104 protein-coding genes and 2 pseudogenes (1 of these 106 only partly in view) are annotated in these 115,343 nt (G+C 39.5%); 50 read left to right on the top strand and 56 right to left on the bottom strand.

The features are described 5' to 3' along the window. The 6 genes from frc (M1E96_RS20650) to M1E96_RS20625 all read left to right on the top strand — a co-directional run. A protein-coding gene (gene frc, locus M1E96_RS20650) for a formyl-CoA transferase (protein WP_070929851.1) crosses the window boundary here: on the top strand, window positions 1–1,192 show its 3' portion. It extends 59 nt beyond the left edge of the window; 1,192 of the gene's 1,251 nt are visible here — the last part of the coding sequence; its start codon lies beyond the left edge, outside the window; its stop codon occupies window positions 1,190–1,192. Window positions 1,193–1,254: 62 nt separating this feature from the next. Continuing rightward, the gene (gene oxc / locus M1E96_RS20645; RefSeq protein ID WP_337979683.1) at window positions 1,255–2,958 is read left to right on the top strand and encodes an oxalyl-CoA decarboxylase; all 1,704 of its coding nucleotides are present in this window, start codon (window positions 1,255–1,257) and stop codon (window positions 2,956–2,958) included. A 98-nt stretch (window positions 2,959–3,056) separates the two neighbouring features. Beyond that, a complete protein-coding gene (yfdV, locus tag M1E96_RS20640; protein WP_139158727.1) occupies window positions 3,057–4,001 on the top strand; it encodes a transporter YfdV in 945 nt (314 codons plus the stop codon). A 58-nt stretch (window positions 4,002–4,059) separates the two neighbouring features. Next, on the top strand, window positions 4,060–5,316 hold the full coding sequence (gene frc, locus M1E96_RS20635; protein ID WP_070929854.1) for a formyl-CoA transferase: 1,257 nt from the start codon (window positions 4,060–4,062) through the stop codon (window positions 5,314–5,316). Window positions 5,317–5,524: 208 nt separating this feature from the next. Further along, entirely contained in the window at window positions 5,525–7,258 is a 1,734-nt protein-coding gene (locus M1E96_RS20630) for a nitrilase-related carbon-nitrogen hydrolase (RefSeq protein ID WP_070929855.1), read from the top strand. Between the two features lie 160 nt (window positions 7,259–7,418). Continuing rightward, window positions 7,419–8,135, top strand: a complete 717-nt coding sequence (locus M1E96_RS20625; protein WP_070929856.1) for a YoaK family protein — start codon at window positions 7,419–7,421, stop codon at window positions 8,133–8,135. A gap of 102 nt (window positions 8,136–8,237) precedes the next feature. Here the strand turns inward: M1E96_RS20625 and M1E96_RS20620 are convergent, their stop codons facing one another. Genes M1E96_RS20620 through M1E96_RS20610 form a run of 3 tightly spaced genes read right to left on the bottom strand, consistent with a single transcriptional unit; the run spans window position 8,238 to window position 10,063 of the window. Beyond that, window positions 8,238–8,717 (bottom strand): Hcp family type VI secretion system effector, encoded by a 480-nt coding sequence (locus M1E96_RS20620; RefSeq protein WP_319068075.1) that lies wholly within the window; start codon window positions 8,715–8,717, stop codon window positions 8,238–8,240. A 48-nt stretch (window positions 8,718–8,765) separates the two neighbouring features. After that, window positions 8,766–9,158 (bottom strand): DUF1240 domain-containing protein, encoded by a 393-nt coding sequence (locus M1E96_RS20615; protein WP_070929858.1) that lies wholly within the window; start codon window positions 9,156–9,158, stop codon window positions 8,766–8,768. Window positions 9,159–9,160: 2 nt separating this feature from the next. Then, complete coding sequence (locus tag M1E96_RS20610) at window positions 9,161–10,063, bottom strand: hypothetical protein (protein WP_337979681.1); 903 nt, start codon at window positions 10,061–10,063, stop codon at window positions 9,161–9,163. Between the two features lie 550 nt (window positions 10,064–10,613). Here M1E96_RS20610 and fdhE point away from each other — a divergent pair. The 5 genes from fdhE to M1E96_RS20585 all read left to right on the top strand — a co-directional run bounded on the left by fdhE (window position 10,614) and on the right by M1E96_RS20585 (window position 17,996). Then, complete coding sequence (gene fdhE / locus M1E96_RS20605) at window positions 10,614–11,549, top strand: formate dehydrogenase accessory protein FdhE (protein ID WP_070929860.1); 936 nt, start codon at window positions 10,614–10,616, stop codon at window positions 11,547–11,549. 23 nt (window positions 11,550–11,572) lie between these two features. After that, complete coding sequence (gene selA, locus M1E96_RS20600) at window positions 11,573–12,967, top strand: L-seryl-tRNA(Sec) selenium transferase (RefSeq protein WP_070929861.1); 1,395 nt, start codon at window positions 11,573–11,575, stop codon at window positions 12,965–12,967. Further along, on the top strand, window positions 12,964–14,832 hold the full coding sequence (selB, locus tag M1E96_RS20595; RefSeq protein WP_337979680.1) for a selenocysteine-specific translation elongation factor: 1,869 nt from the start codon (window positions 12,964–12,966) through the stop codon (window positions 14,830–14,832). The genes selA and selB overlap by 4 nt, the downstream gene beginning before the upstream one ends. A gap of 132 nt (window positions 14,833–14,964) precedes the next feature. After that, window positions 14,965–16,620 (top strand): LTA synthase family protein, encoded by a 1,656-nt coding sequence (locus tag M1E96_RS20590; protein ID WP_337979679.1) that lies wholly within the window; start codon window positions 14,965–14,967, stop codon window positions 16,618–16,620. Window positions 16,621–17,105: 485 nt separating this feature from the next. After that, entirely contained in the window at window positions 17,106–17,996 is an 891-nt protein-coding gene (locus M1E96_RS20585; RefSeq protein ID WP_272580814.1) for a LysR family transcriptional regulator, read from the top strand. 146 nt (window positions 17,997–18,142) lie between these two features. On the opposite strand, the gene M1E96_RS20580 is transcribed toward M1E96_RS20585, so the two are convergent. The 5 genes and pseudogenes from M1E96_RS20580 to M1E96_RS20560 all read right to left on the bottom strand — a co-directional run bounded on the left by M1E96_RS20580 (window position 18,143) and on the right by M1E96_RS20560 (window position 20,744). After that, the gene (locus tag M1E96_RS20580; protein WP_272580813.1) at window positions 18,143–18,664 is read right to left on the bottom strand and encodes a nuclear transport factor 2 family protein; all 522 of its coding nucleotides are present in this window, start codon (window positions 18,662–18,664) and stop codon (window positions 18,143–18,145) included. A 75-nt stretch (window positions 18,665–18,739) separates the two neighbouring features. Then, a complete protein-coding gene (locus M1E96_RS20575; RefSeq protein ID WP_337979678.1) occupies window positions 18,740–18,955 on the bottom strand; it encodes a DUF1471 domain-containing protein in 216 nt (71 codons plus the stop codon). A gap of 318 nt (window positions 18,956–19,273) precedes the next feature. Then, window positions 19,274–19,342 (bottom strand): annotated as a pseudogene (locus tag M1E96_RS20570) (LacI family DNA-binding transcriptional regulator); the annotation flags it as partial. Between the two features lie 124 nt (window positions 19,343–19,466). Further along, window positions 19,467–19,895, bottom strand: coding sequence for a molybdopterin-binding protein (locus tag M1E96_RS20565; protein ID WP_272580812.1), 429 nt, complete (start codon window positions 19,893–19,895; stop codon window positions 19,467–19,469). Window positions 19,896–20,003: 108 nt separating this feature from the next. Continuing rightward, a complete protein-coding gene (locus M1E96_RS20560; RefSeq protein WP_070929871.1) occupies window positions 20,004–20,744 on the bottom strand; it encodes a GntR family transcriptional regulator in 741 nt (246 codons plus the stop codon). Window positions 20,745–20,918: 174 nt separating this feature from the next. Here M1E96_RS20560 and M1E96_RS20555 point away from each other — a divergent pair, with 174 nt between their 5' ends. The 6 genes from M1E96_RS20555 to M1E96_RS20530 all read left to right on the top strand — a co-directional run bounded on the left by M1E96_RS20555 (window position 20,919) and on the right by M1E96_RS20530 (window position 27,788). Next, window positions 20,919–21,929 (top strand): ADP-ribosylglycohydrolase family protein, encoded by a 1,011-nt coding sequence (locus M1E96_RS20555; protein ID WP_272580811.1) that lies wholly within the window; start codon window positions 20,919–20,921, stop codon window positions 21,927–21,929. Window positions 21,930–21,939: 10 nt separating this feature from the next. Then, window positions 21,940–23,349: a cytosine permease gene (locus tag M1E96_RS20550; protein WP_272580810.1), complete on the top strand. Its 1,410-nt coding sequence runs from the start codon at window positions 21,940–21,942 to the stop codon at window positions 23,347–23,349. Then, on the top strand, window positions 23,349–24,281 hold the full coding sequence (locus M1E96_RS20545) for a PfkB family carbohydrate kinase (RefSeq protein WP_272580809.1): 933 nt from the start codon (window positions 23,349–23,351) through the stop codon (window positions 24,279–24,281). The genes M1E96_RS20550 and M1E96_RS20545 overlap by 1 nt, the downstream gene beginning before the upstream one ends. A 146-nt stretch (window positions 24,282–24,427) precedes the next feature. Continuing rightward, the gene (locus M1E96_RS20540) at window positions 24,428–25,429 is read left to right on the top strand and encodes an NAD-dependent epimerase (RefSeq protein ID WP_272580808.1); all 1,002 of its coding nucleotides are present in this window, start codon (window positions 24,428–24,430) and stop codon (window positions 25,427–25,429) included. A 51-nt stretch (window positions 25,430–25,480) separates the two neighbouring features. Further along, entirely contained in the window at window positions 25,481–26,647 is a 1,167-nt protein-coding gene (locus tag M1E96_RS20535; protein WP_140179879.1) for a nucleotide sugar dehydrogenase, read from the top strand. 436 nt (window positions 26,648–27,083) lie between these two features. Beyond that, a complete protein-coding gene (locus M1E96_RS20530; protein ID WP_140179877.1) occupies window positions 27,084–27,788 on the top strand; it encodes a lipopolysaccharide core heptose(II) kinase RfaY in 705 nt (234 codons plus the stop codon). A gap of 10 nt (window positions 27,789–27,798) precedes the next feature. Here the strand turns inward: M1E96_RS20530 and thiM are convergent, their stop codons facing one another. Both thiM and M1E96_RS20520 read right to left on the bottom strand, forming a co-directional pair. After that, on the bottom strand, window positions 27,799–28,575 hold the full coding sequence (thiM, locus tag M1E96_RS20525; protein ID WP_272580807.1) for a hydroxyethylthiazole kinase: 777 nt from the start codon (window positions 28,573–28,575) through the stop codon (window positions 27,799–27,801). 117 nt (window positions 28,576–28,692) lie between these two features. Next, on the bottom strand, window positions 28,693–29,895 hold the full coding sequence (locus M1E96_RS20520) for an ROK family protein (protein WP_070929878.1): 1,203 nt from the start codon (window positions 29,893–29,895) through the stop codon (window positions 28,693–28,695). Window positions 29,896–30,329: 434 nt separating this feature from the next. Here M1E96_RS20520 and M1E96_RS20515 point away from each other — a divergent pair, with 434 nt between their 5' ends. The 3 genes from M1E96_RS20515 to M1E96_RS20505 all read left to right on the top strand — a co-directional run bounded on the left by M1E96_RS20515 (window position 30,330) and on the right by M1E96_RS20505 (window position 33,563). Then, entirely contained in the window at window positions 30,330–31,148 is an 819-nt protein-coding gene (locus M1E96_RS20515) for a purine-nucleoside phosphorylase (protein WP_140179874.1), read from the top strand. Window positions 31,149–31,204: 56 nt separating this feature from the next. Next, window positions 31,205–32,128 (top strand): EamA family transporter, encoded by a 924-nt coding sequence (locus M1E96_RS20510; protein ID WP_369427316.1) that lies wholly within the window; start codon window positions 31,205–31,207, stop codon window positions 32,126–32,128. Between the two features lie 181 nt (window positions 32,129–32,309). Continuing rightward, window positions 32,310–33,563 (top strand): nucleoside permease, encoded by a 1,254-nt coding sequence (locus M1E96_RS20505; protein WP_369427315.1) that lies wholly within the window; start codon window positions 32,310–32,312, stop codon window positions 33,561–33,563. A gap of 166 nt (window positions 33,564–33,729) precedes the next feature. Here the strand turns inward: M1E96_RS20505 and M1E96_RS20500 are convergent, their stop codons facing one another. Both M1E96_RS20500 and M1E96_RS20495 read right to left on the bottom strand, forming a co-directional pair. Further along, window positions 33,730–34,860: an ABC transporter substrate-binding protein gene (locus M1E96_RS20500; RefSeq protein ID WP_272580803.1), complete on the bottom strand. Its 1,131-nt coding sequence runs from the start codon at window positions 34,858–34,860 to the stop codon at window positions 33,730–33,732. Window positions 34,861–35,018: 158 nt separating this feature from the next. After that, window positions 35,019–35,882, bottom strand: a complete 864-nt coding sequence (locus tag M1E96_RS20495; protein ID WP_319068057.1) for a YicC/YloC family endoribonuclease — start codon at window positions 35,880–35,882, stop codon at window positions 35,019–35,021. Window positions 35,883–36,003: 121 nt separating this feature from the next. On the opposite strand from M1E96_RS20495, the gene rph reads away from it, so the two are divergent. Further along, entirely contained in the window at window positions 36,004–36,717 is a 714-nt protein-coding gene (gene rph, locus M1E96_RS20490) for a ribonuclease PH (protein WP_070929883.1), read from the top strand. Window positions 36,718–36,841: 124 nt separating this feature from the next. Continuing rightward, window positions 36,842–37,483 (top strand): orotate phosphoribosyltransferase, encoded by a 642-nt coding sequence (gene pyrE, locus M1E96_RS20485; RefSeq protein WP_318709090.1) that lies wholly within the window; start codon window positions 36,842–36,844, stop codon window positions 37,481–37,483. A gap of 113 nt (window positions 37,484–37,596) precedes the next feature. Here the strand turns inward: pyrE and slmA are convergent, their stop codons facing one another. From slmA to coaBC, 3 genes are all read right to left on the bottom strand, one after another. Then, window positions 37,597–38,196, bottom strand: coding sequence for a nucleoid occlusion factor SlmA (gene slmA, locus M1E96_RS20480; RefSeq protein WP_070929885.1), 600 nt, complete (start codon window positions 38,194–38,196; stop codon window positions 37,597–37,599). A gap of 560 nt (window positions 38,197–38,756) precedes the next feature. After that, a complete protein-coding gene (gene dut, locus M1E96_RS20475; RefSeq protein ID WP_070929886.1) occupies window positions 38,757–39,212 on the bottom strand; it encodes a dUTP diphosphatase in 456 nt (151 codons plus the stop codon). After that, window positions 39,199–40,404 carry a bifunctional phosphopantothenoylcysteine decarboxylase/phosphopantothenate--cysteine ligase CoaBC gene (gene coaBC, locus M1E96_RS20470; RefSeq protein WP_337979676.1) on the bottom strand — a complete coding sequence of 402 codons (1,206 nt, stop codon included), beginning with the start codon at window positions 40,402–40,404 and terminating at the stop codon, window positions 39,199–39,201. Before coaBC ends, dut begins: the two co-directional genes overlap by 14 nt. 182 nt (window positions 40,405–40,586) lie before the next feature. Between coaBC and radC the strand changes: the two genes are divergently transcribed. The 9 genes from radC (at window position 40,587) to M1E96_RS20425 (ending at window position 48,345) form a co-directional block, all read left to right on the top strand. Continuing rightward, window positions 40,587–41,252, top strand: coding sequence for a DNA repair protein RadC (gene radC / locus M1E96_RS20465; RefSeq protein ID WP_272580797.1), 666 nt, complete (start codon window positions 40,587–40,589; stop codon window positions 41,250–41,252). Window positions 41,253–41,503: 251 nt separating this feature from the next. Continuing rightward, window positions 41,504–41,740: a 50S ribosomal protein L28 gene (rpmB, locus tag M1E96_RS20460; protein WP_004265123.1), complete on the top strand. Its 237-nt coding sequence runs from the start codon at window positions 41,504–41,506 to the stop codon at window positions 41,738–41,740. A gap of 11 nt (window positions 41,741–41,751) precedes the next feature. Further along, window positions 41,752–41,919, top strand: a complete 168-nt coding sequence (gene rpmG / locus M1E96_RS20455; RefSeq protein ID WP_004924244.1) for a 50S ribosomal protein L33 — start codon at window positions 41,752–41,754, stop codon at window positions 41,917–41,919. Window positions 41,920–42,116: 197 nt separating this feature from the next. After that, window positions 42,117–43,181 carry a lipopolysaccharide core heptosyltransferase RfaQ gene (gene rfaQ / locus M1E96_RS20450; protein ID WP_070929889.1) on the top strand — a complete coding sequence of 355 codons (1,065 nt, stop codon included), beginning with the start codon at window positions 42,117–42,119 and terminating at the stop codon, window positions 43,179–43,181. 1 nt (window position 43,182) lies between these two features. After that, on the top strand, window positions 43,183–44,307 hold the full coding sequence (locus tag M1E96_RS20445) for a glycosyltransferase family 4 protein (RefSeq protein WP_337979675.1): 1,125 nt from the start codon (window positions 43,183–43,185) through the stop codon (window positions 44,305–44,307). After that, window positions 44,300–45,097 (top strand): lipopolysaccharide core heptose(I) kinase RfaP, encoded by a 798-nt coding sequence (gene rfaP / locus M1E96_RS20440; protein ID WP_369427314.1) that lies wholly within the window; start codon window positions 44,300–44,302, stop codon window positions 45,095–45,097. Before M1E96_RS20445 ends, rfaP begins: the two co-directional genes overlap by 8 nt. A 28-nt stretch (window positions 45,098–45,125) precedes the next feature. Next, window positions 45,126–46,136, top strand: a complete 1,011-nt coding sequence (waaO, locus tag M1E96_RS20435) for a lipopolysaccharide 3-alpha-galactosyltransferase (RefSeq protein ID WP_337979674.1) — start codon at window positions 45,126–45,128, stop codon at window positions 46,134–46,136. Between the two features lie 13 nt (window positions 46,137–46,149). Then, window positions 46,150–47,118, top strand: a complete 969-nt coding sequence (locus M1E96_RS20430) for a glycosyltransferase (protein WP_337979673.1) — start codon at window positions 46,150–46,152, stop codon at window positions 47,116–47,118. A gap of 252 nt (window positions 47,119–47,370) precedes the next feature. After that, the gene (locus tag M1E96_RS20425; RefSeq protein ID WP_337979672.1) at window positions 47,371–48,345 is read left to right on the top strand and encodes a glycosyltransferase; all 975 of its coding nucleotides are present in this window, start codon (window positions 47,371–47,373) and stop codon (window positions 48,343–48,345) included. Between the two features lie 30 nt (window positions 48,346–48,375). Here the strand turns inward: M1E96_RS20425 and M1E96_RS20420 are convergent, their stop codons facing one another. Beyond that, complete coding sequence (locus M1E96_RS20420) at window positions 48,376–49,614, bottom strand: O-antigen ligase family protein (protein ID WP_369427313.1); 1,239 nt, start codon at window positions 49,612–49,614, stop codon at window positions 48,376–48,378. Between the two features lie 343 nt (window positions 49,615–49,957). On the opposite strand from M1E96_RS20420, the gene mutM reads away from it, so the two are divergent. Further along, on the top strand, window positions 49,958–50,767 hold the full coding sequence (mutM, locus tag M1E96_RS20415; RefSeq protein ID WP_070929895.1) for a bifunctional DNA-formamidopyrimidine glycosylase/DNA-(apurinic or apyrimidinic site) lyase: 810 nt from the start codon (window positions 49,958–49,960) through the stop codon (window positions 50,765–50,767). 4 nt (window positions 50,768–50,771) lie between these two features. On the opposite strand, the gene coaD is transcribed toward mutM, so the two are convergent. Beyond that, window positions 50,772–51,257: a pantetheine-phosphate adenylyltransferase gene (gene coaD, locus M1E96_RS20410; protein ID WP_140179846.1), complete on the bottom strand. Its 486-nt coding sequence runs from the start codon at window positions 51,255–51,257 to the stop codon at window positions 50,772–50,774. A 341-nt stretch (window positions 51,258–51,598) separates the two neighbouring features. Between coaD and waaA the strand changes: the two genes are divergently transcribed. Together waaA and M1E96_RS20400 are read left to right on the top strand one after the other, a co-directional pair. Continuing rightward, complete coding sequence (waaA, locus tag M1E96_RS20405) at window positions 51,599–52,876, top strand: lipid IV(A) 3-deoxy-D-manno-octulosonic acid transferase (RefSeq protein ID WP_070929899.1); 1,278 nt, start codon at window positions 51,599–51,601, stop codon at window positions 52,874–52,876. A gap of 206 nt (window positions 52,877–53,082) precedes the next feature. Continuing rightward, complete coding sequence (locus tag M1E96_RS20400) at window positions 53,083–54,543, top strand: glycosyltransferase family 39 protein (RefSeq protein ID WP_337979669.1); 1,461 nt, start codon at window positions 53,083–53,085, stop codon at window positions 54,541–54,543. Window positions 54,544–54,598: 55 nt separating this feature from the next. On the opposite strand, the gene yibB is transcribed toward M1E96_RS20400, so the two are convergent. The 4 genes from yibB to rfaD all read right to left on the bottom strand — a co-directional run bounded on the left by yibB (window position 54,599) and on the right by rfaD (window position 58,487). Further along, entirely contained in the window at window positions 54,599–55,459 is an 861-nt protein-coding gene (yibB, locus tag M1E96_RS20395) for a protein YibB (protein ID WP_337979668.1), read from the bottom strand. Window positions 55,460–55,529: 70 nt separating this feature from the next. Next, window positions 55,530–56,492 carry a lipopolysaccharide heptosyltransferase RfaC gene (gene rfaC / locus M1E96_RS20390; RefSeq protein ID WP_337979667.1) on the bottom strand — a complete coding sequence of 321 codons (963 nt, stop codon included), beginning with the start codon at window positions 56,490–56,492 and terminating at the stop codon, window positions 55,530–55,532. Further along, on the bottom strand, window positions 56,492–57,538 hold the full coding sequence (gene rfaF / locus M1E96_RS20385; RefSeq protein ID WP_272580787.1) for an ADP-heptose--LPS heptosyltransferase RfaF: 1,047 nt from the start codon (window positions 57,536–57,538) through the stop codon (window positions 56,492–56,494). The genes rfaC and rfaF overlap by 1 nt, the downstream gene beginning before the upstream one ends. A gap of 10 nt (window positions 57,539–57,548) precedes the next feature. Beyond that, window positions 57,549–58,487, bottom strand: coding sequence for an ADP-glyceromanno-heptose 6-epimerase (gene rfaD, locus M1E96_RS20380; protein WP_070929903.1), 939 nt, complete (start codon window positions 58,485–58,487; stop codon window positions 57,549–57,551). A gap of 369 nt (window positions 58,488–58,856) precedes the next feature. Between rfaD and M1E96_RS20375 the strand changes: the two genes are divergently transcribed. Together M1E96_RS20375 and tdh are read left to right on the top strand one after the other, a co-directional pair. Beyond that, window positions 58,857–60,053: a glycine C-acetyltransferase gene (locus M1E96_RS20375; protein ID WP_070929905.1), complete on the top strand. Its 1,197-nt coding sequence runs from the start codon at window positions 58,857–58,859 to the stop codon at window positions 60,051–60,053. A 23-nt stretch (window positions 60,054–60,076) separates the two neighbouring features. Continuing rightward, on the top strand, window positions 60,077–61,105 hold the full coding sequence (gene tdh, locus M1E96_RS20370; protein WP_335674198.1) for an L-threonine 3-dehydrogenase: 1,029 nt from the start codon (window positions 60,077–60,079) through the stop codon (window positions 61,103–61,105). A 45-nt stretch (window positions 61,106–61,150) separates the two neighbouring features. On the opposite strand, the gene M1E96_RS20365 is transcribed toward tdh, so the two are convergent. Beyond that, window positions 61,151–62,143, bottom strand: a complete 993-nt coding sequence (locus M1E96_RS20365) for a divergent polysaccharide deacetylase family protein (protein ID WP_369427312.1) — start codon at window positions 62,141–62,143, stop codon at window positions 61,151–61,153. A 38-nt stretch (window positions 62,144–62,181) separates the two neighbouring features. Further along, window positions 62,182–63,474, bottom strand: a complete 1,293-nt coding sequence (envC, locus tag M1E96_RS20360; protein ID WP_070929909.1) for a murein hydrolase activator EnvC — start codon at window positions 63,472–63,474, stop codon at window positions 62,182–62,184. Window positions 63,475–64,178: 704 nt separating this feature from the next. Between envC and M1E96_RS20355 the strand changes: the two genes are divergently transcribed. From M1E96_RS20355 to cysE, 4 genes are all read left to right on the top strand, one after another. Beyond that, window positions 64,179–64,616 (top strand): rhodanese-like domain-containing protein, encoded by a 438-nt coding sequence (locus M1E96_RS20355; RefSeq protein WP_070929911.1) that lies wholly within the window; start codon window positions 64,179–64,181, stop codon window positions 64,614–64,616. 94 nt (window positions 64,617–64,710) lie between these two features. After that, window positions 64,711–65,178, top strand: coding sequence for a protein-export chaperone SecB (gene secB, locus M1E96_RS20350; RefSeq protein ID WP_140179830.1), 468 nt, complete (start codon window positions 64,711–64,713; stop codon window positions 65,176–65,178). A gap of 8 nt (window positions 65,179–65,186) precedes the next feature. Continuing rightward, complete coding sequence (gpsA, locus tag M1E96_RS20345) at window positions 65,187–66,215, top strand: NAD(P)H-dependent glycerol-3-phosphate dehydrogenase (RefSeq protein WP_369427311.1); 1,029 nt, start codon at window positions 65,187–65,189, stop codon at window positions 66,213–66,215. A 22-nt stretch (window positions 66,216–66,237) separates the two neighbouring features. Further along, the gene (gene cysE, locus M1E96_RS20340) at window positions 66,238–67,059 is read left to right on the top strand and encodes a serine O-acetyltransferase (protein WP_369427310.1); all 822 of its coding nucleotides are present in this window, start codon (window positions 66,238–66,240) and stop codon (window positions 67,057–67,059) included. Between the two features lie 108 nt (window positions 67,060–67,167). On the opposite strand, the pseudogene M1E96_RS20335 reads toward cysE, so the two are convergent. Next, window positions 67,168–67,326: pseudogene (locus tag M1E96_RS20335) on the bottom strand (Txe/YoeB family addiction module toxin); the annotation flags it as partial. A 56-nt stretch (window positions 67,327–67,382) separates the two neighbouring features. Between M1E96_RS20335 and M1E96_RS20330 the strand changes: the two are divergent. Next, window positions 67,383–68,593 (top strand): IS3 family transposase gene (locus M1E96_RS20330; RefSeq protein ID WP_319069321.1). Its coding sequence is split into 2 segments (ribosomal slippage): window positions 67,383–67,731 and window positions 67,731–68,593, totalling 1,212 coding nucleotides; the frame shifts between segments, so codons are not numbered across the junction. Window positions 68,594–68,761: 168 nt separating this feature from the next. Here the strand turns inward: M1E96_RS20330 and M1E96_RS20325 are convergent. From M1E96_RS20325 to cpxR, 20 genes are all read right to left on the bottom strand, one after another. Next, window positions 68,762–68,971, bottom strand: a complete 210-nt coding sequence (locus M1E96_RS20325; RefSeq protein ID WP_272580782.1) for a type II toxin-antitoxin system Phd/YefM family antitoxin — start codon at window positions 68,969–68,971, stop codon at window positions 68,762–68,764. A gap of 81 nt (window positions 68,972–69,052) precedes the next feature. Then, the gene (gene trmL, locus M1E96_RS20320) at window positions 69,053–69,556 is read right to left on the bottom strand and encodes a tRNA (uridine(34)/cytosine(34)/5-carboxymethylaminomethyluridine(34)-2'-O)-methyltransferase TrmL (RefSeq protein WP_070929916.1); all 504 of its coding nucleotides are present in this window, start codon (window positions 69,554–69,556) and stop codon (window positions 69,053–69,055) included. A gap of 285 nt (window positions 69,557–69,841) precedes the next feature. After that, window positions 69,842–70,867 (bottom strand): UDP-glucose 4-epimerase GalE, encoded by a 1,026-nt coding sequence (gene galE, locus M1E96_RS20315; RefSeq protein ID WP_369427309.1) that lies wholly within the window; start codon window positions 70,865–70,867, stop codon window positions 69,842–69,844. A gap of 9 nt (window positions 70,868–70,876) precedes the next feature. After that, window positions 70,877–72,955 (bottom strand): polysaccharide biosynthesis tyrosine autokinase, encoded by a 2,079-nt coding sequence (locus M1E96_RS20310; RefSeq protein ID WP_369427308.1) that lies wholly within the window; start codon window positions 72,953–72,955, stop codon window positions 70,877–70,879. Between the two features lie 34 nt (window positions 72,956–72,989). Beyond that, entirely contained in the window at window positions 72,990–73,418 is a 429-nt protein-coding gene (locus M1E96_RS20305) for a protein tyrosine phosphatase (protein ID WP_369427307.1), read from the bottom strand. A gap of 5 nt (window positions 73,419–73,423) precedes the next feature. Next, on the bottom strand, window positions 73,424–74,578 hold the full coding sequence (locus M1E96_RS20300; protein WP_014656698.1) for a polysaccharide export protein: 1,155 nt from the start codon (window positions 74,576–74,578) through the stop codon (window positions 73,424–73,426). Between the two features lie 158 nt (window positions 74,579–74,736). Continuing rightward, complete coding sequence (locus tag M1E96_RS20295; RefSeq protein ID WP_304557675.1) at window positions 74,737–75,903, bottom strand: nucleotide sugar dehydrogenase; 1,167 nt, start codon at window positions 75,901–75,903, stop codon at window positions 74,737–74,739. A 79-nt stretch (window positions 75,904–75,982) separates the two neighbouring features. After that, complete coding sequence (locus tag M1E96_RS20290) at window positions 75,983–76,525, bottom strand: glycosyltransferase (RefSeq protein WP_369427306.1); 543 nt, start codon at window positions 76,523–76,525, stop codon at window positions 75,983–75,985. Beyond that, window positions 76,500–77,708 (bottom strand): IS4-like element ISVsa5 family transposase, encoded by a 1,209-nt coding sequence (locus M1E96_RS20285; RefSeq protein ID WP_369426974.1) that lies wholly within the window; start codon window positions 77,706–77,708, stop codon window positions 76,500–76,502. The genes M1E96_RS20290 and M1E96_RS20285 overlap by 26 nt, the downstream gene beginning before the upstream one ends. Continuing rightward, complete coding sequence (locus M1E96_RS20280) at window positions 77,648–78,430, bottom strand: glycosyltransferase (RefSeq protein WP_369427305.1); 783 nt, start codon at window positions 78,428–78,430, stop codon at window positions 77,648–77,650. Before M1E96_RS20280 ends, M1E96_RS20285 begins: the two co-directional genes overlap by 61 nt. A 12-nt stretch (window positions 78,431–78,442) precedes the next feature. After that, window positions 78,443–79,450 (bottom strand): NAD-dependent epimerase, encoded by a 1,008-nt coding sequence (locus M1E96_RS20275; protein ID WP_369427304.1) that lies wholly within the window; start codon window positions 79,448–79,450, stop codon window positions 78,443–78,445. Window positions 79,451–79,457: 7 nt separating this feature from the next. After that, the gene (locus tag M1E96_RS20270; protein ID WP_369427303.1) at window positions 79,458–80,333 is read right to left on the bottom strand and encodes an ATP-grasp fold amidoligase family protein; all 876 of its coding nucleotides are present in this window, start codon (window positions 80,331–80,333) and stop codon (window positions 79,458–79,460) included. Beyond that, window positions 80,305–80,898 carry a glycosyltransferase gene (locus M1E96_RS20265; protein WP_369427536.1) on the bottom strand — a complete coding sequence of 198 codons (594 nt, stop codon included), beginning with the start codon at window positions 80,896–80,898 and terminating at the stop codon, window positions 80,305–80,307. Before M1E96_RS20265 ends, M1E96_RS20270 begins: the two co-directional genes overlap by 29 nt. Window positions 80,899–81,071: 173 nt before the next feature. Continuing rightward, window positions 81,072–81,482: a hypothetical protein gene (locus M1E96_RS20260; RefSeq protein ID WP_369427302.1), complete on the bottom strand. Its 411-nt coding sequence runs from the start codon at window positions 81,480–81,482 to the stop codon at window positions 81,072–81,074. Window positions 81,483–81,556: 74 nt separating this feature from the next. Then, on the bottom strand, window positions 81,557–82,621 hold the full coding sequence (locus M1E96_RS20255) for a glycosyltransferase (RefSeq protein WP_369427301.1): 1,065 nt from the start codon (window positions 82,619–82,621) through the stop codon (window positions 81,557–81,559). Continuing rightward, window positions 82,618–83,841, bottom strand: a complete 1,224-nt coding sequence (locus M1E96_RS20250; RefSeq protein WP_369427300.1) for an MATE family efflux transporter — start codon at window positions 83,839–83,841, stop codon at window positions 82,618–82,620. The genes M1E96_RS20255 and M1E96_RS20250 overlap by 4 nt, the downstream gene beginning before the upstream one ends. Beyond that, window positions 83,835–84,566 (bottom strand): O-antigen ligase family protein, encoded by a 732-nt coding sequence (locus tag M1E96_RS20245; protein ID WP_369427299.1) that lies wholly within the window; start codon window positions 84,564–84,566, stop codon window positions 83,835–83,837. The genes M1E96_RS20250 and M1E96_RS20245 overlap by 7 nt, the downstream gene beginning before the upstream one ends. A 1,498-nt stretch (window positions 84,567–86,064) precedes the next feature. Beyond that, window positions 86,065–87,504, bottom strand: a complete 1,440-nt coding sequence (locus tag M1E96_RS20240) for a capsule assembly Wzi family protein (RefSeq protein WP_369427298.1) — start codon at window positions 87,502–87,504, stop codon at window positions 86,065–86,067. A 488-nt stretch (window positions 87,505–87,992) separates the two neighbouring features. Further along, window positions 87,993–89,363 carry an envelope stress sensor histidine kinase CpxA gene (gene cpxA, locus M1E96_RS20235; RefSeq protein ID WP_070929932.1) on the bottom strand — a complete coding sequence of 457 codons (1,371 nt, stop codon included), beginning with the start codon at window positions 89,361–89,363 and terminating at the stop codon, window positions 87,993–87,995. After that, on the bottom strand, window positions 89,360–90,058 hold the full coding sequence (gene cpxR, locus M1E96_RS20230) for an envelope stress response regulator transcription factor CpxR (RefSeq protein ID WP_042846693.1): 699 nt from the start codon (window positions 90,056–90,058) through the stop codon (window positions 89,360–89,362). The genes cpxA and cpxR overlap by 4 nt, the downstream gene beginning before the upstream one ends. A 154-nt stretch (window positions 90,059–90,212) precedes the next feature. On the opposite strand from cpxR, the gene M1E96_RS20225 reads away from it, so the two are divergent. From M1E96_RS20225 to M1E96_RS20210, 4 genes are all read left to right on the top strand, one after another. Beyond that, entirely contained in the window at window positions 90,213–90,755 is a 543-nt protein-coding gene (locus M1E96_RS20225; RefSeq protein WP_070929933.1) for a Spy/CpxP family protein refolding chaperone, read from the top strand. Between the two features lie 435 nt (window positions 90,756–91,190). Next, entirely contained in the window at window positions 91,191–91,940 is a 750-nt protein-coding gene (locus M1E96_RS20220; protein WP_140183219.1) for a M48 family metallopeptidase, read from the top strand. A gap of 356 nt (window positions 91,941–92,296) precedes the next feature. After that, on the top strand, window positions 92,297–92,938 hold the full coding sequence (locus M1E96_RS20215; protein ID WP_272580767.1) for a 1-acyl-sn-glycerol-3-phosphate acyltransferase: 642 nt from the start codon (window positions 92,297–92,299) through the stop codon (window positions 92,936–92,938). Further along, window positions 92,935–93,879, top strand: a complete 945-nt coding sequence (locus M1E96_RS20210; RefSeq protein WP_272580766.1) for a phosphatidate cytidylyltransferase — start codon at window positions 92,935–92,937, stop codon at window positions 93,877–93,879. The genes M1E96_RS20215 and M1E96_RS20210 overlap by 4 nt, the downstream gene beginning before the upstream one ends. 96 nt (window positions 93,880–93,975) lie before the next feature. Here the strand turns inward: M1E96_RS20210 and M1E96_RS20205 are convergent, their stop codons facing one another. From M1E96_RS20205 to M1E96_RS20195, 3 genes are all read right to left on the bottom strand, one after another. Further along, the gene (locus tag M1E96_RS20205; protein WP_257644857.1) at window positions 93,976–94,104 is read right to left on the bottom strand and encodes a type I toxin-antitoxin system Hok family toxin; all 129 of its coding nucleotides are present in this window, start codon (window positions 94,102–94,104) and stop codon (window positions 93,976–93,978) included. Between the two features lie 364 nt (window positions 94,105–94,468). Beyond that, a complete protein-coding gene (locus tag M1E96_RS20200; protein ID WP_257644857.1) occupies window positions 94,469–94,597 on the bottom strand; it encodes a type I toxin-antitoxin system Hok family toxin in 129 nt (42 codons plus the stop codon). A gap of 365 nt (window positions 94,598–94,962) precedes the next feature. Further along, window positions 94,963–95,091: a Hok/Gef family protein gene (locus M1E96_RS20195; protein ID WP_349489996.1), complete on the bottom strand. Its 129-nt coding sequence runs from the start codon at window positions 95,089–95,091 to the stop codon at window positions 94,963–94,965. 629 nt (window positions 95,092–95,720) lie between these two features. Between M1E96_RS20195 and pfkA the strand changes: the two genes are divergently transcribed. Continuing rightward, a complete protein-coding gene (gene pfkA / locus M1E96_RS20190; RefSeq protein ID WP_369427297.1) occupies window positions 95,721–96,698 on the top strand; it encodes a 6-phosphofructokinase in 978 nt (325 codons plus the stop codon). A gap of 181 nt (window positions 96,699–96,879) precedes the next feature. Continuing rightward, a complete protein-coding gene (locus tag M1E96_RS20185) occupies window positions 96,880–97,881 on the top strand; it encodes a sulfate ABC transporter substrate-binding protein (RefSeq protein ID WP_272580764.1) in 1,002 nt (333 codons plus the stop codon). Between the two features lie 77 nt (window positions 97,882–97,958). On the opposite strand, the gene M1E96_RS20180 is transcribed toward M1E96_RS20185, so the two are convergent. The 5 genes from M1E96_RS20180 to M1E96_RS20160 all read right to left on the bottom strand — a co-directional run bounded on the left by M1E96_RS20180 (window position 97,959) and on the right by M1E96_RS20160 (window position 104,486). Then, on the bottom strand, window positions 97,959–98,915 hold the full coding sequence (locus M1E96_RS20180; RefSeq protein ID WP_070927408.1) for an OmpG family monomeric porin: 957 nt from the start codon (window positions 98,913–98,915) through the stop codon (window positions 97,959–97,961). Between the two features lie 127 nt (window positions 98,916–99,042). Further along, the gene (locus tag M1E96_RS20175) at window positions 99,043–100,923 is read right to left on the bottom strand and encodes a glycoside hydrolase family 3 N-terminal domain-containing protein (RefSeq protein WP_272580763.1); all 1,881 of its coding nucleotides are present in this window, start codon (window positions 100,921–100,923) and stop codon (window positions 99,043–99,045) included. A 424-nt stretch (window positions 100,924–101,347) separates the two neighbouring features. Next, window positions 101,348–102,295 carry a hypothetical protein gene (locus M1E96_RS20170; protein ID WP_306803440.1) on the bottom strand — a complete coding sequence of 316 codons (948 nt, stop codon included), beginning with the start codon at window positions 102,293–102,295 and terminating at the stop codon, window positions 101,348–101,350. A gap of 643 nt (window positions 102,296–102,938) precedes the next feature. Continuing rightward, window positions 102,939–103,709, bottom strand: coding sequence for a triose-phosphate isomerase (tpiA, locus tag M1E96_RS20165; protein WP_070927414.1), 771 nt, complete (start codon window positions 103,707–103,709; stop codon window positions 102,939–102,941). Between the two features lie 162 nt (window positions 103,710–103,871). Continuing rightward, window positions 103,872–104,486, bottom strand: coding sequence for a DUF1454 family protein (locus tag M1E96_RS20160; RefSeq protein ID WP_272580761.1), 615 nt, complete (start codon window positions 104,484–104,486; stop codon window positions 103,872–103,874). Between the two features lie 264 nt (window positions 104,487–104,750). On the opposite strand from M1E96_RS20160, the gene M1E96_RS20155 reads away from it, so the two are divergent. Further along, entirely contained in the window at window positions 104,751–105,173 is a 423-nt protein-coding gene (locus M1E96_RS20155) for a DUF805 domain-containing protein (protein ID WP_070927418.1), read from the top strand. A gap of 33 nt (window positions 105,174–105,206) precedes the next feature. Here M1E96_RS20155 and fpr read toward each other — a convergent pair whose 3' ends face one another. Further along, a complete protein-coding gene (fpr, locus tag M1E96_RS20150) occupies window positions 105,207–105,953 on the bottom strand; it encodes a ferredoxin--NADP(+) reductase (RefSeq protein ID WP_272580760.1) in 747 nt (248 codons plus the stop codon). A 528-nt stretch (window positions 105,954–106,481) separates the two neighbouring features. On the opposite strand from fpr, the gene emrD reads away from it, so the two are divergent. Next, window positions 106,482–107,666, top strand: coding sequence for a multidrug efflux MFS transporter EmrD (gene emrD / locus M1E96_RS20145; RefSeq protein ID WP_070927422.1), 1,185 nt, complete (start codon window positions 106,482–106,484; stop codon window positions 107,664–107,666). Between the two features lie 39 nt (window positions 107,667–107,705). Here the strand turns inward: emrD and M1E96_RS20140 are convergent, their stop codons facing one another. The 3 genes from M1E96_RS20140 to M1E96_RS20130 all read right to left on the bottom strand — a co-directional run bounded on the left by M1E96_RS20140 (window position 107,706) and on the right by M1E96_RS20130 (window position 114,708). After that, window positions 107,706–112,115, bottom strand: a complete 4,410-nt coding sequence (locus tag M1E96_RS20140) for a M66 family metalloprotease (RefSeq protein ID WP_369427296.1) — start codon at window positions 112,113–112,115, stop codon at window positions 107,706–107,708. A gap of 196 nt (window positions 112,116–112,311) precedes the next feature. Beyond that, on the bottom strand, window positions 112,312–113,838 hold the full coding sequence (gene glpK / locus M1E96_RS20135; RefSeq protein ID WP_140182912.1) for a glycerol kinase GlpK: 1,527 nt from the start codon (window positions 113,836–113,838) through the stop codon (window positions 112,312–112,314). Between the two features lie 24 nt (window positions 113,839–113,862). After that, window positions 113,863–114,708, bottom strand: coding sequence for an MIP/aquaporin family protein (locus M1E96_RS20130; RefSeq protein ID WP_070927429.1), 846 nt, complete (start codon window positions 114,706–114,708; stop codon window positions 113,863–113,865). Window positions 114,709–115,012: 304 nt separating this feature from the next. Here M1E96_RS20130 and zapB point away from each other — a divergent pair, with 304 nt between their 5' ends. Further along, entirely contained in the window at window positions 115,013–115,252 is a 240-nt protein-coding gene (gene zapB, locus M1E96_RS20125) for a cell division protein ZapB (protein WP_070927431.1), read from the top strand. The last annotated feature ends 91 nt before the right edge of the window (window positions 115,253–115,343 follow it).

Genomic DNA, 115,343 nt, shown 5'->3' with positions numbered 1-115,343 from the left:
ATCTTGTACCCAAATGTTAGCGTGGTTCGGTGCTGATGTAATTAAAATTGAACGCCCCGGTGTGGGGGATGTCACCCGTAATCAGCTAAGAGATATTCCTGATGCAGATGCGCTTTATTTTACCATGCTGAACAGCAATAAGCGCTCTGTTGAATTGAATACTAAAACACCAGAAGGCAAGGAAGTCATGGAACGTTTGATCAAGCAAGCCGATGTGCTGGTTGAAAACTTCCATCCAGGTGCTATCGACCATATGGGGTTTACTTGGGAACATATTCAAGAACTTAACCCACGCTTGATTTTTGGCTCGATTAAAGGATTTGATGAAAATTCACCTTATGCAGATGTTAAGGCCTATGAAAACGTTGCTCAGGCTGCGGGGGGGGCGGCTTCAACGACAGGTTTTTGGGATGGCCCACCATTAGTCAGTGCGGCAGCTCTTGGTGACAGTAATACCGGTATGCATTTGCTGATTGGTTTATTGGCCGCGTTATTACATCGTGAAAAAACCGGTAAAGGGCAACGCGTGACCATGTCGATGCAAGACGCGGTATTGAATCTTTGCCGAGTCAAATTACGTGACCAACAACGTTTAGAAAAAGTGGGTTATCTCGAAGAGTACCCGCAATATCCAAACGGTAAATTTGGTGATGCAGTGCCTCGTGGTGGTAACGCTGGCGGCGGCGGTCAACCGGGCTGGATCCTAAAATGTAAAGGCTGGGAAACTGACCCGAACGCTTACATTTATTTCACTATTCAAGAGCAAGACTGGGAACAAACTTGTGTGGCGATCGGCAAGCCTGAGTGGGCAACGGATCCCGCATACAGCACTCCACAAGCTCGTCAGCCACATATCTTTGATATTTTTGCTGAAATTGAAAAATTCTTAGCGGATAAAGACAAACACGAAGCCGTTGAGTATTTGAGCAAATATGGTGTGCCTTGTGCACCTGTACTAAGTATGCGTGAGATTGCACGTGATCAGTCATTGCGTGATAGCGGTAGTATTGTGGAAGTTGAGCAGCCAAAACGTGGTACTTACCTCACTGTGGGCTGCCCAATGAAGTTTTCTTCATTTACCCCTGAAATTAAGAGTGCACCGTTGTTAGGTGAACATACAGATGAAGTATTAACTGAATTGGGTTATAGCGCAGAGCAAATTGCATCTATGCGTACTAATAAAGCAATTTAATTCTCTATTAGGGAGCTTTATTTAAGCTCCCTCCACACGATTTACATTTTTATGAGGTGGACATGTCGACCGATCAAACACAAAACTTGACCGATGGAATGCATATTATCGTTGATGCACTGAAAAAGAATGGCATCGACACAATTTATGGTGTTGTGGGGATCCCTGTCACCGATATGGCGCGTCACGCGCAGGCAGAAGGCATCCGCTATATTGGCTTTCGTCATGAACAATCAGCGGGTAACGCAGCAGCTATTAGCGGTTATTTAACCCAAAAACCTGGTATTTGTTTAACAGTATCTGCCCCCGGCTTTTTAAATGGTATGGTGGCGTTAGCCAATGCGACGACTAACGGTTTTCCAATGATCCAAATTAGTGGTTCTAGCGATAGAGCCATTATCGACCTGCAACAAGGCGATTATGAAGAGCTGGATCAAATGAATACCGCGAAACCTTTTGTTAAGGCGTCATATCGAGTGAATAAACCAGAAGACCTCGGTATTGCTTTAGCTCGCGCTATTCGTGCTTCTATTTCAGGTCGTCCGGGAGGCGTGTACCTTGATTTAACCACAGAAGTACTTGCAGCTGTAATGGATAAAGATGAAGCAGATAAAACTATCTTTACTGTGGAAGATCCTGCACCTCGTCAGTTACCAGCACCCGAATCAGTCGATAAAGCCCTTAAATTATTGGCGGCGGCAAAACGCCCGTTGATTATTTTAGGTAAAGGTGCGGCTTACGCACAAGCAGATGAAAGTATTCGTCAATTTATTGAAACAACAGGTATTCCTTATTTACCAATGTCAATGGCGAAAGGGCTATTACCTGATGATCATCCACAATCAGCGGCAGCTGCACGCTCTCATGCATTATCAAATGCAGACGTGGTAGTGCTCATGGGAGCACGTCTGAATTGGCTGCTCGATCATGGTAAAGGTAAGCATTGGTCAACAGAAACACAATTTATTCAGTTAGATATCGAGCCAACAGAGATTGATAGCAACCGTCCAATTGCCGCGCCTATTGTTGGTGACATCTATTCAAGTATTGAAGCGTTACTTGCTGGCTTGAAATCAACCCCAGTTAAGTCCCCGAATGACTGGATGGCGGGTATCGATGATATCAAAAAAGTGAATAGCGAAAAAATGGCCGCTAAGCTGAATACTGATACTTCACCATTGAATTATTTCAATGCGCTGCGTGCTATTCGTGATGTGCTGGTCGATCACAAAGATGTGTATGTTGTGAACGAAGGGGCAAACACCCTCGATAATGGACGAAATATCATCGATATGTATAAACCACGTCAGCGTTTAGACTGTGGTACTTGGGGTGTGATGGGAATTGGTATGGGCTACGCAGTGGGCGCAGCGGTAACCAGTGGCAAACCTGTAGTCGCAATTGAAGGTGATAGTGCGTTTGGCTTTAGTGGCATGGAAATTGAAACTATTTGCCGTTATAAGCTGCCAGTAACTATCTTGATTTTCAATAATGGCGGTATTTACCGTGGTGATGGCGTTAACTTGCATGGTGACAGTGACCCATGTCCAACCGTGTTCATGAAGGGCGCTCGTTATGACAAGATGATCGAGGCTTTCGGCGGTATTGGTTATAACGCAACCACACCTGATGAAATCCAACAGGCTTTAAAAGCAGGCCTTACTTCGGGCCAACCAACATTGATTAATGTGGTGATTGACCCTGCGGTAGGCACTGAAAGTGGTCACATAGGTAATTTAAATCCTAAATCGGTTGTCAAAAACTAAACAACCTTTTCAATTAAATAAAAACGTAATGCCACTTAGTTAATAAGTGGCATTAGGACGCTTTTTGCCCAAAAAAGGTGAGTCTAATGACGGATTTTATGTTCAAGATATTTATGAGCGATTTATTGCCCATAATTATCATTATGGTATTAGGGTACGTGAGTGGTCGACGTAACGTATTTACTAATGACCAAGCAAAAGCATTTAATAAACTAGTATTAAACTACGCATTACCGGCGGCATTATTTGTTTCATTAGTTCGTGCAAATCGCGACATGATTTTTGCTGACATGAAACTTACGATTATTTCATTAGTTGTTCTGCTGCTGTGTTTCTTTTTCACATTCTTTAGCTGTAAAAAATTCTTTAAACATTCGCGCCCAGAAGCCGCAGTTTGTGCCTTAATTGCTGGTTCACCAACGATTGGTTTTCTTGGCTTCGCAGTCTTAGATCCTATTTATGGTGATACGGTTTCTACCGGCCTAGTGGTTGCGATTATTTCAATTATCGTTAACGCAATTACTATCCCAATAGGCCTATTTCTACTTAACCCAGGCAGCGCTAATGGGCAAAAAGGCGGCGGTGGTATGAGTGCGCTTATTTCTGCCTTTAAAGAACCCGTTGTTTGGTCACCAATATTAGCGACCGTTTTAGTCCTCGTCGGAATTAAAATTCCTGATGTTTGGGATCCAACATTCGACTTAATTGCTAAAGCGAACTCTGGGGTGGCGGTATTCGCAGCAGGACTGACATTGGCAGCAAATAAATTCGAATTCGATGGTGAGATTATTTATAACACCATGCTGAAGCTGATTTTAATGCCAGGTTTAATGTTAATTGCTGGACTATTATTCCATATGGAATCGACACAATTACAAATGATGGTATTAGCCGGTGCGCTTCCACCTGCATTCTCAGGAACCATTATTGCGAGCCGATTTAATGTGTATACCCGAACAGGAACCGCATCATTAGCGGTCAGTGTGATGGGTTTCATTATTGCGGCGCCATTGTGGATTTATATCGCACGTTTAGTCGCATAAATCGGCCGATGTGAAGCATTTAATAAGTTTCATATCGCCAGCAAATTAAGGAGTGATTATGGCTTTTCCTCTTCCATTAGATGGTATTCGAGTACTGGATTTTACTGGCGTTCAATCAGGGCCATCTTGTACCCAAATGTTAGCGTGGTTCGGTGCTGACGTCATAAAAATTGAGCGACCGGGTATTGGTGATGTGACACGCAGTCAACTTAGAGATATTCCAGATGTAGATGCGCTTTATTTCACCATGCTGAACAGTAATAAACGTTCCTTAGAACTGAATACCAAAACGCCGGAAGGCAAAGAGGTGATGGAAAAGCTGATCCGCCAAGCCGATGTACTGGTTGAAAACTTCCATCCGGGGGCGATTGATCATATGGGGTTTACGTGGGAAATCATTCAGCAACTTAACCCGCGACTGATTTTTGGCTCGATTAAAGGGTTTAATGAAAATTCACCTTATGCAGATGTCAAAGCGTATGAAAATGTGGCACAAGCAGCGGGTGGTTCAGCATCGACAACGGGTTTCCCTGATGGTCCACCTGTTGTGAGTTCGGCTGCTTTAGGGGATAGCAATACAGGTATGCACCTACTGATTGGTCTACTGGCTGCATTATTACAACGAGAAAAAACGGGTAAAGGGCAACGCGTGACCATGTCAATGCAAGACGCGGTATTGAATCTTTGCCGCGTTAAATTACGCGACCAACAACGACTCGAAAAGTTGGGGTTTTTAGAAGAGTACCCGCAATATCCTAATGGAACTTTTGGTGATGCCGTTCCACGTGGTGGTAATGCAAGTGGAGGTGGACAACCGGGTACGATGCTGAAATGCAAAGGCAGTGATACCGACCCCAATGCTTATATTTATTTTATTAACCAAGATCATAATTGGGAAAATACCTGTGATGCAATTGGTAAACCTGAATGGAAAACGGATCCTGCTTTTGTCACGACAGAAGCAAGAGCTAGCCATATCCAAGATGTTTGGGATGCCATCGAAGAAATTGCTAAAGATAAAGATAAGCATGAATTAACCGACTATTTCGATCAGTTCGGTGTGCCATGTTCCGCAGTATTAAGTATGAAAGAGTTAGTTGATGATCCCTCTTTACGAGGCAGTGGGTCCATTGTTGAAGTCGAACAACCATTACGTGGGCATTATTTGACTGTCGGCTGTCCAATGAAGTTTTCATCGTTTACGCCTGAAATTAAAAGTGCGCCACTTTTGGGGGAACATAATAATGAAATACTTAAAGAGCTGGGTTATAGCGATCAACAAATAGCAAATATGAAAGATAAAAAAGTTATTTAATTATATTCGACATATTTCTAATTGCAGGTTTTTAGTTAAGGTAGGGAGCTGTATTCCGTTGTGCTCCCAGCCTACCTGCAACACGAATTATTATCGAGTATAAAGATTATTAAATAACCCAATCAGACACATCAATATCTTATCAATAATAATGATGAGCGGGTTTTGCTCATCCATTATTTGCCTATTTATATTAAGGGTTAATAATATGGACAATGTAATAATTAAAAAAAGCAGTAAAGTTGCCGCTGTTGATTTTGTCCCTGCTTGGGGAGATTTAGATGGCAATATTCGTCGCTTAGCTGAGGCGGCGGAAAAAGTTGCAGAGCAAGGGGTCGACTATGCGGTATTCCCTGAAACGGCAGTGAGCGGCTATTTATTTTCTGATTCTGCGGAATTGGCACCTTATCTCGACACCATACCCGGCAAAACAACGGCAGCGATCTTACCGATACTCGCACGTACGGGTATGTATATGAGCGTTGGTATTGCTGAACGCGATACGGATACTGGATTAGCCTATAACTCAGCGGTATTGATGGGTCCAGAAGGTATTATTGGTAAATATCGTAAAATAGGTTTGAACTCCCAAGACCAAAAAGTGTTTGCGCCGGGTAATACAGGAGTGAAAACGTTTAATACGCCAATTGGCCGTATTGCATTATTAATTTGTTACGATGATACCTATTGGCAATATGTACGTTTGGCAGCGTTAGAAGGCGCGCAAATCATTGGTTGGCACTCAGTTTCTGACCGTATGATGCCGAATGCGACGCCTGCTGAGATGCTAGGGGATCACTCCACGGTTGCTCATGTGCAGCATATGAGTGCATTTAATGGTGCATGGGTCGTTTGTGCAACACGCAGTGGTATTGAAACCAATCCAATTACTCATGGGCAACTGTACTATAACGGTGGTTCAAGTGTATGGGCGCCTTCGGGTCATAAAGTGGCACAATCGCCAGTTTTAAGCCCGCTTGAATTAGAGCCAGGCTTGAACGGTATTTTCTGTGCAACTATCTCTCTTGATGAGGCCGACAAACAGCGAGAAGCATTGCTGGCAAAACGTCGCCCTGAATTGTATTTCCCGACATTGGCTTTCCACCGCAGCCCAACGGATATCAATGCAACGACCACAAAAGTGCAAACAACATTGATTGCAGCCCAATGGGATAAATCAACATCTAGTCTTGATACTGCCACCGTGGGTGAAAATGAGCTGTTGGTACTGCCTGAATTATCTGCATTGCCATACACCAATGATCCAAACGTTTTACTGACACATGCAGAGAAACAAGGCGGAACGTTTGAACAAACTATTACCAAGATCGCCGCCGCTGGTAAGGGATATGTCGTGGGTAGCTACCCTGAGATCGACGTCGATAAGTTATATCATACCGTTGTATTGGCAGGGCCTGCGGGAGAAATTTTAGCAAGATATCGTGTAACACATCTTAATGAACGCGATAAAGGCTGGGCGAGTGCGGGTAATGCAGTTAGCGTGACATCAACACCAATTGGGCGCATTGCATTAGCTGCGGCCCATGAATTAGAAGTTCCAGAACTCGGTGGCTTATACAGCACGTTACGTGCCGATATCATTGCAGCTCCAGCAGGGCTACCGAGTGATTTACGTGTTGAAATCGAAAGCCATTTATTCTCTGTTGATAACCCACCGACTGGGCGTGCTGATTTTATACCCTATGCTATCGCGACGTTAAATCAGCTATGGGTGGTATGTGGCGGCCGACATGATCGTGATTTTACGTCAGCAGCAATTTATGGGCCAGAACCCGTAGTACTAACGCCAACCTTGACGGCTGAGCGTGATGCAGCGGATGTTAGGTTACAAGCACAAGTACCTGCCCCCTATACATGGATTAATCAAGAGCGCTTGATTAGTGGTCAGCAGGCGATTTGGTTTCCACCGTTAACAGCTTAATTTTAAAAATGATATTTGAAAAATACTCTCTGCCAATTCGCAGGGAGTATTTATTTTTTATATTCGTCATACTTCAAGTTGCAGGGGAGGTGACTACGCTACGCTCACTGACTACCTGTCACTTGAATTATTTAGAGATTTGCTTTTAGGTTAAATAATTATGACAACACCAACACCCAAAATCCCCTTTATGCAATTGCCAACAATTGCTTTTTTATTAGCCATTACATCAGGTATGTTAGATGGTTATGCTTTTTTCACCACTAAATCGTTTGCCACTTTCCAATCAGGCAACATCATTATGTTAGGCTATGAATTCGCCAAACATGGTTTAGCGGCAATTATTCCGTATATCATTACCATCTTTGCATTTGGTGCAGGGGCAATGCTATTGGCTTGGTTACGTTATAAATACAATACCAATGAAAAAACGTGGACATTCACGCTGTTATCATTAGAAATCATCCTAATTTTGTTGCTGATCGCTTATATTTATTTTTATAAAGTCGAGGCAAGCGGCTTCCATGCTGTGTGGGCCTTATCCTTTATTGCTGGTATGCAGGGTAATGCATTCCATAAAATTAACGGCATGCTATATGGTAATATTGCAGTGACTTTAAATGTGCAGTTAGGGTTTAGCTCATTAGCGGAATCTGTTGCTTTTAAAGGCCAAGAAAGAAGAGAAGCGCTGTATAAAAGCTATTGTTACTTTTTGACCCTATTTGGGTTTGCGGGTGGTGCTTTTATGATGGCTATGTTAGCAGATTACGCCAGAGAATATGCATTATTAGTAACGTTAATCCCATTATGCTTAATTTTTACCATGGGACGTCATTTCTCAAAAGAGAATAGCGGGTTATCTATCGATTCGAATTAAGTGAAATATAAAGAAGGTTGTTAATTTATTTTTTATTTTATTAACAGACTGGTGAGCCAGTCTGTTAATAAAATAAACAAGTGACTATATCGATGATAAGATTTACTTAACCATATCACTATTAATACTGTAGCTTGATGTATTTGCCATCAAATGACGCCTTGATATAGATTCATATTTCATTTGAATAAGTTGGTGTGGTATTGATTCATTATCTTTTATTGAGTCCGGGAATATATCTGAAATTTCAATCAATGAAACACCCGTAAGCTTAATCTCATAATATTTTTCAAGCTGCCCATGTCGGCTTGTGCGATAGAATATAAATATCGCCTCTAAAATCTCATTACTATCTAGTGAAACGGAAAGTAACGGAGAGGATTTATCGATTAATTTAGTAAACATGACAGGTTGATAAGCTGCATTTTGAACTCGAAATGAACCACTATTTAAGCTAATGACTTGAATTTCGTTTTCATGACCAATTTGATGACGGTTTCCGATTGAATCAATTGTTGAACATCCAGCAGATATCAAGCCTTGGTTTTTGCCCGTTAATGTTAAATAAATAGGTTCTGCCATAAAAATTCCTTTTCAATATAGAGTTATATACGGATTAATCATGAAATACTAATTGCATAAAGAGATTTCTTTTACATAAGTTGTCGGTGACATCCACGATATTTTATCACAGGTTTGGTATCCATCATTTTTAAGCACAACGTGGACAATCAAACCGATGGGCAGACCACTAACGATACCAGCAAATAATAAATACATTAAGTATTTAACTATTATTTTATTATATTTGGGGATCTTGTTGAATACCAGAGAAAATACACTACCACCGAGTACATAGAGTACGGATGGAAAACCTATCGCACACATAGCAATAGGCCCTGAAAATACAATAACATCTTTCATTTGAAATAATGATAAAGTATAACTGTATATCAATATGCTAATTAAAACACATATAATAAAAAGTAAACTACCCATTAATATCATCGCCCATTTAGGCATAATCACCCCTTAGGCCATATATGAAGCGCTTTATGTATATCAGCGGTAGGTTTAACTTCTCTCTTCCATTTTGTTTTTAATAGTTCAATCACTTTTTCACTAATTTGATATTTATTGTCTAAATATTCTAATCCAATAGCAACAGCAAACCCAACGACAAAAACAATTCCAGCAACTGCGATAATACTCCCTCCCAACAAAGCTGTACCAAGTAAGAAAGTACCTATCCCCCATGATGCTGCTGCTATTAAAGCCGTTTTTGCCATATCAACCGTGATATTGCCGAGAAAATCAGCAAAGGCATACTCATCTTTAAAAAACCATTCAAGTCCCCGATAAATAGCAGAAAAAACAAGACAAAAACGAATGCCATTAGCAATGCTCGCTTCTAATCCTTGTTGCCCGATCCCCATCGTTAGCATAGTTGGATGAGCTGCACCATATCGAGTCCCTGTTACTATTCGTCTTACACCTGCATAGCCTGATATGCGAATATATCGATTTCCATTAGGACCAACATACTCAGTTGCTGTAATTCCTAAGCGCCCAAATTCACGAATTAAAACATATAAATCAGGAGCGTCACGAAGGGTACCCGCATAAGGTGAAAAGGGATCAGTCACATTAAAGATTTTCATAAACGGGTTATTTCTTCGTTCTCGTTCTTTCAGTTTAGCTTCTCTATCATATGGATTTATAATTTCTGGGGGCTTAATATCATAGAGGATCCCAGTGGCTTCGTCTGTGGTAATCAAGGCATCATACTGGATATTACCATTTAAGGCTTCCGTAACACCAATTACATCAAAATACTCATGTTGTGGTTTTAATCGGTTAACACCAACATTACCTTTAAGGTAATCTCCCATGTACCCACTCCATGTTGGGTCGTATTTTTTCACCACAATTATTTTCCTTAAGCATAATTAAATTTAACTTAAGGTTAATTTAATTATATTAATAGATCAAAAAGTTTCGTTAGAGCAGGATAATTAACTTAAAAAAAGAGTAGATGACGTTAATTTTTCTCAGAAAATGAATAATTAGAGCAGTATAGTTGAGATTTATGAAATAGATCTATATTGCATAATCTATGTTAGGGAGTGACTTCATTAGCGTTATCTTACTTTACTCTTTTCCATCAGTATAAAAACAGAAACGGTTCGTCACCAAGGCAACAAAGTAGCTACTCAGCCACTTTTGTTTTATCCTGAGTAGTAGATAACAGCAATTTTTGCTGATATACCCGAAACTCTTCAAGTTGCAGTGTTGTTGACTACGTTCAGCTAGCCGAGTCATAGAGTTTATCTATGCTCCCCCGTCTATCTTCACTTGTCGCCTAACTGCAACTCGAATTATTTGGGGTATAAGCATAAAATACGCACAATAAATCCGAGGAAGTGGTTACCATGGCCTCGGACAAGTCGTTTAAAAAATTTAAAAGAGAGCAATGCGATGGGTATTCGTATCGTCCCTAAAGAAGATTTAGGACAAGAAAGATTAAAAGAAAAAGGGATTGGTTTTATCCCTCCTGTTCTATTCCCAAATTTAAAAAGTCTCTATCAACGACGCGCTGAACGATTAAAAGAACTGGCCGCGGGAGAGCATCCTTTTGCAGATTATCTTAAGTTTGCAGCGGAAGTGGCAATGGCACAACATAATGCGCAGCATGATCATCCCCTTGAGATTGATATGAGCGCAGTGTTAACACGTTCAATGGCAAGCAACAATCCACCATTAGATGCTAAAACCTTCCCTCGTACCAACCATTGGCATAGCATTTTACATGCCATCATTGCTGAATTATTGCCAGTCGTACCTGATTCAGCACGCCCTGCGTTAGAAAATCTCGACAAAGCGTCAGAGAGTGAACTGGAAGAAATGGCCACCGCGTTGTTAAGTGAGCAATTTGAAAAGGTGCCTTCCGATAAATCTATATTTGTTTGGGCGGCATTATCGGTTTATTGGGCGCAAATGGCAGCACAAATACCCGGTAAAGCACGTGCGGAACATGGCGATCATCGTCACTACTGCCCTGTTTGTAATAGCATGCCTGTATCGAGTGTTGTACAAATTGGTACATCACAAGGCTTGCGTTATTTGCACTGTAATTTATGTGAAACTGAGTGGCATATGGTGCGCGTAAAATGCAGCAACTGCGAACAAACTCGTGATCTTAATTATTGGTCGCTTGATGATGAAAATGCCGCAGTAAAAGCTGAAAGCTGTGGTGATTGCGGTAGTTATTTAAAAATTCTGTATCAAGAGAAAGAAGCGAAAGTCGAAGCCGTTGCTGATGATTTAGCCTCTATCATCCTAGATGCGCGCATGGAAGAAGAAGGTTTTGCTCGTAGTAGTATTAATCCATTTTTATTTCCTGGCGAAAAATAGTCACTAATAAGAGAGTAATCACGATGGCCGACGACTCTATTGCCGCCTTATATCGCCAGCTTCCCGCTATCGACAAACTACTTCAGCTTGATGAGGTACAAAACCTTGTTGTTGAGTCTGGGCACCACTGGGTGACTGAACAGTTACGTGATATGCAACAGCAAGCACGTGAATTTATCCAACAACATGAGCAATTACCTCAGTGGCATAATGATTGGGTGGCAGAATTAGTTAGGCGGCATGGGTTATTGCAAGAAAGCGCATTAAAACCAGTATTTAACTTAACAGGGACCGTGTTGCACACTAATCTCGGGCGTGCGGTAATGGCAGAGCCCGCGATTATGGCAGTGAATCAGGTGATGAGCTCTCCAATCACATTGGAGTATTCTCTTGATGGTGCAACGCGAGGGCATCGTGATCGCGCATTGGCAGATTTACTCTGTCAGCTCACCGGTGCGGAAGATGCTTGTATTGTGAATAACAATGCTGCTGCGGTGCTACTGTTATTAGCAACGGTAGCAAAAGGCCAGCAAGTCATTGTTTCTCGTGGTGAATTAGTGGAAATTGGCGGGGCATTCCGTGTTCCGGATGTGATGGCACAAGCAGGATGCCAATTAGTCGAAGTCGGCACAACTAATCGTACTCATCTACGTGACTATGCAAATGCTATCAATGATCAAACTGCATTATTGATGAAGGTGCATACCAGCAATTACAGTATTGAGGGCTTTACTGCTGAAGTGGAAGGTGAACAGCTGGCGGAGCTAGGTAGGCAACATCAGTTACCAACAGCCATTGATTTGGGTAGTGGTTCGATGGTGGATATGACTGCTTACGGTTTGCCCGCCGAACCTATGCCGCAAACTTATCTCGCACAAGGTGTCGATCTTGTTTCAATATCGGGAGATAAGTTACTGGGTGGCCCGCAAGCAGGGATCATACTCGGTAAGAAAAAGTGGATTGACGCAATTCAAAAACATCCTCTAAAACGTGCGTTACGTGCGGATAAAATGACGTTAGCAGCCTTAGAGGCTACATTAAAGCTCTATCTCACACCTGAAAAGTTGGTTACTGAACTGCCAACATTGCGTTGGTTGACACGCAGTGCCGATGAAATCAAGGTACGAGCAGAACGACTGATTGTTTCATTGCAAGCTTTTTATGGCGATAAATTTGTGGTTGAAATGGAACCCTGTCTCTCTCAAATAGGCAGTGGCTCATTGCCTGTAGATAGACTACCTAGCTATGCTGTGACTTTCACGCCATTTGATGGACGTGGAAACTCATTAGCCTTACTCGCTACACGTTGGCGTCAGTCTTCAAAACCAGTGATTGGGCGAATTAAAGACGGCAAATTATGGCTTGATCTACGGTGTTTAGACGATGAGCATGGATTGTTACAGGTGTTATTGTCATGATTTTTGCCACCGCAGGCCATGTCGATCATGGTAAAACTACATTAATTAAAGCTATTACAGGGGTGAATACTGCTCACTTACCTGAAGAAAAAAAACGTGGCATGACCATTGATTTAGGCTATGCCTATTGGCCTCAGCCCGATGGTAGCTCTATTGGTTTTATTGATGTTCCCGGCCACGAAAAATTTTTAGGTAATATGTTAGCTGGCGTGGGGGGGATTAATCATGCATTGCTTGTCGTTGCCTGTGATGATGGCGTTATGGCGCAAACGCGAGAGCATTTAGCGATTTTGCGTTTAGCGGGTTGCCAATGTGTGACGGCTGTTTTAACCAAAGCGGATCGCGTTGATGAACAGCGAGTAACAGAGGTCGCGCTTGATGTAGAAGCTGAACTACATCGCCAAGGCTGGTTCGATACCCCTTTATTTATTACTGCTGCAAATGAAGGCCGTAGCATCCCTGAATTACAGACGTATTTACAACAACTGCATCAGAAAACTGCCGATCATCAAAATCAACAGCAACGTTTTCGTCTCGCTATTGACCGTGTCTTTCATGTGAAAGGTGTGGGGATCGTGGTGACGGGCACCGCTTTAGCGGGCAAAGTTGCATTGAATGAACCGTTATGGCTAACGGGAGCCGATTCTGTAGTGCGTGTGAGAGGAATTCACCGGCAAAATCAACAATCTGAGTTCGCGCAAGCAGGCGATCGTGTTGCATTAAATCTTGCAGGGGATATTGATAAAACAAATATCACCCGAGGTGATTGGTTGTTGTCTGAGAAGCCTTTTGCTGCGGCGACAAGGGTGATTGTTGAATTAACGTGTGACTCGGTGATTAAACATTGGCAACCCGTGCACCTTTATCATGGCGCGAGTCATATTACAGGACGCGTTTCGTTGCTAACGGAGCAAGGAAAGGCGCCATTATTAGCCGAGCTGATCCTTGATACACCTTTGTGGCTGGTAGATGACGATAGGCTGATTCTTCGTGATATTAGCGCTCGTGAAACCCTTGCTTCGGCGCGAGTGATCCGCTTAGTTTCCCCTCGTCGAGGTAAAAGACAACCTGAATTTATTGAATGGTTACGCAGTCTGTGTGCAGCGAAAGATGAGCTGAGCCATTTAAAATTGCAGTTGCCCAATGGTGAATTAGATCTCAATGGTTATGGATGGTCTCGTCAATTAACGTCCTATGCTCTCGAAAATTTACTATCACAGGTTGAATTAGTTCGTGTAGGAAATTTGGCATTATCAGCATTTAAAGCGCAGGTTGCGAAAGAACGATTAGTGCAGATACTGGAAGACTTTCATGAAGTACACAGCGATCAAATTGGCGTCAGTAAAGCGCGTTTAAAAAGAATGGCGCTACCAACAATGAGTGAATCATTAGTATTTAAATTGATTAATGAACTGCTTATTGATGAACGTATTAAGCAAACTCGTGGCTGGTTACATATGCCACAGCATGGGTTAGTGTTTGACCGTGAGCAACAGCAAATTTGGCAGCAAGTTTCAGGGTTGTTTCCTCGGGCGGATTCATGGTGGGTACGTGATTTGGCCGCAGAAACTAAGCATGATGAGGGAGTCCTGCGTAGTGTAATGAAAAAAGCAGCGCAAATGGGACTGGTGACTGCGATTGTACGTGATCGCTATTATAGCCGTGAACAAATCGAGCAATTTGCTGAGCTGATTTTACATTATTGTATTGAGAAAGGTGCGATCACTGCTGCTGATTTTCGTAATGAACTGGGTGTTGGCCGTAAGCTTGCGATTCAAATACTGGAGTTTTTTGATAAGAGTGGTTTTACGCGGCGTAAAGGGGATGAGCACTTTTTGCGTGATAAAGATATTTTTATCGAATAGATTCAGTGCATAAATTAGTTTTGTAAAGGCATCTTTGCCGAATATATTTACCACATAAATTAGTTACAATGGTCGTTTGTGCGACCTTATTGGTTAAGGCCGTTGTGACTTATCTATCTTGTGGTAAACCCGATGAAGAAAAGAATTTTTTCCGCTGTTTATCTGATGCTGATTTTTATTGCTTCACTTTTTTTGGTATTCGAGAAAAGCGGCGTAATCTACCCAGCGCTAGTTTCAATAAGTGTCTACGCGGTAATATTTGGTGTACTTTACCTTATTACAGCGAGATGGTTATTCTCTGCTATCGTCACCAGTACATTATTCATCATTGTTAAATTTCTTAACCAACTCAAAGTTCATTATTATAAAGAGCAACTTTTCTACTCGGATATCAATATTATGACGGATACCTCCAATATGGGTACGTTAAGTCATTATTGGTTAGCGGGAGTTGCATTAATAGGCTTGTTAATTTTATTGGTGATTAATGGGATCTTGAGCTGGCGCTTAGTACGTCCTGCTAAATCTTTTTCTTGGCGTTTACTTGGAATACTTCTCGGTATTGGCGGTTATTTTGGCGCAAGTTTGGCTGCATCACATTATTATAATGAGTGGACAGAAACATTACCGAAAGGTCGCGGTACTGTCACTAATTTAGTGATGTCAGCGAAAAATTCAGTGTATCAATCCCCACAAATTAAAGGCTCATCAGATTATTTCCTGCAACAGGCCGCCTCAGTCACCCTACCTAACAGTGATATTACAGAAAAGCCTGATATCTTATTATTGCTTCAAGAATCAACCGTAAATCCTAATATCTATAAATTACCTGAAGGAACAGAACTACCCGATTTATTTATGTTCCAACAAGATAATCAATTGACTGCTCATAGTGCGATGCGAGTGCAAACTTTTGGTGGTGGGACGTGGTTATCTGAATTTGCTGCATTGACAGGGCTGAATAGCGATGACTTTGGCTCTCAGAAGAGTGGGGTATTCTATTTTATTGTCGATCACCTTAATAATAGCCTATTTAAAGAGATGAAAGCCAATGGCTATTACACGGTGGTTTTAACTCCTTTTAACCGTGGTGCTTATCATTCAGGACATGCCTATCAAATGCTAGGCGTCGACCGTATTATTCAACCACAAGAATTAGGCCATCCAGGCAAATTACAAGATAATCTATGGACTATCAGCACTGATGATATGCTGAAGTATGCCAAAGAAATCTTAGCCAAAGAAACCGATAAACCGGTATTTATTTTCTCATTAACCATGTATGAACATGGGCCCTATAAAGAAAGCCATAGTGATGATTATGGCTTAAAAGGCAAAGTGAAACATGCTGATTCAGCTGGTGAGTTTAGCCATTATATGGAAAAAATCGTTGCTTCAGATAAGGCGATGCGTGATTTCGTTGATTTTATGGCAAAGCGTGAACGTCCATTGATGTTCCTGTATTTTGGAGACCATCAGCCGGGGATCAGTTTGAATCAATACCAATCTGAGTTTGTTAATCCGGCATTTATAACCCAATTTACGCTGCGAGATAATTTAAAATCAGGTAATAGTATTAAAACAGGTTCACTCACTGACATCACTTTCCTTGGCGGTATGTTATTAGAGCGGGCTAATCTCAAAGTATCACCATTCTATGAAGCTAACATTAAAATGCGTCATTTGTGTAATGGTAAATTGGATGACTGTGAAGATAAACGCTTGTTAGAGAGCTATCGTCATTATATTTATCAAACATTGAAAGTAGCAGATAAGAAAATTGACTAAATAAAATGATAAAAAATAGCGGGAATATCCCGCTATTTTTTTATTTAAATTTATTTGGGGTCATTATTAATTGAGCATTATCGGGGAAAAAATATCCCGCGGAGCTTGTAGACCACCGGTTAGGTAGGTTTCAAGGTGGTTTTGTAAAGTTAAATAAAAATCGAGGTTCTGCTATACATTCAGAGAAAACAGCTAAAAATGATTTGGTTATGGTAAAACTGAGGGCTATTCGATTATTTTTAAGTTGATTACTGGGTTAAGGTGCGGGGCCTAGAGCCTCTCTAGAACATGGGTTGTATAGTATTGTTTTTTAAAGTAAAAAAGATAGTCTAAAAATGATATTTAACTTAAGATGTACAAACATTAGTTTTCTTAGTAAATTAAATAAAAAGACTAATAACATATAGCTCCCTTTCAAATCTAAATGGGGGATTAACTCACAAATACTAACTAAGATTGGTTGATGAATTTAGGGATAATGTTATATGAGACATGAGCATGCTTTAACGCTTGATGCTATACGTATTATGGATTTCATTGAAAAGCATGGTAGTTTTGCTGCCGCTGCAAATGAGTTGGGAAAAGTACCCTCATCCCTTAGTTACTCAATGCAAAAATTGGAAGATGACCTTAACGTGATTTTATTTGATCGTTCAGGGCACAGAGTAAAATTTACGAAGGCTGGTCGATTATTATTAGAAAAAGGTCGATTATTATTAAACGAAGCAGAAAAAATACGACTAGATGTTAAGGCATTAGCTAATGGGTGGGAGTCTCATCTTACTATAGTCTGTGAAATATCTATTCCCTCTAAAATACTATTTCCTTTAATTAATAAGTTAGATGCTATATCAGGAACTCAAGTTTCAATATTGACAGGTGTGTTATCCGGTTCATGGGAATTATTAGATACAGGGAAAGCAGATATAGTGATATCTTCAGATAGAGGATTTAAAAAATCATCAGAGTTTAATTGCAAACGGTTAAGTAAGATGCGACATATATATGTTGCTGCACCTGAGCATTCTATCCATAAAGATGAAAAACCCAATCCTATTAATTATAGTGGTATTGTGATTGCGGATACTACATCTACAAATACTGCATTATCTGTACATATATTAGATAAGCAAAAACGTTTAACTGTTTCTAATCTTGAAGATAAGAGAATGGCGCTATTAGATGGATTAGGTGTAGCGACGATGCCATATTGGAAAGTTAAAGATGATATTGAAAATGGTAAGCTTAAAATAGTTAATAATGGTTTTAATCACTACTCTAACATTGTAGTTGGTTGGCATAGAGGTACTATGGGGAAAGCAAAGACATGGTGTATTAAAGAAGTGTCTAAACTATTTAATAGCGTTGAATGCTAATATTAAATTTATATTAGTTACACGCATACGTCTTTTTTCTTTAATATAAAAATATTGAATTATGAATGCTGTTAATAACCGCCAATTAATTGTAATGAAATACTGTATATAGAGTGTATCCCCTATATACAGTATTTATTATTATATTATGCTACACCCTGTAGAGGATTAGTGTTGAATGTATATAAAATAATTTTCCATTCACCATTTTCTTTATGCAAGATAAATACCTCACGATTTAAATCAAGAATTGTTTTCTGTTCTTTAGTATCTGTTACTACCGAACCATTATGATGATGAGTTCTTACAAAAGCGGTATTTCCATCAACCCATATAGTATCAATAGCAAAGTCAGTGTTGAATTTCTCTTTACTAAACAAGTTATTGTATTGATCTTCTTTCTTTTCTTTTGAATCAGCGGTGAGTAAGTTATTCCATTGAGAATAACTTTCATTGGCATATAATGAAATAATTTCTTTGGTATTACCTGCATTTAATGCTTTTTGATATTTCATAATCACATCTAAAACTTCTTTTTGTGCGTTTGATTTTTCAACATTTTTATAGACTGTGTATGATGGTGGTGTGCTAGAAAAAGATGTTATAGGTGTTATTAGCATTGAAGATAGTATTCCAATAGGTAGAATTATATTCTTAATGATTTTCATAGTAATATCCTTATGGTTAAAAATTAGTTTTTTCTATTTGAAATACATATATTAAATAAACTGGGGTAAAACTATTTATTTTCTATTTTCAGTTAACTTAGCAGTAACATAAGAATAATTACCCATTCTTGATGTTGTTATTTCATAGCTAGAGTTCTTCTCCTTGGCTATATTCGCTATTTTAGCTTCTGCTTCTGATACAGTGCCTCCCCATGCGGAAATAGTTTCTGCCATACTCATAGAAGATATAATAGAGAATACAAAAAAGCTTATTAATTTAATTTTTTTCATTAATTAAATCCTTAAAATGAAGTTGTTATTTACGAATGTGCTGAGCATATCAAATATATTAAAGATATATAGTGATTTTAATTTAGCGTCATCGTCAATAATTTTGGTTATGTTTATATGCAATGTTCTAATAAAATTGTAGCAACTTATAGTTTGTTATTAAGTAAATCTTATCGATATGAATATGGTTATGAAAATTAAAATTTATTTTTATTCCAAAGAAAAATGAGAATATACAAAACTTATGGTTGGAAAGGAGGGGATACCTAAATTGAAACAATATCAGGAGTGGTTCATTCATTGTCGTGTGATGGAAATGTTTAATACCCGTGAAACAGTACTGAGTGATACTCCAGCTTCAGTTGCGATATCTTTTAGCGTCGCCATCTTATCCCTATTTATTCATCACCATGTTTTAAAATAGTATCATATTACTTAATGTTGGCGCGCGATACGATGGTGACAAAACCACACGCCAACGAGAGCGCGTAGTTTGGTGAGATAGAATGGATTATTTACGTGTGGCTAGGATCACACTTGAGGCTTTAACCAGTGCGGTAATATCAACACCTTTAGTTAACGCCATGTCTTGGAAGCTTTCATTGGTGATAATGGCTGTCAGTTCAATGCCTTTGTCAGTAACAAGGTGAACGGTACTGTTGACCGCGCCTTCGACAATATTGCTAATCTTACCATTGAATTGATTACGTGCCGAAAATTGCAAGCCACAATCGGGTTTTGCCAGTACCACCCAAGGGGCTTTAATAATCGCAATGGCTTCTTTACCGACCACTAAGCCTAATGTTTTGCAGCTTTCGCGTGTAATTACGGTGGTGAGTTCTTCTCCATTACCTAAAGATAACACCACTTCATTATTTACCGCACCTTCTTTGATCGCGCTAACAGTACCTGTTAATTGGTTACGAGCGGAAATTTGCATAATTGACCTCATTTCTGAAAGTAATAAAACTGTCCACTCATAGAATAAAACGTTATAGGTTACTAATCCAAAATAGGGGCTTGGTTCGTGGATAAGATCACATTACGCTTAAGGTGAATTAAATTCTAATTCATAGATATCACCACGACAGATGATTTCGCTATATTCGATAATTACCCCAGATTTACTGGTACTCGTTTGCCGTACAAATAATAGTGGTGCACCCACAGTTGAATTTAACCAGTTGGCTTGTTCTTCATTGCAGCTGATTGCTTTAACCTTATGTTGTACTTGGCTAAAGGTGATACCCTGACTCTCCCATAAGGCATACAGTGAATCAGTCAATTTTGCAGGTTCAGGCAAATACTGAGATGGAATATAGTTATTTTCAAAAGAGACGGGTTGGCCATTAGCGATACGGATACGCCTTAATTGTGCAATTTGCGCCCCCACAGCTAAGCCGAGTTTTGCTGCAATGTCTGCGGGTGCTTCTGTCAGTGTGCGTAATAGCCACTGAGTAGTGACGGTTCCGCCAGCTTTGATCACTTGCGATGTAAAACCGCTTTCATGTGATAATGAATAACCTAAATATTTAGCGATTTGTGTTCCGACGCCTTGTTGGCGGATCACAACTCCTTTCTTTTCTAGTGCCTGCATGGCTTTACTAATAGTCACACGCGACAAATTGAGTTGCTGTGCAAGATGGCGCTCCGCAGGTAAAAAGTCCCCTGCATCCACTATTTGATGCTCAATAGCAGATTCAATCGCTTGTTGTAACTGGCGATAAAGGGGCATCGTGGAATTGAGATCTAACTGCGATTTTATCCATTTAAGAAAGCGTGCTTGCATTGTATTTTTCCATAAATCTTTCAACAAATTAAGTTTATAACAGAGTTGATAATATACATAATAACATCGAATGGACTTACATTGGCATTGTTTTTTGATTTATTGGACTGGTATTGGACTTAATTGCTGCTAATATAATTAATGTTGTTAAGGAAAGTAGTAGTGGGAGTAAAAATGGGGCTGAAACCCGACATTAAAAACGCGATACTTGGATGCTTATATGGTCAGGCAACAGGGGATGCCATGGGTATGCCCTCTGAACTGTGGCGTCAAGACCAGGTTCAACAGTTTTTCGGCTGGATAGATAACTTTTTGCCAGGGCCAGACGAAAATATCGCAGCCATCGGGTTTCGTGCCGGTGAAGTGACAGATGACACTCATCAAGCAATAGCATTAATGGATGCGATTATCTCGTGTAACGGTAGGGTAGAGCCGAAGGTGATTGCACAAAATATTTTGGCATGGGCAAACTGCATTAACGCCTTTGAGAAAAATATTTTTGGGCCAACTTCAAAACAGTCTCTATTAGCTATCCAAGCTGGAGAACCCATTAGTGAAATTGTGTCGAATGGAGTGACTAATGGTGCAGCAATGCGGATCGCGCCTGTGGGCTGTGTTGCTTCAACTGCGGATCGCAATCAATTTATAAAAACCGTTGAAGCGGCTTGTATTCCGACACATAAGTCGGATATTGCGATTGCAGGCGCCACTGTTATTGCTTGGGCAATTAGCCGAGCTATCGAGCAAACATCGTGGTCCCAAATTAAAAAAGAACTCCCTATACTCGCTGATGAGGTGCAATTGTTGTACGCCTCAACATTTAGCCCTTCTTTAGGTCAAAGAATTACCTTGGCTTTTCAGAAGGTAAGTGAGTTGAAATCATACTCTCCTAAGGCAACGCTCAAAGAGCTGTACGATTTTATCGGTGCTGGTATGGATACGATAGAGTCGATTCCCTGCGCTCTAGCCATAGTTGACCTTACAAATGGTGATCCTGTCATGTGTGCGAAGTATTGTGCCAACCTGGGGGGGGACACGGACACCATTGGGGCTATGGCTGGAGCGATTTCGGGAGCTTTGTCAGGTATTCAATCTTTTCCTAAAGAATGGATTGCATTGATTAATAATTCTAATAATATAGATTTCCATCCTTACGCAGAGATACTCGCCACCTTACGTCAATAAGGAGAGTTGAATGAGTGCACTACCTGACAATGCACAAACCAATGAAGCTTGGAAAATCGAAAATACGGGTATAGATATTGTCCCTGAACATGAACGTACCGCAACACCGCTTGAGCTATTTTGGATTTGGTCCGCAGCCAATATAGGTATACTTGGTATTGTTTATGGCGCAATTATTGTTTCCTTTCGTCTCTCCTTTTTTCAATCATTACTCGCCACAATAATTGGTATTGCTAGCTTTGCATTAGTTGGCTATATCAGCCTATCAGGGCAAAAAGGTCGTACCTCGACGCTGACGCTTTCGCGTACCATTTTTGGTAAAACAGGAAATATTGCTCCCACGTTTTTTAGTTGGATCACACTGATGGGCTGGGAAGCCATCAATATGATCACGGGAACATTAACCCTTAAAGCCCTATTTCAAGTACTTGGCTTTAGTGATTCGATTGCCTTAACCGTTGTCTGTATGGTGCTATTCGGTGGATTGGCCATCACGATTAGCTTGTTAGGCCAAGCAACAGTGGTGGTAATGCAAAGTTGGATCACCCGTATTTTTGGTACCATGACCTTAATTGCTGCACTGTATATTATTTGGCAAACCGATTGGAGTGCTGTTTTATCAATGCCTTCGGGGGATTGGTTAACGAGCTTCTTACCTGCGGTGTCGATTATCGCAGCAGGAACAGGGATTGGCTGGGGAATTGCAGGAGCTGATTATAGCCGTTATCAAAGCGACCGTTCATCAAAATCGGCCATTTTTAATGCCGTAACATTCGGTGCGACATTACCATTATTTATTTTACTCTTTACAGGTATTCTGTTGTCAGCGCGTTTGCCTGAACTAGCCTCCGCAGAAAATCCAATCGCATTAATTGGTACCGAGTTACCAAGTTGGATGTCAGTTCCTTATCTGCTAACTGCAACGGCGGGGATCATCACAATTGCAGTACTGAGCCTCTATTCTGCTAGCCTTAATTTACTGACTATTGGCGTGAAAATTCGCCAAGTCTATGCTGTTGCATTGGATGCCGTGTTAGTCATGGGTGTTGCTATCTATATATTGTTTATCTCAGGGGAGTTTATTAATTCCTTTATCGCCTTCCTGCTGTTTTGTGGCGTGTTTTTAGCTGCATGGGAAGCCGTGTTTATGTTGGATTATGCGGTGTTGCGTAGTCATAAAGGTTATGAGTTTGAACAATTATTTGGACAGTCGAATGCCGGTATTCGTTGGGTGCCGCTATTATGTTGGTTACTGGGTGCACTAGCAGGACTGTTAGTTAGTGATAATGAATTTATTAAAGGGCCTTGGGCGACAGGTATTTTTGAAGGCTCCAGTTTGTCTATTTTATTATCGTTTGTATTAAGTTTTGTATTGTACGGCTTATATCTGATGTTTAGTCGTCCGGTGGAGAAGCATTAATGCGTACTGCGGTAGTGATAGGTGCGGCGGCGGGCGATCGTGTTCTGAGTGTTGCAAAAATGCCCCGCAGTGGCGAGGACATTATCGCCCGTGATCATGGCTGGCAAATTGGTGGCTGTGCCTTTAACGTACTACGTGCTTTAGCTCGCCTACAGATCCCTGTCATTAATGGTATCCGAGTGGGGAATGGTCAATGGGGGCAACGTGTCTGCCAAGCACTCACCGAGCTTGGCATTCCTCCTAGGTTAACCAGCGAAACACAAGATAATGGCTGGTGTTTTGCATTAGCCGAAGCGAGTGGTGAAAGAACATTTATTTCAATACCCGGTTGTGAAGAGCAGTGGGATCGCACTGAATTACAATCATTTGCTCTTCCCCCTAATAGCATTATCTATGCGAGTGGTTATGAGTTAGGGTGCCAGCAAGGGGAGGCTATCCAACAGTGGTTACTCAATGATTGTTTAACACAAACATTGGTTTTAGATCTTGGGCCTCGCTTGGCCACTCTCCCACATAATTTTTTGCGTCAGTTGCCAACCGATAGAACGATTTTAACCGTTAATCGTGATGAGGCACGCTTTCTTTGTGGTGAAGGGGAACTGGTGCAACTCTCTGCGGATTATGCAAGTAGCACGGGTATTACTTTAATTTTACGCCTAGATAGCCAAGGTGCTTGGTTGTGTCAGCCCGATAGCTCACCTATTTTTGTTCCTGCCTATCAAGTTTCTGTTGTCGATACGATTGGTGCTGGAGATGCACATACTGCGGGACTGATTGCAGGATTATCTCAAGGTTTGCCATTGAAGGATTGTGTCGACCTTGGTAATCATGTGGCCGCGATCGTTGTTAGCAAGCAAGGCGCTGCTGGTGCCCCAACATTAAAAGAAATTAATCAATCGATGTTAACGCCAGTTACCCCACTGATATGTTAACTTTCCGACAATCACATTTTTTATTTCTCTGTGAGTAAAACCATTGCTACATTTATAGGTCTGAGACTCTATATGTACTCTAAATAATTTGAGGTGCAGCTTGTTGTGAGCTTGCACCAATCGCTCAACGCTAGAAGACAATTAACATGAAATACTTAGTTACTGGCAGTGCAGGGTTTATTGGTTTTAGGCTATGTCAGCGTTTATTGGAGAGTGGGCATGAAGTTGTTGGGATCGACAACATGAATGCTTATTACGATCAGGGGCTTAAACAATCTCGTTTACATCTCCTTGAGCAATACCCGCATTTTCGCTTTATTCCTCTCGATATTACTGAGCGTGAAAAAGTGGTGGTACTGTGTACTCAAGAAGGGTTTGATAGAGTGATCCATCTTGCTGCTCAGGCAGGCGTTCGTTACTCACTGCAAAACCCGTTTGCCTATGCAGACAGTAATCTTAATGGCCATCTTGCTATCTTAGAAGGCTGCCGACAAGCGAAAATCAAGCACTTAGTTTATGCGTCTTCCAGCTCAGTCTATGGGATCACTGACCAAACGCCATTTAGTACGGATATGCCTACTGACCATCCCGTTTCATTGTATGCGGCAACGAAGAAAGCCAATGAATTGATGGCGCATTCCTATTCACATTTGTATCAGCTCCCGACGACCGGTTTGCGCTTCTTCACGGTGTATGGCCCGTGGGGTCGTCCAGATATGGCACTATTCAAATTTACCAAAGCTATTTTAGCCGGTGAGCCAATCGATGTTTATAATAACGGCAATCTCAGCCGTGATTTCACTTTTATTGATGATATCGTGGAAGGGATCATCCGTATTTCCGATATAATCCCACAAACAGACCCAGAAAACTGTTCGCTTTCACCTGCACAAAGCAGTGCGCCATACCGTTTATATAATATTGGGAATGGGCAGCCCGTCAAATTGACGGACTTTATTGCTGCACTTGAAAAATCATTAGGGAAAAAAGCGATTAAAAACTTTTTACCGATGCAGGCTGGGGATGTGTATACCACTTGGGCGGACACTGAAGACCTATTTAAGGTCACCGGTTATCGCCCACAAGTTTCTATTGAGCAGGGCGTACAGGCATTTGTCGATTGGTATCAATCCTACTACCGCCTGTAAAATATCATCAATTTCCCTGTAATGTCCTAAGATGGATTTGAGAGGTCAGTTTTGAAAATAGCAATTGCCGGTACAGGCTATGTGGGTCTGTCTAACGCCATGTTACTGTCACAAAACCACGAAGTGGTGGCCGTCGACATCGTGCCTGAAAAAGTGGCGATGCTGAACAATAAGCAATCGCCGATTATCGATACCGAAATTGAACAGTTTTTGCGTGAAAAAACACTCAATTTCCGTGCCACCCAAGATATTGTTGAAGCCTATACGGGCGCACAGTATGTAATTGTTGCCACACCGACTGACTATGACCCGAAAAGCAACTACTTCAATACCAAGTCAGTTGAATCAGTCATTCATGATGTGCAGAAAATTAACCCAGCAGCCACCATTATTGTTAAATCCACCATCCCTGTTGGCTTTACTGAGCGCCTGCGTGAAGAGTTTGGCTACACCAATGTGATTTTCTCCCCTGAATTTTTACGTGAAGGCCGCGCGCTGTGGGATAACTTGTACCCATCACGCATTGTGGTGGGTGAACGCTCTGAGCGAGCGGAAATCTTTGCGGATTTGCTGCTTGAAGGCGCTATCAAAAAAGATGTCCCCGTGCTGTTTACCGATGGCACTGAAGCGGAAGCGATTAAATTATTTGCCAATACTTACTTAGCGATGCGTGTGGCCTATTTCAATGAATTAGATACCTATGCAGAGAGCCGTGGCTTGAACGCACGTCAAATCATCGAAGGGGTGTCTTTAGACCCACGTATTGGCAGCCATTATAACAACCCTTCATTTGGTTACGGCGGTTATTGCTTGCCGAAAGACACCAAGCAGCTACTGGCTAACTATGACGATGTACCGAATAACCTCATTAATGCGATTGTGGAATCTAACCGTACCCGTAAAGACTTTATTTCGGATGCGATTATTGCCAAAGCGCCACGTAAAGTCGGGGTATATCGTTTAGTGATGAAAGCGGGGTCAGATAACTTCCGCGCCTCGGCGGTACAAGGTGTGATGAAACGCATCAAAGCGAAAGGCATTGAAGTGATTGTCTATGAGCCAGTGCTTAAAGAGGACGAATTTTTCCGTTCAAAAGTGTATCGTGATCTTGAAGCATTCAAAGCCGATAGCGATATTATTTTAGCCAACCGGATGGTGCCTGAACTCGAAGATGTCGCAGAGAAAGTGTATACACGTGATCTGTTTGGCAATGATTAACTGACGATAAACCAGTCAATACCGTCAATATATTGAGGCGATAAATGTCGCCTCAATCCTCTAAATTTTAAATAAGCTATCCTTTTCACATTATTTAACTTGGTAGTCATCAAATAAAACTGAGTTATTAATTAATTATAAAATTATTTAAATTCGGTAACTCAATGTGTATTTCACTACGCATGAATTACTACTGTTTATTGTCTGTAACTAGCATCGTAATCATATACTATGAATATAACTTATTGATATTTAAGTTATTATATTTAGAGTTAATGTGTTTTTTAAAATTATCGCTAAATATCCCGAAGAGATTATTTTTGAAAAATAATGCTATTTTTATCAAAAATAGTGATTTGCAAGTAATAGCTAATAAAACATAGTAGATAGTTGTTAGTATTGCTTAGAATGACTTCAATAATGGGTTTCTTAAATAATGCAAAAAATTATAACAACAAAAAGAAATGGATATTTTGTATATCAAAAGCAAATTGATATCGATTTTGCACAGATTATTGATGATTATATTCAAGGTAAAATAACGGGACAAATCCTCAATAGCGGTAATGTTGAGCGCAGTGTGGCACGCATCACGGTGAATGATAAACACTATATTATCAAGTGCGAAAAGGAACGAGATAGACGGTTAGAAAAGCGTATTATGCGTGTAATTTCAGGCCCTTACTTTTCACGCTTATTTCATCGATTGGTACGCGCACAGGATCAAGGTTGCCAGATCACTAATGATATCTATTTCGTTGCAGAAAAAATACGCTTCCGTGAGGCACTAGAAACATGGATTATCGCTGAGTATGTTGAGGGAACGGTACTCTCTGAGATAAATGATATTAAACCTTATTATACGGAAATAGCAAAATTAATTAACAAGTTGCATTCATATGGCCTTGCATCAAATGATATTCATGCAGGTAATTTTGTACTGACAGAAAGCGGCCTTAAAATTATAGATTTGTCAGACTTTGGTAACTTCGCTATATGCAAAGCAAATGATTTAGTGGCTTTAAAACGTTTTTATGGGATCGAACCCGAGAAAAAAAGTGTTGTGTACCGATTTATCTCCCTACGTAACCAGATCCGTCACTGGTCACGAAAAATGCGTGGAAAGAAAACGCGTCTATAACTGCCGCCAATCATAAATTAGAGTAAGAAAGTGCATCAAGGAACTCAGGAATAAAACTCCCTGTTCCTCGGCAATTTTGTTTGGCCTGCTCACCTGCTCGCTTCATCAGCGCACATGCACTGGCAATATTGTATAATTGATCTCCTGATAACGCACAACTCGCTGTGACGACAGCAGATAGCCCACAGCCAGTTCCAACGACTCGCGTCATTATTGGATGGCCCCCAGTGACTGCAATAGTTTTATTGCCATCAGTGATATAATCAACTTCACCACTAATTACAACTATGGTTCGTGCGCTATTAGCGAGTGATTGTGCGGCGGGTAAAGCATCGTTGGTGGTATCTAATGAATCAACACCCCGCCCACCTGAGCTGAGGCCTGCTAACGCCATGATTTCTGATGCATTACCACGAATAGCAGTGGGTGATAAAGCCAATAATTCATGACAGAAACGAGTACGGAAAGACAATGCACCTGCGGCTACCGGATCTAAAACCCAAGGTTTTTGAGCTTTGATAGCACTGTGTACGGCTAAACGCATGGCAATCTGACGTTCAGCCGTTAAGGTACCAACATTAATCAGTAAACCATTAGCGATGGCAGCAAACTGTTCGGCTTCTTCGGGTTCAATAACCATTGCTGGCGAGCAGCCTATCGCTAATAAAATATTTGCGGTGAAAGATTGCACTACGTCGTTGGTCATGCAGTGGATCAGCGGAGAGTGTTCGATAAGCTTTTGTTTAAATGCTAAAATTTTTTCTACGGGGATTGTTTCAAATTGCATTTATTACTCCTACTTATACAAACAATTTAATTATACTTGTAATTCGTCAAATTGCAGGGTTGTTGACTCGTGTTAATCACTTAATTAAGTTTTGATTTTACTAGATTGCAGATATTGCTAATCCGCTAAGTAATTCTCTAAAACCATCCCCCCCGCGCCTTGTGCCACCACTTCATAGGAGTCGTTCGCGGCAAAAATATGCGTTTGGATATGCGGGAAGGCTGACATTTTTTCTTCTATCGCTTTTTTTGTCATCGCAAAAAAATGATTTTTGGGAGTCAGTGTTCCTCCACAAACAACAACGTCAGGCTGTAAGGTTAAAATGGCATTTGCGATGGCAATACCATAATAGTGAGCTGCCTCGGCTAATACGTCCAAACATAATTGATCTTCCTGTGCTAAGGCTTGGAATATTGTGTGGTAATTGATTTCTGACTCATTGTTAGTGAGTTGATTAATTAGAGAAGGCTTACCTAAACGTAGTTGTTGGATCACTCGAGATTTAATTGCGGATAGGGAACTGTATTGCTTTAAGCAGCCATAGGAGCCACATTCACATCGTTGTCCTTTAATATCAATCGTTGTGTGACCAAATGCTTGAGCTGTACTAATTGGTGCAGGCGCAAAGGTGTTATTGATGATCGTGCAGCTGCGTATATCGGTATCACAGGTCGTAAATAAAAAACGTTGGCTTTCTGAATTATATCTCAGCCGATATTCTGCAAGGGCGGCGAATGTAATACCACTGCCCAAAGTAACAAAACAAGGAACTTTACTATCAATATAGTTGAATAAACTGACTATTCTGGCGTTATATTGGCTAAAGGCGACTTTATCTCGCTCTAAAATATGATCGATGGCAATACCAATACCTAAGATTTTTGCTGTCGTTAATTGATGTTCGGTAAGAAGTTGATCAAGTTTTATTAACAGATTGTCGAGCATGCTTTCCGCGCTTTCTAAATGCTCATTTTTTATTTTTATCATTCCTAAAATATCTAATTTTAGGTTGAGCAACATGATCGTTGAGTAGAGGTCGCTCATTTCAATACCAACCACATAACCATCATCTGAGTTGATACTGTATAGTATTGGTTTACGCCCACCGGTTGATTCACCGAGTTCAGAGGTCGAAATCAATTGGCTCTTACTTAACTCATCAAGAAGTCTAGCGCAGGTTGCTGGTTTCATACTGGCAAGTGAGGCTAATGCTTCGGCTCGGATTGGTCCATGATTGAGGATCAGCCGATAAAGCATTTTTAATTTGCGAGTTTTTGAATTTTTCGAAGTACGAAATTCATTTAATAGTGTCAGTAACAAACCATCACCTTTCTTTTATCAACACGTGCAGCGTTAAAGATTAGCATATTTATTCTCACCATACTTCAAGTTGCAATGCCTTGCGTTGAGGTACGGTGATGTCGCTCACTGTTGCTGAGCAACATTTCTAATTTTTAGAGTATAGGTAAAAAGAGCCGCTTCTAGGTAGCTATCATACCTAAATACTTTTTCTTAAAATGAGATTAAGATCGCTGTTCGATTTTTAAATTACTTTATTATCCCCTTATTACCTTTTTATATTTTAAATAATTCGAGTTGCAGGTTGGCGGCAAATGAAGGTAGGCAAAGTGCATAGATAAACGATGTGACTTGGTGAGCACGACATCGCCACCACACTTTGACGGCAAGCGCTGCAATTTGAAGTATGACGAATCTCTATATATTCAATCATTCGAGTAGTTTTGGGGACGATTATGCACAACACGAACGATATTTTAGAAAGCCTGCGTTTTATTGAAACGCGTACTGATATTAAACCAACTGTGGGTATTATTTTAGGCTCTGGCCTTGGCCCATTTGCAGATACTTTAGAAAATGCGGTTCATATTCCGTATAGCGAGATCCCTCATTTCGCTAAATCGGAAGCGGTTGGCCATGCTAATGAGCTGGTGATTGGTACTATCGCAGGTAAAAATGTTGTGGCAATGAAAGGGCGTTTCCACTACTACGAAGGGTTTTCTCTCGAACAAGTGACATTCCCTGTGCGCTTAATGAAGGCATTAGGCGTCGAAAAATTGATTATCACTAATGCCTGCGGTGCGGTTAATACCGATTTCAACCCTGGCGACTTGATGGTTATCACCGATCATATCAATTTAACGGCAAACAACCCATTAATGGGACCAAATAATCCCGAATTAGGCGTTCGTTTCTTAGATGTGAGTGAGGTTTATAACAAAGAACTTCGCCAAACTATTCTTGATGTCGCTAAAGAGCAGGGCGTTGCATTACGCCAAGGCGTGTATGCATGGTGGACGGGTCCTACATACGAAACACCAGCAGAAATTCGCATGATCAGAACACTAGGTGCTGATGCTGTTGGTATGTCAACAGTGCCTGAGGCATTAGTGGCTCATCACTCACAGATCAAAACAGTAGGTATTTCCTGCCTGACTAACATGGCATGTGGCATTTTAGAACAACCACTAAGCCATGATGAGGTTATTGAAACCGCTGAAAAAGTAAAAGCGACTTTCCTGAAATTAGTCACCGGTGTGATCGCACGCTTCTAACTTTTTCTCAAACTAATATAAAGAATGCCGTAGGCAGTATGTGGGTGGGTATTAAAATGAAATTAAAGGGATTAATTTTAGTTTCGCTGGGCGCTTGCAGCTATGGCATTTTATCAACATTGGTGGTTTTGGCGTATCAAGCTGGGTTTTCTTTAAATGATGTTATCGGCAGCCAAACAGTTTTAGGGGCTGTTTTGTTATGGTTATTTGTTGTCGCTGGAGCCGTAGCTAGAAAGAAAAAACTGAGCTGGCCGACGCGTAAGCAATCAATGTTGATGTTACTAACAGGAACCACAACGGGGTTAACTGGCTTACTGTATTATGCATCACTACAGTATTTGTCACCCGCACTAGGAGTCGTGCTGTTTTTACAGTTCACTTGGATGGGGGTAGCGATTAATGCTGTTGTGACAAGGCAGTTCCCTGTATTAATGACGATTATTTCTGTGTTATTGATTTTAATTGGAACTCTGTTTGCAACTGGGCTGCTGAATACATCAGGTATTCAATTTCATTGGTTGGGGATTGCTTTAGGGCTATGTGCTGCGTTATCGAATGCAGTACGCGTTTATGTGAGTGGAGCACTTGCTGTTAACACTGATCCTATGATGCGTTCAGCCATTATGGTCACTGGTGGTGCTATTTTAACCTCTATCGTTGTTCCTCCAATCTTCTTGTTAGATTTGACGACATTTAATGCACTGTTTTTCTCTTATGGTCTACCTCTTGCTTTTTTCGGATCCTTCTTTGGCATGTGGATGTTTGCTAAGGGGACTCCTCTGATAGGAACCAGCTTGGCGACCATTTTAAGTTCAATGCAGTTGCCCGTAACCATATTATTATCTGTAACCGTATTACATCTACCCCTTGAATTCATTCAGTTTATTGGTGTTGCCATTATTCTATTTGGCGTCGCTATTGCTGAAGTGAAAATAAAAACAAATAAAGTAAGAACTCTAAATAATTCGATCTGCAGTTAATTTATTACTCTAAATAATTCGAGTTGCAGGTAGGCGACAAGTGAAGATAGACCGGGAGCATAGATGAACTATGTGACTCGGCTGGCTGGGGGCAGTCAACAACCCTGCATCTTGAAGTATGACGAGTATAGTGAGATTGCAACTTGAAGTATAAGGGCTATCACTCCCAATGGAGCTTCGTATGAATATTAAAACCCGCTTAAAAGTTATGTTATTTTTACAGTATTTTGTCTGGGGAAGCTGGCTAGTCACACTCGGCGCCTACATGATCAAAACACTAAATTTTTCTGGTGCTGAAGTTGGACTAGTTTACAGCTCTAAAGGCGTTGCCGCTATTCTGATGCCCGGTATTATCGGAATTATTGCAGATAAATACATTCCGGCAAATCGATTGTATATGATTTGTCATATTATCTGTGCGGGTTCGTTATTCTATGCGGCAACGGTGACGGATTCGACACTGATGTTTTGGATAATGCTGATAAATGCGATGGCATTTATGCCAACTATTGCATTATCCAACTCGATTAGCTATTCCTCACTCAGCCAATATCAATTAGATTCTGTTGCAAACTTTCCACCTATACGAGTATTTGGAACGGTTGGCTTTATCATTGCAATGTGGAGCATCAGTTTATTAAAATTTGAATTAAGTAGTATGCAACTCTATATTGCGGGAAGTTGCTCATTATTGTTAGCGTTGTATTCTTTGACACTGCCACACATTGCTGTGAATAAAAAAGCCATCTCAACGAGTTGGGTGAGTAAATTAGGCCTTGATGCGTTAGTCCTATTTAAAAAACCGATCATAGCGGTATTCTTTTTATTTGCCATGCTATTAGGCGCGGTTTTACAAATTACCAATACATTTGGTAGCCCATTCCTACATGATTTTGCTCGTGATCCTCTCTATCAGGATAGCCTAATTGTTCAATATCCTTCGATTTTATTATCAGTTTCACAAATGGCTGAAGTTGGTTTTATTTTGGCGATCCCCTTCTTTTTAAAACGTTATGGCATCAAAACCGTCATGTTACTGAGTATGTTAGCTTGGACATTAAGGTTTGGGTTCTTTGCTTTTGGTGATCCATCTGCAATCGGCCTGATGTTTTTGATTATGTCGATGATTGTTTATGGTTGTGCTTTTGATTTCTTTAATATTTCTGGATCTATTTTTATTGAAAAAGAAGTCGATAACCGCATGAGGGCCAGCGCCCAAGGGCTGTTTATGACTATGGTTAATGGGGTAGGAGCTTACTTTGGTGCGATAGTCAGTGGATTAGTGGTTGATTACTTCAGTGTAGATGGCGTGAAAGATTGGCAGACTATTTGGTTAGTATTCGCTTCTTATACTGTGGTGCTGGCTGTTATTTTCTATTTCACCTTCCATTATCATCATAATAGAGAAGGTGAACTGACAGTAGCTAAAGCATAAAGTGAGTACTGGCTCTCATATACTCGCCATACTTCAAGTTGCAGGGCTTTTTGTTGAGATATAAGTGACTGCGCGACGCTCACCGAGTCACATAGTTTAATCTATGTGACTCGTCTATCAGCATCTAGAATTATTTAGAGTATATATGAGAGCCTGTGAATAATGGCTAATGTTTTGCTTGAGATCCCCAAATAGCATCAGCGACAGGAATTGTCGTAAATGTGGTAATAATTTGATTATAGGTATCTTCAGGCTTAAGAGTGGTAAATTGCTCTGGGTAAATAAATTTTGCTAGGTATTCGATGCCAACAATATTGTATGGGTGATTATAAAAATTATGATACACACCATATAATCGGCCATTTTTCACGGCGCTGATTTGGTTAAATCCGATCCTATTTTCTAATCTTTCAAAACCACTTTGATTTTCTTTCTCCGTTACGCCATAACCAAATGGTGCAGCAATACTGTTTTTATTAATCCAACGAGAGCCCGTCACAATATAAACATCTGGTTTGGAGGTTAACACTTGCTCTAAAGATACAGTGCCTGAAGCTCCTGGTAAAAATTGGCTACCAATATTCTTAGCGCCAGTTGCTTGGACCATTCCACCCCAGCCTGCATTGTTATGGGTAAAGCAGCAGCTATCACTGCCATTGGCACCCGCTTTGGCTTCAATAAACACTTGAGGCTGTTGTTTAATTTTTGCTGTTGTTTGTTGAACGGCAGTCAAATGGCTTTGGTAAAAATCAGTATAGGCTTTAGCTTCTGTTTCTTTATTTAGCGCTTGACCAAGAATATCGATACTTGCAGTGGTGTTTTTTACAGGCTGTAAAAAAGTATCAATATATAGGATAGGAATATTGGCTTCTTTTAGGCGGCTAACTACCCCCGAACCTTCTAAAGCGGGTTTGGCACGTAGCTGAGCAATAAGTACATCAGGCTTTTGAGCAATAACCAGTTCAGTATTGACTTCACCTTTATCGTTAAATCCCATATCAGGGATTTTTTGCATATCAGATTGCCATTTTTGGCCTAGTAACTCGACCGTTTTTGGATCTGTTTTTTTTAGGTTATTGTTCCAAGCGACAACACGATTAAATGGATTATCTCTGTCAAGTAATGCAAGAGTTAAAATATCCCTACCATCTTGTAGGACAACCCGTTTAGGTTCTTGCTGTAAGGTAATTTTCTGGCCATCAATATCAGTGAGTGTCACTGGGTATGTTGTTGCTAACCCAGAGAAGGAAACAAAAGTAATGATTATTGTGGAGAGCAGGTGATTTACGATTTTCATATTTAGACCCCTTTTGAACTTGACATAACGATAACAATTATCATTATCAAAAGTAAAGTGCGGAGGGCTAATCAATGGAAAAATTTAAGTATGTATAATGTATGAGTAGAGAAGCCAGTAATATTTACCGGCTCTACTAGACACAAAAAAGCAATTGCTTATTCAATATTTTGAATCTGCTCTCTCATTTGTTCAATCAACACTTTCAGCTCAACAGCCGAATTGGTAACTTCACTATTAATTGATTTTGAGGCTAGCGTATTAGATTCACGGTTGAACTCTTGCATCATAAAATCAAGGCGTCGGCCATTAGCATCTTTCTTTTTAAGGATATTACGCGTTTCTTTTACATGAGCTTCGAGCCTATCAAGTTCTTCAGCGACATCAACGCGTTGCGCTAATAGGATCAGTTCTTGCTCTAAACGGTTACTATCGACTTGAATATCAGCTTCTTCTAACTTAGTTTTCAAGCGCTCGCGTTGCCATTGCAAAATTTCAGGCATATGTTGACGAACTTTAGCGACTTCAACGAGAACACCATCAAGACGTTGCTCAATTAAAGTATGTAGTGCAGCACCTTCAGCTTCTCGGCTTTGTATAAAGGCATCAAGTGTTTCATCAAGCCCTAATAAAAGTTGTTCACTAATCGCATCTAAATCTTGTTCGCCAGCGGACATTACACCGGGCCAACGCAAAATTTCTAATGGGTTAATTTCACCTTCGTGACTATAATTTTTCACCCAATTAGCGGCACTAATAATTTGACGTGCAAGTTCTTCGTTAAGGATCAACTCACCACGATTTGCACCATCTAACTCAAAGCGCAGATTACATTCGACTTTACCTCGAGTGAGACGAGAGCGGATCCTTTCACGGATAACTGGCTCTAGGCTTCGGAATTGTTCAGGGAGACGAATGTAGGTTTCTAGGTAACGTTGATTAACGGAACGCAGCTCCCAGGCCGCACTCCCCCATTCCCCCTTGATATCACGGCGGGCAAAAGCGGTCATACTACGGATCATAATTCGTTCCTATAAAAATGGATATGACAAGATTATAGCGCTATGCATGATGTCATGATAGGCATTATCGTTTTAAGCACGTATAATGCGCGACAATTAAGTTGAAAATGGAGATAACACCATGCGTCCAGAAGGCAGAATGGCAGACCAAATGCGTCCAATTAAGATTTCACGCAACTATACTAAGCATGCGGAAGGCTCTGTTCTTATTGAGTTTGGCGACACGAAGGTGTTATGTAATGCAACAGTAGAAGAAGGTGTACCTCGCTTTTTAAAAGGCCAAGGTCAAGGTTGGGTCACCGCAGAATATGGTATGTTACCTCGTGCGACTAATTCACGTAACCAACGTGAAGCAGCCAAAGGAAAGCAAACAGGGCGTACCATGGAAATTCAACGTTTAATAGCTCGTTCTTTACGCGCAGCTGTTGATCTTAAAAAGTTAGGTGAATATACCATTACATTAGATTGTGATGTGATCCAAGCTGATGGTGGAACGCGTACCGCTGCAATTTCAGGCGCTTGTGTCGCTTTGGTTGATGCATTAAATAAAATGGTTGAACAAGGTAAATTGGTAAAAAGCCCATTGAAATCGATGGTTGCAGCTGTTTCTGTCGGGATCGTGAATAACGAAGCGTTGTGTGACCTTGAGTATGTCGAAGATTCTGCGGCTGAAACCGATATGAATGTTGTGATGATGGACGATGGTCGTATGATTGAAGTTCAAGGAACGGCTGAAGGAGAGCCGTTTAGTCATGAAGAGCTACTATCATTATTAGCGCTTGCTAAAACGGGACTAGATTCCATTTTCGAAGCTCAGCGAGAAGCGTTGAAGTAAAGTTATTTTTAATAGGCGGCTGAAATAGTCGCCTTTTTTATGTCTGATTGTTTGCGATTAGCAATCAGTGATGTGTGATTTATCGTTTTAAACATATTGACGTTAATTATTGAGGAATTGACCCATGAAAGCTTATCAGCGCGAATTTATAGAACTTGCCATGAAAAAAGAAGTACTTAAATTTGGTGAGTTTACGCTGAAATCAGGCCGCAAAAGTCCTTACTTTTTTAATGCAGGATTATTTAACACAGGGCGTGACCTAGCTCTCGTTGGTCGTTTTTATGCGCAGGCTCTCAAGGAAAGTGCGATTGAATGTGATGTCCTGTTTGGGCCGGCGTATAAAGGTATTCCTATTGCGACAACAACTGCGGTCGCATTAGCTGAACATCATGATATTGATATGCCATACTGCTTTAACCGTAAAGAAGCGAAAGATCATGGCGAAGGCGGTACGTTAGTCGGAAGCCCATTAAAAGGAAAAGTCGTGGTGGTTGATGATGTCATTACCGCGGGAACTGCAATTCGAGAGTCAATGGAAATTATTAAGCAGCAAAATGCAACACTTAATGGTGTGCTTTTGTGCCTTGACCGCCAAGAAAAAGGGAAGGGTGAAATCTCGGCGGTGCAAGAGGTCGAGCGTGATTATCACTGCAAAGTCTATTCAATTATTACAATGAGTGACTTAATCGTCTATCTCACGGAGCGCGCAGATATGCAGCAGCATTTAAGTGCGATGATGGTATATCGCGAACAATATGGTATTTAACTTGTTAAATTACAGCCCAGATCACTGGGGATCACAGCAAGATAGAAACTGAATTAGCGGTAAGAAAAAAGCCCTCGCCCAAATATGGGCGGGGTGAGTAGTCGTTCAAACCACTATTGTAGCTGAGCTAAAATTAAAGGCCAGCGAGCTTCAAATTCAGTTGTTGGGCGATAACGGAATTCTGAACGCACGAAACGAGATAGCATCCCTTCACAAAATGCCAGTAATTGGCTTGCGAGAAGTGATTCATCATGGGTAAAGCCGTGACCGTCGCGTATTTTCTTTTCTTTTAATACTTGGCGTAATTGTGACTCAATTCTTTCAAATAATTGGTTAATACGACCTTGAAGCCTATCTTGCTCAAACATCAGAGCATGACCTGTCATGATCCTGGTCAGGCCTGGATTTTTCTCTGAAAAGCCTAAGATAAGCACTAAAATAAGTTTAATTCTAAGGATCGTATCTTTTTCATCATTTAAGATGAGATTAATACGTGAAACGAGCGAATCCTCAATAAACTCAATTAAGCTATCGAACATTTTCGTTTTACTTGGAAAATGACGATATAACGCAGCTTCGGATACGCCAACATTTGCTGCAAGTTTTGCAGTGGTAATTCGCTGACTACCATCACTACTTTCGAGCATTAATGCAAGTGATTGTAATATCTCTTCACGCCTGTTGCGTTTTTTTGTTATCGCTTTTTCTGCCATGTCTTATGAGACCCCTGCTAAAACAGCACAACAAATTATCTAAAATTTTACCCTAAGTAAATATAATCGAGGGTAAGTATAAGATAAAGCAGGGTGATAGTTGTGAAAGGGGTGTAAATCGTATACATAAATCGTTTAGTACATTAAGCAGTAAAAATCGATGCATTTGGCAGAATGAGTAATAAAGATACTCGGTATTAATACTTGGTAAGCTCTACCTTGTAAATTCCAATTACTGCCAAACAACATTCAATTTTGACCATTAAACATACTGTTTCTATATATATACACTCATAATACTTCAAGTTGCAGCACATTTTGTTAAGTGATAATGACGACGTTTATTTGTACCAGTTACATGTTTTTTATGTTCCTAGTAGCTAATTGACTCGTCACTTAGCTGCATCAAGAGTCATTCTAGAGTATAGATTTACTCCTTCAAGAGGGATAAAACCCTAATACCACAACCACACCATCCACATTTTTAGTTAAATTTACTGGTAGATTTATTTTTATTTCAACATCAATAATGGTTGAATATTACCAGTAATATCAATTTGTTATTGGCGACCTGAGTGGCCAAATCCACCGGTACCACGTTCTGTTGCATCAAAGTCATCAACAATATTAAATTGTGCTTGTACAACAGGGACGAAAACCATTTGTGCTAAACGCTCTCCTGGCTCAATTGTAAATGTTTGATTTCCTCTATTCCAAACGGAAACCATTAACTGGCCTTGGTAGTCTGAATCAATGAGACCCACTAAGTTACCAAGTACCACGCCATGTTTATGACCTAAACCTGAACGAGGAAGAATAACTGCCGCAAGTTGTTCATCAGCAATATGAATAGCGAGTCCTGTAGGTATAAGCTCAGTTTGGCCTGGTGCTAAATCAATTGGAGCATCAAGGCAAGCACGTAGGTCTAATCCAGCAGAACCTGATGTTGCATATGTTGGTAAAGGAAACTCGTTACCGATACGGGGATCAAGGATTTTCAGATCAATTTTTTTCATAACGTTGAAGTATCTCGTCAAGTAAGTAATGGCTTAATGTCAGCTTGTTATTGTGGGGAAGCAGTACATCGCCAGAAGCGTCGAATATATGTAGCGCATTGTTATCACTATTAAAACCATTATCTGCAAGGGAAACATCATTCGCACATATTAGGTCTAATTTCTTTTGCAGGCGTTTTTGGCGTGCATATTCTTCCACATTTTGAGTTTCCGCAGCAAACCCAACAACATAGGGGCGGTGTTCGGTTAAATAGCCGACGCTGGCAACAATATCAGGGTTTTTAACGAGAGTAATGATGACCTCATCACCTTGTTTTTTAATTTTATTTTCAGCAATTGTTTTTGAACGATAATCAGCGACGGCAGCACAACCAATAAAAATATCTTGTTCAGTGATTGTTTTATGTACTTGCTCATACATATCAAGTGCACTAATAACATCAATACGAGTTACGCCTTTAGGTGTAGGTAAATTCACGGGGCCAGCGATTAAAGTCACTTGTGCACCACGTTGGCTTGCCGCTTCGGCAATGGCAAAGCCCATTTTTCCAGAACTATGATTACTAATAAAACGAACAGGATCTAAATCTTCACGAGTTGGCCCTGCTGTAATCATAATTTTTAAATTCGTTAGATCAGATTTAGCATTAAAATATTCACGGGTAAAACGCACAATGTCTAATGGGTCGATCATTCTTCCGGGGCCAATATCGCCACAGGCTTGGCTACCCTCATCAGGACCCCAGATCATATACTGGCGTTGTTTCAATCTGATTAAATTTTCTTGAGTGGCAGCAGCACAATACATTTGTTGGTTCATTGCTGGAACAACCGCGATAGGTGCAGAAGATGCTAGACAAATTGTCGTCAGCAAATCATTAGCCATTCCTGCTCCAACACGTGCGATTAAGTCCGCAGTTGCCGGTGCTAAAATAATAATATCAGCCCATTTCGCTAATTCAATGTGGCCCATGGCAGCTTCAGCGCCTGGATCAAGCAAGTCATCAGCGACAGGGTGGCCGGACACTGCTTGTAGGGTTAAAGGTGTAATAAATGCTTTTGCTCCTTCAGTCATCACTACACGAACAATAGCCCCTTCATCACGTAGGCGGCGGGTTAGCTCAGGAATTTTATAAGCAGCAATACCGCCACTCATACCAAGAACTATTTTTTTACCTAATAGCTGCGTCATTGTTCTGTCCATCCGATCATCGTGAAGAGCATATTATCATATCAGAAATATTGTTGAGAGCACTGTATATATCATCACCCTTTTATTTTTGCGAAGCGCTACGCAAATCAGTAAAGGATACATTGTTGTGATTATTTTCTACATATAAAAGTGTGTGAAAATAACTCAGCAAGGGTTTGCTTATGGAATATGAAGAACACTTAAAGCCAAGGGAAAAGCTACTAGCCTATGGGGCACCAGTATTGACGGATGTGGAATTATTAGCAATTTTTCTTCGTACAGGCAGCTTCGGAGAGCCTGTTTTACAACTCGCCGAACGTTTATTGCATGAGTTTGGTTCATTACATTTACTCCTGCAAGCGGATTATTCGAGGATTACGCAATGCAAGGGGGTAGGGATTTGCAAATATTCGCAATTTCAGGCAATCAGTGAGCTAGCTCGCCGTTGTTTTTCTAAGCAGTTTTTATATGAAGATGTGATATCCGAGCCAAACTTTCTAAAAAAAAGGCTGCTGGAACTATTTGCAGGTCAGGAACGAGAGGTTTTTGTGGTACTGCTATTGAATAATCAACACCAGATAATTTGTCATGACGAATTATTCAAAGGAACGATTAATCGTGTTGAAGTACACCCTCGTGAAATTATTCGTTATGCAATGAAAATGAATGCAAGTGCAGTGATATTGGCACATAATCATCCTTCAGGGAATGCGGAACCCAGTGAAGCTGATAGGCAAGTCACTTTCCGTATTAAAGATGCTTGTGCTTTAATGGGGCTGACTCTGTTAGACCATTTTGTCGTTGGTCATAAACATTGTGTTTCGTTTCTTGAACGAGGGTGGCTGTAAAATCATTTTTTTGACTAAAAAATGACAACTTTTGCCGCATTGGGCTTGAGTGAAAATGAATGAAAGCGTATACTACGCCACCTTTGAGGATCTTGGGTTTGGCGAGAAGAGCCTATCTCAGTAAATTTTTTACTAAGATGATAACAATCTTTTCAGTCATAAAGTTTGCTGAGATGGGCTCCTAAGCCTGACGAGGCGGCCATACCCAGAACAAAAAAAGCTCGAGCTGATTAGATTTTTGGAGAATAGACATGTCACGAGTCTGCCAAGTTACTGGCAAGCGTCCAATGAGCGGTAACAACCGTTCACACGCATTAAACGCGACCAAGCGTCGTTTTTTGCCAAACCTGCACTCTCACCGTTTCTGGGTTGAGTCTGAGAAACGTTTCGTAACACTGCGTGTATCTGCTAAAGGTATGCGTGTTATCGATAAAAAGGGTATTGATGCTGTTCTTGCTGAACTGCGTACCCGTGGTGAGAAGTACTAAGGAGCTAAAAAATGGCTAAAGGTATTCGCGAGAAAATCAAGCTAGTCTCTTCTGAAGGTACAGGTCATTTCTATACCACTACGAAGAACAAGCGCACAATGCCAGAAAAACTGGAAATGAAAAAATTCGATCCAGTTGTTCGTAAGCATGTGATCTACAAAGAAGCAAAAATTAAATAATTGCTGCTTTCTTGTGAAAAACCCAGCCTCGGCTGGGTTTTTTTATGTAAGAAATCAGTAAGATATATAGATAGGCATTCAACGCTATATCGATTCTTCCTAAAGTAGTAACATATTCACTATGAATTGAATTAATAGTGTTAGTTTTTGTCAAAGAACTATGTCATTTTGCGTATAGATATAATTAAGAGTGTCTGGTGAAAAAACAGTTTAAAAAAATTCTTGTTATCAAGATGCGGTTTCATGGGGATATGTTACTGACGACGCCGGTTATCAGCACATTAAAACAAAACTATCCTGATGCCGAGATTGACGTGTTACTTTATCAAGATACGATCCCTATTTTATCAGAAAATAGGGAAATCCATGCTTTGTATGGCATGAAAGGCAAAAAAACGAATGGGTTGAGTAAAGCCTGTAATTTTTTAAGTTTACTGAGAAAATTGCGCCGAAATAAGTACGACCTTATCGTGAATTTAGCCGATCAATGGATGGTATCGGTACTTGTTCGAGCGATCCCCGCACCAGTTAAAATCTCACATGACTTCGCTCATCGCGACTCAAAATTTTGGCGAAATAGTTTTACTCACTTAGTCGTTCCTCATGGCGAACATGTTGTTCTTAATAATCTCTCTGTTCTTGAGCCGTTAGAGATAACTCAATCAAAAACACATCTAACAATGTCATATTCAGAGCAGGATTGGAAAAATATTGATCAACGGTTATTAGATTTAGGGGTGCATAGCAGTTATGTTGTTATTCAACCGACAGCTCGGCAAATTTTTAAATGTTGGGATGACGAAAAATTTTCTGAGGTGATTGATGCATTGCAAGCTCGTGGTTATCAAGTTGTCTTGACATCGGGCCCAGCAAAAGAAGACCTTGATTGTATAGAAAATATCGCTTCTCATTGCCAATCTAAGCCTATCATTGAATTAGCTGGAAAAACCACTTTCCCTGAGCTCGGTGCATTGATTGCTCATGCAGCGTTATTTATTGGTGTTGATTCTGCGCCTATGCATATTGCTGCTGCGGTGAATACACCAATAGTGTGTTTATTCGGTGCAACAAATAATGTGTTTTGGCGACCATGGAGCGATAATGTTGTGCAATTTTGGGCTGGGGACTATGAGCCTATGCCGCCAAGAGAGCAACTTGATAGAAATAAAAAATACCTTTCTATCATCCCTGCTTCTGATGTTATTAAAGCGACAGAGGATATGTTGCCAATGAATATTCGTTCAATGATGGCAAGGTTTTAATATGATTTTGGCCTTTTGTCTGTATAAATATTTTCCTTTTGGTGGCTTACAGCGTGATTTCTTGCGTATCGCTTTAGCGTGTCAAAACCGAGGCCATGATATTCGAGTTTACACGCAATCTTGGAGTGGTGATGCTCCCGCAGGGTTTGAAATTATCATTGTTCCAGTGACATCAAAAACGAATCATGGACGCAACGCACAGTATTGTCAGTGGGTGCAAGAGCATCTTAAATCGCATCCTGTAGATCGTATTATTGGCTTTAATAAAATGCCTGGCCTAGACGTTTATTATGCTGCTGATGTGTGTTATGCGGAGAAAGTTGCTAATGAAAAAGGTTTTTTTTACAAATTAACGCCGCGTTATAAACATTACGCATTATTTGAGAAAGCCGTGTTTCAAGTTGGGAAATCGACCAAACTTTTAATGTTGACACCGCACCAAATTGAACATTTTAAAAAACACTATGCAACAGAAACATCGCGTTTTTATATGTTGCCTCCAGGTATTGCGCAAGATAGGAAATATGATCAGCAAATTTCAAATGCTAAGCATATTTACCGAGAAAAAAATCAAATATCACAATCAGCTTATTTTTTGTTGCAAGTAGGCTCTGATTTTAAGCGAAAGGGTGTTGATCGCACAATAAAAGCAATGGCAGCATTACCTGATACCGTTAAGAAAAATACGGTACTCATGGTTGTTGGTCAGGATAAACCCACGAAATATCGACAACTAGCAGAGCAATTAGGTATAGGTGACCAAGTATCATTTTTTAGTGGACGTGATGATGTTGCTGAATTAATGGCTGCTGCCGATATATTGATGCATCCTGCATATCAAGAAGCGGCGGGCATTGTGCTACTTGAAGCGATTACGGCTGGTTTACCCATCATTGTGACACAAGTGTGTGGCTACGCACCTTTCATTACTAAAGCGCGGTGTGGTGTTGTTATCAATGAGCCCTTCGAGCAGAAAAAATTAAATTCGGCTCTATCGGAAAGTCTGCAAAATACGTCCCAGCTAAACAACTGGGCGGAAAACGCTCGTTATTTTGCTGATACGGAAGACCTATATAGCCTGCCTGAAAAAGCAGCGGATATTATTTTAGGAGCTCTAGATGATTGAGCTTAAAACGCCTTTTAGTGAGTTATGGAAAAACAAAGATCCATTTATTGAAACAGAGCACTTACAGGGTGAAGTTTTTCGTCAACTAGAAAGCCGTAAAACATTGCGTTTTGAGCTAGAAGGGCAGAGTTACTTTATTAAAATCCATTATGGTACGGCGCTAAAAGAAGTAATAAAAAACCTATTTTCACTGCGTTTGCCTGTACTTGGAGCTGACAGAGAATGGAATGCAATCCATCGTTTAGCGAATGCAGGTGTAGATACCATGGATGGCCGTGCCTATGGGCAAAAAGGTTGCAATCCATTACGGCGCCACTCATTTATTATTACTCGAGACTTAACGTCAACAATTAGTTTGGAAGATTACTGTGCTAATTGGTTAAATACTCCCCCTGATTTTAAGACGAAACAAATGATTATCCACCGCGTTGCTGATATGGTGAAAAAGATGCATGCGATTGGCATTAATCATAGGGATTGCTATATTTGTCATTTCTTACTTCATTTACCTTTTACGGGAAGTGAATCAGATTTGAAAATTTCAGTTATCGATTTGCACCGTGCACAGTTAAGAAATAAGGTACCAATTCGTTGGCGAGATAAAGATCTGATTGGTTTATATTTTTCTTCTTTGAATATAGGATTAACTTCGCGTGATCTCTTCCGTTTTATGAAAACCTATTTTGGTTTATCATTAAGAGAGATTATTCGTACAGAGCAAGCATTGATGGCGAAAGCATCAGTTAAAGCAGAAAAAATCCAAGAACGCACAATTAGAAAATCTTTATAACTCCATTCCAAAAAAGAGTAGAAAGAGTATGTTTTTTGACAAACAAAATGCAGTGGTAAAACGGATAGATTTGTCATCATCAGATGTTTTAAGGTCTAGTGATAGCTTGCATATTTCATATGGAATTGATCGCAACTTTCTGTATGGGTGTGGCATATCAATTGCGTCTATATTAAAGAATAACACTGATATAAATTTTGTTTTTCATATTTTTACAGACTACTTTGATGATGAATGGGAGCGTTTGTTCAAAGCTCTTGCATATCAATACAATACTAGCTTAGTTATTTATGTAGTTGATTGTGAACAACTAAAATCATTGCCAAGTACTAAAAATTGGTCATATGCAACTTACTTTCGGTTTATCATTGCTGATTATTTCTCTAATCAATTGGATAAAATGATTTATATGGATGCTGATATTATGTGTCAGGGTTCATTAAATGAGTTATTGCACGTTACATTTAACGGTGATGAAGTTGCAGCTGTTGTTCCTGAGAGAGATAGCGTTTGGTGGGCTAAACGAGCAGACGCATTAGGCATTCCAAGTATTGAAAAAGGTTATTTTAATGCAGGTTTTTTACTCATCAACTTGGAAAATTGGTCTCGTTTAAATATTTCAACTAAAGCGATGGAACTTTTATCACAGGAAGAGGTTAAAACCAAATTATCATTCCTAGATCAAGACATCTTAAACATGTTGTTAACAGGAAAGGTGATTTATTTGGATAAAAAATACAATACTCAATATAGTTTAAATTATGAACTGCAAAAGGATAAAAAAGAAAATCCAATCACAAGTAGTACAATCTTAGTTCATTATATTGGGCCGACAAAACCTTGGCATGAATGGGCAAATTATGAAACTGCGAAGCCTTTTTTGGATGCTAGAGCAGCGTCGCCTTGGAGAAAAGTTCCATTATTAAAAGCTAAGAATAGCAACCACTTACGTTATTGTGCGAAGCATTTTTACCATCAAAAATCATACCCATTATTTTTAAAAATGTATTTAAAATATTTTTATCAAAAACTATTTTAAATCTGGAGATAATATGGATAGTATCATTAAAGAGAAAATAGTTATTGGTGAATTAGATAAGAATATAAATTATCTTAATGTAGCATATGGGGTTGATGAAAATTTCTTGTTTGGTGCCGGTATTTCTATCTGTTCATTATTATTAAATAATAATAATTTTTTCAAATTCCATCTAGTAACTGATTATATTGATAATCAATTTATGGAATGTTTAAAAAAAATAAATGAGAAATATAAGTCGCAAATAATTGTGTATCTTTTAGAACCTAATGAATTAAAAAAATTACCTACATCTGCTGTTTGGTCTTATGCTACATATTTTCGTTTTTTTATTTTTGATTTTCTATGTGAACAAGAAAAAAGTGTTTTGTATCTTGATGCAGATATTGTATGTAAAGGAAGTTTACTTAATTTATTAAAAATTAAGTTTGAAAATGAATATGCTGCTGTAATTCTAGATGTTGATGAGATGCAGAAAAATTGCGAGTCTAGGCTTAATATATATGGTTATAAAGGTAAATATTTTAATGCTGGAGTAATTTTTTTAAATTTACAGATGTGGAAAAAAGAAATTTTTACTAAAAAAGCATTTGAAATGATACAAGAGAGAAAACTAAAATATCTAGATCAAGATGCATTAAATATTTTATTTGATAGAAATAATATATATTTAGATAGAGATTATAATTGCATCTATACATTAAAAAATGAATTGAAAAAAATAAATTATCAGGATTATATCAAAAAATCAACAATATTAATTCATTATACCGGTGCCACAAAGCCATGGCACTATTGGGGCATTGATTATCCTGCAAGCAAGCCATTTAAAGATGCTTTTGAGAATTCACCATGGAAGGAGTTACCTTTAAAAGGGGCTCAAAAAAAGGTGGAATATCAAGAACGTTATAAGCATGAGCTTAGGCAAAAGAAAATAATTAAAGGATTGATCAGTTTAGTAAAGTATAAATATTTTAAATAAACATTCTCAATCAATAAACTATGTGGAATTTGTGTACATTTTTATTGATTGCTCTGAAAATGATCTGTTATCTATTATTTAGTTGAATCAATAGTGATATTTTTTGTCAAAAAGTTATATAATTTAGGATAGTAGATTAGAGTAATGCTTGATAGATGATGTGATGTAAAGAAATATCATCTTTAAAAGACTAGCTCTTAAAATAAAGGCCTTATACTTCTTAGAGGTGTTTTGGTCATTGAAGGATGAAAAATGTTGACCCATGAAATTATCAAATCACTGGTAAAAATTAATGATGCTATAACGAGTGATAAAGAATACTTTCATATCGCCTATGGGGTAGACGATAAATTTCTCTATGGGGTTGGTACGTCGATCGCTTCAATCATTCTTAATAATAAAGAGACGCATTTTCATTTCCATATTCTTGTCGATAGTATCACGAAGCAAAGTCTTTTTGATGAGTTAGTGGCTAACACTCAACATAAAATCACAATCTATCTGATTGATAACAAAGAATTTAAGAGATTGCCTTTGCCATCCAAAGCTTGGAGTCACGCCATTTATTTTAGATTGGTAATTATCGATTATCTTTCACAAACAATTGATAAATTACTTTATTTGGATGCAGATATTATCTGTAAAGGTGATCTTTCATATTTAAAAACGTTAGAATTTAATGAAGATACTTATCTGTATGCAGTAAAAGATAAATTCCGTAGTGAAAAGAAATCTCTGCCTATGGATATGCATAAATACTTTAATTCTGGTTTTTTATATATGTCAGTTCAACGCATGGTTAGGGATGATATACCTAACAGAGTAATTGAGCTGGTGAAAAATAACGAATTTACGCACCCAGATCAGGATGCATTAAATATATTACTTAATGATAAGTTAATTAACATTAGTGAAAATTTTAATTTTATGTTTTCTTTAGATTGGTATATTACGAGTAAAAGAGATATTAGTAATATATCAGATGATGTTATTTTTATTCATTTTGTCGGCCTAACTAAACCTTTTCATGAGTGGGCTAAATTTTATAAAGAATATCAGTTTTTTGAAGCTGCAAGGCAAGAGTCGCCGTGGAAAAATATTCCTTTACTTAAAGCGGATAGCTATAAGCAGTTATCGCGGAAAAAATCTCACCTAAGAAGAAACTGGAAGATTTTATCTTTTCTCACTGCAACGGCAGAATACTTAATAAAGAAAATGTCTCACTGATATATTTAACAGTTTAGTGATACTAAGCTGTTATTTTGATAATTTTTTATTTATCAATAGAGCCACTAATACATTGTATAAAAAGAAGATATCTAGGAAGATAAATTCAAAAAGGCAATAAACCAAAAAATAGCCAATTGATGATATAAAAATGCCTACGTTAAGTATGCTTTTTTGCATTCTTATGCTTCGATAGAGATCTTTTTGATTTATAAAGAATGCTATACAAAATAAAACTAATCCACCTAGGCCAACATTATAAATAATGTTTAAAAAGAATGGGTCATCATTATTGTGTACATACTCATTTTTACGCTTAGAAAATCCTCCGCCCCCGGAGAATCTTTCAGCATTATTATCATTTAAATATTGGTTGTATGATACCGAGCCGTAGCCAGCACCAAAAATAAAAATTTCTTTATTATTCATGAAAATAGGTAATCGAGTTGAGATAATCTTATCGCGGCTTGAGGTAATATTTTTCGAATATAAAGTCTGATCAATTTTTCTTTTAACTTGAGGGATTTCATTATATGCGGCCGTAGTTATTACCAAGCAACTGATAGTGAAAATAGCAATACTTAAGATAAATGATTTTATGGTATTAGAAAAAATAAATAAAATTAAAACAGACTCTACAAATAAGGCAAGAACCCCACCTCGGCTACCCGTATATAATAAAAACACAAATGCCAATATTGACAGTAAAAACATTGCTAACTTGATTAGTACGTTTCTAAATATAAATACAGCACTAAAGGTAAATGGGAAAAGCAAAGTCATATAATGTGCAAAGCCGTACCTTAATTGTATAAATAAGGGGAGGCTGCTATCTTTAAACTGTTTAAGTATGGGGGTAATAAAAATGGTAAAGGCTAATGTTGCTATCAGGGCATAGCTTATAGTTTTAATATTTTTTGAGCTATCATTCTTAAATACGAATAAAAATAATGAAAGAATTATCACATATCGCCAGTCATTAAAAAACTCTTTAAATGCCTCTATAGTGAAACTTGAATAAGTAAATAAGGCTATACAGAGTAAACACCAACCACTAAATAAGAAAAAAACCTTTCTAGATTTTATTAGATTTACAATATCACTTTTAATGTTTGTTTTTTCTTTTATAGCAATACCAATTGTTATGATGAAGAGTAATACAGCGGAAACATTGAGAACACCTTGAGTATCATTAGTGAACATACCCAAAATAACCAGTGATACTAATAGAAAAGGGATTTGGCTAATAATGTTTTTTTTAATATCCACAAATTTTCCTATTTTTATCGTTAATAATTTTTTTTTTAGAAATCATAAGATACCAGTAGTATCTTTATCATGCTAAACATAACATCTTATATTGCTTATATCAGGATTGTATTTATCATATGGAAAGATGTCCAGCGACCTAGCGGAAAAAGCGATATTTTAGTTTAAGTTTTGTTAATTTATAGTCGTCATACTTCAAGTTGCAGCGCTTCTCGTTAACCTATGGTGATCAGGTTCACTCATGCAACTTGCGGTGTTTTCTATGTTCCTAGCGATTTGTTGATTTGTTGGATCTAGAATTATTTAGCATATATAAAATTAATTGTTACTGAGGGATCTACTCATGCCAGAACTACCTGAGGTCGAAACCAGTCGTAGAGGAATAGAACCTCATCTTGTTGGAAACTCAATTCAATATGCGATTGTACGCAATAGCCGTTTGCGTTGGCCTGTTTCTGAACAAATAAAACGTTTATCTGATGAAAAGATCCTCAGTGTACAGCGTCGTGCTAAATATCTGCTGCTTGAATTGGAAAAAGGTTGGATCATCATTCATTTAGGTATGTCTGGTAGCTTGCGTATTTTGCTAGAAGAACTGCCCGAAGAAAAACACGACCACGTCGATCTTGTTTTGAAAGATGGTAAAGTTTTGAGGTATACCGACCCGAGGCGTTTTGGAGCTTGGCTATGGTGTGAAGATCTTGAAACAAGCTCAGTTCTTGCACATTTAGGGCCAGAACCACTCTCGGATGAATTTAATGCCCAATATTTATTTGAGCAAGCAGCAAAACGAAAAATTGCGATAAAGCCTTGGCTAATGGATAACAAAGTGGTGGTTGGTGTTGGCAATATTTATGCAAATGAAGCTTTATTTGCGACAGGAATTTCGCCAGAGAAGATCACCAACACTCTGACACTGGAACAATCAATTGAGTTAGTCACTCAAATCAAAAAAGTCCTACAGCGTTCGATTGAGCAGGGTGGTACGACATTAAAAGATTTTCTGCAATCAGATGGTAAACCGGGATACTTTGCACAAGAATTATTTGTTTATGGTAAAAAAGGTGAGCCTTGCTTAATGTGTGGCACATTAATCTTAAGTATTAAACAAGGCCAGCGTAGTACATTTTATTGCCCAAATTGCCAAAGATAGCGTTTTAAAGCTTGTTGAGTTTTTTTAACATCGCCCGTTCAACAACGGGGGGTAAAAATGAGGAAACATCACCGTCATGAAGCGCAACATCTTTTATCAATGATGACGAAATAAAAGATAGGTTTTGTGAAGGAAGCAAAAATACAGTTTCCAATTTGGGTACTAAGTGGCGATTCATATTAGCGAGTTGCCACTCATACTCAAAATCTGCGACTGAGCGAACTCCCCGAATAAGAATATTGGCATCGTGCTTTTGTGCGAAATTTGCCATCAACTCTGAAAAACCAACGACTTCAACGTTACTTAAATGTGCTGTTACCTGTTGGGCAAGGTCAACGCGTTCTTCAAGGGTAAACATAGGGCTTTTGCGCTGGCTATTGGCAATTGCCAGCAATACATGATCGAACATGGCTGCTGCACGTGAAACAATATCAATATGTCCTGATGTGATGGGGTCAAAGGTGCCAGGGTAGATAGCTTTATGTTGCATAATGTTGGTATCTCAACGTTTGTAAGTACTTAATGTAAACCGTTTGGATTAAGTAACATCTGAATGGACTCAACATTATCGACAATTGGGCGTTGTTGCAACTGAGGAATGGCTTTGCTCGTCATACTTTAGGCTGCGGCGCTTTTGTTTACAGTATCGTGACTATACTCATTCTCTCATCATATACTTTTAGCGACTCATTCATGTACTACTTAGCCACAACTTGAATTATTTAGAGTAGACTATCTAATTTTAAGGCTATTTTTAGGTGTATATTCTACACACCTTCACGAAAGGTTTGTGTTAAGATAGCGCCAATTTTGGTAAGTGAATCAGATCGAATGTTATTGCGTTTATATCAGGTACTCCTTTATCTCATTCAGCCTCTTATTTGGGTTCGCCTATTAGTGCGAGGCCGCAAAGCACCCGCGTATCGTAAACGTTGGGGGGAACGCTATGGTTTCTGTGCAGGCAAAGTTGCGTCAGGTGGGATATTGTTGCACTCTGTTTCGGTCGGAGAAACACTTGCCGCAGTGCCTTTAGTTCGTGCATTACGCCATCATTACCCCTCATTGCCAATTACAGTAACAACGATGACACCTACGGGTTCAGAACGTGTTGTGTCAGCTTTTGGTGATGATGTTTATCATGTCTATCTTCCCTATGATCTTCCCGGCTCTATGCGTCGTTTCCTTAATCAAGTTGATCCAAAGTTGGTGATTATTATGGAAACTGAACTATGGCCGAATATGATAAATCAGCTTCACCGCCGTAAAATACCTTTGGTGATTGCTAATGCCCGCTTATCTGAACGCTCGGCCGCTGGTTATCAAAAATTAGGTAGTTTTGTGAAGCGAATGCTGCGTAATGTCACAATGGTTGCGGCGCAGCATCAAGAAGATGGTGAACGTTTTATTCAGTTAGGGTTACGACGAGTTCAATTGAATGTGACTGGTAGCTTAAAATTTGATATTTCAGTGACACCTGAGCTTGCGGTGAGAGCCGTTACCTTGCGTCGACAATGGGCTGCACATCGGCCGGTTTGGATAGCAACAAGTACCCATGAAGGTGAGGAAGCCATTGTTTTAGATGCACATCAGCAATTGTTAAAACGTTTCCCTGATTTATTGCTCATTTTAGTTCCCCGCCATCCTGAACGTTTTGCGAAAGCTGAAGAGTTAACGACTAAGGCTGGGCTAAAATCTATTCGCCGTAGCCAAGGTATCGTTCCTACTTCAGATGTTCAGGTGGTGATCGGTGATACTATGGGTGAACTGATGCTACTGTATGGCATTGCCGATTTAGCTTTTGTTGGTGGCAGCCTTGTAGAAACGGGGGGGCATAATCCGTTAGAAGCCGCAGCGCACGCTTTACCTGTGTTGATGGGACCGCATACGTTTAATTTCAAAGATATTTGTGGAAAATTAAAGCAAGCTGATGGGATGATCACGGTTACTGATAGTGACACAATGGCGCAAGCTGTCACTAGTCTGCTCTCTGATGAAGACTATCGCCTATATTATGGTCGCCATGCCGCAGAAGTATTGCATGAAAATCAAGGGGCATTGCAGCGTTTGCTCAAGTTATTACAGCCATACTTACCGCCGAAAGAACAATAACACGGTCAAATTTTTGAGTCTGTGACAGAAAACTTGAATAAAACGACAATAGATGATGACTATTTGTCTCCCTTCCTTATTATTCACTCTAAACTATAGTAGAATTCGCCGTTCTATTTCCATTTGCACTATTAGGCGCATATTCATGGGTGTTATACATGCACCTAATAGATAATGGGTACCTTTACTTGAATATTTAAAATAGTATGCCAGCAATCAATCAATCGATATCGAACAAATATGTTTATTTGTGGGTCATTGGCTATGCCATTGCATGGATTTTGGCCAGTTTTTATTTAGATCCAACAGTACCTTACGATACAGTTGAAGCCGTTAACTGGGGTATGAATGGAGAATGGGGCTCACCAAAAAACCCTTGGTTTGTGGGAATGGTGATGTGGCCTGCTATACATCTAGGTATTTCTTATAGTTTTTATTGGTACTTTATTCATTTTATTGGTATCGCATTTGGATTGTTAGGTGTCTGGAAGCTGGCATATCGCTTAACAGGACGTCGTGATCTTGCATGGTTTGCGATGTTGATGTTGAATTTATCTGGTGTAATTAATTTCGATATCATTCCTTATAATGACAACTATATTTTAGTCACCTTCTGGGCGTGGATCCTATATTTCTTTTTGCGTGCAGTTTATGACAATCCAGCATGGTGGCTGTTATTTGCTTTGTGTGCAGGCCTTGCCACAATGGGTAAATACTCAACTCTCGCTTTAGTTGGCTCCGTATTTTTATTAACGCTATTTGTTAAGCAAGTTCGTCAAAGCTATCGACACCCTGTTTTCTATTTAGCGATAGCGCTCTGGTTTGCGATTGTTTTACCTAACTTCTTTTGGTTGATGGCGAGTGACTTCTCGGCCTTCAAATGGGTAGATTCACAGATTGATCCTGGATTTAACTTACATACCACTCAAGCAGCGTTAAGTGTTTTTTATCCATTAATTATCGCAGCCATTATTGTATACAGTTGCGGTGGTAAACTCGGTTGGCCAAAGCCATTGGCTAATCGCATGGTTAATTTTATTATCCTGTTCCCTTTAGTGGTTATTTATGGTTGGTTTTCTTTCCATGATGGCGGTCGGATCACTGAGTGGTTACAACCTTTTATGGCAGTGTGCGCGCCTCTATTTATTGGTTCAATTACTGTCATGCCGAAAAAGCCACTTCGAAAACCATTAATTGGCTTAGCTTTCTTTGGCGTGTTGGTGCTGATGGGTTACTCTATCGTACAAAGCGCGAATATTCGTGGTGCTGGACAAAAGTTTATTGGTGTCAAAACCTTGATTGCAGAAGGTGAACAACGTTGGCATCAACGTTATGGCACACCTCTAAAATATGTTGGTGGTGAAGATAATTTACACCAATGGTTTATTATTTATGCAAAAGACAGACCGCATGTGATCCAACCATGGACCCTAGAACACCATATGCCACCTAATGTGTATAACCGCGATATTACAGAAGCAGAGATCCGTCAGAATGGGGCAATATTATTAGGTCGTAAATATGATGATTGTGCTCACGAGAACTTTGATAAAGTGCGTAAATATTGGCCACAATTTACGATTGAAAAAGAAGATGTGATTTACCGTTCTGAGCCTGATGCTAAGCCAGAAACCATGTGTTTTGGGTTTATTGCGCCAGAGAAATAATGTACAAGATAGAGTGTCTCAGTGCATCAAGGCACTCTATAAACTAAATACTAACTTATTTGATTAACCGCAACAAAATACCTAAACGAACAAACCTGTTTGATTTTGAACCGTCATGGAATAGTCGAAATACTCTAAACCATCTCATATGACCTAAATAATTTAATTGAAAAACGGATGGGTATTTACTTGCACATGTTAAAGATATGCCCTGATCATCATCTATGATACCTGATGAAAGAAAGTCTTTTTGTGTTTTGAAAACTATTTTGTAGAATTCAGGCCATTTTTCTTTACCTGCAACTAATACTCCCCCAATGATGTGAGGATCATTATTTAGAACTTTTTCTAATACTGCCTTCTCATCCGTTAGATCCAACGTATTTTTAATGGAAAAAAAATGAATTTTATTTTGATCAAACGGGTGATACCACTCAGTGATACCATAAAGAGTTTTATTATTTCGGACATAACCAAAATCAACCCATGCAGCTAATTCACTCTCAACTAAATTTAAGTCAATGGCTTTTTTAACAAAAAAAGGTTTTAAATTATTAATCAAAACATATTCAGATGACCAATATTCAGGGTGGCGTAATAATTTAGGGTCAATTAAATTTTTAAATGTATCACTATTTTGAATTGTTGCTATTTTTTCAAGGATAAATTTAAATTTTTTCTTGAGATCAATAGTAATTACGTGGGTTGGTTTACCTTTTCTTATATCTAAGATTTTGTCCTTAAAATTAGATGTTGTATAGATAATAATTTTATTGTCTAGTTTTGCTAATTTTTTAAAATAATTCAAATAGGTATCATTAGAGCGTTCCAAAGAATTAGAACGCCCATGTTCTCTATTCCAATTACCTCTGCCTATATCAAAAAAGGCTGTGACTATCGTTATTGATTTATTCATAATAAATAATAATATCTGTTAGTTTAAGGGCAGAATTAGGTATAATATATAGGTTAACATATCGTCAAACTTACAAAGAATTTTTCAACTGTTTAAAGACAAGATCGGGTTCAATCGACTTCATTGTCTTATCTACTGACTTAATCTCATGTTGGCCTAAACCATAGCCGCCGATTAACCCAGGGTCTGTTGGGCCGAATAGGGTAAAATTCGTCTTATCCAGCGCTGCGGTTAAGTGACTAAGACCAGTATCAACAGAGACAACAGCCTTTGCATTGGCAATTTGAAGTGCCACTTCGGCCAAGGTGAGTTTGGGTAAAACGTCGACAAAGTCAAATCCTTCAGCAAGACGTAGTGCCCTTTGATACTCATGTTCGGCACCCCAAGGTAATTTTATTTTGACACCACTTTCAGCCATAAGAGCGATTAAGCTACGCCAATGTTCTTCTGGCCAATGTTTATCATCACGCGTTGTCGAGTGCAAGAAAACGACATACTCACCTTGTAACTCTGTGGGTGCATGTAAAAAGTGCTGGGCGATGGCGTAGTCACCTTGTGTTTTTGGGCAATCATAGCCAAGGCTTGCGGCAAACAATTGGCGAATGCGCTCTACAGCATGCTGTTGCTTACTGATTTGATGTTTGTAGTCATAAAAAAAACTGGCAATCGGTTCGCGTATGCTGTGGCGATCATAACCATGTTTTGCACCATGGGCGAGGCGCGTCACTAAAAATGCGCTCTTAAGTAGCCCTTGCGCATCAATAACGGCATCATAGTGAGTTGCAGTAAGTTGTTGACGAAATGCCGCTCGTTCAGCACGGATCGGTGCTGAAAACCAATTTTTACGCCAACGTCTTATTGCAACGGGGATCACTTGGTTAACCGCACTGTGCCAAGTTGGAATTTGTGCAAATCCTTCCTCGACGGCCCAATCAAACTGGATCTCAGGAAAAACGTGCTGAGCATCGGTTAATGCAGGTAGGGAATGTAAGACATCCCCCATGGATGATGTTTTGACTAAAAGCACACGCATTAATCGAAACCTATTTGTAAGCGAGCGAGAGCTTCGATGACTAATTTAGGCTGGATATCGATTAAACTTTGATGATAACCACTTTCGCCATCGCCTTTGCGTACTTTATGGTATCCGCTGATTAGGCGGATCACTTCCGCTTTATTTGATAACGGCGGCGTAAAATCAGGGCTGCTAGGGCCATATAAAGCAACGAGTGGTTTATCTAGTGCTGCTGCAACGTGCATTAAACCTGAATCGTTAGTAATAACGGCTTGGCAGCTAGCTATTAAGTTAACGGCTTGTTCTAACGATGTCTTACCTGCGAGGTTAATACAATGCTCGCGAGCCGTATCCGTTAGGCTCTGTTTGATGTCTTCGCCTGCCTCATGGTCTTTTTGTGAACCAAATAACAGCACTTGATAACCTTTTTCACTGATTAGCTGCTCTGCTAAAGTTGCGTAATGATAGTGAGGCCAACGTTTCGCTGGACCAAATTCGGCACCGGGGCAGAAACCAATAATCGGGCGTGAAGTATCGATATTAAATGTGTTAGCGGCATCAATAACTTCTTGCTGTTTAACGGCTAGTTTTGGCCACAGGATAGGCTCAGGAATATCGGTTGCGTTATGGATAGTGTGCTTATCATAAGCAAGTGCTACATAACGCTGTACCATAAGAGGAAATGCGGTTTTATCTAAAGTTCGGATATCATTAAGCAAACCGTAACGCATTTCACCACGCCAGCCAGTACGTTTGGCGATTTTTGCAAAAAACGGTATTAAGGCAGACTTAAATGAGTTAGGTAACACGATCGCTTGGTCATAGTTATGGTTACGCAGGCTAATACCGAGTTGCCGGCGCTCACCAATAGCGAGAGCGCCGTGACCGAGTGGCATAGGGATCGCTGCATTGACCTCTGGCATTTTTGCTAAAAGAGGACGACACCATTGTGGCGCCATCACATCGATTTGTGCGTGAGGATATTGCGCCTTTAATGTACGATAAAGGCTTTGTGACATCATCATATCCCCTACCCAAGAGGGGCCGATCACCAATATTTTCATAGATTATTTATTAGTCTGCTTGATTCAGCCACTGCATGTACTCAGCGACACCTTCGGCCACCGTTTTAAATGGTGCCTGATAGCCTGCTGCGCGTAATTTAGTCATGTCCGCTTGGGTAAAGCTTTGATAGCGACCTTTGAGTTTCTCAGGGAACTCAATGTATTCAACAGAAACGTTTTTATCATTGTGGAACTGCGTGACTGCATCAGCAACAGCTTGGAAAGATTCTGCACGGCCCGTACCGCAGTTAAAAATCCCTGACACATTATTCTGCCAGAACCATAAATTGACGGCAGCAACATCACCAACGTAAATGAAATCGCGACGGAAAGTTTCGCTACCTTCAAAGAGCTTTGGATTTTGCCCTTCGTTAATTTGCTTATTTAAATGATAAGCCACACTGGCCATACTGCCTTTATGGTTTTCACGTGGTCCATAAACGTTGAAATAACGGAAGCCGCACACTTGTGATTGTGCTTCAGGCAAAATATTACGTACATATTGGTCGAACTGGAATTTGGAGTAACCGTAAACGTTTAATGGCTTTTCGAATTGGCGCTCTTCAATGAAGTTATCACTACGGCCACCATAGGTTGCAGCTGAAGATGCGTAGAGAAAAGGTATTTCACGATCTAAGCAGAAATGCAGGAGCTCTTTGGAAAACTGATAGTTGTTATCCATCATGTATTTTCCATCCCACTCGGTGGTTGATGAGCAAGCTCCTTCATGGAATATCGCATCAATATCACCAAAGTCATCACCCGCCATCACACTGACAATGAACTCTTCTTTATCCATGTAATCAGCGATATCGAGATCAACAAGGTTAGCGAATTTCGTACCATCTTTCAGGTTATCGACAACTAAAATATCGGTGCGGCCAGCATCATTTAATGCCTTCACAATGTTACTACCAATAAAACCAGCTCCGCCAGTGACTATGATCATCGGGTGTACCTCAGTGGGTTAATGATATACTCGTCATACTTCAAGTTGCAGCGCTTTTTGTTGAAGTCGAAGTGACTACGCTCACTCGCATCAGCCACATCGTTTTCTATGCTCCTAGCGACTCATTCACTTGCCGCCTAGCTGCCCCTCGAATGATTTAGAGTCTATACAGAATATGAATCTTTCCATAATAACATTTATATAGAGTGACAACAGCTTTAACTGATAGGTAAACATTCTACTCGCGATATTTTTATAAGCTAATGATCGTGATCTTGGCTACAAACTTAACTTATTTATGCTGCGTAAGTCGATAGTTCTGGTGTCTATTATTAAACTCTAGAAATGGTTAAGTTATGGGAGAACATCATGTCGCAGCAATTTTATCAGCAAATCAAACAACAACTCAATGAAACTGAGGCCGCAGGTTTATTCAAAAACGAGCGCATTATTACCTCATCGCAAGATGCTGATATTGAAATTGCTGGAGGTCAGCATGTGGTTAATTTTTGTGCTAATAATTACCTCGGTTTAGCTAATCACCCCGATCTTATTGAAGCCGCCAAGCAAGGTATGGATAGCCATGGTTTTGGTATGGCTTCAGTGCGTTTTATCTGTGGTACACAAGACGCCCATAAACAATTAGAAAAAAAACTGGCGGATTTTTTAGGTATGGAAGATAGCATCCTCTATTCCTCCTGTTTTGACGCGAATGGTGGCTTATTCGAAACTCTGTTAGGGCCTGAAGATGCCGTGATTTCGGATGCACTTAACCATGCATCGATCATTGATGGTGTACGTTTGTGTAAGGCTAAGCGCTATCGTTATCCAAATAATGATATGGCTGAATTAAGGGCATGCCTTGAAGATGCTAAAGCTGCGGGAGCTCGACATATTTTGATCGCAACGGATGGGGTATTTTCAATGGATGGTGTGATAGCTAACCTGAAAGCCATTTGTGATCTTGCTGATGAATTCCAAGCTCTGGTGATGGTGGATGATTCTCATGCAGTTGGTTTTGTTGGTAAAAATGGTCGCGGCACCCATGAATATTGCGATGTTATGGGGCGTGTTGACATTATTACTGGCACATTGGGTAAAGCTCTCGGTGGGGCTTCAGGAGGTTATACGGCAGCGAAAAAAGAGGTGGTAGAGTGGTTACGCCAACGTTCCCGTCCTTATTTATTTTCTAACTCCTTAGCCCCAGCAATTGTTGCCGCTTCAATTAAAGTTATCGATATGATGAGTGAGGGGGGCGAGCGACGCGCACGTTTATGGCGCAACGCGGCCTTGTTCCGTGAAAAAATGTCTGCTGCGGGCTTCACCTTAGCGGGAGCGGATCATGCCATCATTCCAGTTATGTTAGGCGATGCTGCACTAGCACAGGTTTTCGCCAATGAATTACTTGGAGAAGGGATCTATGTTACCGGTTTCTTCTACCCTGTTGTTCCTCAAGGGCAGGCGCGTATTCGCACGCAAATGTCTGCTGCTCATAGTGAAGAGGATATCCTACGTGTTGTTGACGCATTCACCCGCATTGGCAAAAAATTAGGTGTCATTGCTTAATGATCATTAAATAAGGCCACTCTATGAAAGCATTGTCCAAATTAAAAGCAGAACCAGGTATATGGATGACAGATGTGCCGAAACCGGAACTTGGGCACAATGATGTGATGATTAAGATCCGTAAAACCGCAATTTGTGGTACGGATGTGCATATCTATAACTGGGATGAATGGTCGCAAAAAACTATCCCTGTTCCGATGGTTGTAGGTCATGAATATATTGGCGAAATTGTTGAAATAGGACAGGAAGTTAAAGGTTTTAAAATAGGAGATAGGGTGTCAGGTGAAGGGCACATTACCTGCGGACACTGTCGGAACTGTCGAGGTGGCCGTACACATTTATGTCGAAATACGGTTGGTGTTGGGGTAAATCGCCCAGGGTGCTTTGCACAATACCTTGTGCTACCTGCCTTTAATGCATTCAAGATCCCCGATAATATTCCAGATGAAATTGCGGCTATTTTCGATCCGTTTGGTAATGCTGTTCATACTGCGCTGTCATTTGATTTAGTAGGGGAAGATGTTTTAGTTTCAGGGGCGGGGCCGATTGGAATTATGGCTGCCGCAGTGTGTCGGCACGTTGGCGCACGCCATGTTGTGATCACTGATGTTAATGATTATCGACTCGAACTTGCTAAAAAAATGGGCGTCACTCGCGCCGTGAATGTCAGTCGTGAAAATCTTAAAGATGTAATGAAAGAATTAGGTATGCAAGAAGGTTTTGATGTGGCGTTGGAAGTGTCTGGCTCCCCAGCAGCATTTCATTCTATGCTAGAAACCATGAATCACGGCGGGCGTATTGCTCTGTTGGGGATCCCTTCCTCGGAAATGGCGATCGATTGGGGGCAGGTGATTTTCAAAGGGCTATTTATTAAAGGTATTTATGGTCGTGAGATGTTTGAAACTTGGTATAAAATGGCGACGCTTATTCAATCAGGTCTCGACCTCTCACCTATTATTACCCATCAATTTTCTATCGATGACTTCCAAAAAGGCTTCGACATTATGCGTTCAGGCCAATCAGGTAAAGTGATTTTAAATTGGGATGAATGATCCAAATACGGATTGCTGTTTAATGGCAGCAATCCGTTAGGCGGTCTATGGTTTTTGTTGAGAAAACAGGGGTTTTTTACTGTTTAATAATAATGGCTGTAACGTTTTGTCTTGATAAAGAGATTCAACCACTGACATTAAAAACTGAATACCACTTAATTTAACCGTTTGATTTTCTGACAGTTCAAATTCACAAGTCCCCACATGGATCAACTGAGGATGCTTATCTTTTGGCATTACAGGGGGGTCATTAGGCAATGGTTTTGGCTGTTCAGGCTGCATTTTCAGCGGTTTGTCTTGTTTTGGCGTTTCATGACCATTCAATAATGCGCTAACCGCGACTAATTCAATATCTGCTGGCAGTTGTGGTAAATATTTTTGTAATGCACGTACTGTCGATGGGTGTGGGTGGCCAATTGCAATGGCACTGCCATTTTTACGTGCATAGGCAACGGCCTTATTAAGTTGAATGCGAGTTTCTTCTTCTGATTGATGATTATCAAGAAAAATGTTTCGACGAACAACAGGGACACCAAACTCTTTTGCTGCATTCGCGGCTTGAGTATTACCGATGGTGACGCTATCTAAAAAGAAGAAATTAGACTGAGAAAGTGAGCCCATTACATTGCGCATGCCTGAAAGACTCGATGTCATTTCACTGCCCATATGATTATTCATACCGGTTGCATAAGGCACTTGGCCAATGGCGCGTTTAATGATGCGATCAACTTCTTCTGCGCTCATTGAAGGCGCTAGGGTATTTTTCTCTAACGGCTGTTTGCTCAATGGTTTCATTGGCATGTGAATAATAATTTCTCGACCCTGCTGGTGTGCTTTTGTGGCAACCTGTTTACCATGAGGGGAGTCAGGAAGAATGGCAATAGTAATAGGCGTTGGTAGTGCTAATATTTGGTTATCTTCCTTAGTGCGATAGCCAAAATCATCAATGACTATCGCTAATTTTGCCGCACTAGCCTGAAGAGTCACCATTAACAACGATAAACCAATGAGTAACTTAGAAGGCTGGTGTTTCAACATATTTATTTTCCTAACAATTTTTTCGGCTATTTTGTTGTCTATCGACCTAGCCAAGGGCGAGGGTTAACTGTTTTACCCTGCCGGCGAATTTCGAAGTACAGTGCAGGGCGTTCCTGACCACCACTACTTCCCACTAATGCAATAGGCTGACCCGCGCGCACTTCTTGGCCTACATTAACCAGTGCGCTTTGGTTATAGCCATATAAACTCATGTCACCCTTACCATGCTCAACCACCACAACCAGACCATAACCTTGCAGCCAGTCAGCCAGTAAAACACGACCATCGGCGATCGCTTTCACTTGGGTACCTTCATTGGCACCAATAACCATGCCTTTCCAGCGCAATTCGCCTGAAATTGCCTCGCCATAATTATGCAGCGTTTGCCCTCGAACTGGCCACAAAGCTTGCCCCGCTGGGCGACCAAGTCCCCCAGTTCGCGACATGAGTGAACGCTCACTTTCGGATGGTTTATAAGAAGTACCAGTTTGCTTCGCTTTACGTTCTTTTTCGGCAACTTCTGCACGAATACGCGCCGCTTCACGTGCTTCACGTTCCGCTCTCGCTTTGGCTTCACGCTCTGCTCGAGCTATTTTATCACGCAGTCGGGACTCGTTTTGTTTCATCACAGCGAGATTTTTTTGATCTTCTTTTAACGTACTTTCAAGCGCAGTAAGTGTTTGCTTACGAGCCGCTTGAGCATTATCCAACTTGCGTTTTTCTTGCTGCTGTTTGGCTAACGCGGCTTTTTGTTCAGCTTGTTTTTTCTGTTCTAGCTGCTTTTGCTGATTGAGTTCAAGTGTTGTTTCTTCGAGTTGTTTGATATTTTTTTCACGGGCTTGGTTAAGATAACTGTAATAAGCGAGGATCCGCTCTTCACGTTGGCCTTCCTCACCTTTTAAAAATAGTGATAGACCTTGGTGTTTACCCAAACGGAATGCAGAATCGAGTTGTTCAGCCAGTAGTTTTTCATGTGCGGCTTTTTGTTTTTGTAGGCGCGTAATATTACTATTTAAGGTAGATATTTCTTTATCTAATTGTTTTAATTCAGTTTGTATTTCATGAAGCCCACGACCTACCGCTGAAATATTTTTTTCTTGCTGTTGAAGCTGATTAAGCAACGCCGCTCGTTTTGCTTGTTGATCTTTGACGCTTTTCTCTTTTTCAGCGATATTTTGCAGTAAATTTTGTAGCTGATCTTTATTTTGGGTGATCTGATTGGCCGCCATCACCTGAGTTGGCGATAGCGCTATTAATCCACAAGCAAACAGTGCTGAGGTAATAGCCTGACGAATAAAGGTTATTTTCATCCGGTTATATATATTGGCCATTCTGATAGAAAACCTCGAATAAATACGATAGCTAATTATTTCATCTGATAGGTATGGTTACCAGTGCCCAATTCTGAAACTTACAAAATAAACAGTGATAAACCAAAAGGCTACACTGTGATTTAACATGACAGGTTAGCTATGGTTTCGCCGCCATTATTTTTTAATCTATACCCGCCATACTTCATGCTGTAGCGCTTTTCGTTGAAGTCGAAGTGACTACGCTTACTTATCGCCTAGCCGCACCTAGAATGATCTAGAGTATAATTGATTGTATCGCTTATCTCGCTAATTAGTATCATTAAATCAAATATTATGGGCTAAATTTTAGCTAAACCGAGTATAGATCCTCTTTATTCGTGACTTTTTGAGGGGTAATGGGTTTGTGATAGGATGGATTATAGGTCTATATTGAGAGTGATACTCTTTATAGCTCAAGTTGCAGCACCTTTGGTTAAGGCATGGTGACCTGAGTCAGCGACCTACTTAGGCATGCGCTTAGTGGCTGGTTCATTTGTTGCCTAACTGCACATTAATTATTTGGAGTATAAATGACGTTTTTGTTGGAAAAAAGACCGTTTCTGCGTAGCGTTTCGCAAAAAAATCAATCTAGTTTGCGCTAACTGGCTGTAATTAGCTCAACACAAAGGTATACTCTGAGCCCTTTGATATTCATTTTTAACTAACGGGAGTGATTGCCCCCCATGATCCAAGAAATCATGCAATTTGTCAGCCGGAACATGTTATTGAGTCTGGTTTGGATAGCGCTGCTCGTCGCGGTGGTCGTAATGACCTTTAAAGGTTTGTTCTCTAAGTCAAAAGTAATCACTCGCGCGCAGGCGATTGCTCTGATTAATAAAGAAGAGGCAGTCATTGTGGATTTACGTTCTCGTGACGATTTCCGCAAGGGACACATTATTGATTCTATCAACTTAACACCTTCTGAAATTAAAGATAATAATTTAGGTGAGTTAGAAAAACATAAACAAAAACCGGTGATTGTTGTTTCTGCAAGTGGCATGGAATCAGGCAAACCTGCTGAGCATTTAGTGCAACACGGTTTTGAAAAAGTCTTTGTCCTGAAAGAAGGGATTGCTGGTTGGTCAGGTGAAAACCTACCATTAGCGCGTGGTAAGAAGTAATTTATCTGCTTGATATAGCTCTATACTCTCTTGTTTTACGGGTATGTGAGTATATATAGTCAAACTCATACGGAAGTTAAAAGGTATTAACATTATGTCAGAACAAAACAACTCAGAAATGGTATTTCAGATCCAACGTATCTATACAAAAGATGTTTCATTTGAAGCACCTAACGCACCACACATCTTCCAACATGAGTGGCAGCCAGAAATTAAACTTGATTTAGATACTTCTTCAACTCAACTGACTGAAGGTGTTTACGAAGTTGTTTTGCGCGTGACAACGACTGCAAAACTCGGTGAAGAAACGGCGTTCCTGTGTGAAGTTCAACAAGCAGGTGTTTTCTCTATCGAAGGTATTGAAGGCACACAAATGGCACATTGCCTAGGTGCATACTGCCCAAACATTCTGTTCCCATATGCACGTGAAGCAATCACTAGCATGGTGGGTCGTGGTACATTCCCTCAACTGAACCTTGCGCCAGTCAACTTTGATGCTCTGTTCATGAATTACCTACAACAGCAGCAAGGTGAAGAAGCGCAGAACACAGAAGTTCAATAGGACGCTTAATGAATACTGCTTCAATGACAGTGATCGGTGCCGGCTCTTACGGCACCGCTTTAGCGATTACGTTAGCGCGTAATGGCCATCAGGTCGTGCTATGGGGTCATGACCCTAAGCATATCCAAAAATTACAACAAGAACGTAGTAATCAGGCGTTTTTGCCTGGTGTTTCTTTCCCTGATAGTTTATCGCTGGAAACGGATCTAAAAAGCGCCGTCAAAGCGAGTCTTAATATCTTGATTGTAGTACCAAGCCATGTTTTTGGTGATGTACTTAAGCAGATCCAACCTTACCTCCAAACGGGTTCACGTATTATTTGGGCAACTAAAGGTTTGGAACGAGATACTGGGCGCTTATTACAAGATGTGGCGCGTGAGGTATTAGGTAATGATATTCCACTTGCAGTGCTATCTGGGCCTACATTTGCTAAAGAATTAGCGGCAGGTATGCCTACTGCTATCTCAATTGCGGCAACTGACAGCCAGTTTGGCGATGAACTACAACAACTTTTCCATTGTGGCAAAAGTTTCCGTGTATACAAAAACCCCGATATGATTGGTGTGCAACTTGGTGGTGCCGTGAAAAACGTGATCGCCATCGGTGCTGGTATTTCTGATGGTATGGGCTTTGGCGCTAATGCACGTACCGCCTTGATTACACGGGGCCTTGCAGAAATGAGTCGATTGGGTGCTGCTTTAGGTGCCGACCCCTCCACCTTTATGGGCATGGCAGGTTTAGGTGATTTAGTGTTAACCTGTACTGACAACCAATCACGTAACCGCCGTTTCGGTATGATGCTAGGTAACGGCGTGAGTGTGGCTGAAGCTGAAAAAGAGATCGGGCAGGTGGTGGAAGGTTATCGTAATACCAAAGAAGTGAAAGCATTAGCTGAACGTGCGGGTGTTGAGATGCCGATCACGGAGCAAATTTATCAAATCCTCTATTGTCATAAAAATGTGTTAGAGGCAGCGCAAGCCTTATTAGGCCGAGCAACCAAAGATGAAATTGCGCATACGCCAACGTCAAAGGACTAAACGAAAAATTAAGTGAGTTATTATGTCGCGTGAAGAACTGGATAGGATTTGGGGGTTTATTAAAGATGAAGCAAAATCACTTGCTGATTGTGAACCGCTGTTAGCCAGTTTTTTCAATGCAACGCTGCTAAAACACGATAACTTAGGTAGTGCACTGAGTTATATGTTAGCCAACAAACTTAGCTCCCCAATTATGCCAGCGATGGAAGTGCGGGAGATTGTTGAACAAGCGTATCGTAATGATGAACAAATGATTTTTTCTGCTGCTATGGACTTATCCGCTGTGCGTTTACGTGATCCCGCAGTGGATAAGTACTCGACGCCACTTTTGTATTTAAAAGGTTTCCACGCACTGCAAGCCTATCGTATTGGCCATTGGCTATGGAAAGAAGGCCGCCAAGCACTCGCTATCTATCTACAGAACCAAATCTCCGTCTCTTTTGCCGTTGATATTCACCCCGCTGCGCGTATTGGCTGTGGCATCATGCTTGACCATGCAACAGGTATTGTTATCGGTGAAACCGCTGTCGTTGAAAATGATGTTTCGATATTGCAATCAGTAACATTGGGCGGTACGGGTAAAACGTGTGGCGATCGCCATCCTAAAGTTCGTGAAGGGGTGATGATTGGTGCAGGCGCGAAGATCTTGGGGAATATTGAGATTGGTCGCGGTGCGAAAATTGGCGCAGGCTCTGTGGTACTTCATCCCGTCCCACCTCATACGACCGTTGCAGGGGTACCTGCACGTATTGTCGGTAAACCCAATAGTGATAAGCCATCATTTGAGATGGATCAGAACTTTAATGGCGCGATTTATGGTTTTGAAGATGGTGATGGGATTTGAGAAAGGTAATTATTTTGTCTGAATTGGCGCTGTTAAAAGGTTTGGATGAATATAATTGCCACTCAGATGAATTGTTTCATGTTACTGCATCAGAAGTTATTGAATCTTCTAATAATGATAACGGCAAGCAATAATAGCTAAACCCTCATTATCTATTGAATAAATTAGCCTATTTGTTTCATCTATTCGTCTAGACCAGAAGCCAGCTAAGTTTTCTTTTAGTGGTTCTGGTTTTCCTATCCCATAAAAGGGGGGCCTTTTAGTATTATCTGACCGGTCCTAAATAAAGTTGACACTTTTCCAATCTAAAATTGGAGAGTGTAATGAAACCAATAGGTAAACGAACTCAACGTGATTATTCTCTTGCCTTTAAACTGGCGGTTGTTGACCAAGTAGAAAAAGGCGAGCTCACCTATAAACAAGCTCAATATCGATATGGCATACAGGGGCGTTCAACTGTTTTGGTTTGGTTACGTAAGCATGGTAGATTAGATTGGTCGGAAGGTACGCCCAATACTCTTTATAAAGGTGCTGCTATGAACCAAACCTCGGAGCAACAAACACCTGAACAACGCATTAAAGCCCTTGAAAAAGAGCTTGAGGAGATGCAGCTCAAAGCTGATTTTTTTGAGGCGGTTGTCAAAGTGATGGATAGGGATTTTGGAGTTCGCCTCTCAAAAAAGCGCAAAGCCGAGTTATTAAGGAAAAAACGGTTGAAAAACTCACCGTAACCAAAGCTTGTCGTTTTATGAAAATCACTCGGCAAGCCTATTACAAACGTCAAGATACGTCTGATAAGCGGAAAAAATTAGATGCAATTATTGTTTGTGCTGTGAAATCTGAGCGAACAGTTCACCCTAGGCTTGGGGTGAGAAAATTACACTTTCTTTTGAAACAAAAACAATTAATTATTGGTCGTGACCGATTATTTTCTTTGTTGAGAGAACATCGCTTATTAGTGCCTAATAAGCGGTCATATCATCGAACAACATTGAGTCATCATCGATTTCATCGACATCCAAATTTAATTAAATCAGGGTTTATCCCTTCACAACCGGAGCAACTGTGGGTTGCTGATATTACGTATTTATCCACACACGAAGGAGATACTTATTTAAGTCTGATCACCGATGCTTATTCGCGAAAAATAGTGGGTTATCATCTTGATGACAATATGAAAACAAAAGCCGTCAAGAAATCATTTGTACAAGCATTAAAAAAACGAAGTTCAACCACGACCTTGATCCATCATTCAGATCGAGGCTTACAATACTGTTCGTCGGAATATCAGGAAATCCATAAAAAACATAATATTCAATGTTCTATGACGGATGGCTATGACTGTTATCAAAATGCATTAGCAGAGCGAGTCAATGGGATATTAAAAATGGAATATTTGTTAATAAAGCCGAGAAATTTAGAACAGGCTAGGAGGTTGGTTGAAGAATCAATACAGATTTATAATGAAAGGCGACCTCATTTATCATTAAACTATAAAACGCCCGATGAGGTTCATCGAGCATTTTATACCTGAAAAGTTGTCAACCTATATCAGGACTAGTCAATCAATGAGCTTACTAATGCGTTTGAGCGTTTTTTGTCTTAGGTTTGCCAGTATCGATAGTCTTCCCATCCTTGGTCAGTCCATATTAAAAATCTACTCATTTATAAGCTCTCTTTTCTTTACTTTACCAGCTTTAAATTAAGCGATTGATTTAATTAGATGTTCGGCATTTGATGGTGAGCGTAATAAATAAATCGTTTCTATAAGGCTATTGTAATACTCTAAAGACATAACCACAGCATCCTTTGAATCACGACGAGTGATGATAGTTGCATCTGCATCATCAACAACCCTATCTAATACTGCTTTTAGATTACTTCTTGCATCACTGAATGAAATGGTTTTCATTTACCTTCCAATACTTGTACTGAATTCTGTACAAGAATAGTCGTGTGATGAGGGAAGTTCTAGTAAAGCATAATTACTAACTTAGTCGCGTAATAATGCCCCAGCGTAACCCAACTGCCGCCATGCCTCGAACACCACTACCGCAACAGAGTTAGATAAATTCATACTGCGGCTATCAGCTAGCATTGGGATACGAATTTTTTGCTCGATGGGCATATTATCGAGTACATAAGGTGGCAATCCACGCGTCTCTGGCCCAAACATCAGATAGTCATCTTGTTGATAGCTCACATTGCTATGGCTTGGCTTACCTTTGGTGGTTAAAGCAAACACACGGGCACCGGTTGCAGACTGATTATTATCTGGATTGAGCCCTTCGCTTTCTAAGAAAGCAAAATAGTCATGGTGATGTTTGATATCAGCAAATTCACTGTAATCTAAGCCTGCTCGGCGTAGACGTTTATCATCCCAAGTAAAGCCTAACGGGTGGATCAGGTGCAGGCTAAAGCCTGTGTTAGCGCAAAGACGAATAATATTGCCCGTATTGGGTGGAATTTCAGGTTCGAATAAAACGATATGTGGCATAACGAATGGCTGTAGTGAACAGCATGGTTAAAGAAAACAATGGACAGGGATTTTACGCGTAAATGAAGAAAGATGCATGTGGTTGTTGGTGTTTATATTCGTCATACTTCAGGTTGCAGCGCTTTTCGTTAAGGTATGGTAACTACGTTACGCTCACCGAGTCATAGAGTTTATCTATGCTCCTTGCCTATCTGCGTCTCGAATTATTTAGAGTATAAAATGATACAAATAAAAAAAGCAGGCCGAAAATTGAGCCTGCTTTAGTATGATTATGAACGTTTAAAATTACTTTTTATAGCCGTTAGGGTTTTGGGATTGCCAACGCCAGCTATCATTCACCATATCTTGCACAGAGTATTGAGCTTGCCATCCTAAATCATTAAGAGCTTTACTAGGGCTAGACCAACACTCAGCAATATCACCAGGGCGGCGATCAACTATCTTATATTGAATTTGCTTGCCTGATGCTTTTTCAAAGGCTGCGATCATTTCTAATACACTAGTACCTTTGCCTGTACCCAAATTATAGATATGAAGCCCTGATTTCTGGCTGACACCATTTAACGCGGCAATGTGCCCACTTGCTAAATCCATAACATGGATATAATCACGAACACCTGTACCATCTGGTGTTGGGTAGTCAGAGCCAAACACCATGACTTCTTTATGGCGACCAACAGCAACTTGAGCAATATAAGGGGTCAAATTATTTGGAATACCTTGGGGGTCCTCACCCATTAAACCTGAATTATGTGCGCCGACAGGGTTAAAATAACGTAATAAAGTCAGTGACCATTCATCATGCGCAATATGTAAGTCGGTAAGAATACGCTCAACCATATATTTGCTGGTACCATATGGGTTGGTTGTACCACCAACTTTAGATTCTTCAGTTAATGGAACTTCTTCAGGATCACCATACACCGTCGCTGAAGAGCTAAAAATTATGCTCTTCACACCTGCTTTTTGCATTGATGCGATTAGTACCAAAGTACCATTAACATTATTGTCGTAGTATTCAATCGGTTTCTGAACTGACTCACCAACCGCTTTTAAGCCAGCAAAGTGAATAACTGATGCGATTTGGTGTTCAGCGAAAATGGTATCTAAAACGTTGCTATCACGTACATCACCGACGTAGAAAATCGGTTTGGTACCCGTGATAGTTTCAATGCGATTGAGCACTTCAGGATTAGCATTGCAGAGGTTATCTAAAATAATCGGCTGCATGCCCTGTTCAATCATCTGTACACAGGTATGGCTACCAATGTAGCCAAGACCACCAGTGACTAATACTTTTGCGTTTTTCATTGTACTTTTCTAGTACTCATAAACATAATTATAATCGTCTGACTTGGCATCGATACCATTTAAGATCACACCCGTAATTTCGATATCGTTTTGCTTAAAGCGTTTGAGTGATAACTCGACATCTTTTACGGTATTCACACCGTAGTAGGCGATAAGCAATGAGGTCCCAACGTACTTACCAATAATGGCTGAATCGGTGATTGCCAATATTGGTGCAGTATCGATCACGACGATGTCGTATTGACCTTTTACCGTATCAAGTAAACGTTTAAAGCGCTCGCCCATCAGTAATTCAGAAGAGTGCGTGACATTCTTACCGCGACAAATCACGTCGAGGTTTTCAATCACATTGCTATGAATATTTGGCTGGCTAGTATCTGATTGTGAGAGATAATCGGATAGACCTAATTTATTGCTTAATCCAAAGGCTTTATGGATACGCCCTTTACGTAAGTCAGTATCGATTAACAATACTTTTTTGCCTGCATTTGCTAGCACCACCGCCATATTAGAGGTAACAAAGCTTTTACCTACACCCGGTGAAGCACTGGTGACCATAACCAGATTATTACCTTGGTTCATTACCGAGAAGTAAACACTAGTACGCAAAGAACGAATGGCTTCAACCGCCGTATCGGCAGGGTTTTCTAATGCGAGTGGGTGCTTGTTACCTTCTGCAATCAATTTCTTCTCATGGGTAGAGAAAGGAATAGTGGCATAGACGTTGATGCCCAGTGCATCAATATCCTCAGTGCCTTTAATTTTATTATTAAAGAACTCACGAGCAATCACATATGCACAACCCACTATAAAGCCCAGTATTGCAGCTAATACTAAGATTAATGCTTTCTTAGGTGCTACGGCATTCGGTTGAGATTCGGCGGAGTCAATAATACGAACATCAGCAGTGATCCCTGAGTTTAATACACTCAGTTCCTGCTGTTTTGCCACTAATTGATTGTAGATAGCTTGCTCAGACTCTACATCACGGGTTAAACGAACAATTTGTTGTTGAGTGTTCGGCAGTTTTTGAATCGCTTTACTGATTTTCTCTTTCTCACGTAACAGCTGCTGGCGCTTATCAAGCAGTGATTGGTAAGCTGGGTGGTTACGTGTATATAACTGCTGAATTTCAACTTCTTTAAAGGTGAGTTCATTTAACTTTTCTTCGACTTGCAAAGCACTATCAAGGGCGGATTTTGCTTCTAATGATAAGTCGATAGATTCATTCTTTTTGCGGAAAGTGTTTAACTGATTCTCATAGTTATCCAGCTTGGTTTTAATCTTAGGCAGATATTCATCTAAGAATAATAAGGTGTTATTTGTGACTTCTTTTTTACGCTCGGTATTTTGGTCGACGTAATTTTGAATAATACTGTTTAAGATTTGCACGTTTTCGGTTTTATCGGCACCTTTAATGGCCATATTGATAATACCGGTTCCTTTACCCACTTCAGCGATGGCTAAAGTATTACGTAGATCTTCAATGGTTGAATAGCGCGCATTTTTAACTAAGGTAAATTCTTGGCCAGCCTCTGCAACTAAGGATGAAACCAATAAACTAATATCGTCTTGTTTTAAGAGAATACCAACGGTGCCTTCAAGAACTTGACCTTCAATATTGAGAGAATATTTGTTATCACCCAAATAGGTCAACGTCGCAGGCTTTCCAATAAAGTCTTCAGGAACTAAATAGAGAGCCACGACAGCATCGGTTTTATCACCCCACAGCTTATCAAAAAAGCCTGCCGGTGCGATTTGAGTATCTAAATTCAGGTTAGTCACGGTTTTGCCCAGCACCATTCGTGACTTAATGACTTCAATTTCGGAATCGACTTGGCCGCCACTGCTGGCTAATGGCATAATTTCACTCATTTGGTCAACAAGAGAAACTTGGCTGGCTTTGTCATATTGCAGTGTCGCATTAGCTTGATAGATAGGAGTCGCTAAAAAACTGTAAGCTGCTGCAACCAAAATAAAAAACAGAGTAAAAAAGCCGATTTTAAGATAACTGGACTTTAATACTTTAAAAAGCGCCAGCAGATCGATCTCGTCCGAGGCAGGGGAGCTATTTTTTGTCGTGTTCATAATCAGTTAAATGCTAAGCCTTCCAAAATTAAAATTAAATTTTCCCTTGCCACTGTATAACGGCTTTTTCCATCAGTTGATAAACATGTTCAAACATTTCATCACTGCGTTTATGCGGATCTGGGATCTCGGTTTTATTAAGCCACTGGCCGAATAACATGACTTTGCCACGAGTTTCGGGAAACTGTTGATGGATCCTATCAATATGATCGTTTTCCATCACTAGGATTAAGTCTGCTTCTTTACACAATTCGCTGGTTAAACGTCGTGATTGATGATTGTCTAAACAGAGATTATGTTCCTGTGCAATGCGGATAGCACTGTCGTAGGCGGGGCGATTGTCTTTGGCAATAATGCCAGCAGAGTGTACTTTTTTATTGGGGAAATGGGCCTGTAATAAACGCTCCCCTGTGGGGGAGCGACAGATATTACCCATACAAACAACTAGGATATTGTTAAACATGACGATTACCAGTCGTGAATACGTTTTGTACCTTCAGTTAACTGATTATAGGTCGCGATGGTTGGTAGTAATTGGGTGATCAGACGGTTCCAACGTACCACAGGCGCGGCGGTAACATAGACCAGATCGTATGGTTGTAGTTTAAACTCTGTACCCATCACCATTGCCGTAGCGTCGGATAAATCTAACTGATACACCGCTGCCATTTTTTTCGGTAGCAACGCATCAAGCTCTTTATCACCCGAGGTTTGATTTTTAATTGGACGGATAACAAATACACCAGTTGCATTAGCGGTTGTTTGATCGGTACCCCCTGCTTTACTCAAGGCTTCAGTGATACTCATACCTGCACGATCAATAGTCAGAGTATTTGGCTGGCCGACTTCACCCATCACAAATACTTTTTGGCCGTCGTTGCGTGGGACATAAAGTGTATCACCTGGGATCATCAGATAGTTTTGGGTCATATCGCCATACTGTACCAATGATTGCAATGAGAGCTTAATTTCTTTGCCATTACGGGTCAGCACGACGTTATCCCAATCGGCTTTTTCGGTGAGGCCGCCCGCGTTATTAAAGGCTTCCAGAACGGTCAGAGGGATATTGGTAATTGGCAATGTACCTGGTTTTGCGACCTCACCAGAAACATACATTTTTTGTGAGCGGAATGCCGCAATACTGACATCCACTTGCGGTGATTCAATATAGGTAGCCAGTTTACTGCTAACTAAATTACGGATCTCCGACAGCGTTTTGCCAACAACTTTCACGTTACCGATATAAGGGTAGTAAATGGTGCCATTGGAATGAACCCAGTTACCTGAGTCGGCAGCGCTACGGTAAGAACCCGCTGGAATAGTTAATTCAGGGTGATCCCACACAGTGATGGTTAATACGTCACCCACACCCACACGGTATTCATAGGTTGAAAGTTGCTTTTCAAGTGTAGGGTTTGGTTTGGCGATCACTGGAGCCACGTACATCTCATCTAACAGTTTTGGTGAAATCGGATAGATATCCACAAATTTAGAGATATCACGATCGCCAGTGTCGACGACATTTTTGCCTGATGTAGACATATAGACACCAGGAGTAACGGTACAGCCGGTGAGCAAAATGCTGGCTGCGAGTAGTGTAAGTGGGAGACGCTTACTAAGCACAAGACCATCCTATGATAAAAAATGTTTAGATAAGGTATAAGTGATGGGTTGCTATCATCATCCCACTTATACGTGTACGTGTTTAATATAATTTTTTAGGTAGTTTATAGCGAAGGTAAATTTTTGGCAAAAGCAGAACGATAAATTTAGCCTATCGCTTAATCATTGCCAAACAGATCACGTGTATACACTTTCTCTGCGACATCTTCGAGTTCAGGCACCATCCGGTTGGCTAAAATAATATCGCTATCGGCTTTGAATGCTTCAAGATCACGGTACACTTTTGAACGGAAAAATTCGTCCTCTTTAAGCACTGGCTCATAAACAATCACTTCAATGCCTTTGGCTTTGATGCGTTTCATCACACCTTGTACCGCCGAGGCTCGGAAGTTATCCGAACCCGCTTTCATCACTAAACGATATACCCCGACTTTACGTGGCGCTTTGGCAATAAGAGCATCCGAGATAAAGTCTTTACGGGTACGGTTAGATTCCACAATCGCATTAATGAGGTTATTCGGTACATCGTCATAGTTAGCCAGTAGCTGCTTGGTGTCTTTCGGCAAGCAATAACCACCGTAACCAAATGAAGGGTTGTTATAATGGCTGCCAATACGTGGGTCTAAAGACACCCCTTCGATGATTTGACGTGCGTTCAAGCCACGACTCTCTGCATAGGTATCTAATTCATTGAAATAGGCCACACGCATCGCTAAGTAAGTATTGGCGAATAATTTAATCGCTTCCGCTTCAGTGCCATCGGTAAACAACACAGGGACATCTTTTTTGATAGCGCCTTCGAGCAGCAAATCCGCGAAGATTTCCGCTCGCTCAGAGCGTTCACCCACCACAATGCGTGATGGGTACAAGTTATCCCACAGCGCGCGGCCTTCACGTAAAAATTCAGGGGAGAAAATCACATTGGTGTAGCCAAACTCTTCACGCAGGCGCTCAGTAAAGCCAACAGGGATGGTGGATTTAACAATAATGGTGGCTGCTGGGTTAATTTTCTGCACATCATGAATGACTGATTCAACTGACTTGGTATTGAAGTAGTTGCTTTTCGGGTCATAGTCAGTCGGTGTGGCAACAATTACATACTGTGCGCCCGTATAGGCTTCAACAATATCTTGGGTGGCACGGAAATTGAGTGTTTTTTCACGCAAAAACTGTTCAATTTCGGTATCGATAATCGGCGATTGCTTATTGTTCAGCATCGCCACTTTTTCAGGCACGATGTCGACGGCCACCACTTCGTGGTTTTGTGACAGTAACATGGCATTGGATAGACCGACATAGCCTGTTCCGGCAATTGCGATTTTCATTATGAATCCTAAAAAATATTAGAAAGAAGTAGTAAATTAAATTTTCTTATGAAGAAATGTAGTGTGCGTGTATATCTAATTATTTTAAGCAGTCATTTATTGCAGCTAAATAACGACTAATAATAATTTGTTCATTAAATTCATTAGCCATTTTTGTTCGACTTTTCTGCCCCATTTGTAAACGTTTGTCATGAGGCATTTCAATAATTAACTCCATAGCAGCGATTAAGCTCTCAGTAGAGCGTGGTTCACATAAGAATCCATTGGCTCCATGTTCAACAGTCTCTCGACAGCCAACATTATCAGTAGTTACAATGGGTTTACCCATAGCACCCGATTCTAGCAATGATTTAGGAACACCTTCTCGATAGTAGGATGGTAAAACCATGCAATCCACTTTGGCGATTTCTTTTTCAACAGAATCTGAAACGCCTAGATAAGTAACAATTCCTTCATTTACCCAAGATTGCATTTCTAATTCAGTGATTGCGGAAGGATTATTTACTCCTAAAAATCCAAGTAAACGGAATTCTACTTTTTGGCCATATTTTTGTTTTAAAACTCTAGCTGCTGCAACATAGTGCTGAGAGATCCCCTCATAATTTCCCCAAAGCGTAACCATGTTTGAATAGATTTTGAGTAAGCAGGGTTGCAGCCACGAGTAAGTCTTCCCTTGTTATTGTGTAGCCAGAATGCCGCAAAACTTCCATGCCTAAGCGAACTGTTGAGAGTACGTTTCGATTTCTGACTGTGTTAGCCTGGAAGTGCTTGTCCCAACCTTGTTTCTGAGCATGAACGCCCGCAAGCCAACATGTTAGTTGAAGCATCAGGGCGATTAGCAGCATGATATCAAAACGCTCTGAGCTGCTCGTTCGGCTATGGCGTAGGCCTAGTCCGTAGGCAGGACTTTTCAAGTCTCGGAAGGTTTCTTCAATCTGCATTCGCTTCGAATAGATATTAACAAGTTGTTTGGGTGTTCGAATTTCAACAGGTAAGTTAGTTGCTAGAATCCATGGCTCCTTTGCCGACGCTGAGTAGATTTTAGGTGACGGGTGGTGACAATGAGTCCGTGTCGAGCGCTGATTTTTTCGGCCTTTAGAGCGAGATTTATACAATAGAATTTGGCATGAGATTGGATTGCTTTTAGTCAGCCTCTTATAGCCTAAAGTCTTTGAGTGACTAGATGACATATCATGTAAGCTGCTGATAGGTTTCCAGTTTTCCGCTCCTAGGTCTGCATATTGTACTTTTCCTCTTACTCGACTTAACCAGTACCAACCCAGCTTCTCAACGGATTTATACCATGGCACTTTAAAGCCAGCATCACTGACAATGAGCGGTGTGGTGTTACTCGGTAGAATGCTCGCAAGGTCGGCTAGAAATTGGTCATGAGCTTTCTTTGAACATTGCTCTGAAAGCGGGAACGCTTTCTCATAAAGAGTAACAGAACGACCGTGTAGTGCGACTGAAGCTCGCAATACCATAAGTCGTTTTTGCTCACGAATATCAGACCAGTCAACAAGTACAATGGGCATCGTATTGCCCGAACAGATAAAGCTAGCATGCCAACGGTATACAGCGAGTCGCTCTTTGTGGAGGTGACGATTACCTAACAATCGGTCGATTCGTTTGATGTTATGTTTTGTTCTCGCTTTGGTTGGCAGGTTACGGCCAAGTTCGGTAAGAGTGAGAGTTTTACAGTCAAGTAATGCGTGGCAAGCCAACGTTAAGCTGTTGAGTCGTTTTAAGTGTAATTCGGGGCAGAATTGGTAAAGAGAGTCGTGTAAAATATCGAGTTCGCACATCTTGTTGTCTGATTATTGATTTTTCGCGAAACCATTTGATCATATGACAAGATGTGTATCCACCTTAACTTAATGATTTTTACCAAAATCATTAGGGGATTCATCAGAACATAGTGTCCAACCCCTTTCTCATAAAGCATCCTTGCGATTAATAAGAATCGAACAGTACCATCATCAGGAGCTTCCGATACTTTAAAACGATTTAAATCGACACCAGAACCGGGGAGCCGTTCTGTAATATCTTTTGAGGCAAATCCACCTTTTAAAAAAAGATCTCGATCATCTTCATTTTGAAAAAAAATCTTAGATGCTTTTTTTTGACTTATTTTATATAGTTTACGTGCGATTTTGGCGGATAAGTTTTCATCAATAAATAAAGTTCCTAATCCTGCAATATTATTTATGACTTTAATATTCAGTAGTGAAGCTGCAAGTGTTCCATATATATTGTTTTTTGGGGTGAAATTTAAAACACATTTAATTGAATGTGTCTTAAAAAGACGATAAAAATTTAGAGTGGTGTAAATATCTTTTAAAGGATTTTTTCCACCTTGGTCTATTGATATGCTTTCAAATAAACAACCTAAATTTTTCAGGCGTTCTGAATAATCATCTGTTGGCGCTATTGCTAATACCTTATATCCAGAATTAATTAAACTCTTTATAGTATTTTGCCTAAAGTTATATAAGTACCAACTTGTATTAGCTGTTATGGCAATCATGAAAATAAAACCTTACACATTGTAATATTCTTTATACCACTTAACTAAATTAGCAATACCTTCTTTTATATTAACTTTAGGTTTATATCCAGTGATATTAAATAAGTCTTGGGTATCAGCAAAGGTTTTATATACATCTCCTGGTTGCATTTCACGGAAATTCTTTTTAGCTTCGATACCTAGTTCTTCTTCTAATGTTTTAATGAAGTCCATAAGATTAACGGGTGCACCATTTCCTATATTATAGACTCTATAAGGAGCTGAACTTGTTGCAGGAGAACCTGACTCTACCGTCCAGTTATCATTTTTTTCAGGAATAATATCAGAAACACGAATAACGCCTTCAACAATGTCATCTATATAAGTAAAATCGCGCCACATATCACCATTATTATTTATATCAATAGGTTCACCATTGATAATTTTTTTAGTAAAAATAAATGGTGCCATGTCTGGGCGTCCCCAAGGGCCGTAAACAGTAAAAAATCGTAGCCCAGTTGTGGGAATGTTGTATAAGTGCGAATAAGAATGAGCCATCAATTCGTTCGATTTTTTCGTGGCGGCATATAAAGATACAGGATGATCGACAGAGTCAGATGTAGAGAATGGCGTTTTTTTATTAAGTCCATAAACTGAACTTGATGAAGCGTAAACTAAATGTTCAATATTGTAGTTTCTACAGCATTCAAGAATATTTAAAAAGCCAACTAAATTACTATTTGCATATGCATGCGGGTTTTCTAATGAATACCTAACGCCTGCTTGAGCAGCTAGATGGATAACCCGATCAAATTTATTATTATGGAATAAAGCCTCCATATTTTTTTCAGATGAAATATCAAGTTGAGTAAAATAAAAATTATCAAATGTATTTATTAGTTTTAAACGGGATTTCTTTAAATTTATATCATAATAATCATTCATTGAATCTAATCCAATGACAGAATGGCCTTGTTTTAGTAATTCATAACAAATTTTTGCACCGATAAAACCAGCGGCGCCTGTAACTAAATATTTCATAGATAAATCACTCTTCCCAATATGAGCCTAGTTCATAATCTGCACTTTTTGGATATATTGGCTCCCAGCCACTTCCATGACAAAATGTCATTTCTCCAAAATAAATTTTTCCATCACAGTTATACAGATCTACACGTACGTATTCAAAATCTTCAGATAAACAAATTGCTAGCTGTAACATTTTCCCTAGATTTTCTGGGAACATGAAAGTCGTCTCAATTTCATCATATTTAGGCTGTATTTTGAAATTGGCTTTCTTACCATCAATAGTATAAATTGATCTCTTATGATTACTAAATCTATCAGAATCTATCTGAATAAAAATCTTTTGTTCGTTACTGTTAAAAATATGAAATTTGTAATCATTAGGGACACGACCATTTTTATCTTTAATCAGTTTTTCGAATAAAATTTTTGGTTTTTGTATATCATAAAAGGGTTCATCTATTTTAGAACCTATTTTTTCATTTAAATATTGGTTGAACTTATTACAAATACTATTAAGGTTTAACTTGTCTTTATTTTTTATTATTAAAACATTTTCTCCACCACCACCATTAGATGTTTTTAAAACAAACTCATTTGGTAAGTTATCAAAATCTTCAGCATGGATAAAATCTTTAGCTTTAATTAGTGGTATTAAATACTCATTCCCAATTTTCTTTTCGACATACTCTCTTACTGTATATTTATCTACAAGTTTAGATAGTGTATACGGATTAGTATTTAATTTTCTATAGATTATTTTTTCAGAGAAGGTTTTTGGATTTTTAAAATTTGGCCAATATTTATGAGTTAAAATAAATCTGGAATATATGTATATTTTTTTTCCAAATATTATTCTAATAATATCTCTAATGGTGTTTTTTATTTTCTTTTTCATATTTACTTATTTGTTTAATGAAATTATTTAAATAATGGTTATATGAGAAGTTGTCTAGTATAAACTTAATTTTTATTTCTCGATTTTTTTCTAAATGACAGGCAGTATTTAGTAACTGTTCAAACTGATAAGGAAACATTGTATCTGAAGCACAATTTTGTGTTACAAATCCTAGATTATCATTTTTGATTATATCATAAATCCCATCAACTTTTGATGATATAACAAAACATCCTGCTGACAAAGCTTCAATTATAACTCTTGGTAAACCTTCTTTATGACTAGCGAAGAGAAAAATATCAGAAGCAAAAAGATATTCATAAATATAAGGAGTATGCGGAATGAGTGATATATTCCCCGTCAAATTTAGTTCTTTTATTTGTTTGATAATTTCATTATAGTACAAATTATCTATGTCTGATGTGGGACTACCTAATATATATAAATGTTTATTTTCTATTTTTAAATTAGAAAAGGAGTTAATAATGGATTTTTGATTTTTCCTTTTACAGATACTCCCTATTGTTATAAAAACTTTGTCATTGATCTTATGGTTAAACTGTATTTTTTTTAAGTTTTTCTTATCAGGAAGATTAAATCCAGTATGTACAATGTTAAATTTAGAAGAGTATCTAATTTTTTCATTTTCAGAAAAACATGAATAACAATCGTTAGATATTAATATGATTTTGTCAGATATTCTGGCAGCTATATAGGAAACTAATTTTACTCGGTCATTTATTCTAACATACCAAACAATTTTTTTTTGTTCATGAAAATGCTAGGCAAAAAAAATAAAAATGTCCTAATGTCATTAATGCAAACAACATCATATTCTTTAAGTGAGAAACTAAATATTGATTTACACCATAGAAAACATAATGAGAATAAATATAAAATTTTATGGTATATCTTTAAGTTTCGACGGGATAATAATAATATATTGGGTACATTAAATATATTGACATTTAGTCCATCATCTTTTGCTTTTGATGATAAAAGACCATCTTTAGTAGTTATGATAGTAACATTATATCCTTTATTATGTAAACCGTTAGCTAAGCTTAACATACTCTTAGGTGCTCCATAAAGACCACTATGGTAGCTATCTATGAAGGCAATTCTTTGAGTTTTTGTTTTTGAATTCATTATATTATGTTCTCGAATTATAGCTATAAGTTGACTTTTTTAGCTAATTATCATTAGTATCAAGTAGCTAATGACTATAACTTATTTAAATAAATATTTATTAGTTTATTGTAGTTATATTCTATATCAAAGATATCTACATTTATCTCTAATTTACCTTTTGTTTTTTTTATATTTATGATGTTATCAAGCCAAGAGTTCATATTATCTAAATCTATGTAATTTATGATATTAGATATTTTAGTTGAAGTTGGAACATTTGTGGAAGCAATAATAGGAACACCTGCTAGTTGACTTTCAATAGCAACAACACCAAATCCTTCGTGAAAGGACGGAAATAATAGAATATCAACATTTTTTTCTAAAAAAGAAATTATAGAGCTTATACCACCTAAAAAAATAACGCGATCTTGTAAATTTTTTTCTAATACTAAATTCTCTAGCTCTGTTCTTAATGATCCTTCTCCTGCAAGTACAAGTTTATAACGGGATGATAAATTTGAAAGTAAGTTAATAGTGAACTCATGATTTTTAACGCGCTCAAGTCGCCCCACAGAACACAATATGATATCACTTTCAAGCCAATCTCTTTCTTTTCTTATATCTATATCTGATTCTTTTCCTTTCAAATTTATGCCACATGCCATAACAGTTACATTTTTTTCGAATAAATAATTACTTTTTGATTGCTCACTAACAGCTATTTTATGTGTGGAGAAAAATTCCATACATATTTTTAATAACATAGAACTCATTCTTTTAATAGGAGAAAAATGTTTACTATTACGATTGCTATGTATGTGAGATATTCTAATTGGAATTTTTAGTAAAAAACCAATTAGTGATATGATACCATTTGTATAACTAACATTAGAGTGAATTACATCAAACTTATATCTCTTAAGTGTTGAGTATAAATCTTTCATATAGATAAGTTTATTATTTTTACTTGAGTTAACTCGTAATATTTTAACGCCTTTATCTATAAGCTCATCTTCCAATGCTCCTTTGTGAGGTTTATCAACAAGAATATATATTTCTAGGTCAGTTCTCTTTTCTAACATTAAGGTTGTTAGATCTCTTAACCAACATTCTATGCCTCCAATATCAAGCTGTCCGGTGATAAATAAAATTCTCATCCTTCACGACCTTTAATTGAATAAATTGTTAAAAGTATAATAGTTAGTATGGATACAATTAAAGATGATAACACTGCACCATTAGCTCCTATATATAGTATTGAAAAATAACTTAGGGGTATATTAATTATGAGTATTATAAAGAATAGGATTGGTTGATATTTAATTCTTCTTCGTGCAGTATTAATATTACCAAACACAAGTGCTAAAAATATAAATGGTGCTATCAGAATGATCTTGCTATATAAATCAGAGTATTGAATAAATTCTGTGTTAAATATCAGTAAAAAAAGTAAATCTTTGAATAAAAAGGAGAATGTGCAAAATAAAAAAGAAATTAAAATGGTAAAAATTACAAGCGTTTTTGTTATATTTTTAAATACATCATGATTATTATTATAGTATGCTTGAGCCATTTTAGGCGTGAACGCTTGGCAAACTGATTGAACAATAATTTGAGCAACTGTTATTATGTACATGAAGCTACCAAAAGCACCTAATTCTACCAAGCCTGAATGTTTTTCTAACAAAAGTCTTGGGATACTGGTATTAAGGGATATTAATAATGCAGTTATCGCTAGGGGAAATGATATAAGGGTGAGTTTTTTTAAAGCTGAGAATGTAATGCTTTTTTTATTAAACTGAAACTTATATTTACGATAGTCATAAAATATAAAAACTACTATAGATGATATAATGTAAGTCAGTAATGCAATATTTAAACTTTTTGTGAATAAATATGCTAATAAAAATAAAACCCCATTACTAATGGCTCTACTTGTTCGTGATACAGCGATCATTTTCATTGTGTCTGACCGCTGATATTCTCCATAAAAAATATCGAAAAGGCAATCAAACAGCTTATATACAGATAACAATATTACTGAATAAAAATAAGTATCATTAAAAACAAAAATAACGGATAAAATTAATGCAATTATTGAAAAAATAAGTCGTAAATTAAAGTATGTATCAAAGCTAAATTTCCTGGCTGTATCTATTACGATATAAGATCTAAGTCCTCCTTGAGCTAACATAAACAATGGATTTAATATTGCCAATGATAACGTAAAAATGCCGACATCATTAGGTGTTCCCAGTTTATTTATTATAATAAGTATACACCATTGAGAAAATGAAAAAGATAGGTTACCTATCAAAGTATATGTAGCGCCTTTAAAAATTTTCACATTACTTAGAAGTTTAGACAATATTAGCATAGTTCACACTTAACTGTATTTTTTATTTTTTTGTTTGAAAAATTTCTTATAATAATAAAAAAACTACAAAGAAAAAATAATGTTAAAGGAGTAATTCTTATACTTTCTAATATAGAGTAGAAAAAGTAATAAATATACATTCCGAGTAAAAAGTAATACTGTTTCTCATTATAATTACCTTTTGATAGAAAAAGCATTATTGGATAAATGATGAGTGTTGAGAAGAAAAAAAATGCGGAAATAATACCAAAATTTACTGCGTATGCTACATATGTATTATCTACTATAATAAATGATGGAAGTAGTGATGGTGATAAGTATTTTAGGTAATCTAAAGCCCCTAAGATATATTCGGCTCTACCATTTGTAATATTATCACTACCTTTACGACTAAACTTGTCTATTATGGTGGAGTTTATTATTTCACTAATCACTGGTAATAAAATAAAAGTACTGAAAATAATACATATTATTAAGGTAATAATTAAAGTGTATTTAATATTAATTCTGTTCTTTAAATAAAAAGGTAGTATAAATAATATGGATATTAATGGTGATAGTATTGATGTTCTACTATTGCTGTATAAACAAAGTGGAATGATTAAAACAAATGAAATAAACGATAATAATAATTCTATTTTTTTTTCATAAAATAAAAAAGAATATAGGTTTAAAAATAGGGGCAAAGATAATACTAAACCTAAAGAATTGGGATTATCAAACATTGCAGAAAATCCCACATATAGAGATGATGAAAACTCCATATATATATATATACAGATTAAAATACTAAAGGTCGAGAAGTAAATGATAACTTTTGATAGATTGTTTATTAACCATTGTGCTGTTATCACTGACATTATCATAATAAGTGTCAACTTTGCCAAGGATAATAAACTATCTAAACTTGGTTCAAAAAATATTGAGAAATAAGCAAAAAATAATCCCAATAATATATTAAAGGAATAGAATAGAGCATCTATTTTTATTTTTTTATTTTTTTTTATAAAATAAATAAATATGATTAATAGGCAAGAGACAAAGAAAATAATATTCGCAAAATTATAATTCTTTAGCTTGTCAAATATTAAGATGAGATAAAAATTTATATACAGTAATGGTATCAATATATTGTTGATTGAAGAGGTTGAAATTTTCATTAAGTTTTATCGTTCTTTAATAGAATTAAAATAATTTCACAGTACTGTATTTCAAATACCCATAGCTACCGCACTGGGTTGTCGGGTCCCAGAGCACCATTGAATTCTGTAGTCACGCTTATTAATTGAAAATGTTACCTTTTTCCGTAACTGGTCAATTGATAAGCATTTCTTATCATTTTATACTCGCGAAAGAGTATGCCTCTGCGCTGACACGGTCAAGCAAATGCGCCTAATAATAGCATTAAATATAGGTCGTGACTATTGGTGTAATTGTCTTAGAGAATAGTCTTATTTATCCAGTCAATTATATAACTTCTTTTAAATTATTATGTTATGCGTATTCTAATCATCGCTTGCCGAAAGTCTGAAATTTTATTTTAGGGCTGATGAAAATAACCTTATATTTTATCGAGGTATTCTATTTATTGACGCTAAGTATCTATTGGCACATTAGTACCGTGTTGATTTAAGTTAAATAACTTAGAGAAACATAATTATTGTTCATTAATTGTGTTTCAAACGCGTAAACAGTGTTTTATTAATAAAAAACAACTATAAATTATCTGAAAACAATTAATAAGCGTCTAGAGTAAATTAATTTTACCGACGTTTATTGTCTTTTATGTCGATATAATGAAGTGTAGTTGGGGGGTGAATAAATAACAACACGGTACTCGTCATACTTCAAGATACAGGGGTGTTGACTGCGCTCAACTAGCCGAGTCACATAGTTATCTATGCTCCCCGCCTATCTTCGCTTGTCGCCTACCTGTATCTCGAATTATTTAGAGTATCTACTCGTCATACTTCAAGATACAGGGGTGTTGACTGCGCTCAGCTAGCCGAGTCACATAGTTATCTATGCTCCCCGACTATCTTCGCTTGTCGCCTACCTGCATCTCGAATTATTTAGGGTATCTACTCGTCATGCTGCAAGTTGCAATGTTCTCTATTGAGGTGTGGCAACTGTACTCAGTTAGACGGGGCACACAGTTTACTTATGCTCCCGGACTATTTTGACTTACCGACTACTTATAATTCGAATTATTTAAACCAAGTACTACCACTTAAATGGCAGGGTAACCATAACGGATGCACCCACGTCATCACGTGTGTTGTAATCTGATTGAGAAACCCAGACTTTAGTATCGGTATTAACTCGGTCATCAAAGTTATGCCACCAACCTAAATCAATACCTTTAATGGTTTCGGATCTTGGATAGGCTTTATTTTGTGGATAACTTTCTTTATTGACCTTGGCATACACTAAGCGAGTGCTGACACGGTTATCATCATCAAGGGTATATTCTACTTTCCCTGATATCATACGACCGTCACCGCCCATCGCATGGCCTAGTGGGGCACCTTGTTGGTAATAACCGTCTTTATAAATAAAGTGACGATACATCACGCCATTTTTATTCCACTCGGTATGCGTATTGGCGCCTTCAATATACCAGCTCAGAGGTTGACCCCAAGCGGTGTGATAACCTTCAATACCGCCCATGAACGCATTTTTCGATGGGAACATGCCAGCTTCGTCTTCACCGATCATTTGACCATAAATACTGACAGGTAAACCAATTAGCGGATAAAGTTTAATTTTTGCATCTAGGCCAGCAAGTTGGTTACCTGGGTCATCATTAACATCGCCCGTATTATCTCTACCAGCCATGGCATTCCAGAACGAATTCCAGTTATTTGGACGGCCTTCACCACCCCACATGACTACACGTGAACCGCCCAATTCAAAGAAGTCAGTTGGGTTCATGGTCATACGTAGGCCAATCAATTTAGTATGCGGCTGTGAGGAGTACTGTTTAATTTGTCCTGCGGTTAGCTGATATTGCCATGAGCCAATCCATGAAAGCCAAGGCGTCTCAAATGGGCTTTGGTCAGCACGCTGTAGTAGGAAACCTGTTACTGGTCTTGCAGCGTCAGTACGAATTAAGCTGCCATCATGGCCAGGCCCCCACCATTGAGGGATCTCACCAAAACTTATCCATTGGTTCCACACTTTAACGCCGCCATAGGAGCCGTTTAGGTTGTAGTCGGAACCATTTTCAACTCGCAGTGCGCGTTCCGCATTGGCTTTTAAATTTAAATCAACATCATCAGTGCTGTAGTTACCCTCAACGGTGTAGCGGAAGTCGCTGTATTCGCTTTGTGCGAACCCTTGTGGCATTGGTGATTTACCCGTTGATAGGTAGGTTTGTAGCTGAACGCTGTTTTTAGTGCGGTTGAGCTGTTGTTTGATACGTTGAACAAGAGCTTCTTGTTCATTATTGGTGATATTGGCGTTATTTAATGCGCGGGTAATTTCTTCTGAAGATAACGGCCAAGTCGAAAGGCTAATTTGGATAACGTTCCGTTCTGAGAGCCACGCAAGATCGTTTCTTAAGTTGTTGTCTGGAAGAACTAGTCCACCCGCTAGTGTGCTGCCACTCATTGCACTCAATAACGTTAGGATGGCTAGTTTGGTCAACTTGATATTTTTCATTGATGAATCCATTGAGTTGAGTCGTCTAATTTTTTGTGTTTTTATGAAAAAAATATGCAAAATATTAATTTAATGCAGCACACGAATTTAGTGTGGTAATACCCACGCTAACATTACCCTTATATTCGTTGTGTTGATTAGGTATGCGTGCTTCGGCCTTTTTATAATAGGTAATCTATCTGTAAATAAAAAGCAGAATATCAATATATCAGACAAACGGCATTTTCTAGATATCGGTATAACGATATAACTCTAAATACGATTTATTAGAATTCAGAGGTTAAGTGTTATTTTGACAATTATTCCGTGTCTATTTTTTCTAAATAACTTTTATTCTTGATTAAAAAAGTTATTTAGTTTGGTGTGTAATAAATATCAGGAATATTGCTTAGGTTGAAATTAATACACTGTTAATGATGTGTAATAAAATAAGGCTTCTTCAACTTAATATTCAAGAAGCCTTAAGTTAGATTTATGATTGAGTGGCGTTAGCGCCCATGTTCAGGAAGCCAAATTTGCAAACGTAGCCCCCCTAATGGGCTATCATCGGCTTTCACCCAACCTTTATGCTGTGAGATGGCAGTTTCCACAATGGCAAGGCCTAAGCCAGTGCCTCCGGTCTCTCTATCTCGTGCTTCGTCTGTGCGGTAGAAAGGGCGGAAGATGTGTTCACGGTCGGCTGGGCTAACGCCAGGGCCATCGTCGTCAACAGTGATTAGTACACCATTGTTTTCTTCTTTGAAATCGACAGCGATATGAGTATTTGAGTAGCGCAGTGCGTTACGGACGATGTTTTCAAAGGCACTACCAATCGCCGATGGATTGCAATAGATAGGCCATGAGCCCGGTGGTGATGTGACATCAAGGGTTTTATTCATCTGTTCCGCTTCGAATTTTGCGTCTTCTAAAATATCGCCCCACAGATCATCAGCCTTAATGTTCTCCCTTAAGATTTCATTTTTGTGCTGACTGCGTGATAGTACGAGTAAGTCATTGATCATGCTATCAAGGCGGTGGGTTTCGGTTTCAATACGCTCTAATTCTTTACTTTCACCATGCCGACGGCGTAATAAAGCTGTCGCTAATTGCAAACGCGTCAGTGGGGTTCTCAGTTCATGAGAGATATCAGAGATAAGTCGCTGCTGGGCACTCACCATGCCATCGAGAGCGCTGATCATTTGGTTAAAACTGTTCCCCGCAGATAAAAATTCTTGAGGCCCCGCTTCCAGTTCTGGGTGAGGCCGTAAGTTGCCTTTTGCGACATCATCTGCTGCCATTTTGAGTTTGCGCGCAGGGCGGGCAAGGCTCCAAGATAGCCAGAGCAATAACGGGGCACTGATGAGCATGGTGGCAATTAACAGTAAGAATGGCCGGTCAAACAATAAGTTGATAAAGTCAGATTGTGGGCTATTTGCAGGACGAACTAAATAGAGTTGGTAATGGTCTTCACCATCGCGTATGGAAAAAGGGCCTAAGATTTCGGCACGACCATACTTTTTCTTTTTAGGGTGATCAGCATTGTCTGATTGCCCAATAAAATTACGGATAACTTGCATTTCACTTGGCATCGCACCAATAACGCGTCCTTCGCTGGTCACAATAATGAGACGTTGGCCAGGGGGCGCCCATTTTTTGATGGAATTGGAAATTCGCCTCCACCAAAGTAGGTCGTTCATCGGTGCTTGTGCTAGTTCAGCTTCAATGTGCTGCTCAAGCATTTCCCCTTGGCGTTGCTCACTCTCCATAAGGACAGTGAGCTGCCTAGAGTCAAGCTTGGGCACCATCAGCACTAGCATCAATACTAGTGCGAGGGTGAACCAGAAAATCGCAAATATCCTTGCGGTTAAGCTATTTATCATGTTGCAGAAACCATTAAGTATCCACGACCACGCAAGGTTTTAAACCAAGGTTGGCCATCTGTTCGTTCTGGCAGTTTACGACGTAAGTTTGAGATGTGCATATCAATCGCACGGTCAAACGGAGTCAGACGTTTTCCGAGTACTTCTTGGCTTAAATGTTCTCTTGAAACGACTTGGCCAAGGTGCTGCGCTAATAAATACAGTAAGGTGAACTCAGTTCCGGTTAAATCAAGGATTTCATTATCGAAACTGGCCTCTTGACGGCCTGGATTGAGTTGTAGCTTATCCACTTGCAGAACAGGTGTATTGCTATTGTCCCCTTGGGTTTGCTCACTCCAATTTGAACGGCGTAGTAGCGCACGAATACGGGCAACTAATTCACGGTCATTGAATGGTTTAGGAAGATAGTCATCTGCACCTAATTCAAGCCCTAATACTTTGTCGAGTTCGCTACCGCGTGCGGTCAACATAATGACAGGGGTTTGGTGGATCTGACGTAGTTCTTTTAAGGTCTCAATGCCGTTTTTCTTTGGCATCATGACATCGAGTAATAATAGATCAATGGATGAGTCAATCTGTTGTAAAGCCTGTTCACCATCATAGGCGATGACAACGTTGAAACCTTCCATTTCGAGCAGTTCTTTTAAGAGCGACGTGAGTTCACGGTCGTCATCAACTAATAGGATTTTATGCATGTGTTTAAGTCCTCCAACTGCCAAAATACGATAACAATCTTCACGATTCCATGACTTTACGTTCTTTTACATGCTCTGACGCTAGTTTGCAGCCACCAGCGTATAGTTATCCACATTGAATCACGAGCACTGTCCGAGAACAAGGAGTATTGGAATGCAAAGAACTTCACAAACAACAGTCAAGTTAGTGTTAGCTTCTGCATTTATTATCGGTTCAGTGACGGCTTTTGGGGATACACCAGAAAGTGTTCAACAAACTGGTGATACATCTAGCCCGCTAATGCTACAAATGCAAAATGAGTCTGCATCTTCAGTGCCTGTCATGACTCAACTTCAACACTATGAGTTGTTTGGTAGTGAAGAACGCACAAGTACATTTATGTTTAATGGTATCACGTTAAATGAAAAACAGCGTCAGCAATTGCGTGATTTAATGGCAACTCAGCGTCGTTATCAATTTGATAACCCAGTTTCTGTGCAAGAGCGTGAAGCACTGCACAATCTAATTGTCGCGGACGACTTTGATGAAAAAGCCATTCGTGAACAGTTAGAAAAAAGTTTGCAAAAAGAATTGAATCAGCGTGTTGAAATGGCTCGAATTCATCATGAATTGTACCAGTTATTAACACCTGAGCAGAAAGCCCAATTAGAGAAGATACATCAACAAAAAATGTCTCAGTTTCAGGCTTTGCAGTAACGAATTCTTTTGATCTAAATTCTCTTGATCGTAGTAGTGAAGTAGCAATAAGTGAAGTTTTTCCTTGCCATAGACACCATCCCTGTCTTTTACAGCCCCTTTTAGGGGCTATTTTTTTGCTGGTCGTCATGTTTGCATTATCGATTGTGACTTTGTTGGCTTGTTAATCCCCCCATGTTTGTCTTGCCTGATATCTTATTCATCTTGCATTTTAAGCCATTTATAAAATATTATTTTTTGCAATTATTGAAATTTCAGTGAATTATTTGAGATAGTATGACTTATTCTGCTAGCGATTCTGCTATTTGAATAGAAATCAGATAAAATTCGTATGATGAGTATTATCTCTCTATATTCCTATTGTTATTTTTTTCAGAATTTATAGTCTTTAACGCTTAAAAAAATAGTTGTGTGTATTGCAAAGGAAAAAATATTATGAAAATGAAGGCACTTGTTGCAGTCGCTGTATCAGCTGTCATTTTGACTGGGTGTAAAAATTTAGATCAGGGCATGCTAACGAATTCAGGTATGCAACTATTTCAAGCTGCTACATTAACTGATAGCGATGTGAAGCAACTAAGCGACCAATCATGTAAAGAGATGGACGCTCAAAATAAAATCGCTCCTTCTTCTAGCAAGTATTCAAAACGTTTAGACAAAATTGCTAAAGCGCTAGGAAATGAAGTTGATGGAACACCTGTTAACTATAAAGTTTATATGACTGATGATGTTAACGCATGGGCTATGGCAAATGGCTGTGTACGTGTGTATAGCGGTATGATGGATCTGATGAATGACAACGAAATCGAAGGTGTTCTTGGTCATGAAATGGGCCACGTTGCGCTAGGTCATTCACGTAAAGCAATGCAAGTTGCTTATGCAACAGTTGCTGCACGTACAGCCGCTGCTTCAGCAGGTGGCGTGGTTGAACAACTAAGCGCATCACAAGTTGCTGCTTTGGGTGAGAAATTGGTTAATTCTCAGTTCTCTCAGCACCAAGAAAGTCAAGCGGATGATTTCTCTTATGACCTGTTGAAAAAACGCGGTATTAAAACCGAAGGTTTAGCAACTAGCTTTGAGAAACTAGCAAAATTAGGTGGTAGTGAAAGCAGTATGTTTGATTCTCACCCACCATCAGCGGAGCGTGCTCAGCACATTCGTGAGCGCATCGCCGCAGACAAGTAATCTGTATTTGTTAAAGCTATTCAGTCGTTACTACTACTGAAGTTGTTGACGAAGCGGGATAAAAACATCGTTTTTCCCGCTTCGTGTTACCTGTCGAAAATTAATGAATTGATTTCCTAATCTATTGTAAGAACTGTAGTCACTGCCGCCAAACATAACAGGTTTCTTGCTACCACTATTCTCTTTTGTTCCCTTCCAGACTTATTTCTACTTATTTATCTGAGAGTATCCTCTCAAAAAAAGTGAAATCAGACCTTCCTTGTTGTGCTCTTTAGTGGGGCTATATATCTTTATTTTTGTAAAAGAAAAATAAGTATTGATAAATAAAAATAGAAAACGTGTTGCAAGGAATAAAGATGGAAAAACCACAAAGAATTTCTTTGTTAGCAAAAGGTATGGGGATGTTATTGTCGTTTACTTGTCGACTATTAACAGGGGTAAGAACACGTTGGGTTGGGTGTCAGCCAACAATCACTTCACGGATTTATTATGCGAATCACTCTAGTCATTTAGATGGGTTAGTTATTTGGGCGGGGCTACCGCCTTTAATGCGCCATGCGGTTCATCCTGTTGCTGCTAAAGATTATTGGGATAAAACGCCATTTAGGCGTTATTTGGTTAATAAAGTTTTTCGCGCAGTATTAATTGATCGAAAAGGGGATGGCCCAGCCAAAGAAAATGTATTAGAACCCCTTGAAGCGATATTAGCAAAAAGTGAGTCACTGATATTATTTCCTGAAGGAACCCGTGGAGATGGTGAAGAGCTGAGTCATTTCAAAAGTGGTATTTACCATCTCTCTAAAAAATACCCCAATGTTGAAGTGGTACCTGTATATCTTGAGAATTTAAATCGTGTTTTACCAAAAGGCTCAAAATTGGTTGTGCCAATTATTTGCTCTGCGGTTGTCGGTCAACCTTTAGCGCCATTAGCGGAAGAAGAGTCTAAAGCCGAGTTTTTACAACGAGCAAAACTTGCTTTAGAGGAGTTGATGCCATGAGTATTTGGGATAGCGAAATAGCTTTATTGTTATCAGGTGTTTTCAGCATCCTGGTTGTGGCAAGTATTATTGGTGGGATCCTTGCCTATCGTTATTCAGGGGAAAAGAGTAACCCAACAATTGATAATTTAAATGCCAGAATACGTGCTTGGTGGTTAATGTGTATTGTGTGTGTATTGGCTGTAGTGATTGGTAATATCGGGGTTGTTATCTTATTTGCCTTGATCTCCTTTTTTGCTTTGAGAGAGTTTATTACTTTAGCACCGACAAGGCGTAGTGATCACGAAGCGTTGTTTTGGTGTTTCTTTATTTTTCTCCCTCTGCAATATGTGTTAGTTGGGATCCAATGGTATGGCATGTTTTCAATCTTTGTTCCTGTATTTGTGTTTTTATTTTTACCAACCCGTATTGCAATAGCAGGAGACACTTACCATTTTCTTGAGCGTACTGCCAAAATTCAGTGGGGAATGTTAGTCACTGTATTCTGTTTAAGCCATGTACCTGCATTATTGATGCTAGATATTAAAGGCTACGAAGGTGAAAATGTAAAACTGCTATTATTCCTTATTGTCGTGACGCAACTTTCAGACGTTTTACAGTATGTATTTGGTAAGCTCTTTGGCAAACGCCCAATTGTGCCTAAGTTGAGCCCGAATAAAACGATAGAAGGCTTTTTAGGTGGGATACTGTCTTCTGTATTGATCGGGATCTGCTTGTATTGGGTTACGCCATTTAACTGGTGGGTTGCGGGGTTAATGTCTCTTGCAATTACCTTAATGGGGTTTGTTGGTGGATTGTGTATGTCTGCGATCAAACGAGACAGCGGCATTAAAGATTTTGGAGCCATTATTGAAGGACATGGCGGAATGTTAGACCGCATTGACTCATTATGTTTTGCCGCCCCTATTTTCTTTCATTTTACGCGTTATTTTTATACCTAATACTAGGTTGATTGAAATCTAAAGACAGGGTGCTTGAAGCCTAACTTTAACATTTGAAAGAGAAACAGCAGAGGGAAAACTCCCTCTGCTCAGCAACTACCTCGGTTCGTAATCGAGGGTTGCTTGGACTACAGTGTGACCACTGGTGATATGCAACGAGCAGAGCTTGTCGCGTAACATCGATGATAAACACAGTACAGTGATACATACTGTCAGTATCACCATAAAGGCATACTTAGTCATTTCTCCTTGACCTCTTATTGGCTAAGAGGCACAATCTCAAGTGTCGAGTTTGAGATGTGTGCCCCGTTGGTTGAACATATTCACTAACGGGGCTTTCTCATTTTTGGCCCAGACTGCATGCTTGAACCAAAAAGGATCAAGCACCCACCGAAAGCCTATCAAAATTAAATTCCTTCTGCATTTTGACATTGTGATTAGCACAGTTGAGCCCGCATTTTATGATGATGGCACTACCTCTTATGGGGGAATGTGTTGTGGATTGAACTGGAAAAGACAGGGTGCTTGAAGCCTAACGTCAACATTTGAAAGAGAAACAGCAGAGGGAAAAGCTCCCTCTGCTCAGCAACTACCTCGGTTCGTAATCGAGGGTTGCTTGGACTACAGTGTGACCACTGGTGATATGCAACGAGCAGAGCTTGTCGCGTAACATCGATGATAAACACAGTACAGTGATACATACTGTCAGTATCACCATAAAGGCATACTTAGTCATTTCTCCTTGACCTCTTATTGGCTAAGAGGCACAATCTCAAATGTCTGGTTTGAGATCTGTGCCCCGTTGGTTGAACATATTCACTAACGGGGCTTTCTCATTTTTGGCTCAAACTGCATGCTTGAACCAAAAAGGATCAAGCACCCACCGAAAGCCTATCAAAATTAAATTCCTTCTGCATTTTGACATTGTGATTAGCACAGTTGAGCCCGCATTTTATGATGATGGCACTACCCCTTATGGGGGAATGTGTCGTGGATTGAACTGGAAAAGACAGGGTGCTTGAAGCCTAACGTCAACATTTGAAAGAGAAACAGCAGAGGGAAAAGACTCCCTCTGCTCAGCAATTACCTCAGTTCGTAATCGAGGGTTGCTTGGACTACAGTGTGACCACTGGTGATATGCAACGAGCAGAGCTTGTCGCGTAGCATCGATGATAAACACAGTACAGTGATGCATACTGCCAGCAGTGCCATAAAGGCATACTTAGTCATTTCTCCTTGACCTCTTATTGGCTAAGAGGCACAATCTCAAATGTCTGGTTTGAGATGTGTGCCCCGTTGGTTGAACATATTCACTAACGGGGCTTTCTCATTTTTGGCTCAAACTGCATGCTTGAACCAAAAAGGATCAAGCACCCACCGAAAGCCTATCAAAATTAAATTCCTTCTGCATTTTGACATTGTGATTAGCACAGTTGAGCCCGCATTTTTATCTGTATTTTTAACCCTAATAGGGGATATCAGTTAAGGCGACCCGTTCCTAATATCTGTGTCACTCATAAGGTTAAGCCCTCATGAGCGATAAATGTTATTATTTAGAGTATAAGCACTTAATTTCTGTTTCGAAGTAAGGTAACAACCGCTATAGTGGTTCGCTATTCTGTGGTAATCATGTTTATGCGCTAAAATTATGTAAGCTGGATCACAATAAACAATCAAAGCTTGATAGAAAGCAGGTATATACAATTAGCTATACCGTATTATAGTGCTAGGTGAATCAATTCAGCATTGGCGGTTTGTAACAGAATTTGGTTTAGAAAAGCACGGTGTTGAACGGTGTTTTTCATTGATTTGCAATTTATATTCATTAATCAGAGGTCATCATGGTCAAGCAGATTAAAAGAATTGGGGTATTAACAAGTGGTGGTGATGCACCCGGTATGAATGCTGCAATCCGCGGTGTTGTACGAGCGGCATTAAGTGAAGGTTTAGAAGTGATGGGTATTTATGATGGATACCTTGGCTTATATGAAAACCGCATGAAACAGCTAGACCGCTATAGTGTCTCTGACATGATCAACCGTGGAGGTACCTTCTTAGGTTCAGCTCGCTTCCCTCAATTCCGCGATGAAAAAGTTCGTGCTGTTGCTATTGAGAATCTGAAAAAAAATCATATTGATGCCTTGGTTGTTATTGGTGGTGATGGGTCTTACCTTGGCGCTAAAGCATTGACTGAAGCTGGTTTCCCTTGTATTGGCTTGCCGGGAACCATCGATAATGACGTCGCAGGAACGGACTATACTATTGGTTACTTCACTGCGCTGGAAACCGTGGTTGAGGCTATTGACCGTTTACGTGATACATCGACTTCTCACAAACGTATTTCTATTGTCGAAGTCATGGGGCGTTATTGTGGTGACTTAACGCTATCAGCAGCGGTTGCTGGTGGATGTGAATTCTTAGTTTTACCTGAAAATGAAATGTCATTTGATCGTGAAGAGCTACTATCTGAAATCAAACAAGGGATTGAAAAGGGTAAACGTCACGCTATCGTAGCGATTACTGAGCATGTTTGTGATGTGGATGAATTAGCCAAATATATTGAAGCGGAAACTCATCATGAAACACGTGCTACAGTACTTGGGCACATTCAGCGCGGTGGCTCGCCTGTTGCGTATGATCGGATTTTGGCATCGCGCATGGGAGCGTATTCAATCCAATTATTGTTAGAAGGCTATGGTAGCCGTTGCGTTGGTATTCAAAACGAAAAATTGGTTCATCATGATATTATTGATGCAGTGATGAATATGAAGCGTGTGTTTAAGAAAGATTGGTACGACACAGCGAAAAAACTGTACTAATTCACCTCTATGTATTGCAAATCTCACTTGTATGACCCGATTGCTCGGGTTATGCAAGTCTGATCCTACCTATCTTCTGTTTGTATATTCTTTTGTAGCATAAATTGTCATTTTTAATTATTTCAAGTTATGGATGAGATCTGTCAGCCTGCCTTAACATTAAATTGATGAGGATAGAGGAATGGCGAAAAAATGGCATGTAGCAACGGCATTGTTGCTGATACTCACAACGGGAGCATGGGCGAAAGATATTCAATTGTTGAATGTTTCTTATGATCCCACTCGAGAGTTTTATCAACAATATAACCAAGCGTTTAGCCAACATTGGAAAGAAAAAACGGGAGATACCGTTATCGTTCGTCAATCTCATGGGGGCTCAGGAAAGCAAGCGACTTCGGTCATTAATGGATTAGAAGCGGATGTTGTGACTCTTGCTTTGGCTTATGATGTTGATGCAATTGCACAAAGTGGACGTATTGATAAAGAGTGGATCAAGCGTCTTCCTGATAATTCTGCGCCTTACACTTCAACAATTGTTTTTCTTGTTCGCAAGGGAAATCCTAAAAATATTCAAGATTGGAATGACCTCATACGTAAAGATGTTTCTATCGTGACGCCGAATCCGAAAACTTCAGGTGGCGCACGTTGGAATTACTTGGCTGCTTGGGGGTATGCATTAGAAAAGGAGCAGCAAGATCCTGAAAAAGCAAAACAGTTTGTGAAGCAACTTTATCAAAATGTTGAAGTACTGGACTCAGGGGCTCGCGGTGCAACAAACAGTTTTGTTGAGCGGGGTATCGGTGATGTGTTGATCGCATGGGAAAATGAAGCATTACTTGCTATTAATGAGCTTGGTGAAAATGGTCAATTTGAAATTGTTACTCCAAGTATTTCAATTTTAGCGGAACCCACAGTTGCAGTGGTAGATAAAACGGTTGATAAGCGAGATCGTCGTGAAGTGGCTCAAGCTTATTTAGAATATCTCTATTCGCCGGAAGGCCAAGAAATCGCAGCAAAAAATTATTATCGGCCACGTAACGCTGAAATTGCGCAAAAATATCAACAGCGCTTTCCACAGTTAAAATTACTGACGGTAGATAAAGAGTTTGGTGGCTGGACTAAGGCGCAGGAAACTCATTTTTCGAATGGTGGAGTCTTTGATGAGATTAGTCGTCGTGACTAACGAACAATATTATTACTCTATTATTTATGGCACTCCAGCTAACCTGTGAGGGGCAGGTTAGCTGGATAACTATGATTTTATTGCCACACGTATTTCACACCCAATTGTCCTAAATAGAACGTTTGGCGATTGTTGCTGCCAGAGGTGATCCCTGCACCTTTTGGATTTTCCCATGTACTTGGCTCAACCGCAAATCCACCCCATAAGGTCAGTTTCGGTGTTAGGTTATAGAAAACTTGGGTACCAACACGGTAGCCATCTTTCACTTTTTGGGTTGTGCGCTGCTTATTATCGTAGTTGTGTTCGTTTAGGTAGTAGCGGAAGTAGGGCATAATGCTCCAGTCTTGATTTAACGTCACAGGGAAGTAACCACGAATTTGGTTCTGCTCCCATGTTTTGTTGAAATCTTTATCCCATGTCCAGTCCGTGTACATGTAAACTTTCGCTGTAGCGGAGTCATTGATTTTGTATACCAAACCGTGTTCGGATTCCCATTCGTAGCTATTTGGCGCATGGAAGTTATCGTAGTGGTAGAACGCATCCCAAAAGTTGAATGCCCACTTATCATTAAAGTGATAAGTCCCGCTTGGCATTAACCAAAACAAGGTATTGGATGGACGAGCCATGGTGCCAGGCGCTGAATCATTTGATTCTTTACGGTAGGTAACGTTGAGGTTGAATTGTCCAACATCACTGGAGTACATTTTTCGTGTTACACCAATTTGGGTTCGGTTACGAATAAATGAGTCCTTTGATGTTGAAAAATTATGGTTATAGCTTCTAAGTGACTCTTTATGCTCAAGAAAGAAGCTCCATTTAGATTCGGGATTTGATAAAAACAATTGACCAACCATGGTTGTTTTGTCGTAAACCTTCCGCCCGCTAGTGTTATGGTGGCCTTCGAATTTTTCCAATTCCATATAGACGTTAGAGGAAATACGCCAATAGTCATTATTCACTTGTTCTGTTGAGAGTGCAGAAGCAGTAAAGCCCATCGCGGTAAGTAGTAGTAAACCATTCAATGATGTTTTCATGATGACCCTTTAATTTTTAATTATTGTTCAGTAACGTAGCGTTATTAGTTGAATTTTGTGTGTTATAGCCCGCCTTTATATCCTTAAAGGATATAAAGGTCGGAAAGTGCGAGTGTTTATAAATTAATTAATGAGTGGTGTTGTACGTTTCACCATGACCATAAGGGAACAGGATTTTGTTACCTTGTGGATTTTTAATATTGACGGGGAGCAGCCCTTTCGGTGGGTTTAATGGCTGTGCTTGTTGGTCTGCAAACAAGGTACGTAAACCACTACGAATATTGGTTTCGAGTGAGTTACGGTTATTGTTAGTGACGTCGAATCCGGTGATCCCATAGATGGCAAGGTTAGCTTTAACCCCTTTTAGGTATGCAATGTCATAGGGATTACGTGAAGAAATCACTACCAGTGGGATATTGGCTTTATTTGCTTCATCAATGAATAGCTGAGCATTAGCAGGATTATCTTTCAGGTTATAAGTGGTTAAAATTACCAGATCTTGACCTTGCAAAAGAGGCTGAACATCTTTTGCATTGAGGGTATTTTCAGTCAGTTTAACAACGGTTTCTTTGCTTTCTATTGTTGTGCCTGTTTCATTAGCGATGTCATTTAAGTGCTTTTGAATTAATTCATTACGTGGTTTTTCATCCGATACAACTAAAATCTTATTTTGTGATTTTAAGGTGTAAGGAAGCACATTATCGTTTTTGATTAGCGTAATTGCTTGTTCTGAGACCATATTTTCAAGATCTTTATGGCTTTTAGAAGCGACAACTTGCTGCGCATTATGTAAATCGATTGGCTGTGCGGTGATCTGTTGCTGTAATTTTTTCAGCACGACACGTTTTGCTGATTCATCAATGCGTTTTTTCAGCTCAGGATTTTTTTGAGCCTCACTTTCAAGATGGCGGTACATGTTGTCCAAACGTGCAACTGATTCCGTATCCCACATTTTAATTGGCATTAAGATCACATCAGAACCAGCAAGTAATGATGTTTCTACTGCCCAGTTTATATCGAAATTATCGGCAATAGCGCCCATATCCATCGCATCTGTGACGATTAAACCATCATATTTAAGCTCATCACGTAAAATATCGTGCAGAATAGGTTTTGATAATGTAGCAGGTGTCCCAACCTCTTTGCCACTAAGGGTTTTAATTTTACTGTTATCCAATGCAGGAACGATAATATGTGCGGTCATGACAGCATCTGCGCCATGGTTCAGGGCATATTGGAAAGGGGGCAATTCTGTTGAGCGCCATGTTTTTTCATCTGAATTTACAACAGGTAGGTCAACATGCGAATCAGAAGAAACATTACCGTGACCAGGGAAATGTTTCAATGATGTCAACAAGTTATATTTATGAATACCTTTGATATAATTGGTTGCAAGTTGTTCAACAAGTTCTTTATTATCTGAATATGAACGTACTCCAATCACAGGGTTGTTTTGGTTATTATTCACATCGACAACAGGGCCGAAGTTGATGTTAAAGCCTAAGCTGGATAATTCATAACCGTGGATCATACCTGTTAGCTCTGCTAGCGCAGGGTTACGTGTCGCACCTAATGCCATGTTTCCGGGCATTTCTGTACCGACACGTAAACGAGTGACATAACCACCTTCCTGATCGGTACCAATAAATAGGGGTAAATTACTGCGAGCGGCTTGTAATTGATTGATAAGTTCTACGGTCTGCGGTGTATCAATTAAATTTTCACGAAATAAGATCACTGAACCGAGGTGATACTGATTGATGACTTTCGCAACTTCATCATTCATTGCTAGAAATGGCGCGGGCTCGCCATTATTGTCTTTATTCCAATATCTAAAATCTAGCATGAAAAGCTGACCAATTTTTTCTGCCTCAGACATATTTTTGACGATCTCATCAGCAGATTTTTGTTTATCTTTCCACATATTATCAAGCTGTGTTTGTGAAATCGGGTCGGCGAGTGACATGGCACTTAATAAGCAAAGAGAAAGTAGGGTAAGGTTTTTCATCGCATTATTCCTTGGTTATTTTTCGATGAATAATAAGTAGGGTAAATTAATTATAAAGTGAGACAAGTCACAGATAAGATTATTCTCATTTGCTAGTGCTTAAGAATAGTTTGCAATTTAACAAATTGTGCTATGTCATGTATCTATATGATTTTAATAATCAATCCTATTGGAATAATTAATATTCCAATAGAATAATTCCATTTTGGAATTACTCTATTCTGTGATCTCAATGGTAAAGTTAGACATATGAATTAATCGCCTTAGTAATTATCTAAAACTCAAATTTTATGTTAATTAAATTTAAAAATAGGATTTAGAGATTGCTGAAGTAGGCTAAATTTGAAGTTAAATAAAAAGTCGCAGCTTATTGATTGCGACTTTTTTCACACAGTAAAATAATGGCTAGAGATATATTTACTCACTATTGCCAGATATATTTAATGCCAAATTGGGCTAAATAGAAGGTTTGTCTATTATTACTACCTGATGTTGCATAATTATCTTTTGGATATTTCCATTGTGTGGGTTCTATCGCGGCTCCTCCCCACAAGATCAACTTTGGGGTCAGGTTATACGCTAGCTGTGTTCCAACGCGATAGCCATTTTTGACTTTTTGGGTTAAATTTGCACGAGCAGTGTAGCCACTTTCGTTAAGAAAGTAGCGAAAATAGGGAGAGATTGACCATTTTTCATTTAGCTTAATCGAGAAGTAACCTCTAATTTGATCTTGTGAAAAGATTTTATGGAAGTTGTTATCCCACACTCTATCGGTATATAAGGTTATTTTTGCTTTAATCGCCTCAGAATGTTGGTAGCTGAAACCGTGCTCAGCCTCCCATTCATAGTTATTTGATCTTAAAAAATTACTGTAGTAGAAAATCGCATCCCAAAAATCAAATGACCATTTTTTATTAAAATAAAAACTTCCTGTTGGCATTAACCAATATAAACTGCCTGATGATCGCGATGGCATGTTAGGTGCAGAATCATTCGATTCTTTTCGGTAAGTTCCATTGAGATTAAGTATTGTGGAATGGCTTTTATACAGTTGGCGGGTAGCACCGATTTGTGTGCGGTTACGAATGTATGAATCACGGGAAGTGGAAAAATTGCGACCATAATTGCGCAAAGATTCGCGGTGATCAAAATAAAAACTCCATAGTGATGCCGGATTTGTCAGTGCGAGTTTACCGACCATACTTGCTTTATCGAATACTTTATTATCAAGGTTATCGCGTTGCCCTCGATACTCCTCAACCTCTACATAAATATCGCTATCAATACGCCAATAGTCATTATTTGCTTGAGATACAGTAGCGGTGAGTAAAACTATTATAGTGCTTAGAATTAAACCCTTTAGATATTTCATAATCATCCCTATAGCGAATGTTTTATTTTATAAATTTCGATAACAATATAATTAAAACTGATGGTGGTTATTGTTTATTAATATATACCTGTGATACTTCAAGCCACAGTATGATTGACTCAGTGTATTATCACTAATTAGATGATGTATATGTAATTGGTGATTAATTGACTTGTCGTCTAACTGCACCTCGAACTATTTAGTGTATAGTGAAAGAAATAATCTATTTATTCATAATAAATAGATAGGCGATTAATCACGAACCGTGTAAATATAATGTTAAGAAATATGCGCTGTCTAGCATTCGTCACGGGTGGTAGATTGAGAATAATGATTGTAATTAATAAGATATGAAAGTTTATATCACAATGATTTCAATTTGTTTTCTATGAGGGATAAATTAAAGATTGAAGGAATAATTTGAGTTAAGGTATTTTTAATTTTGTGAGTAGATTAAGTAAATTAAAATTTAGATTCAGAGGAGACAATTATTTATTAGTAATCTGTGTCTGTTTTTATTATTCGATATAAATAAGATAACCGCCAATAAATATTGACGGTCACATACTTATTATATTTTAAGTTGTCGTAGATGTTGTCTAACGACACTTAGAATTATTCAAAGTATCACTTAGCAAAATAATTATTTTGCTTTTTTGGCTTCTGCTGCTGCTTTAACAATCACCGCAAATGCATCTGCTTTTAGTGATGCGCCACCAACAAGGGCACCATCAATATCTGGCTGAGTAAACAGTTCAGCTGCATTACTTGCATTAACAGAACCGCCGTATTGAATAATGACTTGCTCCGCGATTGCAGCATCTTTCTTCGCGATGTGATCACGAATGAATTTATGGATTGCTTGTGCCTGTGCTGGTGTTGCTGACTTACCAGTACCAATAGCCCAAATTGGCTCATAAGCAATCACTGCACCTTCGAATGCTTGCGCGCCTAATGTATTGAGAACAGCATCAATTTGGCGTGCACAAACTTCTTCCGTTTTACCTGCTTCATTTTCTGCTTCAGTTTCACCGATACAAAGTACTGGGATCAGCCCTTGCTCTTTTAATACGGCAAATTTTTTCGCAATAAATTCATCACTCTCATGGTGATAGGTACGACGCTCTGAGTGACCAATGATGATGTATTTTGCACCAATATCTTTGAGCATTTCAGCAGATGTTTCGCCTGTAAATGCACCAGAAAGGTTTACATCAACATTTTGTGCGCCTAAAGCAATTCGGCTGCCCGCAATAGCATGTTTTGCTTGGCTTAGGTAGATTGCTGGTGGTGCGATGGCAACATCACAGCCATCAACGCTGCTAAGTTCATTACGCAGGCCTGCAATCAGGTCATTAACCATATGGGTACTGCCGTTAAGTTTCCAGTTACCCATAACCAATGGATGTCGCATGTTAATTCCTCCAACCAGAGAGTTTGATTTATCAATAAGTGGCTCATTGCATCATCTTGATGCAGCGAGAAAATCAGCATTTGTTAGATATTATAGAGATAATGCCTAACTATAGCTTTGCTTTTTATCACGTCGATGATAATTGCTGTGATCTACATCAGCTTAAGGTGTCTCTACTTCTAGCTTAATCGGTTCAACAGCAAAAGTAAGCACATTATTATCACTTTTTACTAAAACATAGCGAAGAGCGCCTAAGCGAGCTTCTTCTGCACGTGTTGGGTTTTTATCTGCCATAAATTTATTCAGTGCTTCTGTGAGCTCAGGGGCTTTATCAGGAGAAACTTGCGGATCGAACTGTTGGATTAAGGCAATAATATATTGCTCGATTAATGCTCTATTAGCCTGTGCACGTTTAGTATCATCTGCGGGGAGTAAGGTGAGTTGCAAACTTTTAATTTTCTCACTGCCCCGCTCAAGTACTGCTGAGGAGTAGATATAGGGATTAATCGAGGAGGCTGCGCGAATATAAGGTGCAGAAATATCTTGGCTTGCGAGCACCTTGTATTCATGAAGTGGTAAGGTCGGATTTGCTTGATTAAACTGGTTTCGTAACTGTGGGATAGTCAAGTCAAATGAAGGAGCATCAGGCGCGAGATACGCCACTTCAAAATTGGTATCAGGTAGCGTCGGTACTTTTTGTGCGAATACCATTTGTGGCAAACCGAGCACAAAAACGGTTATGATGACGTAAATTGGATGGAGTGCGTGTTGTTTCATTGGTTTTTGCCACTCATTCTATGGTTTTCAAAATACTTTGAGGTGCAGTTAGCGACAAATTAATTGGTCGTTAGCAATAAATAGATACTCTCAATAATTCGGGATGTAAGTAGGCGATAAACTAAGATAGTCAGAGAGCCCAAATCAACTATGTGGTTCGACTAGCTGAGGGGCATCAACCACCTTACATCTGGAAATATAATAAGTACCGAAAGCAAATACGCTGTACCTTTAAGTATCACAAGTATATCAGGAACGGATGTAATGACATTACAACAATGGGCTTTTTCCTTCAAAGGCCGAATCGGCCGCCGGCCATTTTGGGCCGGCATCGCCTCATGTTTTATTTTGATGACCGTGATAGTGCTATTTCAGAATGCATTTTCATTACCTGAAAGTGTTGTGGCCATATTATTTATTTTATTGTTATATCCTTTAGCGGCAATATTTACTAAACGACTGCATGATAGAGGAAAACCTGGTGGATGGTTTGCATTAGTGATCCTTGCATTTGCTTTATTCTCCATGGACGTCAGCCATATGGCACCGTTCTGGCAATGGGGAATTGGTCGTTTTCTACCGCTATTAATTGCAATGATTATGTTATTAGATTGCGGTGTGTTTGTAGGGATGGATTCTGAAAATAAATATGGTGAGAAAACGCAAGCGGTAGATCGCCTTTCTTGACCCCCATTCAACGATGGGGATCAAAAGCGCGTATTACCAATACTGCTCACTGCTGATGTGGCCAGGCTTGCGACGCAGATGTTTGCTCATGGAGCGTGTTTTTATCAGTAGATCGCGGGTATCTCTGACCATTTCAGGGTTGCCACATAGCATGATATGACTATTTTCAGCATCTAATGAAATGCCTGCGGCGTGTTCCAGTGCTTGATTTTCTATTAATGCAGGTACTCGACCATGCAAAGAATCGGCACATTGCTCACGGCTAACCACGGTGATTAAACGTAATTTTTCTGGGTAGCGCTTAGCTAATTGCTCCATTAGTGGCAAATAACTCAGATCCTTTTGATAACGAACAGCATGCAATAAGACGATCTTCTCAAAGCGTTCAAGCCCTTTACCTTCTTGTAGGATAGATAGGAATGGCCCGATAGCGGTGCCTGTTGATAACATCCACAGATTTTTGCAGTCGGGAATTTCATCGAGTACAAAAAAACCAGATGCTTCATCGGTTACTTGTAGAGTATCTCCACGGCGCAGTTGAGCGAGTTTAGGGCTAAGTTTACCGTTGGGAACAACGACAAAATAAAACTCAAGGCGATTATCACTCGGCGCATTAACATAAGAGTAAGCGCGTTGTACACGTTCACCTTCAATTTCTAAAGCAAGTTTCGCAAATTGTCCGGCGATAAAAGGTTTAATGGGGGCATTGATGATGAGGCTGAACAAAGAATCTGTCCAAAATTTTGCTTCTATAACGGTTCCAGTCACCCAATTTGCCATAAATTTTCACCTCTGAACTTTCCTAGCCTTGTTGTACATCAGGGGTTCATACTAAGTGAGTTTGAGATTTACGTTTATCGATAATGTGTCTCTGACCTGTCATGCTTTGATTCTCAGTGCTTCTATTAAGCTGTGTAGCCGCATTCATTGGTTCAGCGCATCAGATACTTTTGCAAATCTTATAATCTCACTGAATAGTCATTTTATTGTGCATGGAATCATTTGAAGCGCAGTTAATTATGCTATTAAAATAGATGTTAACTGAAGTTAATGTACAGTTTTGTTGCCATATCTGGCGAATATCGCTGACGTTGGCTCATTAATTAAAATGCTGTCCTACCTCGAAAAAATATTTAATTTTGTTATCTTAGTCACGCTCTCACAGAACATGTGCGTTTTGTAGTTTTATCGAGAAAAAACAAGCAATAACTATTTGTGATAATGCCCTGAAATTAAATCGTCATGCCATTGCTATTAAATAGGCGGGCTTGGTGTGTATTCAGGTTGGCAAATTTGTTTGAGAATAAAATGAGAAAAATAGAAAACTTCAATTTATTGATCCTACTGATTGCCTTAGCGGCAGTTGGTCAGATGACGCAAACAGTGTATGTCCCTGTTATTGCTGATATGGCGGTTTACTTTAGTGAGCCATCTGGTTCGGTGCAACGAGTCATGGCGGCATATCTGTTTACTTACGGTTTTTCTCAACTGGTTTATGGACCTCTGTCTGATCAGATTGGTCGTCGTCCGGTGATCCTCGCAGGTATGGTGATTTTTTTGCTATCGACGACGTTGGCAATTTTTGCACCAACATTGGATGTTCTTGTATTAGCAAGTGGTTTACAGGGCTTAGGGACTGGTGTTGCAGGGGTAATGGTGCGTACTATGCCTCGTGACCTCTATAAAGGGACATCACTTCGCTATGCGAACAGCCTTTTAAATATGGGGGTACTTGTTAGCCCGCTATTGGCACCCATGTTCGGCGGCTTATTAGCCCATTTTTGGGGCTGGCATGCATGTTATATCTTTTTGTTTGTCTTAGGTGCTTTTGTCCTTTTAAGTATGTATCGCTGGTTACCTGAAACTCGGCCTGTTTCACCTGAAAAACACAAAATGCTCGCGTCATTCCGCCAATTATTATCCAGTGGCTCTTTTGTTTCTTATTTGGTGATGTTGATTGGTGCGCTAGCCGGTATTGCGGTTTTTGAATCAAGTAGCGGCGTATTGATGGGGGGAGTGTTAGGCCTTAATAGTATTACCGTCAGTATTTTATTTATTATCCCTATCCCAGCCGCCTTTTTTGGCGCATGGTTTGCAGGGCGTGATGGGAAAAGCTTTTATACCCTGATGTGGCAATCCGTTATCTGCTGCTTGATTGCAGGTTTGATGATGTGGATCCCTGGATGGTTTGGTGTTATGAATATTTGGACTTTGCTCGTTCCTGCATCGGTCTTTTTCTTTGGTGCGGGTATGCTGTTTCCTTTAGCGACAACAGGGGCAATGGAACCTTTCCCTTATTTAGCAGGTGCTGCAGGGGCATTAGTCGGTGGTATGCAAAATGTTGGCTCGGGGGTGGCAACATGGGTTTCCGCATTGTTACCACAAAATGGCCAGTTTAGTTTAGGGTTATTGATGTTCTTGATGTCACTGTTAGTCCTGCTATGTTGGCTGCCAATCGCCCACCGTATGGATAGAACAGAACACACGGTATAATTTAGAATAGGCGGCATAGAAAGTATACCGCCTATTTAGTTATCGCGTTAACGGCGCTGAAACAGGGTGTGGTGCGGTATATAAGTTTCTTTGACTACGTGTTGTAACGTAGTTTTCTGTTGCTTCCATTGAAGCGATTAATTCAGGTCTTTGCTCTATTGGATGAAAAAGAATAGGGTGGTTATCGTCGATAAATTGACGATGATCGACCATTGCCGCCGAAGCATGTTGTGTGAGTGTCACCGTGCTGGCTGGGATGCTATCTTGTAGGTGATTATCGATATAAATTTTGAGGCCTTTGAGCTTCAAGTTTGGCGTACTATCAATTGCGCCTATAATCGATAACTGTTCTCCTTGGCGAGTGATTTGCCAGCATTCTAAAGGGATCTGTTCTTTGACCGTACCAGACTCTTCTTCTACTAATAATGTCAGCCAATAACTGTTTTGTTCTTTTGGTAATTGCATTATTGAGATATCGATAACTTGGTTAACGTAACTATCTGAAAACAGAGGAACATGAGACTCAACATTATAGGCTAATGGAGTACTATATTGATGTGGTATCTGCTTTAGGTGATTGATAGGTGTATAGGCGTGTATGGCATTAATGGCGGGTTTATTACCCCAAGGGTCATTTAATGAAAAGTATTGCTTTTGTAACCGCCCACCTTTTATCCACATAGCACAAAGTACGCTGTCTTTCGTGAGCGCTTGAGTATTTATTTGTTCTGTCAATGCATCAAGTAAATGAGGTTGATTGGATGACCAAAACAATTGGCTACCTTGCCAATAATGATCAAGTACTACTCTTTCCAAAGGCGATTTTCCATCCCATAGGCTGAACAGTCGATTTGCCAAAGAATCTGGATTGATATAGGTGTAAACAGTTTTTTGGTTATTCGTTTCAATTAATTGAAGTTTAACTAATTCGCCTTTATCTGGGATGTTTAGGCTTAGGAGTTCAGGCGTTTCAAAGCTAATTAATTTCTGATCTTCAATATGGCGTGTATCAGTGATTAACCCATATGCGGTGGCGTAAGTTATCTGTAATGAATAGGAAGATGTTTTATTGTGTGTGTTTGCAGGTAAAGCACCGAGGGTACGTTTGAGCGAAAGATAGCTATAAGGGTGATTTTTGCCGTTAGCGAGCGGGATGATTGAGCCACTGACCCTGTAAACCGGAACATCGTTGGATAACTGTTCAGTGGTTGGTGTATAAGACAAAATTTCTTGAATTTTATTATTGTAGTAAGAAGAGTGAGGAGTAAAAGCATCATATTCAGCTTTGTTTTCTCCTGCTGCTATCGGGTACATCGCTGGATATATTTCTTGTACACTACCATTGTATGGATCAGTATATTTATAAGTGACATAACGTTGTTGTGACTGGTCATAAGAGATTTCAAATCCATTACTGTTTGGCGAAAATGGGTAGTTTTCGTCTGTTGTATGTCTTAAACCTAAGCTGTGCCCCCATTCATGCCATAAGATATCTGATTGCGCCATTCCCCCACCAAAAAATGGTGAGGCCATACCCAGTATCGATCCATGAATTGAAGGATTAATTGCCATATAAGTGAGGAGATTATCTTGTTTATTGGCTTGCCTGATCATCTCTCCTTGTAAATAAGCCCATGCAACTGACATATCGGAAAAGTCATGGAGAAGAGGGTTTTTGTCGTATTGGGGCATGGTGAGCACTGAGTTGGTAAAGTTAGGATTGTTATAATAAAAAAGCGCCGGTGCTCGCGTTTCTGATGGGCTGTTGTATAAAGTGAATTGTGAAACTGGCAGTTTAGCTGCGGCCTCTGTTCCCCAACTGAGAGGTGAATACGCGTAAAGCCCTTGCCCATATTGATAGAGACTACTATTTTCAACTCGAGCGACCAGATGAGTGGCTGGATGAACTGGTGGTGAAAAATAACCGTTTTGGTTTGTATAAGGTGTAATGATCGGGCGATTATTTGCCATAAGCTGAATTTGGATACCCGGTTTTATCCACTCTCCTTTTAGTGGGGCAGTGAAACTATTTTTATCCGCTATTTGATGATCGATTGATGACTGTGCTGGTAGCGGATCGATCTGCTTGGCGAGCCGATTGGGTCCAGTAAGGCGTACTCGACCTAATTCATATCCCTGCTTATCGCTAACAATCGCCTCAACATTAGGTGAGATTAGGGAATTTGGGCTGGTAATATCGATTTTTAGTAAGGCCCAACGGCCTGCAACCAAATTTAAATAAGGGGAGTCAATGTGTTGCTGGTGGGTTTGGGTGAGTGAAATATCATGAACATACATGTCATCAGGAAGTGGATGTGAGTGAGGTTTTGGCTCTTGGTAAATCGGATCTGCTATGTGAAAAGTTCTTTTTCCCGGTATTGAGACTATAGGTGCGTTATCCGTTTGTAGTTGCACCGACATTGGCGCTGATTGGCTGCCATCGCGCATCACGGCCACAAAATCAAACTGTTCAAAGCCAGAAAATGGAGTATGAACATTGGGTTGGTATTGCCATTCACCTGTATAGCGATTTAGAGTCACTTTCCCCGAATTAGTATCTTCAATTAATTGATAATATTGAATATCAGGGTGTCGAGGTAAGGTGCCTGTAACCGCACCAACAGTGAGTTGGTTTGGGGTTTCTGTTAGATTTTCGGCAATAATAAAGGGCAAAATTTGTTCTTGGTATCCGAAGCTCAGTTTTTCAAGTTGCCGATTTTGTGGGTCGGTAATCACGAGAGCATTGTTTGCTTTATTCCAACTCACTTGTAGTGAATTATCTTCGCTATAATAATGTAATGCATGTTGCAAATAGTCGGCGAATTCATTTGGTGATGCAAATTGTGTGGTAGGTGCTTTGAATGCTACTCGTTGTATATCGATATGATGGCCATTGGGGGAAGTTAACAAAAAAGTCAAATGTGTCAGGTGGTTAAGTTGTTCTGGTGTAAAATGAATTTGATGTACAGTTTGGTGTTGCCGTTGAGTATCGACATGTTTTAATAACTCAACATAACTGATTTGTTGGCGCTTTTTTAACTGAAACTGCGTAAAAATTAAACCATCACCTTTAATTATCATTTTATTATTATGATAGCTAATAGTAATTGCTTGAGCTAATGGGGCGAGTTGCTGGTTGATAATCTCTTCAATTTCTTTACTGAGCGTTTCCCATGTTAAATGCGATGAAAGGCTTATATCATCGAGTTTTAAAACAATGTCTCGCTGCTTATCCTTAATTTCAATTGAAAAGTATTGTGCGGCTTTAGCGTGTAGAGCGGTCAATTGTAATTGGTTAATTGCGGTTGGCGGCAGCGTGATGGTTTGATGTAAATTCGATGATAAGGGGTTAACTGCAACCACATCAGCGAAAGGCATCCATTCAACCGAAAGAATCTCTTTCTTGGGTTTTAATGGCTGAGGTATCAAGGGATATGAAAAAGCTTGCTGGGGGATCAATGATAACTGTTTAGTGTCAGGTAGTGCCCAGCCCAATCGAAATTTTGGTGGAGTCCCATTCGTTGTTGTCGTAATACGTACAGAGCAGCTTTCACCCTGTTTTAAATTATCCAAACTAATTGTTGCTGTTGGATCACCTTGCTTAACGGTGACTTTATAGTTTCCAACTTTAAACTGCACATTATCCTGTATGTTGGATATATCAAGAGCAAAGGTAAACTTCCCCGTTTGTGGAATTGCCACTTTCATATCATAAACCCAGACCGTTTCTGTGGGTTGGCTGGGTAAATGATGCTGTGATCCTTGTAAATGAGGAAGTGTTGCTAGCAATGCTGATTGCAGCTCCTCTGGTGGGTGTTTATGTCTATAGGCATAAACGGCAATACCTGATTTAGTCGGTTGTTCTAAGGCAGTAGTGCTGTGGCGCGATGACTTTCTCTGATATTGTGGAGGTGTAATATCATTAATGAGCTTCCTAACCGCAGGAGAAGTGTTCTTCTCTTTAATAATGAGTAACCCTTTACCTGTCACAGACATCATATGGCGAGCTAACTGGATTTGTTGATCATTGGCGTTGGATGAAAGCACTAAGGTACTGTAGCTGCGATGCCACTGACCATTGGGTAACAACGCGTCGGCAAGCTGTTCAGCGGCGCGAGTTTCACCTTTATTCCATAGATAAGGCGAATCAAAGCTATCAATATAGAGATTTTGTTTGGGGTGTAAGGTATTTCCAGCAAATAGCTCCGGACTGACAGCACTCAAGAGTTTATTACTCTCAGCTTGATATTGCTGACCATTTAACCAATTCATGATTAAGAAAATCGCATTTCCATCTATGGTGTGATCTGGCGAGTTCTGAAGGGCATCAAATAATGGTGAGCTTTTATCAATGATGGCGATTCGGCCTTGTGAATGATAATAGCCAAATGTAAGGTGGCCTTTGCTGGCCTGTTGATACAAAAATTGTTCCTCGTTTGGGTTATCCATAGCTGGTCTCCATTTTAGTGAAAAATAGGCTTAATTTTATTTAAATTCGCTATTTATTTTTCAATAATGAGGCAGCGGCGTCTAATTTATTATTAATACACTAATAAGCTAATTATTTGATTTATAGGGTGTAATGAACAAAAAAGCAACACCGAAGTGTTGCTTGATTGGTTAGAAAAAATGGATTAAAGCTGTATTAAGCACGATCTTCCCACTCTTGTGCTCGAGCCACCGCTTTTTTCCATCCCTCATATTTGTAGTTGCGTTCTGTGGTTTCAATACCTGGTTTGAATACACGCTCAATCGTTGCTTTAGATTGCAACTCATCAAGGCTATTCCAGAAGCCAACCGCTAAACCGGCGAGGTAAGCCGCACCTAGCGCGGTACTCTCACGTACCTCTGGACGCTCCACTGATGTTCCTAGAATATCAGCTTGGAATTGCATCAGGAAGTTGTTGGCAACAGCACCGCCGTCAACGCGTAATGCTGCTAAACGTGTTTCTGCATCTGCTTGCATAGCATCTAGCACATCACGTGTTTGGTAAGCGATGGATTCCAGTGTTGCACGAATGATGTGATTACGGTTAGCACCACGTGTTAAACCAAAAATAGCACCACGTGCATACGGATCCCAATAAGGAGCACCTAAGCCTGTGAAAGCAGGAACGACATATACACCGTTGCTATCTTTTACTTTAGTCGCAAAATATTCAGAGTCAGTAGATTCGTCGATCAGTTTCAGCTCATCACGTAGCCATTGAATTGATGCTCCCCCAACAAAGACCGCACCTTCGAGAGCATAATTCACTTCGCCTTTAGGGCCACAAGCAATGGTGGTTAACAAGCCATGGTTTGAACGAACCGCGGTTTCACCGGTATTCATTAATAAGAAACAGCCTGTACCATAGGTATTTTTTGCCATACCTTGTTTAACACACAACTGACCATAGAGTGCAGCTTGCTGGTCACCGGCAATGCCTGAAATAGGAATACGTGTACCGCCCTTACCACCAATATTGGTTTGTCCGTAAACTTCAGATGATGGACGAACTTCTGGCAACATGATACGTGGAATATTTAATGCTTTAAGGATCTTGTCATCCCATTCCAGATTACGAATGTTAAACAGCATAGTACGTGAAGCATTGGTATAATCTGTGACGTGAACACGGCCTTGGGTCATTTTCCAGACTAGCCATGTATCTACAGTTCCAAACAGTAGCTCACCTTTTTCTGCGCGTTCACGAGCACCTTCTACGTGATCTAAAATCCATTTAACTTTGGTTCCTGAAAAATATGGGTCGACAACGAGCCCCGTATTTTGACGGATATATTCCTCTAATTCTTTATCGTTCTGTTTCAGATGAGTACAGAAGTCAGCAGTACGGCGACATTGCCAAACAATGGCATTATAAACCGGTTTACCGGTTGCTTTTTCCCAAACAATGGTCGTTTCACGTTGGTTAGTGATACCAATGCCTGCAACTTCATCTGTACGAATATCTGCTTTAGCTAGCACTTCCACCAATGTTGAGCTTTGTGATGCCCAAATTTCCATTGGGTCGTGTTCTACCCAACCTGGCTTAGGGTAGACTTGGGTAAATTCACGCTGGGAGATACTAATAATATTGGCGTCATGGTCAAGTACAACGGCCCGCGAACTGGTTGTTCCCTGATCAAGAGCGACAATATATTTTTTCTCGATATTGGTTTCTGTTGTCATAATTTAAACCTGTTCCGGTAATGATTAAGCGTTTTTACTAGATGTTTTTACTGATTTTTCATCTTTTTTCGTATGGACGAAGCTTGGTAAATGACGAGAGATCAGTGTGCGATATGCAAATGCACCAATTAATCCACCTACAATAGGTGCAATGAGTGGTACTAAGAAATAAGGAATTTCACGGCCGCCAGTTAATGCGATATCACCCCAGCCAGCCAAATATGCCACGACTTTTGGTCCAAAGTCACGGGCAGGGTTTAGTGCGAAGCCTGTCAACGGGCCGAATGAACCACCAATGACTGCAATTAAAATACCGATCAGTAGCGGTGCTAAAGGCCCTCTAGGGATACCGTTACCATCATCGGTTAATGCTAGAATCAGACATAGCAGGATGGCTGCAATCACAACTTCAATAAAGAAGGCATGTAGTTCAGTCAGCTGTGGAGCTGGATAAGTTGAGAACACCCCCGCAGTAAACAAGCTTTCTTGTGTACCTCGGATAATGTGATGCACTTGGTCATAATCAACAAAGACAGGTGAATACATAAAGTAAACTAAAGCAGCAGCGAAGAAGCCTCCTAACATTTGTGCAACAATGTAAGGGGTAACTTTATGTCTTTCAAAACTTGCGAATAGCCATAGTGCAATAGTGACAGCAGGGTTTAGGTGAGCGCCCGAAATCCCTGCGGTGAGGTAGACGGCAAGGGCAACACCAAAGCCCCAGATGATACTAATTTCCCAGAGGCCGAGCTGTGCTCCTGCGATACGGACAGCTGCTACGCAGCCTAAACCGAAAAAGACGATAAGTGCAGTACCTAAAAATTCGGATATGCACTGACCGCTGAGTGTAGTTGTGGTCGTTTGGCTCATATCTTTCTATCCTACGAAAATTAAAATTATTGTAATGTTTTTCAGAGTAAGATTTTCAAAGTGAAAACCTATAGTGTAAATTTATCGTTAATGAGCGCAAACGAGAAATATCGAAATTGAAATATGTGTGTTACATCACCAAAACGAAAGAAAACGACCAAAAATAGTGATGCAATCGACCTTTGCTATGTGATCAGACCAGTGTTTTAAAATACGGTATCTTGGGAATCGGAGTCAAGCTACTAGACACAGAGGATCATGCTACTTACAATCGTAAGTAAAGCTTACAAGGGAGATCAAAAGAATGTCATTTGAAGTATTTGAGAAACTAGAATCAAAAGTTCAACAAGCGATTGATACCATCACATTGTTACAAATGGAAATCGACGAACTGAAAGATAAAAATAACGCGTTGGCTCAAGAGTTAGATAATGCAAAATCAGGCACTGAATCACTGGTGCGCGAAAATGAACAGCTGAAACAAGAGCAGCAAACGTGGCAAGAGCGTTTACGTGGGTTGCTTGGCAAGATGGAAGAAGTCTAAAATATCTTTCATATTTCGTGCCGCAGCGTTGTTGGCTTTTCTCGGTTACTCGAATCGCATACTTATGTGTGCTCATCGGAAAGCCTTCAAT

The organism is Providencia sp. PROV236 (genome assembly GCF_033676985.1).
Classification (GTDB): domain Bacteria; phylum Pseudomonadota; class Gammaproteobacteria; order Enterobacterales; family Enterobacteriaceae; genus Providencia; species Providencia manganoxydans.
The sequence above is the reverse complement of the archived record's forward strand: the minus strand, read 5'-3'. Positions and strand labels throughout refer to the sequence as shown.

What these genes read in the sequence shown, in the direction of transcription:
- M1E96_RS20615 (WP_070929858.1), bottom strand. Translation starts at nt 9,158, where the DNA reads ATGCCTAAATGGGCGATGATATTAATGGGTAGTTTACTTTTTATTATA.
- M1E96_RS20515 (WP_140179874.1), top strand. Translation starts at nt 30,330, where the DNA reads ATGCACAACACGAACGATATTTTAGAAAGCCTGCGTTTTATTGAAACG.
- thiM (WP_272580807.1), bottom strand. Translation starts at nt 28,575, where the DNA reads ATGCAATTTGAAACAATCCCCGTAGAAAAAATTTTAGCATTTAAACAA.
- M1E96_RS20290 (WP_369427306.1), bottom strand. Translation starts at nt 76,525, where the DNA reads ATGGTTACGCTTTGGGGAAATTATGAGGGGATCTCTCAGCACTATGTT.
- M1E96_RS20250 (WP_369427300.1), bottom strand. Translation starts at nt 83,841, where the DNA reads ATGCTAATATTGTCTAAACTTCTAAGTAATGTGAAAATTTTTAAAGGC.
- M1E96_RS20175 (WP_272580763.1), bottom strand. Translation starts at nt 100,923, where the DNA reads ATGAAAAACCTTACCCTACTTTCTCTTTGCTTATTAAGTGCCATGTCA.
- M1E96_RS20275 (WP_369427304.1), bottom strand. Translation starts at nt 79,450, where the DNA reads ATGAAATATTTAGTTACAGGCGCCGCTGGTTTTATCGGTGCAAAAATT.
- M1E96_RS20170 (WP_306803440.1), bottom strand. Translation starts at nt 102,295, where the DNA reads ATGAAATATCTAAAGGGTTTAATTCTAAGCACTATAATAGTTTTACTC.
- M1E96_RS20575 (WP_337979678.1), bottom strand. Translation starts at nt 18,955, where the DNA reads ATGAAAAAAATTAAATTAATAAGCTTTTTTGTATTCTCTATTATATCT.
- rfaD (WP_070929903.1), bottom strand. Translation starts at nt 58,487, where the DNA reads ATGATCATAGTCACTGGCGGAGCTGGTTTTATTGGTAGTAACATTGTG.
- pyrE (WP_318709090.1), top strand. Translation starts at nt 36,842, where the DNA reads ATGAAAGCTTATCAGCGCGAATTTATAGAACTTGCCATGAAAAAAGAA.
- cpxA (WP_070929932.1), bottom strand. Translation starts at nt 89,363, where the DNA reads ATGATAAATAGCTTAACCGCAAGGATATTTGCGATTTTCTGGTTCACC.
- dut (WP_070929886.1), bottom strand. Translation starts at nt 39,212, where the DNA reads ATGAAAAAAATTGATCTGAAAATCCTTGATCCCCGTATCGGTAACGAG.
- M1E96_RS20425 (WP_337979672.1), top strand. Translation starts at nt 47,371, where the DNA reads ATGTTGACCCATGAAATTATCAAATCACTGGTAAAAATTAATGATGCT.
- M1E96_RS20240 (WP_369427298.1), bottom strand. Translation starts at nt 87,504, where the DNA reads ATGAAAAATATCAAGTTGACCAAACTAGCCATCCTAACGTTATTGAGT.
- fdhE (WP_070929860.1), top strand. Translation starts at nt 10,614, where the DNA reads ATGGGTATTCGTATCGTCCCTAAAGAAGATTTAGGACAAGAAAGATTA.
- cpxR (WP_042846693.1), bottom strand. Translation starts at nt 90,058, where the DNA reads ATGCATAAAATCCTATTAGTTGATGACGACCGTGAACTCACGTCGCTC.
- M1E96_RS20585 (WP_272580814.1), top strand. Translation starts at nt 17,106, where the DNA reads ATGAGACATGAGCATGCTTTAACGCTTGATGCTATACGTATTATGGAT.
- rfaF (WP_272580787.1), bottom strand. Translation starts at nt 57,538, where the DNA reads ATGAAAATATTGGTGATCGGCCCCTCTTGGGTAGGGGATATGATGATG.
- tpiA (WP_070927414.1), bottom strand. Translation starts at nt 103,709, where the DNA reads ATGCGACATCCATTGGTTATGGGTAACTGGAAACTTAACGGCAGTACC.
- M1E96_RS20185 (WP_272580764.1), top strand. Translation starts at nt 96,880, where the DNA reads ATGGCGAAAAAATGGCATGTAGCAACGGCATTGTTGCTGATACTCACA.
- coaD (WP_140179846.1), bottom strand. Translation starts at nt 51,257, where the DNA reads ATGCAACATAAAGCTATCTACCCTGGCACCTTTGACCCCATCACATCA.
- tdh (WP_335674198.1), top strand. Translation starts at nt 60,077, where the DNA reads ATGAAAGCATTGTCCAAATTAAAAGCAGAACCAGGTATATGGATGACA.
- M1E96_RS20565 (WP_272580812.1), bottom strand. Translation starts at nt 19,895, where the DNA reads ATGCAAATTTCCGCTCGTAACCAATTAACAGGTACTGTTAGCGCGATC.
- M1E96_RS20285 (WP_369426974.1), bottom strand. Translation starts at nt 77,708, where the DNA reads ATGTGCGAACTCGATATTTTACACGACTCTCTTTACCAATTCTGCCCC.
- M1E96_RS20140 (WP_369427296.1), bottom strand. Translation starts at nt 112,115, where the DNA reads ATGGATAACCCAAACGAGGAACAATTTTTGTATCAACAGGCCAGCAAA.
- M1E96_RS20430 (WP_337979673.1), top strand. Translation starts at nt 46,150, where the DNA reads ATGGATAGTATCATTAAAGAGAAAATAGTTATTGGTGAATTAGATAAG.
- M1E96_RS20555 (WP_272580811.1), top strand. Translation starts at nt 20,919, where the DNA reads ATGGGGCTGAAACCCGACATTAAAAACGCGATACTTGGATGCTTATAT.
- M1E96_RS20560 (WP_070929871.1), bottom strand. Translation starts at nt 20,744, where the DNA reads ATGCAAGCACGCTTTCTTAAATGGATAAAATCGCAGTTAGATCTCAAT.
- fpr (WP_272580760.1), bottom strand. Translation starts at nt 105,953, where the DNA reads ATGGCAAATTGGGTGACTGGAACCGTTATAGAAGCAAAATTTTGGACA.
- zapB (WP_070927431.1), top strand. Translation starts at nt 115,013, where the DNA reads ATGTCATTTGAAGTATTTGAGAAACTAGAATCAAAAGTTCAACAAGCG.
- gpsA (WP_369427311.1), top strand. Translation starts at nt 65,187, where the DNA reads ATGAATACTGCTTCAATGACAGTGATCGGTGCCGGCTCTTACGGCACC.
- secB (WP_140179830.1), top strand. Translation starts at nt 64,711, where the DNA reads ATGTCAGAACAAAACAACTCAGAAATGGTATTTCAGATCCAACGTATC.
- M1E96_RS20620 (WP_319068075.1), bottom strand. Translation starts at nt 8,717, where the DNA reads ATGGCAGAACCTATTTATTTAACATTAACGGGCAAAAACCAAGGCTTG.
- coaBC (WP_337979676.1), bottom strand. Translation starts at nt 40,404, where the DNA reads ATGACGCAGCTATTAGGTAAAAAAATAGTTCTTGGTATGAGTGGCGGT.
- rfaP (WP_369427314.1), top strand. Translation starts at nt 44,300, where the DNA reads ATGATTGAGCTTAAAACGCCTTTTAGTGAGTTATGGAAAAACAAAGAT.
- M1E96_RS20500 (WP_272580803.1), bottom strand. Translation starts at nt 34,860, where the DNA reads ATGAAAATCGTAAATCACCTGCTCTCCACAATAATCATTACTTTTGTT.
- M1E96_RS20210 (WP_272580766.1), top strand. Translation starts at nt 92,935, where the DNA reads ATGAGTATTTGGGATAGCGAAATAGCTTTATTGTTATCAGGTGTTTTC.
- waaA (WP_070929899.1), top strand. Translation starts at nt 51,599, where the DNA reads ATGTTATTGCGTTTATATCAGGTACTCCTTTATCTCATTCAGCCTCTT.
- oxc (WP_337979683.1), top strand. Translation starts at nt 1,255, where the DNA reads ATGTCGACCGATCAAACACAAAACTTGACCGATGGAATGCATATTATC.
- M1E96_RS20200 (WP_257644857.1), bottom strand. Translation starts at nt 94,597, where the DNA reads ATGGTGATACTGACAGTATGTATCACTGTACTGTGTTTATCATCGATG.
- slmA (WP_070929885.1), bottom strand. Translation starts at nt 38,196, where the DNA reads ATGGCAGAAAAAGCGATAACAAAAAAACGCAACAGGCGTGAAGAGATA.
- M1E96_RS20325 (WP_272580782.1), bottom strand. Translation starts at nt 68,971, where the DNA reads ATGAAAACCATTTCATTCAGTGATGCAAGAAGTAATCTAAAAGCAGTA.
- galE (WP_369427309.1), bottom strand. Translation starts at nt 70,867, where the DNA reads ATGAAAAACGCAAAAGTATTAGTCACTGGTGGTCTTGGCTACATTGGT.
- envC (WP_070929909.1), bottom strand. Translation starts at nt 63,474, where the DNA reads ATGGCCAATATATATAACCGGATGAAAATAACCTTTATTCGTCAGGCT.
- glpK (WP_140182912.1), bottom strand. Translation starts at nt 113,838, where the DNA reads ATGACAACAGAAACCAATATCGAGAAAAAATATATTGTCGCTCTTGAT.
- frc (WP_070929854.1), top strand. Translation starts at nt 4,060, where the DNA reads ATGGCTTTTCCTCTTCCATTAGATGGTATTCGAGTACTGGATTTTACT.
- M1E96_RS20375 (WP_070929905.1), top strand. Translation starts at nt 58,857, where the DNA reads ATGTCGCAGCAATTTTATCAGCAAATCAAACAACAACTCAATGAAACT.
- M1E96_RS20305 (WP_369427307.1), bottom strand. Translation starts at nt 73,418, where the DNA reads ATGTTTAACAATATCCTAGTTGTTTGTATGGGTAATATCTGTCGCTCC.
- waaO (WP_337979674.1), top strand. Translation starts at nt 45,126, where the DNA reads ATGTTTTTTGACAAACAAAATGCAGTGGTAAAACGGATAGATTTGTCA.
- rpmG (WP_004924244.1), top strand. Translation starts at nt 41,752, where the DNA reads ATGGCTAAAGGTATTCGCGAGAAAATCAAGCTAGTCTCTTCTGAAGGT.
- M1E96_RS20625 (WP_070929856.1), top strand. Translation starts at nt 7,419, where the DNA reads ATGACAACACCAACACCCAAAATCCCCTTTATGCAATTGCCAACAATT.
- M1E96_RS20590 (WP_337979679.1), top strand. Translation starts at nt 14,965, where the DNA reads ATGAAGAAAAGAATTTTTTCCGCTGTTTATCTGATGCTGATTTTTATT.
- M1E96_RS20530 (WP_140179877.1), top strand. Translation starts at nt 27,084, where the DNA reads ATGCAAAAAATTATAACAACAAAAAGAAATGGATATTTTGTATATCAA.
- M1E96_RS20510 (WP_369427316.1), top strand. Translation starts at nt 31,205, where the DNA reads ATGAAATTAAAGGGATTAATTTTAGTTTCGCTGGGCGCTTGCAGCTAT.
- M1E96_RS20630 (WP_070929855.1), top strand. Translation starts at nt 5,525, where the DNA reads ATGGACAATGTAATAATTAAAAAAAGCAGTAAAGTTGCCGCTGTTGAT.
- M1E96_RS20545 (WP_272580809.1), top strand. Translation starts at nt 23,349, where the DNA reads ATGCGTACTGCGGTAGTGATAGGTGCGGCGGCGGGCGATCGTGTTCTG.
- M1E96_RS20260 (WP_369427302.1), bottom strand. Translation starts at nt 81,482, where the DNA reads ATGAATTCAAAAACAAAAACTCAAAGAATTGCCTTCATAGATAGCTAC.
- rph (WP_070929883.1), top strand. Translation starts at nt 36,004, where the DNA reads ATGCGTCCAGAAGGCAGAATGGCAGACCAAATGCGTCCAATTAAGATT.
- selA (WP_070929861.1), top strand. Translation starts at nt 11,573, where the DNA reads ATGGCCGACGACTCTATTGCCGCCTTATATCGCCAGCTTCCCGCTATC.
- M1E96_RS20205 (WP_257644857.1), bottom strand. Translation starts at nt 94,104, where the DNA reads ATGGTGATACTGACAGTATGTATCACTGTACTGTGTTTATCATCGATG.
- selB (WP_337979680.1), top strand. Translation starts at nt 12,964, where the DNA reads ATGATTTTTGCCACCGCAGGCCATGTCGATCATGGTAAAACTACATTA.
- M1E96_RS20130 (WP_070927429.1), bottom strand. Translation starts at nt 114,708, where the DNA reads ATGAGCCAAACGACCACAACTACACTCAGCGGTCAGTGCATATCCGAA.
- emrD (WP_070927422.1), top strand. Translation starts at nt 106,482, where the DNA reads ATGAGAAAAATAGAAAACTTCAATTTATTGATCCTACTGATTGCCTTA.
- yibB (WP_337979668.1), bottom strand. Translation starts at nt 55,459, where the DNA reads ATGAATAAATCAATAACGATAGTCACAGCCTTTTTTGATATAGGCAGA.
- yfdV (WP_139158727.1), top strand. Translation starts at nt 3,057, where the DNA reads ATGTTCAAGATATTTATGAGCGATTTATTGCCCATAATTATCATTATG.
- M1E96_RS20255 (WP_369427301.1), bottom strand. Translation starts at nt 82,621, where the DNA reads ATGAGAATTTTATTTATCACCGGACAGCTTGATATTGGAGGCATAGAA.
- M1E96_RS20225 (WP_070929933.1), top strand. Translation starts at nt 90,213, where the DNA reads ATGCAAAGAACTTCACAAACAACAGTCAAGTTAGTGTTAGCTTCTGCA.
- M1E96_RS20160 (WP_272580761.1), bottom strand. Translation starts at nt 104,486, where the DNA reads ATGAAACAACACGCACTCCATCCAATTTACGTCATCATAACCGTTTTT.
- M1E96_RS20310 (WP_369427308.1), bottom strand. Translation starts at nt 72,955, where the DNA reads ATGAACACGACAAAAAATAGCTCCCCTGCCTCGGACGAGATCGATCTG.
- M1E96_RS20580 (WP_272580813.1), bottom strand. Translation starts at nt 18,664, where the DNA reads ATGAAAATCATTAAGAATATAATTCTACCTATTGGAATACTATCTTCA.
- M1E96_RS20155 (WP_070927418.1), top strand. Translation starts at nt 104,751, where the DNA reads ATGACATTACAACAATGGGCTTTTTCCTTCAAAGGCCGAATCGGCCGC.
- rfaC (WP_337979667.1), bottom strand. Translation starts at nt 56,492, where the DNA reads ATGCGTGTGCTTTTAGTCAAAACATCATCCATGGGGGATGTCTTACAT.
- M1E96_RS20505 (WP_369427315.1), top strand. Translation starts at nt 32,310, where the DNA reads ATGAATATTAAAACCCGCTTAAAAGTTATGTTATTTTTACAGTATTTT.
- M1E96_RS20270 (WP_369427303.1), bottom strand. Translation starts at nt 80,333, where the DNA reads ATGAAAAAGAAAATAAAAAACACCATTAGAGATATTATTAGAATAATA.
- M1E96_RS20245 (WP_369427299.1), bottom strand. Translation starts at nt 84,566, where the DNA reads ATGTTTGATAATCCCAATTCTTTAGGTTTAGTATTATCTTTGCCCCTA.
- trmL (WP_070929916.1), bottom strand. Translation starts at nt 69,556, where the DNA reads ATGCCACATATCGTTTTATTCGAACCTGAAATTCCACCCAATACGGGC.
- cysE (WP_369427310.1), top strand. Translation starts at nt 66,238, where the DNA reads ATGTCGCGTGAAGAACTGGATAGGATTTGGGGGTTTATTAAAGATGAA.
- M1E96_RS20215 (WP_272580767.1), top strand. Translation starts at nt 92,297, where the DNA reads ATGGAAAAACCACAAAGAATTTCTTTGTTAGCAAAAGGTATGGGGATG.
- M1E96_RS20550 (WP_272580810.1), top strand. Translation starts at nt 21,940, where the DNA reads ATGAGTGCACTACCTGACAATGCACAAACCAATGAAGCTTGGAAAATC.
- M1E96_RS20400 (WP_337979669.1), top strand. Translation starts at nt 53,083, where the DNA reads ATGCCAGCAATCAATCAATCGATATCGAACAAATATGTTTATTTGTGG.
- M1E96_RS20195 (WP_349489996.1), bottom strand. Translation starts at nt 95,091, where the DNA reads ATGGCACTGCTGGCAGTATGCATCACTGTACTGTGTTTATCATCGATG.
- mutM (WP_070929895.1), top strand. Translation starts at nt 49,958, where the DNA reads ATGCCAGAACTACCTGAGGTCGAAACCAGTCGTAGAGGAATAGAACCT.
- M1E96_RS20280 (WP_369427305.1), bottom strand. Translation starts at nt 78,430, where the DNA reads ATGATTGCCATAACAGCTAATACAAGTTGGTACTTATATAACTTTAGG.
- M1E96_RS20355 (WP_070929911.1), top strand. Translation starts at nt 64,179, where the DNA reads ATGATCCAAGAAATCATGCAATTTGTCAGCCGGAACATGTTATTGAGT.
- M1E96_RS20180 (WP_070927408.1), bottom strand. Translation starts at nt 98,915, where the DNA reads ATGAAAACATCATTGAATGGTTTACTACTACTTACCGCGATGGGCTTT.
- M1E96_RS20445 (WP_337979675.1), top strand. Translation starts at nt 43,183, where the DNA reads ATGATTTTGGCCTTTTGTCTGTATAAATATTTTCCTTTTGGTGGCTTA.
- M1E96_RS20295 (WP_304557675.1), bottom strand. Translation starts at nt 75,903, where the DNA reads ATGAAAATCGCAATTGCCGGAACAGGCTATGTCGGTCTATCCAATGCC.
- M1E96_RS20365 (WP_369427312.1), bottom strand. Translation starts at nt 62,143, where the DNA reads ATGTTGAAACACCAGCCTTCTAAGTTACTCATTGGTTTATCGTTGTTA.
- pfkA (WP_369427297.1), top strand. Translation starts at nt 95,721, where the DNA reads ATGGTCAAGCAGATTAAAAGAATTGGGGTATTAACAAGTGGTGGTGAT.
- rpmB (WP_004265123.1), top strand. Translation starts at nt 41,504, where the DNA reads ATGTCACGAGTCTGCCAAGTTACTGGCAAGCGTCCAATGAGCGGTAAC.
- M1E96_RS20540 (WP_272580808.1), top strand. Translation starts at nt 24,428, where the DNA reads ATGAAATACTTAGTTACTGGCAGTGCAGGGTTTATTGGTTTTAGGCTA.
- M1E96_RS20495 (WP_319068057.1), bottom strand. Translation starts at nt 35,882, where the DNA reads ATGATCCGTAGTATGACCGCTTTTGCCCGCCGTGATATCAAGGGGGAA.
- radC (WP_272580797.1), top strand. Translation starts at nt 40,587, where the DNA reads ATGGAATATGAAGAACACTTAAAGCCAAGGGAAAAGCTACTAGCCTAT.
- M1E96_RS20220 (WP_140183219.1), top strand. Translation starts at nt 91,191, where the DNA reads ATGAAAATGAAGGCACTTGTTGCAGTCGCTGTATCAGCTGTCATTTTG.